At 28.5% G+C, this 115343-nt stretch carries 110 protein-coding genes and 1 other RNA gene (2 of these 111 only partly in view); 57 read left to right on the forward strand and 54 right to left on the reverse strand.

Going from position 1 to position 115343, the window contains the following annotated elements; translation table 11 throughout:
• Positions 1–663, forward strand: the 3' portion of a protein-coding gene (locus CRV01_RS00330) for a cache domain-containing protein (protein WP_129005924.1). It extends 1632 nt beyond the left edge of the window; 663 of the gene's 2295 nt are visible here — the last part of the coding sequence; its start codon lies off the left edge, out of view; it ends in the stop codon at positions 661–663.
• A 14-nt stretch (positions 664–677) separates the two neighbouring features.
• Complete coding sequence (locus tag CRV01_RS00335) at positions 678–1043, forward strand: response regulator (RefSeq protein ID WP_129005926.1); 366 nt, start codon at positions 678–680, stop codon at positions 1041–1043.
• A 19-nt stretch (positions 1044–1062) separates the two neighbouring features.
• Here CRV01_RS00335 and CRV01_RS00340 read toward each other — a convergent pair whose 3' ends face one another.
• Positions 1063–1479 (reverse strand): Hsp20/alpha crystallin family protein, encoded by a 417-nt coding sequence (locus CRV01_RS00340; RefSeq protein WP_129005928.1) that lies wholly within the window; start codon positions 1477–1479, stop codon positions 1063–1065.
• Positions 1480–1880: 401 nt separating this feature from the next.
• Positions 1881–3698, reverse strand: a complete 1818-nt coding sequence (typA, locus tag CRV01_RS00345) for a translational GTPase TypA (protein ID WP_129005930.1) — start codon at positions 3696–3698, stop codon at positions 1881–1883.
• A 147-nt stretch (positions 3699–3845) separates the two neighbouring features.
• Here typA and CRV01_RS00350 point away from each other — a divergent pair, with 147 nt between their 5' ends.
• From CRV01_RS00350 to CRV01_RS00395, 10 genes are all read left to right on the forward strand, one after another.
• The gene (locus tag CRV01_RS00350; protein ID WP_129005932.1) at positions 3846–4763 is read left to right on the forward strand and encodes a glutaminase; all 918 of its coding nucleotides are present in this window, start codon (positions 3846–3848) and stop codon (positions 4761–4763) included.
• An 87-nt stretch (positions 4764–4850) separates the two neighbouring features.
• Positions 4851–5933: an ABC transporter permease gene (locus CRV01_RS00355; RefSeq protein ID WP_129005934.1), complete on the forward strand. Its 1083-nt coding sequence runs from the start codon at positions 4851–4853 to the stop codon at positions 5931–5933.
• Complete coding sequence (locus tag CRV01_RS00360; protein ID WP_129005936.1) at positions 5930–6550, forward strand: ABC transporter ATP-binding protein; 621 nt, start codon at positions 5930–5932, stop codon at positions 6548–6550. Before CRV01_RS00355 ends, CRV01_RS00360 begins: the two co-directional genes overlap by 4 nt.
• Positions 6537–8099, forward strand: coding sequence for a hypothetical protein (locus tag CRV01_RS00365; RefSeq protein ID WP_129005938.1), 1563 nt, complete (start codon positions 6537–6539; stop codon positions 8097–8099). The genes CRV01_RS00360 and CRV01_RS00365 overlap by 14 nt, the downstream gene beginning before the upstream one ends.
• Positions 8087–9061 (forward strand): hypothetical protein, encoded by a 975-nt coding sequence (locus CRV01_RS00370; protein WP_129005940.1) that lies wholly within the window; start codon positions 8087–8089, stop codon positions 9059–9061. The genes CRV01_RS00365 and CRV01_RS00370 overlap by 13 nt, the downstream gene beginning before the upstream one ends.
• Positions 9049–9582: a YceI family protein gene (locus CRV01_RS00375; RefSeq protein ID WP_129005942.1), complete on the forward strand. Its 534-nt coding sequence runs from the start codon at positions 9049–9051 to the stop codon at positions 9580–9582. The genes CRV01_RS00370 and CRV01_RS00375 overlap by 13 nt, the downstream gene beginning before the upstream one ends.
• Before the next feature lie 4 nt (positions 9583–9586).
• Entirely contained in the window at positions 9587–10036 is a 450-nt protein-coding gene (locus CRV01_RS00380) for a hypothetical protein (RefSeq protein ID WP_129005944.1), read from the forward strand.
• On the forward strand, positions 10033–10746 hold the full coding sequence (locus tag CRV01_RS00385; protein WP_129005947.1) for a metallophosphoesterase: 714 nt from the start codon (positions 10033–10035) through the stop codon (positions 10744–10746). The genes CRV01_RS00380 and CRV01_RS00385 overlap by 4 nt, the downstream gene beginning before the upstream one ends.
• A 109-nt stretch (positions 10747–10855) precedes the next feature.
• On the forward strand, positions 10856–12466 hold the full coding sequence (locus CRV01_RS00390) for a phosphoethanolamine transferase (RefSeq protein ID WP_129005949.1): 1611 nt from the start codon (positions 10856–10858) through the stop codon (positions 12464–12466).
• Positions 12463–12816: a diacylglycerol kinase gene (locus CRV01_RS00395; RefSeq protein ID WP_129005951.1), complete on the forward strand. Its 354-nt coding sequence runs from the start codon at positions 12463–12465 to the stop codon at positions 12814–12816. The genes CRV01_RS00390 and CRV01_RS00395 overlap by 4 nt, the downstream gene beginning before the upstream one ends.
• 5 nt (positions 12817–12821) lie before the next feature.
• Here CRV01_RS00395 and CRV01_RS00400 read toward each other — a convergent pair whose 3' ends face one another.
• On the reverse strand, positions 12822–13790 hold the full coding sequence (locus tag CRV01_RS00400; RefSeq protein WP_129005953.1) for a multidrug resistance efflux transporter family protein: 969 nt from the start codon (positions 13788–13790) through the stop codon (positions 12822–12824).
• 95 nt (positions 13791–13885) lie between these two features.
• Here CRV01_RS00400 and CRV01_RS00405 point away from each other — a divergent pair, with 95 nt between their 5' ends.
• From CRV01_RS00405 to CRV01_RS00435, 7 genes are all read left to right on the forward strand, one after another.
• Entirely contained in the window at positions 13886–14554 is a 669-nt protein-coding gene (locus CRV01_RS00405) for a response regulator transcription factor (protein ID WP_129005955.1), read from the forward strand.
• Positions 14547–15917 (forward strand): cell wall metabolism sensor histidine kinase WalK, encoded by a 1371-nt coding sequence (locus tag CRV01_RS00410; protein ID WP_258238271.1) that lies wholly within the window; start codon positions 14547–14549, stop codon positions 15915–15917. The genes CRV01_RS00405 and CRV01_RS00410 overlap by 8 nt, the downstream gene beginning before the upstream one ends.
• A 3-nt stretch (positions 15918–15920) precedes the next feature.
• Entirely contained in the window at positions 15921–17501 is a 1581-nt protein-coding gene (locus CRV01_RS00415) for an HD-GYP domain-containing protein (protein WP_129005959.1), read from the forward strand.
• A gap of 1 nt (position 17502) precedes the next feature.
• Positions 17503–18165, forward strand: a complete 663-nt coding sequence (locus CRV01_RS00420; RefSeq protein ID WP_129005961.1) for a cytochrome b/b6 domain-containing protein — start codon at positions 17503–17505, stop codon at positions 18163–18165.
• A 190-nt stretch (positions 18166–18355) separates the two neighbouring features.
• Positions 18356–19552 carry a selenium metabolism membrane protein YedE/FdhT gene (gene yedE / locus CRV01_RS00425; RefSeq protein ID WP_129005963.1) on the forward strand — a complete coding sequence of 399 codons (1197 nt, stop codon included), beginning with the start codon at positions 18356–18358 and terminating at the stop codon, positions 19550–19552.
• A 9-nt stretch (positions 19553–19561) separates the two neighbouring features.
• Positions 19562–19801 (forward strand): sulfurtransferase-like selenium metabolism protein YedF, encoded by a 240-nt coding sequence (yedF, locus tag CRV01_RS00430; protein ID WP_129005965.1) that lies wholly within the window; start codon positions 19562–19564, stop codon positions 19799–19801.
• Between the two features lie 72 nt (positions 19802–19873).
• Positions 19874–20479 carry a trimeric intracellular cation channel family protein gene (locus CRV01_RS00435; protein ID WP_129005967.1) on the forward strand — a complete coding sequence of 202 codons (606 nt, stop codon included), beginning with the start codon at positions 19874–19876 and terminating at the stop codon, positions 20477–20479.
• On the opposite strand, the gene CRV01_RS00440 is transcribed toward CRV01_RS00435, so the two are convergent.
• Genes CRV01_RS00440 through ruvC form a run of 6 tightly spaced genes read right to left on the reverse strand, consistent with a single transcriptional unit; the run spans position 20474 to position 24388 of the window.
• On the reverse strand, positions 20474–21391 hold the full coding sequence (locus CRV01_RS00440; RefSeq protein WP_129005969.1) for a GGDEF domain-containing protein: 918 nt from the start codon (positions 21389–21391) through the stop codon (positions 20474–20476). The two genes, CRV01_RS00435 and CRV01_RS00440, sit on opposite strands and share 6 nt — an antisense overlap.
• 1 nt (position 21392) lies before the next feature.
• Entirely contained in the window at positions 21393–22013 is a 621-nt protein-coding gene (locus CRV01_RS00445; RefSeq protein WP_129005971.1) for a chemotaxis protein CheX, read from the reverse strand.
• A complete protein-coding gene (locus CRV01_RS00450; RefSeq protein WP_129005973.1) occupies positions 22006–22377 on the reverse strand; it encodes a response regulator in 372 nt (123 codons plus the stop codon). Before CRV01_RS00450 ends, CRV01_RS00445 begins: the two co-directional genes overlap by 8 nt.
• Positions 22378–22429: 52 nt before the next feature.
• Entirely contained in the window at positions 22430–23005 is a 576-nt protein-coding gene (gene purN, locus CRV01_RS00455) for a phosphoribosylglycinamide formyltransferase (protein WP_129005975.1), read from the reverse strand.
• Positions 23006–23038: 33 nt separating this feature from the next.
• On the reverse strand, positions 23039–23917 hold the full coding sequence (locus CRV01_RS00460) for a DMT family transporter (protein ID WP_129005978.1): 879 nt from the start codon (positions 23915–23917) through the stop codon (positions 23039–23041).
• Between the two features lie 3 nt (positions 23918–23920).
• Positions 23921–24388 carry a crossover junction endodeoxyribonuclease RuvC gene (gene ruvC / locus CRV01_RS00465; protein WP_129005980.1) on the reverse strand — a complete coding sequence of 156 codons (468 nt, stop codon included), beginning with the start codon at positions 24386–24388 and terminating at the stop codon, positions 23921–23923.
• A gap of 190 nt (positions 24389–24578) precedes the next feature.
• Between ruvC and dnaA the strand changes: the two genes are divergently transcribed.
• The 6 genes from dnaA to CRV01_RS00495 all read left to right on the forward strand — a co-directional run bounded on the left by dnaA (position 24579) and on the right by CRV01_RS00495 (position 31786).
• Complete coding sequence (dnaA, locus tag CRV01_RS00470) at positions 24579–25886, forward strand: chromosomal replication initiator protein DnaA (RefSeq protein ID WP_129005982.1); 1308 nt, start codon at positions 24579–24581, stop codon at positions 25884–25886.
• 166 nt (positions 25887–26052) lie between these two features.
• Complete coding sequence (dnaN, locus tag CRV01_RS00475) at positions 26053–27123, forward strand: DNA polymerase III subunit beta (RefSeq protein WP_129005984.1); 1071 nt, start codon at positions 26053–26055, stop codon at positions 27121–27123.
• Between the two features lie 20 nt (positions 27124–27143).
• Positions 27144–29465, forward strand: a complete 2322-nt coding sequence (gene gyrB / locus CRV01_RS00480) for a DNA topoisomerase (ATP-hydrolyzing) subunit B (protein WP_129005986.1) — start codon at positions 27144–27146, stop codon at positions 29463–29465.
• A gap of 58 nt (positions 29466–29523) precedes the next feature.
• Entirely contained in the window at positions 29524–30057 is a 534-nt protein-coding gene (locus CRV01_RS00485; RefSeq protein WP_129005988.1) for a hypothetical protein, read from the forward strand.
• Between the two features lie 62 nt (positions 30058–30119).
• Positions 30120–30530, forward strand: coding sequence for a DUF3010 family protein (locus CRV01_RS00490; protein WP_129005990.1), 411 nt, complete (start codon positions 30120–30122; stop codon positions 30528–30530).
• A gap of 47 nt (positions 30531–30577) precedes the next feature.
• Entirely contained in the window at positions 30578–31786 is a 1209-nt protein-coding gene (locus tag CRV01_RS00495; protein WP_129005992.1) for a hypothetical protein, read from the forward strand.
• 61 nt (positions 31787–31847) lie between these two features.
• Here the strand turns inward: CRV01_RS00495 and CRV01_RS00500 are convergent, their stop codons facing one another.
• From CRV01_RS00500 to CRV01_RS00510, 3 genes are read right to left on the reverse strand one after another with little or no spacing between them, the layout of a single operon-like run.
• Positions 31848–32699: an NAD(P)-dependent oxidoreductase gene (locus CRV01_RS00500; protein ID WP_129005994.1), complete on the reverse strand. Its 852-nt coding sequence runs from the start codon at positions 32697–32699 to the stop codon at positions 31848–31850.
• A gap of 35 nt (positions 32700–32734) precedes the next feature.
• A complete protein-coding gene (locus CRV01_RS00505) occupies positions 32735–33364 on the reverse strand; it encodes a LysE family translocator (RefSeq protein ID WP_129005996.1) in 630 nt (209 codons plus the stop codon).
• Between the two features lie 60 nt (positions 33365–33424).
• A complete protein-coding gene (locus CRV01_RS00510; protein WP_309109201.1) occupies positions 33425–34252 on the reverse strand; it encodes an AraC family transcriptional regulator in 828 nt (275 codons plus the stop codon).
• 234 nt (positions 34253–34486) lie between these two features.
• Here CRV01_RS00510 and CRV01_RS00515 point away from each other — a divergent pair, with 234 nt between their 5' ends.
• Positions 34487–34816: a hypothetical protein gene (locus tag CRV01_RS00515; protein ID WP_129006000.1), complete on the forward strand. Its 330-nt coding sequence runs from the start codon at positions 34487–34489 to the stop codon at positions 34814–34816.
• On the opposite strand, the gene CRV01_RS00520 is transcribed toward CRV01_RS00515, so the two are convergent.
• Together CRV01_RS00520 and CRV01_RS00525 are read right to left on the reverse strand one after the other, a co-directional pair.
• Entirely contained in the window at positions 34805–35668 is an 864-nt protein-coding gene (locus tag CRV01_RS00520; RefSeq protein WP_129006002.1) for a DMT family transporter, read from the reverse strand. The genes CRV01_RS00515 and CRV01_RS00520 overlap by 12 nt on opposite strands.
• 2 nt (positions 35669–35670) lie before the next feature.
• Positions 35671–36690 (reverse strand): NAD(P)-binding domain-containing protein, encoded by a 1020-nt coding sequence (locus tag CRV01_RS00525; RefSeq protein WP_129006005.1) that lies wholly within the window; start codon positions 36688–36690, stop codon positions 35671–35673.
• Positions 36691–36840: 150 nt separating this feature from the next.
• Here CRV01_RS00525 and queF point away from each other — a divergent pair, with 150 nt between their 5' ends.
• The 3 genes from queF to CRV01_RS00540 all read left to right on the forward strand — a co-directional run bounded on the left by queF (position 36841) and on the right by CRV01_RS00540 (position 39986).
• Positions 36841–37218, forward strand: a complete 378-nt coding sequence (queF, locus tag CRV01_RS00530; protein ID WP_129006007.1) for a preQ(1) synthase — start codon at positions 36841–36843, stop codon at positions 37216–37218.
• An 11-nt stretch (positions 37219–37229) separates the two neighbouring features.
• Entirely contained in the window at positions 37230–37847 is a 618-nt protein-coding gene (locus tag CRV01_RS00535; protein WP_129006009.1) for a helix-turn-helix domain-containing protein, read from the forward strand.
• Positions 37848–37958: 111 nt separating this feature from the next.
• Positions 37959–39986 (forward strand): methyl-accepting chemotaxis protein, encoded by a 2028-nt coding sequence (locus CRV01_RS00540; protein ID WP_129006011.1) that lies wholly within the window; start codon positions 37959–37961, stop codon positions 39984–39986.
• Positions 39987–40021: 35 nt separating this feature from the next.
• Here the strand turns inward: CRV01_RS00540 and ffs are convergent.
• An RNA gene (gene ffs, locus CRV01_RS00545) (signal recognition particle sRNA small type) lies at positions 40022–40118 on the reverse strand.
• 158 nt (positions 40119–40276) lie between these two features.
• Here ffs and CRV01_RS00550 point away from each other — a divergent pair.
• Together CRV01_RS00550 and CRV01_RS00555 are read left to right on the forward strand one after the other, a co-directional pair.
• Entirely contained in the window at positions 40277–41179 is a 903-nt protein-coding gene (locus tag CRV01_RS00550; protein WP_258238272.1) for a DMT family transporter, read from the forward strand.
• Complete coding sequence (locus tag CRV01_RS00555; protein WP_129006013.1) at positions 41176–41598, forward strand: YqaA family protein; 423 nt, start codon at positions 41176–41178, stop codon at positions 41596–41598. The genes CRV01_RS00550 and CRV01_RS00555 overlap by 4 nt, the downstream gene beginning before the upstream one ends.
• Here the strand turns inward: CRV01_RS00555 and CRV01_RS00560 are convergent.
• From CRV01_RS00560 to CRV01_RS00575, 4 genes are read right to left on the reverse strand one after another with little or no spacing between them, the layout of a single operon-like run.
• Positions 41591–42148, reverse strand: a complete 558-nt coding sequence (locus CRV01_RS00560; RefSeq protein ID WP_129006015.1) for a TetR/AcrR family transcriptional regulator — start codon at positions 42146–42148, stop codon at positions 41591–41593. The genes CRV01_RS00555 and CRV01_RS00560 overlap by 8 nt on opposite strands.
• Before the next feature lie 39 nt (positions 42149–42187).
• Positions 42188–45289, reverse strand: a complete 3102-nt coding sequence (locus CRV01_RS00565; protein ID WP_129006017.1) for an efflux RND transporter permease subunit — start codon at positions 45287–45289, stop codon at positions 42188–42190.
• A gap of 2 nt (positions 45290–45291) precedes the next feature.
• Positions 45292–46377: an efflux RND transporter periplasmic adaptor subunit gene (locus CRV01_RS00570; RefSeq protein WP_129006018.1), complete on the reverse strand. Its 1086-nt coding sequence runs from the start codon at positions 46375–46377 to the stop codon at positions 45292–45294.
• A complete protein-coding gene (locus tag CRV01_RS00575; protein WP_129006020.1) occupies positions 46374–47597 on the reverse strand; it encodes a TolC family protein in 1224 nt (407 codons plus the stop codon). Before CRV01_RS00575 ends, CRV01_RS00570 begins: the two co-directional genes overlap by 4 nt.
• A 102-nt stretch (positions 47598–47699) precedes the next feature.
• On the opposite strand from CRV01_RS00575, the gene CRV01_RS00580 reads away from it, so the two are divergent.
• Positions 47700–48176: a MarR family winged helix-turn-helix transcriptional regulator gene (locus CRV01_RS00580; RefSeq protein WP_129006022.1), complete on the forward strand. Its 477-nt coding sequence runs from the start codon at positions 47700–47702 to the stop codon at positions 48174–48176.
• Here CRV01_RS00580 and ureG read toward each other — a convergent pair.
• The 17 genes from ureG to CRV01_RS00665 all read right to left on the reverse strand — a co-directional run bounded on the left by ureG (position 48168) and on the right by CRV01_RS00665 (position 64850).
• Positions 48168–48755, reverse strand: coding sequence for an urease accessory protein UreG (gene ureG / locus CRV01_RS00585; RefSeq protein WP_129006024.1), 588 nt, complete (start codon positions 48753–48755; stop codon positions 48168–48170). The genes CRV01_RS00580 and ureG overlap by 9 nt on opposite strands.
• 11 nt (positions 48756–48766) lie before the next feature.
• The gene (locus CRV01_RS00590; protein ID WP_129006026.1) at positions 48767–49456 is read right to left on the reverse strand and encodes an urease accessory protein UreF; all 690 of its coding nucleotides are present in this window, start codon (positions 49454–49456) and stop codon (positions 48767–48769) included.
• The gene (locus tag CRV01_RS00595) at positions 49431–49865 is read right to left on the reverse strand and encodes an urease accessory protein UreE (protein WP_129006028.1); all 435 of its coding nucleotides are present in this window, start codon (positions 49863–49865) and stop codon (positions 49431–49433) included. Before CRV01_RS00595 ends, CRV01_RS00590 begins: the two co-directional genes overlap by 26 nt.
• Before the next feature lie 8 nt (positions 49866–49873).
• On the reverse strand, positions 49874–51580 hold the full coding sequence (gene ureC / locus CRV01_RS00600) for an urease subunit alpha (protein ID WP_129006030.1): 1707 nt from the start codon (positions 51578–51580) through the stop codon (positions 49874–49876).
• A gap of 18 nt (positions 51581–51598) precedes the next feature.
• The gene (locus CRV01_RS00605) at positions 51599–52282 is read right to left on the reverse strand and encodes an urease subunit beta (protein ID WP_129006032.1); all 684 of its coding nucleotides are present in this window, start codon (positions 52280–52282) and stop codon (positions 51599–51601) included.
• 85 nt (positions 52283–52367) lie between these two features.
• Positions 52368–54527, reverse strand: a complete 2160-nt coding sequence (locus CRV01_RS00610) for a malate synthase G (RefSeq protein WP_129006034.1) — start codon at positions 54525–54527, stop codon at positions 52368–52370.
• Between the two features lie 12 nt (positions 54528–54539).
• On the reverse strand, positions 54540–55964 hold the full coding sequence (locus tag CRV01_RS00615; RefSeq protein ID WP_129006036.1) for an NCS1 family nucleobase:cation symporter-1: 1425 nt from the start codon (positions 55962–55964) through the stop codon (positions 54540–54542).
• Between the two features lie 212 nt (positions 55965–56176).
• The gene (locus CRV01_RS00620; RefSeq protein WP_129006038.1) at positions 56177–56695 is read right to left on the reverse strand and encodes an ureidoglycolate lyase; all 519 of its coding nucleotides are present in this window, start codon (positions 56693–56695) and stop codon (positions 56177–56179) included.
• A gap of 1 nt (position 56696) precedes the next feature.
• Entirely contained in the window at positions 56697–57695 is a 999-nt protein-coding gene (gene alc / locus CRV01_RS00625; protein ID WP_129006040.1) for an allantoicase, read from the reverse strand.
• On the reverse strand, positions 57692–58612 hold the full coding sequence (puuE, locus tag CRV01_RS00630) for an allantoinase PuuE (protein ID WP_258238273.1): 921 nt from the start codon (positions 58610–58612) through the stop codon (positions 57692–57694). The genes alc and puuE overlap by 4 nt, the downstream gene beginning before the upstream one ends.
• 162 nt (positions 58613–58774) lie before the next feature.
• Positions 58775–59458 carry a GntR family transcriptional regulator gene (locus CRV01_RS00635; protein WP_129006044.1) on the reverse strand — a complete coding sequence of 228 codons (684 nt, stop codon included), beginning with the start codon at positions 59456–59458 and terminating at the stop codon, positions 58775–58777.
• Positions 59459–59587: 129 nt separating this feature from the next.
• The gene (locus CRV01_RS00640; RefSeq protein WP_129006046.1) at positions 59588–60286 is read right to left on the reverse strand and encodes an aspartate/glutamate racemase family protein; all 699 of its coding nucleotides are present in this window, start codon (positions 60284–60286) and stop codon (positions 59588–59590) included.
• Positions 60286–61005 (reverse strand): ABC transporter ATP-binding protein, encoded by a 720-nt coding sequence (locus CRV01_RS00645; protein ID WP_129006048.1) that lies wholly within the window; start codon positions 61003–61005, stop codon positions 60286–60288. Before CRV01_RS00645 ends, CRV01_RS00640 begins: the two co-directional genes overlap by 1 nt.
• 1 nt (position 61006) lies before the next feature.
• The gene (locus tag CRV01_RS00650; protein ID WP_129006050.1) at positions 61007–61789 is read right to left on the reverse strand and encodes an ABC transporter ATP-binding protein; all 783 of its coding nucleotides are present in this window, start codon (positions 61787–61789) and stop codon (positions 61007–61009) included.
• Positions 61786–62751 carry a branched-chain amino acid ABC transporter permease gene (locus CRV01_RS00655; RefSeq protein ID WP_129006052.1) on the reverse strand — a complete coding sequence of 322 codons (966 nt, stop codon included), beginning with the start codon at positions 62749–62751 and terminating at the stop codon, positions 61786–61788. The genes CRV01_RS00650 and CRV01_RS00655 overlap by 4 nt, the downstream gene beginning before the upstream one ends.
• Before the next feature lie 3 nt (positions 62752–62754).
• Complete coding sequence (locus CRV01_RS00660; RefSeq protein ID WP_129006054.1) at positions 62755–63627, reverse strand: branched-chain amino acid ABC transporter permease; 873 nt, start codon at positions 63625–63627, stop codon at positions 62755–62757.
• A gap of 53 nt (positions 63628–63680) precedes the next feature.
• Positions 63681–64850: an ABC transporter substrate-binding protein gene (locus tag CRV01_RS00665; protein ID WP_164969992.1), complete on the reverse strand. Its 1170-nt coding sequence runs from the start codon at positions 64848–64850 to the stop codon at positions 63681–63683.
• 242 nt (positions 64851–65092) lie between these two features.
• Here CRV01_RS00665 and CRV01_RS00670 point away from each other — a divergent pair, with 242 nt between their 5' ends.
• From CRV01_RS00670 to CRV01_RS00685, 4 genes are read left to right on the forward strand one after another with little or no spacing between them, the layout of a single operon-like run.
• Positions 65093–65872, forward strand: a complete 780-nt coding sequence (locus CRV01_RS00670) for a transporter substrate-binding domain-containing protein (RefSeq protein WP_129006058.1) — start codon at positions 65093–65095, stop codon at positions 65870–65872.
• A gap of 9 nt (positions 65873–65881) precedes the next feature.
• The gene (locus CRV01_RS00675; RefSeq protein ID WP_129006060.1) at positions 65882–66544 is read left to right on the forward strand and encodes an amino acid ABC transporter permease; all 663 of its coding nucleotides are present in this window, start codon (positions 65882–65884) and stop codon (positions 66542–66544) included.
• Positions 66545–66546: 2 nt separating this feature from the next.
• A complete protein-coding gene (locus CRV01_RS00680) occupies positions 66547–67197 on the forward strand; it encodes an amino acid ABC transporter permease (protein WP_129006062.1) in 651 nt (216 codons plus the stop codon).
• The gene (locus CRV01_RS00685; protein WP_129006064.1) at positions 67184–67912 is read left to right on the forward strand and encodes an amino acid ABC transporter ATP-binding protein; all 729 of its coding nucleotides are present in this window, start codon (positions 67184–67186) and stop codon (positions 67910–67912) included. The genes CRV01_RS00680 and CRV01_RS00685 overlap by 14 nt, the downstream gene beginning before the upstream one ends.
• A gap of 43 nt (positions 67913–67955) precedes the next feature.
• On the opposite strand, the gene CRV01_RS00690 is transcribed toward CRV01_RS00685, so the two are convergent.
• A complete protein-coding gene (locus tag CRV01_RS00690) occupies positions 67956–69119 on the reverse strand; it encodes an MFS transporter (RefSeq protein ID WP_129006066.1) in 1164 nt (387 codons plus the stop codon).
• A gap of 210 nt (positions 69120–69329) precedes the next feature.
• Between CRV01_RS00690 and CRV01_RS00695 the strand changes: the two genes are divergently transcribed.
• From CRV01_RS00695 to CRV01_RS00705, 3 genes are read left to right on the forward strand one after another with little or no spacing between them, the layout of a single operon-like run.
• Positions 69330–70289, forward strand: coding sequence for an ABC transporter substrate-binding protein (locus tag CRV01_RS00695; protein WP_129006068.1), 960 nt, complete (start codon positions 69330–69332; stop codon positions 70287–70289).
• Positions 70290–70305: 16 nt separating this feature from the next.
• The gene (locus tag CRV01_RS00700; protein WP_129006070.1) at positions 70306–71208 is read left to right on the forward strand and encodes an ABC transporter permease; all 903 of its coding nucleotides are present in this window, start codon (positions 70306–70308) and stop codon (positions 71206–71208) included.
• On the forward strand, positions 71205–72008 hold the full coding sequence (locus CRV01_RS00705) for an ABC transporter ATP-binding protein (RefSeq protein WP_129006072.1): 804 nt from the start codon (positions 71205–71207) through the stop codon (positions 72006–72008). The genes CRV01_RS00700 and CRV01_RS00705 overlap by 4 nt, the downstream gene beginning before the upstream one ends.
• Positions 72009–72027: 19 nt before the next feature.
• Here CRV01_RS00705 and CRV01_RS00710 read toward each other — a convergent pair whose 3' ends face one another.
• The 7 genes from CRV01_RS00710 to CRV01_RS00740 form a co-directional block, all read right to left on the reverse strand.
• The gene (locus CRV01_RS00710; protein WP_129006074.1) at positions 72028–72777 is read right to left on the reverse strand and encodes an urease accessory protein UreD; all 750 of its coding nucleotides are present in this window, start codon (positions 72775–72777) and stop codon (positions 72028–72030) included.
• Positions 72778–73473: an urea ABC transporter ATP-binding subunit UrtE gene (gene urtE / locus CRV01_RS00715; protein WP_129006076.1), complete on the reverse strand. Its 696-nt coding sequence runs from the start codon at positions 73471–73473 to the stop codon at positions 72778–72780.
• A 1-nt stretch (position 73474) separates the two neighbouring features.
• Entirely contained in the window at positions 73475–74263 is a 789-nt protein-coding gene (gene urtD / locus CRV01_RS00720) for an urea ABC transporter ATP-binding protein UrtD (protein WP_129006078.1), read from the reverse strand.
• The gene (gene urtC, locus CRV01_RS00725) at positions 74250–75380 is read right to left on the reverse strand and encodes an urea ABC transporter permease subunit UrtC (protein WP_129006080.1); all 1131 of its coding nucleotides are present in this window, start codon (positions 75378–75380) and stop codon (positions 74250–74252) included. Before urtC ends, urtD begins: the two co-directional genes overlap by 14 nt.
• Positions 75381–75393: 13 nt before the next feature.
• Positions 75394–76995 carry an urea ABC transporter permease subunit UrtB gene (gene urtB, locus CRV01_RS00730; protein WP_129006082.1) on the reverse strand — a complete coding sequence of 534 codons (1602 nt, stop codon included), beginning with the start codon at positions 76993–76995 and terminating at the stop codon, positions 75394–75396.
• Positions 76996–77061: 66 nt separating this feature from the next.
• Positions 77062–78342 (reverse strand): urea ABC transporter substrate-binding protein, encoded by a 1281-nt coding sequence (gene urtA, locus CRV01_RS00735; protein ID WP_129006084.1) that lies wholly within the window; start codon positions 78340–78342, stop codon positions 77062–77064.
• 108 nt (positions 78343–78450) lie between these two features.
• Positions 78451–81078, reverse strand: coding sequence for a response regulator (locus tag CRV01_RS00740; protein WP_129006086.1), 2628 nt, complete (start codon positions 81076–81078; stop codon positions 78451–78453).
• Between the two features lie 71 nt (positions 81079–81149).
• Here CRV01_RS00740 and CRV01_RS13795 point away from each other — a divergent pair, with 71 nt between their 5' ends.
• The 4 genes from CRV01_RS13795 (at position 81150) to CRV01_RS00755 (ending at position 85597) form a co-directional block, all read left to right on the forward strand.
• Complete coding sequence (locus CRV01_RS13795) at positions 81150–81506, forward strand: response regulator (protein WP_258238274.1); 357 nt, start codon at positions 81150–81152, stop codon at positions 81504–81506.
• Between the two features lie 80 nt (positions 81507–81586).
• On the forward strand, positions 81587–82207 hold the full coding sequence (locus CRV01_RS13800) for a HAMP domain-containing sensor histidine kinase (RefSeq protein ID WP_258238275.1): 621 nt from the start codon (positions 81587–81589) through the stop codon (positions 82205–82207).
• The gene (locus CRV01_RS00750; protein ID WP_129006088.1) at positions 82207–82881 is read left to right on the forward strand and encodes a response regulator transcription factor; all 675 of its coding nucleotides are present in this window, start codon (positions 82207–82209) and stop codon (positions 82879–82881) included. The genes CRV01_RS13800 and CRV01_RS00750 overlap by 1 nt, the downstream gene beginning before the upstream one ends.
• Before the next feature lie 52 nt (positions 82882–82933).
• Positions 82934–85597 (forward strand): transporter substrate-binding domain-containing protein, encoded by a 2664-nt coding sequence (locus CRV01_RS00755; protein WP_129006090.1) that lies wholly within the window; start codon positions 82934–82936, stop codon positions 85595–85597.
• Here CRV01_RS00755 and CRV01_RS00760 read toward each other — a convergent pair.
• Complete coding sequence (locus CRV01_RS00760; protein ID WP_129006092.1) at positions 85587–86507, reverse strand: RluA family pseudouridine synthase; 921 nt, start codon at positions 86505–86507, stop codon at positions 85587–85589. The genes CRV01_RS00755 and CRV01_RS00760 overlap by 11 nt on opposite strands.
• Positions 86508–86656: 149 nt before the next feature.
• On the opposite strand from CRV01_RS00760, the gene purB reads away from it, so the two are divergent.
• The 3 genes from purB to CRV01_RS00775 all read left to right on the forward strand — a co-directional run bounded on the left by purB (position 86657) and on the right by CRV01_RS00775 (position 91496).
• Positions 86657–87988, forward strand: a complete 1332-nt coding sequence (gene purB / locus CRV01_RS00765) for an adenylosuccinate lyase (RefSeq protein WP_129006094.1) — start codon at positions 86657–86659, stop codon at positions 87986–87988.
• A 29-nt stretch (positions 87989–88017) separates the two neighbouring features.
• Positions 88018–90402: a ribonucleoside-diphosphate reductase subunit alpha gene (locus CRV01_RS00770; RefSeq protein ID WP_129006096.1), complete on the forward strand. Its 2385-nt coding sequence runs from the start codon at positions 88018–88020 to the stop codon at positions 90400–90402.
• Between the two features lie 74 nt (positions 90403–90476).
• Complete coding sequence (locus tag CRV01_RS00775) at positions 90477–91496, forward strand: ribonucleotide-diphosphate reductase subunit beta (protein WP_129006098.1); 1020 nt, start codon at positions 90477–90479, stop codon at positions 91494–91496.
• A 1262-nt stretch (positions 91497–92758) separates the two neighbouring features.
• Here the strand turns inward: CRV01_RS00775 and CRV01_RS00780 are convergent.
• From CRV01_RS00780 to CRV01_RS00790, 3 genes are all read right to left on the reverse strand, one after another.
• A complete protein-coding gene (locus tag CRV01_RS00780) occupies positions 92759–95128 on the reverse strand; it encodes a bifunctional diguanylate cyclase/phosphodiesterase (protein ID WP_129006100.1) in 2370 nt (789 codons plus the stop codon).
• A gap of 1 nt (position 95129) precedes the next feature.
• Positions 95130–95984 (reverse strand): sulfurtransferase, encoded by an 855-nt coding sequence (locus CRV01_RS00785; protein ID WP_129006102.1) that lies wholly within the window; start codon positions 95982–95984, stop codon positions 95130–95132.
• Between the two features lie 91 nt (positions 95985–96075).
• Positions 96076–96735 carry a response regulator transcription factor gene (locus tag CRV01_RS00790; RefSeq protein WP_129006104.1) on the reverse strand — a complete coding sequence of 220 codons (660 nt, stop codon included), beginning with the start codon at positions 96733–96735 and terminating at the stop codon, positions 96076–96078.
• Positions 96736–96779: 44 nt separating this feature from the next.
• Between CRV01_RS00790 and CRV01_RS00795 the strand changes: the two genes are divergently transcribed.
• The 5 genes from CRV01_RS00795 to CRV01_RS00815 all read left to right on the forward strand — a co-directional run bounded on the left by CRV01_RS00795 (position 96780) and on the right by CRV01_RS00815 (position 103746).
• Positions 96780–97967 carry a HAMP domain-containing sensor histidine kinase gene (locus tag CRV01_RS00795; protein ID WP_258238276.1) on the forward strand — a complete coding sequence of 396 codons (1188 nt, stop codon included), beginning with the start codon at positions 96780–96782 and terminating at the stop codon, positions 97965–97967.
• Positions 97968–98028: 61 nt separating this feature from the next.
• Positions 98029–98409: a FixH family protein gene (locus CRV01_RS00800; protein WP_129006106.1), complete on the forward strand. Its 381-nt coding sequence runs from the start codon at positions 98029–98031 to the stop codon at positions 98407–98409.
• On the forward strand, positions 98409–99620 hold the full coding sequence (locus CRV01_RS00805; protein ID WP_129006108.1) for a TolC family protein: 1212 nt from the start codon (positions 98409–98411) through the stop codon (positions 99618–99620). Before CRV01_RS00800 ends, CRV01_RS00805 begins: the two co-directional genes overlap by 1 nt.
• On the forward strand, positions 99620–100621 hold the full coding sequence (locus tag CRV01_RS00810; protein WP_129006110.1) for an efflux RND transporter periplasmic adaptor subunit: 1002 nt from the start codon (positions 99620–99622) through the stop codon (positions 100619–100621). The genes CRV01_RS00805 and CRV01_RS00810 overlap by 1 nt, the downstream gene beginning before the upstream one ends.
• A gap of 8 nt (positions 100622–100629) precedes the next feature.
• Entirely contained in the window at positions 100630–103746 is a 3117-nt protein-coding gene (locus CRV01_RS00815; RefSeq protein ID WP_129006112.1) for an efflux RND transporter permease subunit, read from the forward strand.
• 216 nt (positions 103747–103962) lie between these two features.
• Here the strand turns inward: CRV01_RS00815 and CRV01_RS00820 are convergent, their stop codons facing one another.
• The 6 genes from CRV01_RS00820 to hisF all read right to left on the reverse strand — a co-directional run bounded on the left by CRV01_RS00820 (position 103963) and on the right by hisF (position 109088).
• Positions 103963–104229, reverse strand: coding sequence for an RNA-binding protein (locus CRV01_RS00820; protein WP_129006114.1), 267 nt, complete (start codon positions 104227–104229; stop codon positions 103963–103965).
• 66 nt (positions 104230–104295) lie between these two features.
• Positions 104296–105708: a glutamate--tRNA ligase gene (gene gltX, locus CRV01_RS00825; RefSeq protein ID WP_129006116.1), complete on the reverse strand. Its 1413-nt coding sequence runs from the start codon at positions 105706–105708 to the stop codon at positions 104296–104298.
• A gap of 96 nt (positions 105709–105804) precedes the next feature.
• Complete coding sequence (rlmN, locus tag CRV01_RS00830; protein WP_129006118.1) at positions 105805–106872, reverse strand: 23S rRNA (adenine(2503)-C(2))-methyltransferase RlmN; 1068 nt, start codon at positions 106870–106872, stop codon at positions 105805–105807.
• Positions 106873–107126: 254 nt separating this feature from the next.
• A complete protein-coding gene (locus CRV01_RS00835; RefSeq protein ID WP_129006120.1) occupies positions 107127–107663 on the reverse strand; it encodes a purine-nucleoside phosphorylase in 537 nt (178 codons plus the stop codon).
• Positions 107663–108325, reverse strand: a complete 663-nt coding sequence (locus CRV01_RS00840; protein ID WP_129006122.1) for an SIMPL domain-containing protein — start codon at positions 108323–108325, stop codon at positions 107663–107665. The genes CRV01_RS00835 and CRV01_RS00840 overlap by 1 nt, the downstream gene beginning before the upstream one ends.
• 1 nt (position 108326) lies before the next feature.
• A complete protein-coding gene (hisF, locus tag CRV01_RS00845) occupies positions 108327–109088 on the reverse strand; it encodes an imidazole glycerol phosphate synthase subunit HisF (RefSeq protein ID WP_129006125.1) in 762 nt (253 codons plus the stop codon).
• Between the two features lie 90 nt (positions 109089–109178).
• Here hisF and rsmA point away from each other — a divergent pair, with 90 nt between their 5' ends.
• The 6 genes in view from rsmA to hemJ are tightly spaced (at most 10 nt apart) and all read left to right on the forward strand, a layout consistent with a single transcriptional unit that may run on beyond the window.
• Positions 109179–109973: a 16S rRNA (adenine(1518)-N(6)/adenine(1519)-N(6))-dimethyltransferase RsmA gene (gene rsmA / locus CRV01_RS00850; RefSeq protein ID WP_129006127.1), complete on the forward strand. Its 795-nt coding sequence runs from the start codon at positions 109179–109181 to the stop codon at positions 109971–109973.
• Positions 109954–111906 (forward strand): ribonuclease J, encoded by a 1953-nt coding sequence (locus CRV01_RS00855; RefSeq protein ID WP_129006128.1) that lies wholly within the window; start codon positions 109954–109956, stop codon positions 111904–111906. The genes rsmA and CRV01_RS00855 overlap by 20 nt, the downstream gene beginning before the upstream one ends.
• Before the next feature lie 10 nt (positions 111907–111916).
• Complete coding sequence (locus CRV01_RS00860; protein ID WP_129006130.1) at positions 111917–112882, forward strand: SIS domain-containing protein; 966 nt, start codon at positions 111917–111919, stop codon at positions 112880–112882.
• The gene (locus CRV01_RS00865) at positions 112882–113679 is read left to right on the forward strand and encodes a pseudouridine synthase (RefSeq protein ID WP_129006132.1); all 798 of its coding nucleotides are present in this window, start codon (positions 112882–112884) and stop codon (positions 113677–113679) included. Before CRV01_RS00860 ends, CRV01_RS00865 begins: the two co-directional genes overlap by 1 nt.
• Entirely contained in the window at positions 113672–114868 is a 1197-nt protein-coding gene (locus tag CRV01_RS00870; protein ID WP_129006134.1) for a replication-associated recombination protein A, read from the forward strand. The genes CRV01_RS00865 and CRV01_RS00870 overlap by 8 nt, the downstream gene beginning before the upstream one ends.
• Positions 114869–115343, forward strand: the 5' portion of a protein-coding gene (gene hemJ, locus CRV01_RS00875) for a protoporphyrinogen oxidase HemJ (protein WP_129006136.1). It continues 59 nt past the right edge of the window; only the first 475 of its 534 coding nucleotides appear in the window; it begins with the start codon at positions 114869–114871; its stop codon lies beyond the right edge, outside the window.

Consider the following 115343-nt stretch of genomic DNA (forward strand, 5'->3'; position numbering starts at 1 on the left):
AAAGCTAATAATGGTAAAAATATTGCAGATACAATGATTCAAGGTTATGATGAACTTCAAAATGCGATTGTTCAAACTAAAGAAATAATTGATAATGTGGCAAATGCTTCAAAAGAGCAAGGATTAGGGATTGCACAAATTAATGATGCAATTACTATCTTAGATAAAAACACTCAAGAAAATGCAAGTGATGCTACTAGTATTGCTTCATTAGCAAGTGAAGTTAAAAACTTATCAAACAACCTTATCTCTGTTGCTAGAAATGCTAAATTTAAAGACTCTGCTAGAAAACAAATAGCAGATATAAATTTAGTACATGAATTAAATAACTTAAAATTACAACATATTCTATTCAAAGAAAATAACTTTGCTAGAATTACAGAAAACACAAAAATTACTGTAGTTGATGAAACTCAATGTAATCTAGGAAAATGGATTATCAAAAGTGAACAAGAAGGTAAACCATTTACAAAAACTGCAAACTGGCAAGCACTTAAAGATGCACATAAAAGAGTTCATGGTGGAGTTCAATGCTTCTTAGATAAGAACTTAGAACATGCCTCAAATGATAAATTAATAGAAATTGGAAATAATGTTGAAACTGCAACAGCTGAAGTATTTAAAACACTTGATACTGTAAAAGTAGAAAACGCTAATTTATAAAAAGAAGGACTAAAATGAAAAAAATTGCAATTATTGATGATGAAACTTCAATCTTAGATATCTTAGAAAGATTTTTATCAAGAAAAAACCTTTTTGATATTCATACTTTTGAAAATCCACTTACTGCACTAGATTCAATCCAAAAGAATAATTATGACTTAATTCTTTGTGATATCATGATGCCTCAAATGAATGGTATTGAGCTTGTAAAAAAAATTAGAGAAATAAAACCAACTCAAAAGATAATTATGATTACTGCTTTTTCAACAGAAGATAAAATGATTGAGTGTGATGGTATAGGAGTTGATGACTATTTAACTAAACCATTTATCTCTATGAGAGATGTAGAAAATAAAGTACTAGATGCTATAAACTTATAAGAGGAAGAAATTCTTCCTCTTATTTAATTTCAATTGATTTTTTACTATTTTGTTCCTCTTTTTTAGGAATAATTACTTCTAAAACTCCATTGTCACTTCTTGCTTCAATGTTTTCAATATCTATATTTTCTGGAAGAGTAAAGCTTCTTGTAAACTTACCAAATGATGTTTCAACTTTATAATAATCTTCTTCTTTTATTTCATCTTTAGTTTTTCTTTCACCAGAGATAGTTAGTATATCTTTACTAATGTCAACTTTAATATCTTCTTTTTTTACCCCTGGTAAATCTACATCTATATGATAAGCACTTTCCCCTTCTCTTGTATTAACAATAGGAACAAAGCCATTTACTGACTCATTATTACTTGGGTAGTTATAAAAACTTCTTTCTAAATCTTTAAATTGTTTAAATGGATCAAATTTTGTTAGTAGCATTTTGACTCCTTTATTTAAATTCTTGATAATCTTCTTATCAAGTTAATGAAATTATATCAAATATTTTTAGCACTTGTCAAGAGCTAGTGCTAAAAATATTAGCAATTTGATATAATTAGTGCTAATTAGCTACTGCAATAAATGTTGTTAATATTGTTAATAAATATATTGTTAAAACTATTACATAATCTTTTTTATTAGTATTAATATTATTCATTTTTCTCCCTTTCAATAGGAGAAAAAGTCTCCTATTAATTTATATTGTTTTTATACGTTTGTTTCCTCATATCATCGGATGACATATATATTTTCCCTTTTTAGTTTTTTTAGACATAAAAAAAGGGGAAGAAGCAAAAAGCTTCTTCCCCTTTGAAATAGATTTTAAAGTTTTTTAATTTCTATTATTCGGCGAATTTAGCCTTTTTTGCTGCTCTTTTTCTAACTGTTGGATCAAGTTCTCTTTTTCTAACTCTTACACTTATAGGAGTTACTTCAACAAGTTCATCATCCTCGATCCACTCTAAAGCATTTTCTAAGGACATCACTCTTGGTGGAACTAGTTTGATTGCATCATCAGCACCCGAAGATCTAACGTTTGTTAATTGTTTCCCTTTAATTGGGTTAACGTCTAAGTCATTAGATTTTGCGTGTTCACCGATTACCATTCCATTATAAACCTTATCTTGAGGTTTAATATACATTACACCTCTTTCTTGTAAGTTAAAGATTGAATAACCTAATGCTTCACCATTTTCCATAGAAACTAGTGCTCCATATTTTCTAGACTCAACTGTTCCAGAATGTGGTCTAAACTCTAAGAATGAGTGGTTCATAACACCCTCACCTTTTGTATCAGTTAAAAACTCTGTTCTAATACCAATAAGACCTCTTGCAGGAATTTCAAATTCTAATCTTGTAAATCCAGCACCCATAGGTACCATATTTGTCATATTAGCTTTTCTTTTTCCAAGTTTTTCAATAATTGTTCCAGAATAATCATCTGGAGTATCAATTACTAGGTGCTCAAATGGCTCCATAGTTACACCATTTTCTTCTCTAGTAATAACTTCAGGTCTTCCAATAGAGAACTCAAAACCTTCTCTTCTCATATTCTCAGCTAAAATAGTAATTTGAAGTTCACCTCTTCCGTTAACTTTAAATTTACCCTCACCAATTTGCTCATAATTCATTGCAATATTAGTGTTCATTTCAGCTGCAAGTCTTTCATCAATTTTATTTGAAGTTACATACTTACCTTCTGTTCCTGCTAATGGAGAATCATTTACAGCAAAAGTTACAGAAAGAGTTGGCTCTTCAATGTGCATTGGATCTAGTGGCATTGGATTTGCAGGATCGCAAAGAGAGTCACCTACATCAATAGTTTCAAATCCAGCCACAGCACAGATATCACCTGCACCAGCAGTTTTTATTTCAATTCTTTCTAAACCTTTAAAACCAATAAGTTTAGTTACTCTACCTTTAAGTTTTTCACCATCTGCTTTACATAAAAGAACTGTTTCACCTTGAGAAATAGTTCCATTAAAGATTCTTGCAATACCAATTTTTCCAATGAAGTTATCATAATCAAGAGTAAATACTTGTAATTGTAAACCTTCTTCTTCACTTCCCTTTGGCTTTGGAACTTCTGTAAGAATAGTTTCAAATAATGGTTGTAAATCTTTCTTTTCATCTTCTAATGCATGCATTGCATAACCATCTCTTGCTGCTGCATAGATTACTGGGAATTCAAGTTGCTCTTCAGTTGCACCCATTTGGTCAAATAGGTCAAATACTTCATCAACAACTCTATCAGGTTCACCCGCTGGTTTATCGATTTTGTTTACTACAACAATTGGTCTATGTCCTAATTGAAGTGCTTTTTTAACAACGAATTTAGTTTGAGGCATAACCCCTTCTTGTGCATCTACAAGTAAAAGCACAGAGTCAACCATCTTTAAAACCCTCTCAACTTCTCCACCAAAATCGGCGTGTCCTGGAGTGTCAATAATATTGATTCTTACGCCTTCGTAATCAATAGCAGTATTTTTAGAAAGAATAGTAATTCCTCTTTCTTTTTCAATATCATTGCTATCCATAACTCTTTCATCAACCTCTTGGTGAGCTGCAAAAGTACCTGATTGCTTAAGTAACTCATCAACTAGTGTTGTTTTACCGTGGTCAACGTGTGCAATTACGGCAATATTTCTAATATCTCTCATTTACTCTCTTTATGATAAATTTTCGCGATTATACTAAAATTTTGCTTAAATTTATGATAACTTAAAAAATTAGTTATAAGTAAAAAACAAAAAACACTTTTTATACTCTAAACTATTATACTATTTTATAAAAATTTAGGAATAGAAATGAACTATCAAACAATACTTGAAGAGATTAAAGAAGAAATCAAACCCTATTTAAATAAAGGAACTGTTGCTGATTATATACCTGCTTTGGCAAATGTTGAAAAAGATGATTTTGCAATGAGTATTATTGAAATAGATGGAACAGAACATCATATTGGTACATATGAAAAACTTTTTTCAATACAAAGTATTTCTAAGGTTTTTACTTTCACTTTAGCTTTAGATATTTATGGAAAAGATTTATATAAAAGAGTAGGACATGAACCATCAGGAAATCCTTTTAATTCACTTATTCAACTTGAATACGAAAAAGGGATTCCTAGAAATCCTTTTATTAATGCAGGGGCAATTGTTACAACAGACTCTTTAGTTTCTAAATATAAAGAAGATACATTTTCAACTGTTTTGGAATTTATCAAAAAAGTTTCAAATGATCAAAATATAAGCTTTGATAAAGAGATTTACAAATCTGAACTTGAAAGTGGATATAGAAACCTCGCATTAATTAATATGATGAAAAGTTTTAATAATATTGAAAATAATACACAAGAAGTAATAGAGACTTATTTTAAACAATGCTCAATAATAATGAATACAAAACAACTAGCAAAAACTATGTTATACCTTGCTAACCATGGAGTTATTCCTAACACAAACTCTGAAATCATAACCCAAGCACAAGCAAAAAGAATAAATGCACTTATGTTAACATGTGGACATTATGATGCCTCTGGAGATTTTGCTTTTCACGTAGGACTTCCTGGTAAAAGTGGTGTTGGTGGAGGTATTGTTGCTGTTGTTCCTCAAAAAATGGCAATATGCGTTTATTGTCCTAAATTAAATAAACATGGAAACTCACTAGTAGGAACAAAAGCACTAGAACTATTTACTACAAAAACAAACCTTTCTATTTTTTAAATAAAATATGAATTTTTTTTCATATTAAATTCATAAACCTTTCATTAATTAACTGTAAATTTTCAGTATTAAATGAAAGGATTATGTTTGTTATTACTTGCAATTAAAGCCATAAAAGCAAATAGGCTAAAAACATCTCTTATTCTATTAAGTTTAGTTTTATCAATTTCTTCTATTTTTCTAATCACTTCTATTTCAAATGGAGTGATTTCTATGTACTCTTCTATGTTAAAAAGTGATGGAGACATAATTATTACTCAAAAAAATATCTCTGATACTTTTTTTTCAAATGTAGATATCAAACTAATTGAAAAAATAAAAACTTTAGATGAAGTTACAAAAGCTTCGGCTCTTATAGTAGGAGCTTCAATGCTTGAAGAACTTCCTATTGTTGCCATTTATGGCGTTACAAAAAATAGATTTAAAAACTACAAACTTACAAAAGGAACTTATCCTAAAAAAAATGAAGTTCTTTTAGGAAAATCTATTTATGAAAAGTTAGATGAAAAAAATGAAATAAAACTAGCAAATAAAATATTTAAAGTTTCAGGTGTTTTTGAAAGTTCTATTGGCTTTGAAAATGGAGGTGCTGTTTTAAATATAGATGATGCCAGTAAAATCTTCAATAAAAGTGCTTCTATGATTATGGTTAACTGCAAAATTGATACAGATATTGAAAAACTTGCACAAAAAATAGAACTGTTTGATAAAAACATCCAAGCAAAATCAACTAGCAGTTTTATTGATAATTACAACCAATTTAAAATAATCAAAACCTCATCAAATGTTATTTCTTTTATCTCTTTTTGTATGGGACTTTTAACTATTGCATCAATTTTAAGTATCACTATAAATCAAAGGAAAAGTGAGTTTGGTATAAAAAGAGCTATTGGTATTTCAATGAAAAAAATCATTTTTCAAATAGTTAATGAAGCTATTATTCTAGGAGTTTTAGGTTTCTTTATGGCTTTAATACTTTCAAATCTTGCACTATTTCTTATAAAAAACAACTCATTTTTACAAGGATATGTTAATGGTGAGATTTCATTAGATATTACTATTTTTATCTTCTTTACAACTCTTACAATCTCTATTTTAGGTTCTATTTTTCCTGCTTTAAATGCTTCAAAAACAGACCCAATTGTTTTAATCCAAGGAGATAAAATATGATTACTCTAAAAAATGTATGCAAAAAGTATGATAGAGATTTTGCATTGAAAAATGTAAATCTAAATATACAAAAAGGCTCTTTTGTAGCTATTACAGGAGAAAGTGGTAGTGGTAAAACCACTTTACTTTCTATTTTATCAACTCTTCTTAAACCAAACTCTGGAGAGATTGTTTTTGAAGATACAAAATATAAAGAGATTAAAAATATTGATAAATTTAGACAAGAGAATATTGGTTTTGTTTTTCAATTTCACTATTTAATAAACTATCTAAATGTAAAAGAGAATATTCTTCTTGCAAAGGAAAAAGCTAGTGATAAAGAGATAGATGAGCTTCTTACTATCTTAGAAATCCAAAAACTAAAAAACTATTATCCAAATGAGATTTCAGGAGGTCAAAGGCAAAGAGTTGCTATTGCAAGGGCTTTAATAAACCGTCCTAAAGTGATTTTTGCCGATGAACCAACTGGAAACTTAGACTCAAAAAACTCTTTAAATGTTTTTAATCTTTTTAAAACACTTGCAAATAATGGTGTAACCGTAGTTGTAGCAACTCACGATAAAGAGTTAGCAAAACTTGCAGATCTTACACTGGAGGTAAAAGATGGACAACTTTAATATTTTTATTGAAAAACAGTTTAGAATCTCTTTACTATTTTTCTTTCTTGGACTATTTTTTGGTATTTTATACTCTATAAATTTACTTGGTGTTTTTATTGATTCAACAACATTAAATCCAGTAAATATAAGAAGCTTACATATTTCACTTATGCTTTATGGTTTTATTCCACTTATGCTTTCATACTTGCCTTTTTTACTTATAAATAAAGAAGTGGGCTCTTGTAAAGATGGGCTTTTTTATTTAAATCTATATACTATCTTTTGGTATATCTTTTTAATCTTTATGATTTCTTCACTACTTTTTGGGAACACAAGAGGTCTAGCTTTTTATGATTTTCCATATGAATTAAACTTTATTCTAAGTCTTGCTGGAGTTTTTTATATCATTGCTTTATATAAATTCATCAAGCAGTACGGAGTAAAACCTTTATGGGTTAAAGTTTCTTTATACATAGTAATGACTGCTCCTTTTGCACTTTTAGTTCTTATGAATCCTACAATTGGTCAAGTTGAAAAAACAGTTACTGGACCACATGGAGACAATACACTTGGAATGAGCTTTGCTTTAATTCCTATTTATTTTTTAATCATCAAACTTCTAAGTAAAAATGAGTTTAAAGCTAGATGGAATATTCTTTGGATAACTCCACTGTTTTTTTATATTATCTCAGTTTTTTATAGAAGTTTTATAGGGGAGTTAACTTATAACCAAGAGTGGTTTTTTCAATATCTTACTTTACTTTATGTACCACTTTTATATAGATGGTATCAAGATGCAAAAATTGAAAGGTTTGCAAAACTAGCACTTCTTATTTCTATTGCTTCTTTTCTTTTTGTAGATATTGAAGGAAATATTCTATTTATTCCAGAAATTAGATGGTTATTTCATAGAAATGATTTAATTGTAGCCCATGCCCATGTTGCTATGGGAATTTCTATTTTCTTTATGGTTATCTCTATGTTTGTTTCTCATATCAAAGAGCTTCAAACACTAAAATTTTATAGTTTTTATCTTTTTGGTCTTATAGGAATTTTCACTGTTTTATCACTAAGTGGCTTTGTTCAAGCAGGAGTTTTAAAAGCCTCTATTCATAATTTTTGGATTGCAAGAACTATCTTTGGAAGTTTCGCTTTCCTTTCAGTTTTAGCCTTTGTAAATAGGAAATTCAAACTTACAAACTTACAAAAGTATAACCTTTTTGGCTTTTTAAGTGATGGTTTAGGAGGAGTGTTTTTAATCCTTCTTGCTAGTTTTATCTATCCAAGTCTAAATTTTAGTTTTGAAGGAAAATATGAATATATCGTTTTTGTTTTTGTAAGTATGACTGGACTTATTCACTTCTTAGCTTTAAAGTATAAAGAGTATGAATCAATTCTTACAAAACTAACTGTTTTTATTCGTGTTTTTATTAGTTCCCTATTTTTCTCACTTTATACAGCAGGAACATTAGAAATTGTTGCACTATTTATATCAGCCTTTGATATTTCTATGGTGGTTTTTTATTTACTTTATTTTTATAAAAAGGAGCAGTTATGCAAAAATTAGCCCTAGTATTTTTTATTGCTTTTGAGTTATGTTATTACTTACTTATAGCACAAACAGGTATTGTTGAACATTTAGCTTCAAATATCTTTGTAATAGCACCACTTCCTATTGGAGGTGTTATTGGTTCAATATTAAGTTTTTATATTAAAACATCAAATAAAAATAAGATATTTTCATTTTTACTTATTCAATTAATAGTTAGCTTTTTTTATCCAAATTTAAACGCCATACTTCTATTTATCCTTGGAATAAGTGTTGGAGCATTAGCACCATTATTAATAAATGAACTAAAAAAAGCTTCAAATATACAATTAGGTTTTGCCCTTGCAATTTCATATGCTTTGGGAACTTTTCTTTTCACATATGATGCTTCAAAAAGAGGTTCAATTGCAATTATTTTTACTCTAATTGCCCTACTTTCATCACTTTTTTTAAATCTAAAAGAGAATAAGGATTTAACTTCTAATAACTATTCATACTCACTATTTGTGATGGTTTTATGGATTTTCCTTGATTCAACTTTGTTTGAAACACTTTCTAGAGATTTAAGTACTTCTATTTGGAGAGATGGTTTTACTTTAGAGATAATTGTTTTTCATCTAATAGGAGTTGTAAGCGCTTTTTATATAAAAATAGAAAAAACTCAAAAAGAGCTTTTAATTTTAACTCTTTTTGCTCTTTCTTATCTTCTTTATTTTTTACATGAAGCATTTATTTTATCACTTATTTACCCTTTTGTAATCTCTTTTTACAATGTAGTGATACTTCAAACTATCGTAAAAAAAGATTTAAAAACACTAGGTATTTATATGGTATTTATAGGTTGGGCTGCATCTGGTGCTGGATTATTTGTAGCTTTAGAAAACTTAACGTATTTTGTTCCAGTTATATTCTTAGTATGTATAATCAAAATCTTAGCAACACAACAATCACAAAAAAAGGAGTTACCATGGCTAAATTAATATTTATTTTACTATTTAGTGGGCTTTTATGCGTAGTAAATGCGCAAGATTTGAAATTCGTAGATGGAAAAATAAAAGCCCATACTGAGGTTTTTGGAGATAGTAGTATTAATCCATATACTAAAGATATTTATTCACATTTATCCATTGATAATAGTATTGATTCCCTAAAAGGAACTATCTCTTTAAGTACTTTTTCACTTCATAGTGACAATGAAAAAAGAGATTTACATATGTATGAAACTTTACACTCTAAAGAGTTTCCTCATATCTCTTTTAGAATTGCTTCTATAAAGAAAATTGATGATGTTTTTCTAATAAAAGGATTTCTTTTCTTAAATGGTTTGGAAAAAGAAGTTAGTTCAATAGCAAAAATAGAAGATAAAAATGAGCATTTAGTTTTAGACGGAAACTTCTCTATTAAATTAACATCATTTAATCTTAAACCACCAACAATGTTTTTTCTAACGGTTAGAGATCAAATAGATATCTCTTATCATCTAGATTATATAAAAGGATAGATTTATGAAAAAAATTATTCTACTTCTTTCTTTGGTACTTTGTGCTTTTTCACAAGAACTACTTGTAAATGAAAAAATTTCTAACTTCTCTTTGCCTAATCAGTTTGATGAGAAAAAGACAATTGATGAAAATGTGCAAACAATCATTGTCTCTTTTGAAAAAGGAACAGGAAAAGAGGTAAATGAATTTTTAGAGCAAAAAAATCCAGATTTTTTAAAAGAACACCATGCTGTTTTTATAGCAAATATTTCAGGAATGCCTATGTTTATAACAAAAATGTTCGCTTTGCCTAAGATGAAAAACTATAAACATGAAATTCTTTTAATCTATGATGAAAAAGATGATAGATTTAAAGCAAAAGATGGAATGTCAACTTTATATGAACTTGAAAATGGAGTTATAAAAAGTATAAAGTTTATTTCAAAAGATGATTTAGAAAAAGTTTTTCTATGAAACCAACAAAGTTAGAAATAAAAAATCTTAAAGTAAAAGCTAAGAATTTGCAGGGTTTGCAAATTCTTCACTTAAGTGACTTACATATAAACAAAAAAACAAAAATAGAAGATATTAAAAAATTAGTAAGCTTTTGCAATGACATAGAATATGACTTTTTAGCTCTTACAGGAGATATTATTGATTGTAAAGCAGACAAAATAATACCTCAGCTTGAAGCTTTAAATCTTTTGAAAAAGGTATTTTATATAAGTGGTAACCATGATATATTTTATGGACTAAAGAGATTAAAAACTCTTTTAACAAACTTTACTTTTCTAGATAATAAAACCATTTTTATAAAATACCAAAACAAAGAGATTGCCCTTGCTGGAATAAGTGATAGATTCTCAAAATTTTTTAAAATACAAAGAGAAGAAAAAAAAGTCTTTGAATTTTTAAAAAACAATGAAGACTCAATCTTACTTGCCCATCAACCAAAAGATTACTCTTTAGCAGTAAATTCAAATACGAAACTTTTCTTATGTGGACATACCCATGGAGGTCAAGTTTTTCCCTTTCACTATTTTGTAAGGCTTTTCCAACCTTTTTTAGCAGGAATTTTTTATAAAAAAAACACTTGTGTTTATGTAAACAAAGGTTTAGGAACTTGGGGTATTGATTTTAGATATAAAGCAGATAGTGAAATAACTCTTTTAAAGTTATGTTAATAGAAATATGAACAAAAATTCATAAAGTGTTAAATCTTTATTAACTCATAATTTCTTATTCATTAATGCTTATTCTATAAAATTTTTTTTAATTTAACAAAGGAACTCAATGAAAAAAATCTCGCAATACAAGCTTATAATTTATATATCTTTACTATTTACAGTTTTCTACAATTTCTCATTTTTTAGGAATTTTTCTTTAGCATATAGTTTTACTGGCATTAACATACTTTATACAATAAGTATATTTTTCACTCTGTTTTTATTTATAAGTTTTGTATTATCTTTACTTAGTTCAAGATATTATATAAAACCCTTTTTGATTATTCTAATAATGGTTTCATCTTTTACCGCTTATTTTATGGATACATATAATGTAGTTATTGATAAAGAAATGATAAGAAATACTTTAGAGACAAATCTAAATGAAAGTCTTGATTTATTTAGTTCTCAATTAGTTTTATATGTGGTATTTTTAGGAATAATTCCAAGTTTTTTAGTTTATAAAACAAATATTGATTATGGTTCATTTAAGAAAGAGAGTTTTAGAAAAATAAAAACTCTAATATTAATTTTACTTCTTATTGTTATTACACTTTTTAGTACAAGTAAATTTTACACCTCTTTTTTTAGAGAACATAAAACACTTAAATATTATGCAAATCCTACATACTGGATGTTTGCCATAGTAAATTATACAAAGAAGACATATTTTACAGGTAAAATTATTGTTAAAAAAACAGGAGATGATGCACTTATTGATGAAACACCAGAACATAAAAAAGAATTAATTGTAATGGTAGTAGGGGAAGCAACTAGAGCAGATAGATTCTCTTTAAATGGATACAAAAGAGATACAAACCCACTTTTAGAAAAACAAGAAGTTTATAACTTCTCTAATATGTCATCATGTGGAACCTCTACTGCATACTCTGTCCCTTGTATGTTTTCTAAATTTACAAGAGATAACTATAGTCATAGTAAAGCCGTATCAAATGAAAATTTACTTGATGTTTTAAAACATACAAAAGATGTAAATATTTTATGGAGAGATAATAACTCAGATTCAAAAGGTGTTGCAGTAAGAGTAAAATATGAGGATTATAAATCTAAAGATTTAAATACTATTTGTGAAAATGGTGAATGTAGGGATGAAGGAATGCTAGTAGGTTTAGATAAAATTATCAAAGATAGTAAAAGTGAAGATATTTTTATTATATTACATCAAATGGGAAATCATGGACCAGCATACTATAAAAGATATCCTAAAAGATTTGAAAAATTCAAACCTGTTTGTAAAACAAATCAGTTAGAAAAATGTACAAAAGAAGAGATTACAAATGCTTATGATAATGCCATTTTACATACAGATTATTTTTTATCTAAAGTAATAGATTTTCTAAAACCTTATTCAAATAAATATGATACAGCTATGTTTTATATGAGTGATCATGGAGAAAGTCTTGGAGAAAATGGAATATATTTACATGGTATGCCTTATTTTATGGCTCCAACAGAACAAACACATGTTGCCTCACTTATGTGGTTTGGTAATAGTATGAAAAAACAATTGGATTTAAATAAATTAAATAAAATCAAAAATAATAGTTTTTCACAAGATAATCTATTTCATACAATTCTTGGATTATTTGAAGTACAAACAGATGTTTACAATAAAAACCTTGATATATTATCAACTATTAGAAAAGAGCAAAAATGAGAAATCAACCAAAATACAATTTTATTAAAAATACTTCATATGCAGTTAATGGATTAAAAGATTTAATAAAAAGTGAAAGTTCATTTAAAATTGAACTTCTCTTTTCTATTATTCTCTTACCTATTATAATTTTTATTGATCAAACACTTACAAATAAACTACTTTTATTTATAACTTTTAGTGGCGTTTTATTAGCAGAAATAATAAATAGTGCAATTGAAAGAACAGTTGATTTAGTTACATTAGAATTTCATCATATGGCAAAAAGAGCAAAAGATGTTGGAAGTGCTATTGTTTTTATAAGCATCACTATTTGTACAATCACTTGGTTAATCATTTTATTAAATTAAGATGATTATTTTCCAAATTTAACTAAAAGAATTAACCCAAATATTGTCAAAAGTATTCCAAAAAGACTAGTTATACTTGGAGCTAAGGCTGATAAGAAAATCATTTCTGCAATCAAGGCAAAAAACACTTCCCCTGATTGAGAGGCATCTACAATCACAAGTTTTGATGAACTATTGGCAATACTTCTTGCATATAAAAATAAAGAAGTTGCAATTACCCCTGATAATAAAGAAACCATTGCTACACTTATAAACTGACCACTTGAAGGAAGAGTAGGATTTGTTATAAAAAAAAGAACCACCCAAAAAGGAAAAGAACCTAAAGTTAATAAAAACACTTTTGCAAAGGCATTATTTAAGATGGTATTTGAAGAGTTATTCTCTTTTCTTCTTTTTTTCTCTTCCCAAATTAATTGATTTCCTAAAGGATAAGAAAAAGCTGCAATAACAACAGGTATAAAACCTAAAAGCAGTAAATCAAGGCTATCAATATTAAAATGCCCTAAATTAACAATTGTTACACCAATAAAAACTATTATAGTGAAAACCCAAGTTAGTTTTGATACTTTTTTCCCAAAAAAAGAAAGAATTATCAATGAGGCTATGATTGTCAATTGCCAAGTTGTAGCAACTACCCAACCAGGAGAAAAATCAGATGCATAACAAATCATTGAATAAAAAAATCCAAAGCCTATAGTTCCACTTATAGTATAAAACCAAAAACTATTTACATAATCTTTTAAAATCTTTTTTAAATAGGCAAAGTCTTTAAAAAATACAAAGCCCATTGCTAAAAATAAAACTGTATAAAAAAATCTAAGGCTTGCAGTCCAATACCAATGACCACCTTCTAAAGATATTGCTCTATTGATAACAAAAGTTGCACTAAAAAATAGCGCTGCTAGTAAACCAATAAGTAGAAGATAAAAAGAGCTTTGTTCATATTTTTGTATTATTTGTATAAATCTATTCAAGTGAAATCCTATTTAAAGATTATATCTCTTTCTTTTTATCCTAAAATAAAATAATCGTTCATTTTATATTCATATTTTTGTACTATAATTTAATTATGAAAATTTTAATTATAGAAGATGATGAAAAAATTATTAACTTTTTGAAAAAAGGTCTTGAAGAAGAATCTTATAGTGTTGATTACTCTTTGAATGGAGATGAGGGTATTTACTTAGCTAGTGTGAATACTTATGATTTAATACTTCTTGATATCATGCTTCCTATAAAAGATGGTATTGAAGTATGTAAAACATTAAGAAACAATTCTATTTACACGCCTATTATAATGCTTACAGCAAAAGACTCTATAGAAGACAAAATAAAAGGTTTAGATATTGGAGCAAATGATTATTTAGCTAAACCTTTTTCATTTAGTGAATTACTTGCTAGAATAAGAGTACAACTAAGGGCTACTAATCAAAATCAAACTACTCTAAAATTAGCTGATTTAGAATTAGATTTACTAACTAAAACAGCAAAAAGAGGTGAAGATATGATAAACCTTACAGCAAAAGAGTTCGCACTTTTAGAGTATCTAATAAAAAACCAAAACAAAGTTTTATCAGAAAGTGTTATTAGTTCTTCACTAAGTAATATGGATGATATGAACATGAGTAATATTGTAAATGTATATATCTATAGATTAAGAAATAAAATTGATAAACCATATGAAAAGAAACTTATCAAAACAATACGAGGCTTAGGGTTTAAAATAAGTGATGACTAATCTATCTATTAAAAGAAAACTTCTTATTTATAATATCTTTATTCAAGTATTAATCTTAATGCTTTTTTCATTTTCTATTTATAAAACCTTAGAAGTGTCATCAAAGGATAAGTTAGAAGCTACATTAAAAGTAATTTTACTTGATATTACAGATGATATTATAGAGCATAAAAAAGTGATTAATACAAGAGAATTTGATGAAGAAAAAGAGTATAAATTTGAACCTTTATATATAAGACTTTTAAAAGAAGAAGATAAGTACAAAGAGATTAAAAATAACAACTTTCCAAGTGATATAATAGTTAATAATAAATACTTAAAAACGCTTATTTTAAATCAAATCAAATTTGAGTATAAAAAGCACTATATAATTAGTAGATTAAAAATCCAAATGGATAAAAACTATTATGTTCTTGAAGTTGCCACAAACTTTTCTGCTATAAACTCTACACTAGAAAACCTAGTTTATATTTTGATGTTTATAGTTCCTATTATTCTAATTTTATCTATTATTGGTGGTTACTTCTTAATTTATAAATCTTTTTTACCTATAGAAAAACTACTTCAAAATTTAAAAAGTATTAATGCAAGTGATTTATCAAAAAGGTTAGAATCAAAAAATAAAAATGATGAAATAGATTTATTGTCTCAAGAAATAAATAACCTTTTGCAAAGACTTGAAATCTCTTTTGAAAAGATTTCACAGTTTAGTTCTGATGCTTCCCATGAATTAAAAACTCCCCTTACAATTATTAGGGGAGAAATAGAAATAGCTTTAAGAAAAGATAGAGAATCAAGTGAATATAAAAAAACCTTATCAAACTGTTTAGATGAGCTTATTACCATACAACAAACTATTGATGATTTACTATTTTTAGCTAAAAATGAACATGAAGTTTTAGAAAAAAAAGAGGAAGTTATATACTTAGATGAAGTTTCCCTTGAAGCTTACAAAGAGATGCAAGCTTTTGCAAAACTAAAAAATATCAACCTTGAATGTCAAATAAAAGAGCCTCTACAAATAAAAGGTCACCATAAACTTTTAAAAATAGCCATAAAAAATATTTTAAAAAATGCCATTACTTTTAGCCACAAAAACTCAACGGTGATTATTTCAAACTATCAAGATGAAGATAATCAAGTTATTTGTATAGAAGATAAAGGCATTGGTATCTCAAAAAAAGACCAAGAAAAAATCTTCGATAAGTTTTATAGAACAGATAAAAGTAGAAATAAAGAGTCTGGTGGTACAGGACTTGGAATGTCAATTGTTGAAAAAATTATAAAGATTCATAAAGCACAGATAAAACTTCAAAGTGAAGAGAATCTTGGAACAAAAGTATATTTTATATTTAGAGGTTAAGAAATGAATATAAAAAAAGTTGTAAAAATAAGTTTTATATTGATTGTTTTATCTATAATCACTATATTTTCAATAAATAGTATAATTCTTGTAAAATTAAATGAAAACCAAAGTTCAAAAAAACAAATTTCAAATCTTGTTCTTACACAAGAAAATATGAATCTTCTTGTAGAGGATATTATTAATTCAAACAGCATTGAACAACTAAATGAAATCAAAAAAGAGTTTCATACAAATGAGATTGCCTTTGAAAAAATTCTTTCTGAAATTTTTATAGAAGATAAAGACGATACATTAGATTTTTTTATCCAAGATATTCATAAACATCCTATTATCTCAAAACATTTACAACTGCTTTCTAAATCAGAAAAGAAAATTGAAGAGAAGTTTGACATGATTTTTAATCTACAAAAAAGAAAAATAGAGTTAAATAAACTTTTTAAAATAAATTATCCAAATGAAAGTAAAATTAGAAAAAATATAGAAAAAGAAATTTTAAAAACTAAAAATGTTCAGTTTATTCAACAATTTTCAGACATAAAATATTATAGTAAAGAAGTTCTTTTTCAACACAAAAATAGTAAATACTTACATATTTGGTTAGAAAAAGCAAAGCTACTAAAACAAAACTATAATAATGAAAAGTTTGAAGAGTATATAAAAGTTTTTAATAAAGTTGCAAACTATATTCTAAAGCTGGAAGAAGTAAAAAGAAAAGAGATTGAAACACAATCAAAAATCGATAATATCATTAAGAGTAATAAGAAATTAAATACAACTATAGAAAATGAGATTGAAACTCTTTCATCAAATTTTATTAAATCTGCTTATTCTTTAATTATTTCATTACTTGTTTTTACTATTATTTTTATAATCTACTTAGCTTTTAAAGTAAATAAAAATGTTTCTCTTAGTTTTGATGAAATTGAAGAAAAAGTAGAAAATGGATTAAAAACTATTAAAAAGTTAAATAATGAAATAGAGAATACTCAAAAAGAAGTTGTCTTTACTATGGGCGCTATTGGAGAAAGTAGAAGTAAAGAAACAGGAAACCATGTAAAAAGAGTAGCTGAATATTCTAAACTATTAGCTTTATATTATGGTCTTTCAAAAGAAGAAGCTGAACTTTTAAAACAAGCAAGTCCCATGCATGATATAGGAAAGGTTGCTATTCCTGACTCTATTTTAAACAAACCTGGAAGATTTGATGATAAAGAAAGAGAAATTATGAATACCCATGCACAACTTGGTTATGAAATGTTAAAACACTCAAATAGACCTCTTTTAAAAGCTGCTGCTATTGTGTCTTTAGAACATCATGAAAAATGGGATGGAACTGGTTATCCAAAAGGATTAAAAGGTGAAGAGATTCATATTTATGGAAGAATCACTGCAATTGCTGATGTCTTTGATGCCTTAGGAAGTGATAGATGTTATAAAAAAGCTTGGGAAGATGAAAAGATATTCAAACTTTTTAAAGAAGAAAAAGCAAAACATTTTGACCCTAAATTAGTTGATATCTTTTTTGAAAAGCTAAATGAATTTTTAGAGATTAGAAATAAATTTAAAGATACGGAAGAATAAAATGAAATCATATATTTGGACACTCCCTACTAGAGTTTTTCACTGGCTATTTGCCTCTTTTATGTTAATTGTTTTTTTAACTGATGATGATAAACTTTTAAAATACCATGCTATTGTAGGTTATTCAATTTTAGTTCTTATATTTTTTAGACTTTTTTGGGGATACTTTGGACCAAAATACTCTAAATTTAAAGACTTCAATGCAAACAAAAAAAGTATCAAAGAGTTTATGAAAAATCTATTTAGCAAAAATCAAAACTACATAGGACATAACCCTTTAGCTTCACTTGTTATGCTTGGAATGTTTATTTTCTCATTACTAGCTATCTTTACAGGTATCGTTACTTATGGAGTTGAAGAACATAAAGGTATTTTGTCTTTTTTAAATAGCTCATTTTTCAAAAGCTTTGATGATATCCACGAATTTTTTGCAAATTTTATTATCTTTTTAGTTGTACTTCATTTAGCTGGCATTTTTATTGATAAAGTTTTACATGCAAAACATGAAACACTAAACTCAATTTTCACAGGATATAAAAAATTTGATACAAAAGAAGATATAAAATTAAATATTTTTCAAAAACTACTAGCCTTCTTGTTTTCTATAGCTTTAATTATATTTACTTTTTATAATCTCTTTTTTAATAGTATATTTATAAATTGAAAAGGTAAATTATTTTTTACCATTTTAATTTAAACTAAAGTTACATTTGCTAATATTACATTTCAGGTTTGTGGTACAAACTGACATCTTGACCTTATCTTTCAAGTGCTGTCTTACTTTTTTATGGTTATTAATAAACTATTTTAAAACCATACTTTTCAAAACTATTTTATCATTGTTAGGAGAATGCATGAACTTTTGGCAAAATTTCAAAAGAGATTTTTTAGTTAAATTTTGGGCTCCAATTCCTGCTGTTATTGCACTAGGAATTTTATCGGCTTATTATTTTGGACTTACAGGAACTTACTGGGCTGTTACAGGTGAGTTTACTAGATGGGGTGGACATGTTTTAGAAGCCTTTGGTGTAGATTTATCTACTTGGGGATATTACAAAATTATGAATATGGATGGTAATATTTTTACAAGAGTAGATGGTGTGATGATTATTGGTATGTTTGCAGGTTGTATTGCAGCAGCATTTTGGGGAAATAATGTAAAACTTAGAATGCCAGCAAGTAATATTAGAATTTTTCAAGCATTAATTGGTGGTATTATTGCAGGATTTGGTGCAAGACTTGGTATGGGTTGTAACCTTGCAAGTTTCTTTACTGGTATTCCTCAATTTACATTTCATGCTTGGATGTTTACTATTGCTATGATTTTAGGGGTTTATTTAGGAGCAAAGTTCTCTTTATTACCTTTTTTCCAATCTAAAATCAAGCTTCAAAAAGTATCTTGCACTAAACCTCTAAAAAAAGATGAGTCTAAAGTAAAAAGTCTATTTACTCTTGGTTCTTTTGCTTTTATTGCAATTATTATTTGGGCTTTATATTTAATTTTTGCACAAGGAAGTACAAAACTTGGTATGGCTATGTTATTTGGTAGTGCATTTGGTCTTGCAATTGCAAAAGCTCAAATTTGTTTTACATCTGCATTTAGAGATATCTTTACAACAGGAAGAAGTGAATTAGCAAAAGCAATTGTTATTGGTATGGCTGTTTCAACTATTGGTGTATTTTCTTATATTATGATTGGTCAACCTCCAAAAATTATGTGGGCTGGACCAAATGCTATAATTGGTGGTATTTTATTTGGTTTTGGTATTGTATTAGCAGGTGGTTGTGAATGTGGTTGGATGTATAGAGCAGTTGAAGGTCAAGTTCATTTCTGGGTTGTTGGTATTGGAAATGTAATTGGTGCAACTTTACTTGCATTTGTTTGGGATGATTTATCTTTAAGCTTAGCTACAAGCTGGCCAAAAATTAATCTACTTGAAGTATTTGGAAATTATGGTGGTCTATTCTTAAATTATGGATTACTAATTTTACTTTTTGCACTAATTTTAGTATTAGAAAAAAGATATTTAAATAAATCAAAAAATAGATAAGGATTTAAAATGAATGTTGAAGAAATTATTCCTGATTATAGACTAGATATGCAAGGAGAACCTTGCCCATATCCAGCAGTAAATGCTTTAGAAACAATGAAAGAGTTAAAAGAAGGAGAAATCCTCGAGATAATCAGTGATTGTCCTCAAAGTATTAATAATATCCCTGCTGATGCAAAGAATCATGGATACAAAGTATTAAATGTAGATAGTAGTGGTCCTACTATTCGATACATAATTCAAAAATAAATAATCAAGTTATTGATTTAAACTATTTTAAAAGAGCACATTGAGTATAATACCTCTTAAAAAAGAAGAAGTATGACTCCTTTAGAAATTGCTGACATAATTGGTATTATCTCATTTGCTCTAAGTGGCTTTTTAATTGCTGTTCACTATAAACTTGATATTTTAGGTGTATTTATATCTGCATTTCTAACTGCCCTTGGTGGAGGAATGATAAGAGATGTAATAGCAAATAAAACACCTTATGTTTTAAGTGATAACCTCCCTATTATTTTAGTTAGTTCGACTTTATTCTTATCATTTATTTTTAAACTTCATAAAACAACTGATCTTGAAGGGAAGACTTGGTTTATTATCTCAGATGCTATTGGTTTAGTATCTTTTGCTATTACAGGAGCACTAATTGGAATAAGAGCTGATTTTAACTTCTTAGGTGTTTTAATGCTTGCATTTTTAACAGCAGTTGGAGGTGGTACGATTAGAGATATTTTAATAAATAAGGTTCCATCTATTTTAGTTTCCGAATTTTATGGAACTGTTGCAATTATAGTTGGTCTAATAACTTATTTCTTACACTTAGGTGGTATTTCATCAATTGTTACTTTAACAATTACTTTTATTTTTGGAGTAACATTAAGACTTTTAGCATATTACAAGAAATGGAGTTTACCTAAACTATAAAGAGTTTACAACCTCATTTCTACCATGTTTTTTTGCAATATATAATAAATCATCTGCTCTTTTAAGTGTTGTTTCTACAGATTCATTAGTTTCTTTATTTAAAGTTGCAACACCAAAACTTGCAGTAACATCAATTTGATTTTCATCTACATTTATAACTGTATCTTCAATCTTTAATCTCATCTTTTCTGCTATTGTTGTTGCTTCTTCTAATTTAGCATTTATAAGTAAGATAATGAACTCTTCTCCACCAAATCTTGCTACTATATCACTTTTTCGAATACTATTTTTAAATATACTTGCAACTTTAATTAGAACTTCATCACCTACATTATGTCCATAAGTGTCATTAATCTTTTTAAATCTATCAATATCAACTGCAATAATACTTATATCTTGTTCATTTCTTTTAGCTAATTCTAATGCTTTTTCAGAGTATTCATTAAAATATCTTCTATTATAAACTTTTGTCAGATAATCTTTATTTGTTAAATCAATTAACTCTTTATTTGCAAGTTCAAGTTTTAAATTAATTTCCCGTAAAGCTGTCTTGTCATAAATATATAAACAAACTATCTTCTTTTCTAAATCATAAGGAACAATAGTTACATCTTGTTGCATAAACTCATAATGAGAATTAATTGAATTGATTCTTATTTTTATTAAATATTTATGTGGATCAACATTAAAATATGAAGGACTTTTTGTTACAAGAGCTGCTTTTACTTTTCTTTTTAGCTTTTTTTCATCAATATATGAAAACTCATAACAAATATTTTTATTTTCAACATCAGTATTTAAAATATTTGTTCTTATTTCTAACCATCTATTCCAAGCTAATATATTTAGGTTTTCATCTAAAATTATAATTCCATTATCTATTGTATTAAACACAGTATCATTAAATTTCATATTAAAACTCTTCTAATATTTTATTTAAAGCTTCTTTTAGAAAAATAGTAGCTTCATCTTTTGAAAGAATTAATAACTCCCCACTAATATTTTGTTCTTTAAAAATTATATCTGTTGAGATAATGATAATATGATCATATTCATTTATATAATTCCTATAAAATGATTCAGAGTTTTTTACTATTTCTATTTGAGGTGGAGAAAAAGAGATGCTAGTTTCTATAAGACCTGCTAGTTTACTTAAAGTAGTAGAGGTGATAATATTTGAAATTTCTAAAATCACATCTTTTAATTCATCATCATCTTTAATTTCTTCTTCATCTAAGTCAAACTCTAAAGCTAAGTTTTCAGTTGATTTTCTATCAATAACAAACATAGTCTCACCACAAAAAGTACCACTAATAAGTTGATTTGTAATGAAGTACTCTTTTTGAATATTTAGTTTACCTTTTAGATAATCTTTAAACTCTTTAGTTGTAACTGTTTTAATATTTGGGATAGATAAAGTTGCTTCTTTATTAATAATATCAGCAATAGCAGCAGTTGCTGAACCGTATGAAATATTCATTAATTCTTGTAAACAATCTTTTTCTTCTTCGTTAAATTGTGTATAATCAGGCATTTATTAATCCTAGTTTTTTTAACATTGATTCTAAATTATTTTGGTTGATTGGTTTTTTTATAAAACCTTTTGCTCCATTATTTTTAGACTTTTCCATTGAAGCTTCTTGGATATCTGCACTTACTATAATTATATTAGCACTAGCATCCTGCTCAATGATTTTTTGTGTAGCTTCAAATCCATCCATAACTGGCATAGTTAAATCCATCAAGCATAAATTTGGTTGATGTTCTTTATAAAGCTCTAAAGCTTCTTGTCCATTTCCTGCTTGAATTACTTCATCTTCTTCATTAATTAAATCTCTTAAAGACTTTATTGTCATTTTTCTCGCCATCTTTGAATCATCTACAACCAAATATTTCATATTTTCTCCAAAAAATAAAAAGATATATTACTTTACAATTATTATATTCATATTACTTTATAATAGTTTTAAGTGAGTTAATAATTGTAATAGTTTCTAATTTTTTTATCTCATTTTCTAAACTTTCTACTGTTTCATTCTCATCTAAAATATATTCACTTTGTAAAATATACTTACCTTCATCATAATTTTCATTTACAAAATGCACAGTACACCCAGATTTCTTTTCCCCTGCTTGAATAACCGCCTTATGTACATTTGTTCCATACATTCCTTTACCGCCAAATTTTGGTAAAAGTGCAGGATGAGAGTTTATAATTCTATTTTCAAATGTTTTTACTAAATTTTCTTCAATTTTCTTCATATAACCAGATAAAAATATATAATCAACTTTAAACTCTAGCATCATATCTGTTATTATTTTATCTAAATTCTCATCAGGATACTTTTTACTATTTATTATAAAATTTGGTATATTTTTTCTTTGAGCTTTTTGTAAAACTTGTGCATTTGAATTGTTTGATATTACAAGAACTACTTGTGCATTTAATTCATTGTTTTCACAAGCATTTTGAATGGTATCAAAACCACTACCATTATGAGAGGATAAAATTCCTATTCTTTTCATTAAATTTCCTAAAATTTTCTATACTGATTATAACTAAGCTTTTCTTTTATTAATTAAAAACACTCCAAGAAAAATTAATCCTGTTGCAAACAAATCTACTAATTTTAATTCTTCTCCTACAATAAAAAAACTAATTATTAAAGCTACTATTGGGGGAATATAAGTAATTGATGATGCTACTAATGCTCCAAATTTTTCAATTGAAAAATAATACATTATAAAAGCAATTCCTGTTCCAAAAATTCCCAAACCAAAAACCATTCCCATTGATGTATGTATATCTTGCCATACATTATTTATGCCATTAAAATCAACTAAAAAAATCATAATTATTAATGCAAAACTTAATTGATAAGTTGTTAATGCCGTTGAATTTATTTTCAACGGCATCAAAAATTTTTTTGCATAAATAAATGAAGCCCCAACACTTAAAGATCCAAGTATAATTGAGACAATACCTTCAAGGTTTAAATTTACTAAATCTTCATTAAAAATACCACTTATTAAAATTACTCCTAAAAAGCCTAAAAGCAGACCTATAAAAGCATTTTTTGTTATTTTCTCTTCTTTTAAAAAAAGTGCTGCTAATAAAAAAGAAAAAATAGGGATTGAAGCACTTAAAGCTCCAGCAACACCTGAAAGAAGTAAATATGATCCTTTTACAAAACCATAATAATAAACTACCGCTGCTAATAACGACATCACAAAAAAATGAATAGAATATTTTAAGTGCTTTAATTTTAAAGCTTTTTTATAAATTGCAAAAGCAAGTACTGGTATTAGACCAAACAAAATTCTATAAAAAGTTACTTGCATTGGATCAAGATAAGCTGCTGCCATTTTCATATAAATAAAGTTACTTCCCCAGATTGTACCTAGGAATAAAATAAAAAAAACAGAATATTTTTTCATGTTTTACTTTAATCTTTGAGAATGAGTTAAAGCAATTGCAATTGCATCTGTAATATCAAGTGGTTTAATCTCTTTTTTTATTCCAAGTAATCTTTTTACCATAAAAGCAACTTGTTCTTTTTGTGCTTTTCCATTACCTGTAACTGCTTGTTTTACTTGTAGGGGTGTATATTCTGCAAAGTGTCCAAACTCTTGTAAAACCTTTAAAGAGATTGCTCCTCTAAATTGAGCTAGTTTAATAACTGTTTTTGGATTAAAAGCATAAAACATATCTTCGATTGCAACTTCATTTAAATCGTACTTTCTAAAAATCATTTCAAGACCTTCACACATCTCTACAATCTGCTCTTGAAGTATTTTTGTTTTGATTTTTATAAGTCCTGCTTCAATAAGTTTTATATCTCTTCCTTTTTTTTCAATAATTGCATATCCACAATTTCTTGTTCCCGGATCTATTCCTAATATTTTCAAGTTTTTCACATTTCCTATAGTTTTAAGTATTCACATGGCAAATTGCCTTTATATTGGTACATTATATATAAATATTCACTTAAAAGAAAGGAATCTTTCACTTATTATTCAATTTTTTTTCACCTGTGAAAAACTTTTAATCTAATTTTAGTTATAATCTAAACAATTTATATATAAAGAGCGTTTTTTAATGACAAGCAAAGAGTTTTTATCGATAATTGAACAAGAAGCTAATCCTACAGATTTTAAAAAGTATTTAAAACAGCTTTCTTATAAAAAAATTTCTTCAGATGACAATATTGCCGTATTTGAAGTATCAAATAAATATATTGCTTCATGGATTAAAAGCAAATACAGTTCAATTATTCAACACTGTTTTGAAAAATATGATGGAACAAAACCAGATATTGAAATAAAAATTGCAGGTGAAAAAAAGAGTAAAAAAGAGATAATCTCTGAAAAAGCTAAAAATGAAACTGCAGAAAGTACTATCTTAAACCCATCATACACATTCGATTCTTTCGTAGTTGGAAGCTCAAACCAAATGGCATATAATGCTTCTTTAGCTGTTTCTGAAAAACCTGGAATTCAATATAATCCACTATTTATCTATGGTGGTACAGGACTTGGAAAAACTCACCTTTTACAAGCAATTGGTAATGATGCAATTGAAAAAGGTAAAACAGTAATTTACGTAACAATTGAACAGTTTATGAATGATTTTACATTCTCTATTAAAAATAAAAACATGGAACATTTTAGAGGTAAATATCGAAAATGCGATGTTTTACTAATAGATGATATTCAATTTTTATCTGGAAAAGAGCAAACTCAAGAAGAGTTTTTCCACACATTTAATGAACTTCATAATGCTAAAAAACAGATTGTTATGACTTCTGATAGACTACCTTCACAAATTGCAGGTTTAGTTGACAGATTAAAATCAAGATTCGAATGGGGATTAACAGCAGATATCCAAATTCCAGGGCTTGAAACAAAAATTGCAATTATAGAAAAGAAAAGTGAACTTAATGGAATTGCCTTAAGTAGAGAAATTATTAACTATATTGCAACAAACCTTGATAACTCAATTAGGGAAATCGAAGGAGTTCTTATTAGAATCAATGCAAGTGCTTCTTTACTTAATCAAGAGATTAATTTAGAACTTGCACAAAATCTATTAAAAGAGCAAATACAAGAAAAAAAGGATAATATCAAATTACCAGATATTATTTCACTTGTTGCAAATGAATTAAATATCAAACCAAGTGATATTAAATCTAAAAAAAGAACAGCAACTGTTGCAAATGCAAGAAGAGTTGTAATCTACCTAGCAAGGGAGCTTACACACAATTCTATGCCAGATATTGCTAAATTTTTAGGAATGAAAGATCACAGTTCAATTTCAAAAAATATTCAAAAAACAAATGAGTTAATTGAAACAGATGAAAACTTTAAATTAATTATTCAAAATTTAAAAAATAAAATCATAAATTAAGGAGTAGTAAAAAAAGTTTTAGAGCTAAGTGTGAAAAGATGTGAATTATTATCAAAATGTATTCACTCTATGAAAGTGCCATTTTCTAGAGTCAGCATTAATGTTTTCATCTTTTCACACTGTCTACTACTTCCACTACTTAATATAAATAAATAGGAGCTAATAAATGAAGTTCATAATTACGAAAAGTGTATTTGAGAATGTAATCTCATCAATGCAACCATTTTTAGAAAAAAAAGATGCAAGTTCAATTACTTCACATATCTATTTAGAAGTAAATGATACTAAATTAATATTAAAAGCTACAGACTATGAAATAGGATTAGAGTCTCAAATTGATTCAATAAGTGAATCAATATATGGTAAAGCTACAGTTAATGGATCTAATTTATTAGGTATTATTAAAAGATTAAAAGATGCAGATATAATAATTGAAACTGCTGATAATAATCTAATTATAAAACAAAATAAATCAACATTTAAACTTCCTATGTATGATGCTGATGAATATCCAAATCTAATATTAAATGATAATTTAAAAGATTTAAATATTTCTACAATCAATTTTATTAACTCTATTAGAAAAATTACTCCATCAATAGACAATAATAATCCTAAATTTGAATTAAATGGAGCATTAATAGATATTAAAAATTCTAGAATTAATTTTGTATCTACTGATACTAGAAGATTAGCTATTTCTTATTTAGAAAATATTTCAAATGGTGAAGGTCAGATAATTATTCCTAAAAAAGCAATTATTGAGATTCAAAAACTATTTTTAGATGATGCAAAAATTTCATATGATGAAAATAACTTAGTAGTAACAACATCTAATATGAAATTCTTTACTAAACTTATTAATGGAAAATTCCCAGACTATGAAAGAATTATTCCACAGAGTTTAAAACACAATTTATCTATTCCTAAAAATGTTTTAGTAGAATCAATCAAATTAGTTACATCATTATTTTCAAATATTAAAGTTACATTTAAACCAAACTCTATTGTATTTGAATCTTTAGATGAAGATACAGAATCAAAAACTCAAATCGATATTGAATTAAATATTGAGCAAGAATTCTATCTTGCAGTAAATGCAAAATATTTACTTGACTACTTAAGTCAAACAAATAATGAAAATGTAAAAATTGGATTTAATGAATCAAATTTACCATTTTATTTAGAAGATGAAAAATTCTATACAATTGTAATGCCAATCGTTTTAGAAAAATAATTTAAAGAAGGAAACCAATAATGAGTCAACAAGAGTATGGCGCTAGTAATATTAAAGTTTTAAAAGGCTTAGAGGCTGTTAGAAAAAGACCAGGTATGTATATTGGTGATACAAACATCAATGGACTTCACCATATGGTTTATGAAGTAGTTGATAACTCTATTGATGAAGCAATGGCTGGCTTCTGTAGAAACATCAAAGTTACTATGACTAAAGATCATTGGATTAGAGTTGAAGATGATGGTAGAGGTATTCCTACTGCAATTCATAAAGGTGAAGGAATTTCAGCTGCAACTGTTGTTTTAACAGTACTTCACGCAGGTGGTAAATTCGATAAAGATACATATAAAGTTTCTGGTGGTTTACACGGGGTTGGTGTATCTGTTGTAAATGCTTTATCTAAAGATCTAAAAATGACGATTTATAGAGAAGGTAAAATTCATTATCAAGAGTTTTCTTGTGGTATTCCAAAAGGACCTTTAGAAATTATTGGAGATAGTCCAAGAAAAACTGGTACAACAATTGAATTTTTAGCTGATGACTCTATTTTTGAAGTAAATACTTATGATTTTGCAACACTTTCTAAAAGATTTAGAGAAGTTGCTTATTTAAATCCATTTATTTCTATTACTTTAGAAGATGAAATTAAAAAAGTTAAAGAAGTTTACCATTTTGAAGGAGGTATCAGACAGTTTGTTAAAGATTTAAATAAAGAAACTCCTGTTTGTGATGCTGTATCTTTTTCTGAAAAAGTTGAAGATTTAGAAGTAGATATTGCCTTAATGTATAACACTACATATACAGAAAAAACAATCTCTTTTGTAAATAATATTAGAACAATTGATGGTGGTACTCATGAAGCTGGTTTTAAAGCTGGTCTTACAAGAGCAATTGTTAAATATGTAAATAATAATGCAAATGCAAGAGAAAAAGATACTAAAATTACTGGTGATGATGTAAGAGAAGGTTTAATCGCAATTGTTTCAGTAAAGGTTCCTGAACCACAATTTGAAGGTCAAACAAAAGGTAAATTAGGTTCTTCTTATGTAAAACCAATTTGTCAAAAACTTACAAATGAAAAACTAGATAAATACTTCGAAGAAAATCCAAATGAAGCTAAAGCTATCATGGAAAAAGCTTTAATGGCAGCACGTGGTAGAGAAGCAGCTAAAAAAGCTAGAGATTTAACTAGAAAAAAAGACGCTATGACAGTTGGAACACTTCCAGGAAAATTAGCTGAATGTCAAAGTAAAGATCCAGAAGTTAGAGAATTATATCTGGTGGAAGGGGATTCTGCTGGTGGTTCTGCTAAGCAAGGTAGAGATAGAGTTTATCAAGCAATTTTACCACTTAAAGGTAAAATTTTAAATGTTGAAAAATCAAGACTTGATAAAATTTTAAAATCTGATGAAATTAGAAACATGATTACTGCACTTGGTTGTGGTATCGGTGAAGATTTTGATGAAGAGAAAATTAGATATCACAAAGTTATTATTATGACAGATGCCGATGTTGATGGTTCTCACATTCAAACTCTATTATTAACATTCTTCTTTAGATTCTTAAGACCAATTGTTGATAAAGGATATTTATATATTGCTCAACCACCTTTATTTAGATATAAAAAAGGTAAACACGAAAGATATTTAAAAGATGATACTGCATTATCAAACTTCTTAATTGAAAATGGTGTAGAGAACTTTGATTTTGAAGGTTTAGGTAAAAAGGACCTTGAAGATCTATTTAAAACTGTATCTAGATATAGAGGAATGCTACTTCAATTAGAAAAAAGATACTCTTTAATTTCTGTATTAAAGCATTTAATCGAAAATTCAGAGTTAGTAAAATTAGATTATAATGCACTTTATGAGGTAGTTAAAAACTTCTTAGAAGATAAAGGTTACAACATACTTTCTAAGAATATTACAACAGAAAAAATCCAATTATTTGTTCAAACAAATGAAGGTTTAGAAGAGTTAGTAATTGATGATGAACTATTTGCATCTCCATATTTCTCAGAAGCTACATATATTTATAATAGATTAGTTGAAAGAGATATTTCTATGTTTAATGGAAGAGACTTAGTTGAAATCTTAGAAGAGATTGAAGGTCTTGCAAAAAAAGGTGCTTATATTCAAAGATATAAAGGTCTTGGTGAGATGAACCCAGAGCAATTATGGGAAACTACTATGACACCAGAAGATAGAAGACTTTTAAGAGTAACAATAGAAGATGCAGAAGTTGCTTCTGATACATTTACTTTATTTATGGGTGATGAAGTAGAACCTAGAAGAAACTATATTGAAGAACACGCAAAAGACGTAGAACACTTAGACGTATAAAAAGAGGGTTTTCACCCTCTTTTATTTCCCCTATTTATATTTTGTATTTGGAGTTTTAATGAGAAAAAAGAGCTTTTTATCATACGAAGCTAAACTTATCATTGCTATTGTAGCTATTTTGTTACTTGTATTTTTACCTATTCCTTTTTATGATAATTTTATTGAAATAAAAAGTAGTTTAGTTTTATATTATAAAGAAAATTTAGCTCAATATCCTATTTGGCTTCAAATATTACCTTTTGTTTTACCTGTTATTTTAATTATTGCTATAAAACTTATTAGAAAAAACAGATCAAAATATGTGGAAGATAATTTCTATAATATTAAATGGACTTGGGTTTGGCATAAAAATAATATAGCAAACTTACAATGCTTTTGTCCTACTTGTGGTGAAAGTTTATATTATGATGATACTACTTCTAAATTCACTTTACAAGTTAGTAAAATAGATTTTATTTGTGATAAGTGCCAGAAAGTTATGGGTTCAATTGCAAATGAAAACAATAAACTAAGCTCTTCGCAACTTGTAAAAAAAGAGATACAAAGATTAATATATAGAAAATTATCAGAAGATAAAAATCTTACAAAATGAAATAAAATCAATACTTAATAAAAAAAAACTCTATACTTATATAAATTTAAAAAAGGCATTAAATGAAAATTTGTGGTATAGAGTTAAAAGCTAATAATATTATTCTATCAGTTATTGAAAATAAACAGTTCCAAGATATAAAAACAAAAAAATTAACCCTTGAAGATGATGAAAAACAAGAAAATATAAGAAAATTTTGTAATGAATTTTTATTATTCTTGGAAGAAGAAAATATAGAAAAAATTGTTATCAAAAAAAGAGCAAAGAAAGGTAATTTTGCAGGTGGTGCAGTTACTTTTAAACTAGAAGGTTTAATTCAATTAAATCCCCTTTGTGAAGTTGAATTAATATCAGCTCAAGCAATCTCTTCTTTTGAAAAGAAAAATGAAATAGAATATCCAAGTTCATTAAAAAAATATCAAGAACAAGCATATTTATGTGCTTGTACTTATTTAAATAATCTATTTCAATAATTATATATATTATGATAGTATATTAATATCAAGTTTAAAGGCTTAGTATGGAAATATCAAATTATACATTTAATAATAATTTTCATAATAATCAATCAAATAAGAAAGAAGCTAACTCTGATATTTTAGATACTTCTTTTGAAAATGTTTTAGATGTTAATGAAGAATATGAAATGCCAGAAGAGTATAAAAAAGAATTAGATGAAAAAATGTCTAATAAAAAACTTTTAGATGGAGTAACTTATAATCCTTACACAGATAAATATACTTTAATTTTAGATGATTATGGGGTAGAAAAAAGAGATTTAGAACGTTATCATATAAGCATAAATGATAATGTAACAAAAATAGTAAGTGATAAACCAATTACTAAAGAGTATTTAGAAGAAAGATATCAAAAGATACAACATTTTTTTGATACTGAATATTATGACCTTAGAGATAAAGTAAATAAAGACAATAAAATCTTAGAAGAAATAGGAATAAATACTCCATCTTGGATTTCTCAAAGGGATAGTTGGGGAATAGTAAAGATTGATGGTGAATATTTAGAAATTGATGCAGATGAATTTAAAAAACATTATCAAATTTTTATAAACAAGCAAGCCTATGAAAATATACAAGAAGAACATGATTTAGGCACATATCATAAAGAATTAAATGGTAAAGAAGTTTCTTTTGAAAATGCAAAAGAGTTTGAATATTATGTAAATAATGATAACTGGAAAGGTGATCATATTAATTCTATGTATAGAAAAATATCATTAGCCGTGAATTTAGGTTTAATAGAAGAAGGAGATCAAAATCTCTTTTATAAGATGTACCAAACTGAAAAAGCATCTTATATATTTAAAGATATAGAAAATGAAATTTTTTCTCAAAGTATATTAAATAGTATTGGCTCAGATAATAGCACAGTATATGAAGTAATTTTTTATGAATATATTTTTGGTACAGAACCTGAATTTTTTCAAAATAAGTTAAATGAGTTTGTAAAAGAGTTAGAGAATAATCCTGAAAAATATCCAAGTTCTAATAGTGAATTTAAATTTGATGGAAATATTAATTTTGATAAAAATTCAAGTGAAGAGTACAAAAAATTTATAACTAATACATTAATTGATTTTATTCAAAAACAAAAAGAAGATTTTATAGATAAATACAATTATACCGATGAATCAGATGAAATACATTTTCTAATAGTAGCTTTTGATAAATTAATTGATAATATTAAAAATGAAAAAGAGAATATTTAAATCAAGAGAAAGGCTAGCATAGTTATTAAAATACTAGCCTTTAATTAAAGATTTTTATAATTTAATCTTTAAATAGTTGTACTATAGAACAAAAATCCTCTTCACCTTTTCCATCTTTTTTCATTTTTCCAAATAACTCTTTTGGAATAGCTGCTGAATATAAAGGTTGATTCATACTATAAGCTAAATCCTGTAAGGTATGTAAGTCTTTATAAATTGCATTATTTGAAAAGTGAGGAGAAAAGTCTTCTTCTAATAGTTTTTGAGTTTTTGCTTTTAAAACAAGTGATTGTCCACCACCTACTCCTAAGATTTCTAATAACTTATCCCTTGATATATCACAAGCGTCTCCTAAAGCAGTACATTCTGCAATTGTGGTCATAAATGACCCTAGGCATAGATTATTGATTAGTTTCATCTTAGAGGCCTTCCCTGGCTCTTTTAAATAGAATATTTCTTTACCAATTTTCTCTAATAATGCTTTGCATGATTCAAAAGTTTCTTTCTCACCAGATGTAACTATTGTAACTTGACCTTGTAAAGCAGGAGCTACACTACCAAAAATAGGAGATTCTAAATATTCTCCACCTTTTTCATCAATAACTTTATGGAAATTTAGTACTTGCTCAAAATGGTTTGTTGTCAAATCAATTATAGTCTTACCTTCTAAATCAGCTTCTAAAAGTCCCTCTTCCATATTAAAAATATTTTCTACTGCAGCTGATTCAAAAAGACACAAAATAACAATATCGCATTTTTGAATTAAATCTTTTGGTGATTTTGCTATTTTATATCCTAAATCTTCAACTTTTGCTCGAGTTCTATTATAAACAATAAGCTCTTCCTTCATGTCTGTTAGTCTTTTAGCAACAGCAGTTCCAAGATTTCCTAATCCTATAAATCCTATAGCCATGAAAACTCCTTTTTTAATGATTATAATAAAAAAAATTAAAAACTATCTATAATTATAAAGCTAGCTATAAATAAAAGAATTAAACCACAAATTTTTTCTATAAGGTTTGAATATTTTTCAAGAAATAGTTTACTTTTTTTACTTGTTACTAAATAGACTATAAAAATATCCCAAAGTAATACAGCTAAAAACATCCAAAGTGCATAAAAACTTTGTACAAATAAGGGAGTATCAGTATTTATAGAAATAGAAAACATTGTAAAATAAAAAATAGAATTTTTGGGATTTAAAATCGCAGAAAGGAATCCCATGGAAAAGTATTTGATTATATTTTTTTGTTTTTTACTTTTCTTTTCTTCTTTTTCAAAAAGCTCTCTCTTTTTTGTTTTTAAAAGCATAAAGGCAATATATATTAAGTATAAAGAACCTAGTAATTTTATAAGTAAAAATATATTTTCATTCTCTTTAATTAATGAAATACCTAAAAGTGCAAGTAATATATAAACTAAGTTTGCAAAAGCTATTCCAACTGAAGTTAAGATTCCAGATAGTTTTCCATATTTTGATGAATTTGATAGAATAATAAAAAAATCAACCCCAGGGCTTAAAAGTGCAACAAAATGTGCAAGAGCCAAAGTTATGAAACCACTTATATATGCTTCCATTTATCTCCTTTTTTTACAATTATAAAAAAAAGTAAAAAATGTGTCTTGTATAAAATTGAGTTAGATAAAGTTTTTTCTATATTGATTTGGAGTTGTAGCAACTATATTTAAGAAGTTTCTATGAAAATGACTTTGATCTGCAAAACCACATTCTAAAGCTGTATCTACTAAAGTCTCGCCTTTTTTTAAAAGTTCTTTGGAGTGATTAATTTTAATATTTATAAGATACTTATGGGGAGTCATATTTATATTTTGTTTAAATAGTCTAATTATGTAAAAAGGGTTTAGATTAAATTTTGTAGCTAACTCTTCTAAGGAGATATTTTCTTTAAAATGCTTTTTTAAATATTTACATATTTTTTCAAAGTTTTTATCTTCTAATTTTTCTTTTGTGTGAGGAATACTATTTTCAAATAATTTTGTAAAAAACTCTATTAATTCATTCTCTTTTTCTTGAACTGTAGCCTTTGAGAAAATAAACTCACAAAGAGTTTTGAATTCTTCATAAAAAGTATGGCTATTAATTAAAGCATTAGGATAGTTTTGAAAAGAATTTATTTTGTTAGAAATAGTTTTTTGTATTTCATAACACCAATTTTTATCTAAATAAAGCATGTAAAATTCGTGATTATCCTTTGATATAGCATTACAAGAGTGAATTTCTTCTGGATTTATTATTGCAATTAGATTTTCTTTAAAATTGTATTCTTTATTTCTATTTTTATAGATACTTTCACCTTTTATGTTTATACCCATAGAAAAACTATCATGAATATGCTCTTTATAGTGGTTACCTGTATTTGAATGTCTTAACTCTAAAAAAGGAAGTTTATTATCTATAAAAATATTTGTAAATTTGTCTTTTTTTTCTATCTTTTTGCCTTTTATTTAGTTGCTTATTTATATCTAAAAAATATTTAGAAAGAAATAGTCTGTTTTATATAATATTAATTTTTATTTTTTATTTTCTTTTAAAATTACCTTATTATAATTTTTATTATTACTATACAATATTTTAATGAATTCCTAAAAATTTAAAAAACTTTAAAAAAGTGACATAACTTAAAAAAACTTTAAAAATAAGAGTACTATAATTATTTATATTTTTTAAAAGGATTAGAAATGGGAGCACTTCAAAAACCAGTTGAAGAACAAATTGAGCTAGCAGTTAACTCTAATGATTTTAATATTTTATGGGAATTGCATAAATCTCCATACATGAATGTAAGAAGAGCAGTTGCTAGAAATAGTCACATTGACTCTAAAATTGCAGATAATTTAATAGCTGATCCTGTTTTAAATGTAAGTTATATGGCAAAAATGAGTTTAAAAGCAAGTACTGATAGAGAGTTTAAAACTACACTTACAAATTGTGTCACTTGCCAGAAATCTGAACTTGTAATTGATTGTTTAGAGTGTGAGCATAAACAAAGTAAAATGTTAAACTACTGATTTTTTTATTGTTAGATAAATTCCTAAAAGTATTAAAACAGTTGAAATTAGAAGTGTTGCAGTAATAGGTTCATTTAATAAAATTATACTTAAGAATATAGCCACAATAGGAACTATTAATTGTATTACACCTGCAGTTATTATTGAGATATTATTTAAAACTTTATACCAAATAACATAGCCTATTGCAGAGGTAATTGCTCCAGATAAAAAACTTAAAATAAGACCATCTATACTTATGTTTATATTAATTGGAAAAGTTATTAAATATATTAGTAAAAAAGGAATGGTTTTTAAGAAGTTTTCATTTGTATCTTTTAAAGCATTTTCTGATTTTTTACCTAAAATTGTATAAACTCCCCAACTTATTCCAGATAGTGTAATTAATATAAAACCTTCTATTGAAATGGTAAAGCCATCTCTTGGGTAGAATAAATATGCAAGTCCTAAAAGAGCAGTAAGTATTCCTAAGGCTTGTTTTAAATAGATTTTTTCTTTATTTATTATTGCATAAAAAGTTATTGTCAATTGAACAAAAGCAAAAAGAATTAACGTTCCAAGCCCTGCATCAAGTTTTATATATGCATAGGAAAAAGTAATAGCATATAAAAAAAGAAAAAAAGCACTTCCCCAGTTTTTATTTATACTTAGGCTTATGCTTCTTTCTTTTAATGAAACAATAAAAAAAAGTGTAAGTGAAGCAAAAACAAGTCTTAAAAAAGTAAAAGAATAAGCATCTGCATAATGATTTACAATGGCAAGTTTACATAAAATAGAGTTTGAGGCTAAAAAAACTAAGGCAATGATATTTAATAAAATTAAACTAGAATTTTTGCTTAAATCTTTATACATGACTAATACTTAAATGTTGGGTTATTCTTAAAAAATAGTTCAGTTGTATTATTTTCTTCACCTCTTTTTTTAAGTAAAGATTTTGTTATTCTAAAACCATGATTTAGTGCAGTTGCAATAGAACCACCAGTATTAAAAGCTACATCTCCTGCAACATACATACAAGAAACATTTGTTTCATTGTATTCATCATAAATAGGTTTACCTTCTTCATCCATTTCAATACCTGCTTTTTTCAAAAAATCAACAGGGGCAGTTCCTCCAATAGCATAAATCACTCTATCATAAATAGTGTGGTAACCATCATTGAAGTTTACTTTTACTCTACCATCATCATTCTCTATTGATTCAATATCAGTATTTAGTCTAAGTCTTAATTTCTCTTGACCATCATATTTAAATAAGGTCTCTTCATTCTCTGGATTTAACCTTGTAAACTTTTCTTTTCTATAAACTAAAGTTACTGTATTTTCTTCTTCTGATAAACTACAAGCATACTCTACAGCAGAGTTTCCACCACCAACTACAAGTATTTTTTCATTTTTACTGCATTTATCTAGATTGAAATTAATATACTCTTTTAGAGAAAAGGGAATTTTATATTCAGGTTTATTTGGTTTTCCCATTTTACCAATAGTTACTACAACACATTTTGCTATAAAAACTTTTGTTGAAGTTTGTATAGTAAAGGTGTTAGTTGTTTCATCTTTTGTTATGTCTTCTACTTCTGTATTAAATGCAGTATCAATTTTATCTTCATCTAGTAGTTGATTAAAAAAGTCCAAGGTTGTTTCTTTTGTGCCATCCATAAAAGGAATGCTTCCTTCTATTTCAACAACTTGACCTTTCCAATTTCTATCAACTCTTTTATTTTTTTTGTAAAATCTTCTTATGGTACTTGAATGATTATCTGCTTTATCCAAAAGTAAAATATTTTCTATGCCATGAACTACAGCTTCTACCGCTGTACCTATTCCACCTGGACCACCACCTACAATAGCTACTTCATATATTTTTCCCATAAGTAAACCTTTGATGTGAAATAAATAATATATATATTAACATAACTTATACTATTAATACATAGTTTTGATATCTTTTATATAAAAAAATTTGTAAGTATAGTTTGGATAAAATATCTTTTAACATAAAAAAATCAAAAGGTATATTTAATGAAATATGGTGAAAAAGAGATTGTAGAATTTGATATCAACAAAGAAGAGCATTATTGGCCAAATAAAAATAAAAAAAATTACATTATTGATATTGAGCTTCCAGAGTTTATGGCAAAATGTCCAAGAAGTGGATATCCTGATTTTGCAACAATCAAACTTCAATACACACCAAATGAAAAAGTAATTGAGTTAAAAGCATTAAAACTTTATATTAACTCTTTTATGTTTAGAGAAGTGTCTCATGAAAACTCTGCAAATGAGATTTTTGATACACTATATGAAAAGTTACAACCAAGATGGATGAAAGTAATTGCAGATTTTAAACCAAGAGGTAATGTTCACACTGTTATTGAAATTGATAGTGACAAAATGTAAGGATAAATTCTTTGGAGAGATTAGTTACAACAGCACAAGCTGCACAAATACTTGGACTATCCCTTCAAGGAGTTCATTATAGAATTAAGAAAAATCAACTTAAATCTATAAAAAAGTCTGGTAAAACATATGTATATATTAATGAGTATATTCAAGACCAGGCTTCTAAAGAAGAACCACATGTAGAATTGAAAGAAGAAACTTTCAATGGCTATAAAGAAGTAATAAAAGTAAAAGATGAGCAAATTGATCTTTTAAAGAAGTCAATTAAATGGATGAAAAAACAATACTCATCTGAAATATATAGATTAGAAAAAAATCAAAAAAGAATTATTACTGTATTTAACAGAGAAATAGAGCTTTTACAAAGTGCTTTCAATGAAATGCGTTCTATTTATAAACAACCACAAATTCAAACAGTTCAAGCAAAAGAAGATATAGAAGAAGAGAAAGAAAAATTTATTTCTTTGCAAGAGTTTACTCTATATTTAAAAAAACATAATAAAGATCAAAAAGATATAAAACTAATTATCTTAAAAGCTATCCAAGAAAAAGATTCAAGATTTATCTATAATAGAAAAGAGAAAAAATTGTTAATTTTAAATGAAGATTTCTCAGATTTAATTTAAAAAAGTCATACTTTCACAAAATATAGAAAAATGTAATAAAAAATTTAATATTCCCTTTACAATTAAGTATATAATTAATTACAATAGATGAAAGAGTAATAAAGGGGATTTATGACTATTAAAAATAAAATCATTGGAGCTTTTTCAGTACTTATAGTTATTTCACTGATTAGTAGCTTTCTTATATCTTATAATATAAAAGATATAAAACAAAATGTTTATCAGTTAAGTAATAAAGACTTTGCAGGAGTTACATTTTTACTTGAAGCAGATAGGGATTCTTATCAATCAAATTTATCACTTTTAAAAATGATGAACACAAGCGATAAAAAGGAAATAGAAAAGCTCATTAAAGATGGAGTCTTAAATAACCTTTCGCAAGTAAAACAAAGATTTGAAAAGTTTAAGAAACTACTTTTTAATGATATGACAAATGAAAAGTCAAAATTTGAAGAGTTTGATACTTATTTTTCTGAAACATCTTCAAAGACAAATAAAGTTATATCATTAGTAAATGAAGATAAACAAGAAGAAGCAAAAGCTTTATACTTTAATAGTTATTTAGTTTCATATGAAAATATGAGAGATACTATGGATTATTTTACTGAAGCAACATATAAAGTAGTAAAAGTAAATCAAGATGATACTACTGATATCATAGAATCATCAATTAGTTTATTTATTTTTATTGCTATTTTAACTATTGTTGTAACTATCTTCTTTACATATATTCTTGGTAATAATATTAATCGTTCTATTAGTAACTTTCAAAATGGACTTTTAGATTTTTTCAATTATTTAAATGGAGAAACACAAGATGTTCAACAATTAGATGAAGCTTCAAAAGATGAAATAGCAAAAATGGCTAAAGTTGTTAATGAAAATATTAGCAAAACTAAGAGGCTAATTGACCAAGATGAAAAGCTTATTCATGAAGTTAAAGAAAAAGTAGAAAAGGTAAAAGAAGGAAATATCAAACAAATAATTACAAGTTCAACTGAAAATAAAAGTTTAGAAGAATTAAAAGTAATTTTTAATGAGATGCTTGAAATTATTGCTGAAAATGTTTGTGATGATTTAAATAAAATAGAAAAAGCTTTAGATAGCTATAGTAAACTTAACTTTACACATAAAATAGAAAACACAAAGGGAAGAACAGCTATTGGTATTAATTCTTTATGTGAAACTATTACAAAAATATTAGTAGCCAATAAAACAAATGGTTTAACACTGCAAGATAGTGCAAATCATCTTTTACAAAATGTAGATGTGCTAAATAACTCTTCAAATGAAGCAGCAGCTTCACTAGAAGAAACAGCAGCAGCACTAGAAGAGATAACATCTACAATTGCAGCAAATAGCAAAAGTATTGATCAAATGAGTTTATATGCAAATAAAGTTACAGATGCAGCTAAAAATGGTGAAAAATTAGCATCGCAAACAACAGAAGCTATGGATGACTTAAATGAGAAAGTAACAGCTATTAATGATGCAATATCTGTTATTGATCAAATTGCATTCCAAACAAATATTTTATCACTTAATGCTGCTGTTGAAGCAGCAACGGCAGGTGAAGCAGGAAAAGGATTTGCAGTAGTTGCAGGAGAAGTAAGAAACCTAGCTAGTAGAAGTGCAGAAGCAGCAAAAGAGATAAAATCTTTAGTAGAAAACGCTACACAAAAGTCAGGTGATGGAAAACAAATTGCAGGGAATATGATTGAAGGATATACTCAATTAAATGAAAATATTCAAAATACTCTTGGATTAATTAAAAATGTTGCAGAATCTTCAAAAGAGCAAAAAACAGGTATTGAACAAATTTCAATTGCTGTTAATCAATTAGACCAACAAACACAACAAAATGCTTCTGTATCAAGTATAGTTAAAGATATTGCAAATCAAACTAAAAGTATTGCAGATTCAATTGTAGAAGAAACAAATAAAAAAGAGTTTGATGGGAAAGAACAAGCAAAAGCAAAAAAATTAAGTCAAACTGATTTTAAAACAGAAGAAAAACCAAAACCAAATAAACAACTTCCAAGCACAGAAGAAGTAAAAACGACACCTACAAAAAATGATAATAGTAAAGTTATTCAAGCTAATAATAGTAATGATAATGATGAATGGGAAAGTTTTTAGATAAAAAAGAAGTACTGTGAAATAAATCATAGTACTCTTCTCCAGGTACCCAAACACACCAAAGAAAGAGGTGCCTTGCTATGTTCCCATCCTGGGGCATTGTCTCTTAAAATGATTGTAAGGGGCTAAAGAAGAGCATCAAAAGTACCTAAATACTCTTTGTGCTCTGCTTTTAAGACTGCAATTATATCTTTACAAAACTTAAAACTTGTGTAAATATTTAAGTTACTAAGAAACTTTCTAGGAGTATAATTCCGCTTTTAATAATTATATGAAAGAGAATTACAGAATTGACAAAGAATTTTAGTTTAGTTGGATTAGTATCTATTATTTTTGCTATGTTTATATGGGGAAGTTCCTTTATTGCATTAAAAGCAGCAATGGTAGATTTAGGTGAATATACAGTTATTTTTATAAGAATGGCTGCTGCTTCATTGTGTTTTATATTTTTTATAAAAAGATTTTTTACCTATGATTTTACGAAACGAGATATTCAATTAATTTTATTACTTGGATTTTTTGAACCTTGTTTATATTTTATATTTGAAGCAAAAGCTTTATTATATACTTCTGCTTCACAAGCAGGAATGATTACTTCAGTTATGCCTTTAATAACAGCTATAGCAGCTGGATATTTTTTAAAAGAGCTTATCTCAAGACAACTTCTATTTGGTTCAGTTATTGCCATGATTGGTGTAGTTTCGCTAAGTGTGCAAGCAGTAACAACATATTCTGCTCCAAATCCAATGCTTGGAAATTTTTTAGAGTTTTGTGCAATGATTTGTGCTACAGGTTATACGTTGGTGGCAAGATATTTAGGTGAAAAATTTTCTGCTCTTTTTATCACGGCTGTTCAAGCATTTATTGGCTTTATATTTTTTATACCATTTTTTATTTTTGAAATAAGTACAAAAGAGATGACTTTCTCTTTAGAAGCTGTCTCTTGGTCAATTTATTTAGGTATAGTGGTTACCTTATTAGGATATGGTCTATTTAATTTTGCATTAACCAAAATAGAAGCATCAAGGGCTGCAATGTTTGTAAACCTAATTCCTATATTTACACTTATTTTAGCCTTTATAATTTTGGGAGAAAAATTATCAATTGCAGAATTAGTAGCAAGTGCCACAATTTTATTTGGAGTTATTATTTCTCAAATTACTGTTAAAAGATTTAAGAGAAGAAAAATTTGATATATCTAACACTATTTTTATCAGCCTTTATTTCTGCAACTTTGTTTCCTTTAGGAAGTGAAGCATTGCTAGTTTATAACATAAATGAAGGTTATAATTTAGTGTATCTTTTAGCTTTTGCTACTGTAGGAAATGTACTTGGTTCTTTATTTAACTATTTTTTAGGACTAAAAGGGGAAGAGTATTTAGAGAAAAAAGCATATTTAAAAAAAGAAAAAATAAAGAAGTATAAAGAGTTTTTTGATAAATATGCAGCTTACTCCTTACTTTTTTCTTGGGCTCCTATTATTGGAGATCCTTTGACTTTAATAGCTGGTGTTTTCAAGTATAATTTAAAAAAGTTTCTTTTTTTAGTTTTTATTGCAAAGTTTTTTAGATATCTATTTTTAGCAATTGCAACTTTATATTTTGTTAATTAGTTTTTTCAATAGTTAAAAAAAAGTTTTTTAAAAAGCTTTTAATCTCGTCTAAAGAGGTCTTTTCTTTTTGATTTATACGGAAAGTATGGAAAAAGCCTATAGATACATTTACTAAGCCTTTAGTTAGGTTCCTAGCTTCTTCTATAAATAGTTTGTCTTTAATACCCTCTTCTATAAGAAAGTTTATAGTTTCAAGGTGTTCTTTATATATTTTTTCTAAAAAGTTTTTAAAGGTTTTATCTTTTTCATAATGACTAAGTCCTGCAAATATATTTAATATTATTCTATACTCTTCAAACTCTTTTTTGTAAATTGTAGTGAAGAAACATTCAATCTTAGTTTTTATACTCTTTTTTCGTTTTATTTCTTTTAGAGTTTTTTCTTTCCATTGCTCATAAAGACCTTCTGTTAGTTGTAAGATAATATCTTCTTTATTTTTGAAGTATTCATATAAAGTCCCTTTAGCAATATTTGATTGTTTTGCTAAAGAGGTTACAGTAAGGTCTTGATAGTTTGTTTTTAAAAAAGTATCAAGACACGATAGTGCCATGCACCATCGTTTTTGTTGTCTTTCTTTTTCTGTCACTTACTATTCTCTATGTTTTTTAGATAATTTTGAAATAAGAATAAAGAATAGAGGAATAAATATAATAGCAATAAATGTAGCACTAAGCATTCCTCCAATAACTCCTGTACCAATTGAGTGTTTACTAGCTGCACCTGCTCCACTACTAATAGCAAGTGGTAAAACACCTACTGTAAATGCTAAAGAAGTCATAATAATTGGTCTTAACCTTACTTTTGCAGCTTCTAAAGCAGCATCTACTAGTTTTAAACCTTCTTTTTGTTTTTGAATAGCAAACTCTACAATTAAGATGGCATTTTTAGCTGCAAGACCTGCAAGAACTAGAAGTCCAATTTGGAAGTAGATATTGTTATCTAAAGCTCTTAAGTTTGTTGCTAAAATTGCTCCAAATACTGCAAATGGTACAGCTAGAACAACTGAAATAGGAAGTAACCATCTTTCATATAAAGCACATAAAATTAAGAATAAGAAAATAATACCAAATATAAACGCCATAGCAGAACTTCCACCTACTTGTTTCTCTTGATAAGCAGAACCAGTCCAACTAATAGTATATCCTTCTGGAAGTACTTCTTTAGCTACTTCTTCAATTGCATTTAATGCATCCCCTGAACTATATCCATCTGCTGGTTGCCCAGAAACTTTTGCTGCTTGGAAAAGGTTAAATCTTTCAACAATATCAGCTCCAACTACTTTTTTATAAGAGATAAATGAGTTTATAGGAAGTAGTTCTCCACTTTTTGATCTAACAAAGATTTCTTTAAAGTCATCAATATTATTTCTATATTCTGAATCAGCTTGTAAATTTACTCTATAGGTTCTTCCATATAAAGAGAAGTCATTTACATAAAAACTTCCATATGTTGAAGTAATAGTGTTATAAATATCGTTAAGTTTTACACCTTTTGCTTTTGCTTTTGCTACATCTACATCAATTTTGTATTGAGGAATTGTTGCAGATAAAGATGTTCTAACTCCTGTTAATGCAGGTTTTGTTTTTGCTTTTTCAAGAATTTGATTAACTACCTTTCCTAAATCTTCAATAGAACCACCTGTTCTATCTTGAACATACATATCAAAACCACCAGTAATACTCATACCCATAATTGGTGGAGGAACAACAGCGAATGAGAAACCTTCACTTGTACCCATAAGTTGTTTAGAAAACTTGTTTAAAAGTGCTTGTGCACCTTGTTCTTCATTTGGTCTTTTACTCCAATCTTTAAGTTTAATAATTGTTGCAACTGTATGTGTTCTTTGAGCAGATGTAGTAAAGTCATATCCTGCAAGAGTAATGATATTTGCAACATTTTCATCTTTTGAAACAATAGCGTTTGTTTCTTCTGATAGTTCTATAGTTTTAGATAAAGAGTAACCAGGAGGATTAAATCCAAATACGAAAATTGTACCTTGGTCTTCTTGTGGTATAAGTCCTGTTTTCATTGATTTAAACATATCATATGAAACAAAAATAAGTCCACCATAAAGTAAAATAGAAATTAGTGAAAATCTAATAGTTTTTTTAACTAAAAATGAATAACCTTTTGTTGCATTTTCAAACATATTATTAAACCATCTAAAAAAGCCTTTTGGTTCTTTTGTTCTATTTTTTAGTATTTTTGTACATAGTGTTGGTGTTAATGTTAAGGCAACAAAACCAGAAATTATTACGGAAATAACAATTGTAATAGCAAACTGCCTATACATTTCCCCTGATAATCCACCCATAAAGGCAACAGGAATAAAGATAGCACAAAGAACTAAGATAATAGCAATTAAGGCTCCTGTAACTTCTTTCATAGCAATAAAAGCAGCCTCTTTTGGAGTTTTACCTTCTTCCATGTGACGTTCTACATTTTCAATTACAATAATTGCATCATCAACAACAATACCAATAGCAAGTACAAGTCCAAATAGTGTTAATAGGTTAATACTAAAACCTAAAATATACATACCTGCAAAAGCACCAACAATTGAGATAGGTACAGCAATAAATGGAATAACTGTAGCTCTCCAGTTTTGTAAGAATAGATACATAATTAAAATAACTAAGATTAAAGCTTCAACAAAAGTTTTTACAACTTCTTTAATAGATGCAGAAATAAAATCAGTACTATCATATGGAATACTATAAGTCATGTCTTCAGGAAAATCTTCTTGAGCTTTTACTAAAGCAGCTTTAATAGCATCTGCTGTTTCTAAGGCATTTGCCCCACTTTGTAAGAAAATACCAATAGGAATTGAAGCTGCATTATTTAGTCTTGTTTTAACATTATAATCAGCTGCTCCAAGTTCAACAGTTGCAACATCTTTTAGTTTTAAACTACTTCCATCTTCATTAGCTCTAATAATAATTTCACCAAACTGTCCAGGATTTTCAAATCTTTTTGGAGTTTGTATAGTATATGTATACATTTGTTTATTTTCAATTGGTTCAGCTGCAATTTTACCTGCTGCATATTGATTATTTTGTTCTTGTATGGCAGAAATCACATCTGTTGTAGCAAGTGAATATTTAGATAATTTTGTAGGATCCATCCAGATTCTAATAGAATAATCTTTTGCACCAAAGATTGTTGCATCACCTACTCCGTTAATCCTTTTTAGTGATTCAACCATATTTAAAAGTGCATAGTTTGATAAATATACAGAGTCATAAGTATCATTTGGAGATTGAAGCATAATAAACATAAGAATACTTGGACTTCTTTCACCTACAACAACACCTTGTCTTTGAACTTGTTCTGGCATTTTTGCTAAAGCTGCTTGAACTCTATTATTTACATCAATCTTTGCAGAATCAGGATCTGTTCCAACTTCAAAGAATACATTAATTCTTAATCTACCACTATCTTCAGCAACAGAGTTCATATAAAGCATGTTTTTTGCACCATTGATTTTTTCTTCTAATGGTGCGGCAACTGTTTTAGCAATAGTGTCCGCACTAGCTCCTGGATAAGAAGTGTTTACAATAATTTGAGGAGGTAAAACTCTTGGGTATTGTTCAATTGGTAAATTGAACATAGAAATTAATCCTGTAATAAAGATTATAATAGATAAAACCCCTGCAAATACTGGTTTTTTTATAAAAAATGAAGAAATCATAATTACTTCTCTTTATTTATAATTTGGACTTTTGTATCAGGTCTTAATTTTGCAAGATTACTAATTACAACTTTTTCATTTACTTTTAGACCCTCTTTTATAACCTTTCCTTTTTCTAGTAAGCTTCCAGTTTTAACAGGTCTTACCTTTGCAATATTGTTTTCATCAACTACATAAACCATACTTGTTTTTGCAGTTTTTAATACAGCATTTTCAGGAACAATAAAAACTTCACCTAAAGAAAGTCCTTGAATTTCTACTTTTGTAAAGTTCCCTACAATAAGTTCATTATTTGGGTTTTTAAATTTTGCTCTTAAAAGTAGAGTATCCGTATTTGAATCTATAGTAGGAGCAATGAAATCTATTTCACCATTTTCATAAACTTTTCCATTAGCAAGAAGATTAACTTTGACTTCTTTATTCTTTATTTGAGTTAAGAAGCTATCAATATCATCTTTTGGTAAAGAAAACTCAGCATGAATAGGGTTTGTATTTGTAATAGTTATTAAGTGTGAATTAGAAGCACTTGAACCTACAATATCACCAACACTATGTTTTTTTAATCCAACTATACCATCAATTGGAGCCTTAACATCAGTATAGTTAAAATTAATTTGAGCTTCTTTTAATGCAGCTTTAGAGCTTTCATATTGGAAAGTATAGTCATCAAAAGTTTGATTACTAATAGATTTTGATTTAAATAAAGCCTTTGCTCTTTCATAATCTTTTTTTGCTTTTGTAAAGTTTGCTTTTTTCATATTTAGATTTGCTAAATAGATATCAGGCTCAATTTTATAAAGCATTGTTCCTTTTTTTACAAAATCACCTTCATCAAAATATTTTTTCTCTAATGCACCTGAAACCCTTGCCATTACATCAACTTGGTCATAGGCTTTTAAAATAGTTGGGTAAGTTTTTTTAGTAGTATTATTCTCTTTATTTACGTTAAAAACTTTTACAGGTAAGCTTGGTTTGCTAGATGAAGTTTGTTGTTTCTTTTCTTCTGCTTTTTCTTGAAAGCATCCTGTAAAACCTACAACAGCTATTGTTGTAAGCAATAATATTTTTTTACTTGTTGTTCTTATCATCTAATATAATCCTTTAAATTTTTTCCACTGTGGTAGATAATATTTGCTTTTTTAATTTCTAAATCATATTTTGCATATTCTAATAAACTCATTGCATCATACTTTTCACTTAACGATTCAAGGAATGCGACATTTTCTATTAATCCATTTTCATATTTTGATTTAATTACTTCATAAGCACTAGTAGCAGCTTTTAAACTTGCATTTGCAGATTTAACTTTTAGTTTTGCAATATTATATGCTCTTTGTGCTAGTTGTAAATCTGTATCTGCTTTATTTTTTTCATATTCATATCTTGATTTTAGACTTAGATATTTTTTATATTGTGATTCATATTTATTTTTTGTTTCTCCAAAAGAGAAAAGATTCCATTTCATATTTACAGAAAATATATTTTGGTCTTCAATCGAACTATAAGCAGAATTATCATAATTGTAGTCATACTCTGTATATGTATTATCTAAAGTAATAGTAGGTAAGTAACCACTTTTTTGAACTTTTGCATTATCAAGTTGAGCTTTTACATCATATTCTAAAGCTTTTATATCTGCTCTTTCTGATTCACCTGTTACTTGATAGTCTTGTATATTTGAACCTTCAGTAATAGATACTTTTTTTCCAGTTATATACTCTAGGTTAAATAAAATAGTTTGTAAATCAAGTTCTATAGAGTGAAGGTTTACATTTTCACTTTCTACCCTTGAAATTATTTTTTCTACTTCATCTTTAGTTGTACTTCCCACATCTAGAAATCTAGTTAATCTTTTCTCTTGAGCTTTTAGTTGATCTATTTGTTTTAATTTTGCTTCTTTTTGTGCTAATAATGCAAGATAGTTAAAATAGTAAGATGCAACATCTAAAGCAATTTGATTTTTTGATGAATTTAAAGTCTCTTGAGAACTTTTGATACTCTTTTTATATTTGTTAAAAGTATTTGATCGTTTGTTTCCATCGTATAAAATAAAGTTTACACTTGCTGCTGTTCTTATTCCATTGTCTGGAACACTTGTTGTCTCTTCATTGGTTTTTGAATAAGAAGCACTTACATCTAACTTTGGATAGTAAGAACTCTTTACACTTTCATACTCTTTTTTTATTGAGTCAGTATCGTACTTATAAGAATCGATAAGTTGATTTTTCAATGATAAATCAACTAACTCCTCTAGGTTTTGGCCTAATAAAATAAGAGGTAAAAACATTGCTAATATAGATTTTTTCAAATAGCCTCCTTTTATATTTATATAAAAGTAACATAAGCTAACTTAAATATATCTTTCTAGAAAGATAAATAGTTTTAATTAATTTTGTGTTAAAATTTAAATATGGAAAAAAGATACATAGAAAAATTTTTTGATAATATGAAGCAAAAAGAGGAATATGATATATTTAATATCTCATTGCCTATTACCTTAATTTATAAACATAATTACAATAAAAATGAACAACTTTTTAAACAAAAGTATAATTTGATTCATTCCGATGTAGATGTTTTAGCAGCTTTATATTTCAACGGCAAACAGTTGTCCCCTACAGAACTTTATTCTGCAATAATATTTTCTTCAGGTGGAATGACGAAAGTTCTAAAAAAATTAAAAGCTTTAGGATATATTTCTAGGCAAGAAAATCCAAATGATAAAAGAAGTCAATTAGTTAAGCTAGAGAAAAAAGGTGAAGAAGTCTTACTTGAGTGTTTAGATGATCTTATTGAGCAAAAAAACGAGACATATAAATCACTAACAAAAGAAGAGATGAACAGTTTAAAGAAAATCTTGAAGAAGATTTCAATAAACTTATCTTAATGCTTCAATCCAATTAATAAGCCTTTCTATACTTTTAGGTTCTTTTTTAGAGATAAAAACAGATGGTTTATTTTTTCTGTTTTTTTCCACATCATTTTTAAACTCAGCTAGATCTACATTAACATATTCACAAAGATCAATTTTATTTGTAACAAGTAGATCACAAAACAGTAAACCAGCACCTTTTTTTCTTGGAATATCTGCTCCTTGGGCAACATCAATTACATAAAGATAATAATCAATTAATTCATATGAAAAAGTTGCGCTTAGATTATCTCCCCCACTTTCAATAAATATAAATTCTGGATTATATTTCTCTTCTAACTCTTCAATTGCTTTTTGATTCATAGAAATATCATCTCTAATTGCTGTATGTGGACATCCACCAGTTTCTACACCAATTATTTGATTGTCATCTAAATCAAGTTTACTTTTTAAATAGTTTGCATCTTCTGTTGTATAAATATCATTAGTAACAATTCCTAATGAGTATTTATCTTTTAAAAGATTTGTTAAAGTCTCAATAATAGAAGTTTTTCCACTTCCTACTGGTCCTGCAATACCAATTTTAATTGCCATTTGTTTTCCTTTTATGTAACGAACATTTTTGGTTCTAAATTTAAGTGAGAGAAAATAACCTCTTCAAATAAAGGGTTAAAGTTACTCATATTTTTAGAACTATTTTTTATTTTTTCTTCTATTCTTTCATCAAAACTAAAAAGTAATTGTTGTATTTCACTAGGTTTTATTCTTGAAATTTTTAAACTTGTACTTGCAATATTTATTAAATTCTTTTTACACCATAAAAGAAGAAAAGTATCTGCATCAAGACCTAACTCATAGGCATAAGAGCTTAAAATAAATAGTTCATTTCCGTAAGCTTCTTTATTTTTTACTTTTTCAAAATAGTTTTTTACAATTTTGTTTTTTATATCAAAATCTATATGCTTTAGGTAGTTTTCACCCAAATCTTTTGAAGCTTTTGCCCATTGGTAGCTTAGCATTGAAGCAAATTTTTTATCCTCTTTTAGAATATGATTTAGTTTTTCTTTCTTTAATAGAGCAAATACTTTTTTTACTACAGTAAACTCCATCTTTTGGTATTGGTCTTCAATTATATTTTCAAGGAAGTTTTTTAGGCTTTCTTTGTCATTTACAAAACCTAAAACAATATGTGGTTCTAGCCCAAATGAATGAACAAAAGCCCCAGATGGAAAAGCTCCATCAAGGAGTTGTAAAAATCTACTTAGTGCTTTAGTGGGTGTGATGTGCATTTCCATTTGGTTTAAATAAAACTTTACCTTTTTTTACTGTTACACTACTATTTTCTTTGCAAGAATTAATTATATCAGTAGTTGAAATATCTTCTAAAATAGTAATTTTATAATCTTCTATACAAATAGGTTGGTGTCTATTGCCTATTTCATATGCAATTCTAGCAAAGGTAATATGGTCATTAAATGTTAAAGTGTAAATATTATCCTCTGATTTAGAAACTTTGATTTTATATCCATCTTCACAAACTAAAATATCATCTTCATGAAGGTGAGTGTATTTTGCTTTTACTATAAACTCTTTACCCTCTTGAGTAATAGCACTTAAATTAGGTTTTTGCATATCAAACCAATCTAAAAGTACACTATCATCTGCTTGGATATCTTTTTTTATTTCAATTGCTTTTTTTATCATTTGTAGTCCTAAAATAGAAAATATTTTTTAGCCATTGGTAACTCTTCTTGGAAAGATGATTTTATAATCTCACCATTAACTTTTACATCATAAGTTTCAGGGTCAACTTCAATATCCCCAATAAAGTCATTTAACTTCATATCTTTTTTACCTATATTTCTAGTGTTTTTAACTGCAAGCATAGATTTATTTGTATTCATCTTTTCTACTAAACCATTGTCTAATGATAGTTTAGAAACAAATAGTGCACTTGTATTAGCTGCTGCTTTACCCAACTTGCCAAACATTGGTCTATACATATTTGGTTCAGGGGTTGGAATAGAGGCATTTGAATCTCCCATCATAGCTAAAGCTATAAATCCACCTTTTATGATAAGTTCTGGTTTTACTCCAAAAAATGCCGGAGTCCAAAGAACTAAATCTGCCATTTTACCAACTTCTACACTTCCTACATATTCATCAATACCACAAGCAATAGCTGGGTTTATAGTATATTTAGCAACAAATCTTTTGATTCTTTCATTATCACTTAGATTATCATCACCTTCAAGTGCACCTCTTTGTTTTTTCATAGAGTCTGCTACTTGCCAAGTTCTTGTTATAACCTCACCAACTCTTCCCATAGCTTGAGAATCACTACTTGTAATTGATATTGCTCCAATATCATGTAAAACATCTTCTGCTGCAATAGTTTTACCTCTAATTCTAGATTCTGCAAAACTTACATCTTCTGGAATTTTAGCACTTAAATGGTGACAAACCATAAGCATATCAAGGTGTTCTTCTATTGTATTTTTAGTATAAGGTAATGTTGGGTTTGTACTTGATGGTAAGATATTAGCAAGTCCAGCAACTTTCATAATATCAGGTGCATGACCACCTCCAGCTCCTTCAGAGTGGAAAGTATGGATAGTTCTTCCATCAAATGCATTTACAGTGTTATCTACAAAACCTGATTCATTTAAAGTATCTGTGTGAATTGCAACTTGAACATCAAAATCATCTGCAACTTTTAAACAAGTATCAATAGCATTTGGAGTTGTTCCCCAATCCTCATGAAGTTTTAGTCCCATAGCTCCAGCTTCAATTTGCACTTTTAAAGCTTCATAATTTGAACTATTTCCTTTACCCATAAAACCAAAATTTAATGGCAAGTCATCAACTGCTTCAATCATTTTATGGATATTGAATTCCCCTGGAGTACAAGTTGTAGCATTTGTTCCTGTGTTTGGACCAGTTCCCCCACCAATCATAGTTGTAACACCACTAGCTAGTGCTTCATCTATTTGACCAGGACTTATAAAGTGAATGTGTGAATCAATTCCACCAGCAGTGATGATTTTACCCTCTGCTGATAAAATCTCAGTATTTGCACCTATTTCTAAACCCTCAGTTATATTATCACAGTTGTATGGATTTCCAGATTTTCCAATAGCAGAAATCTTTCCATCTTTTATACCAATATCCCCTTTTACAATACCAGTATAATCAATAATCACAGCATTTGTGATGATTAAATCAGCAGTATCAACAGCAAGGGGAGATTGGCTCATTCCATCTCTAATAGTTTTACCACCACCAAATTTTGATTCTTCACCATAAGTTGTATAATCTTTTTCAATCTTTGCTACTAAAGAGGTATCAGCTAATCTAAATCTATCACCAGTAGTTGGTCCATACATTGAGGCATATTTTGCTTTAGAAATTTTATACATGGTAATTCCTTTCAGTCATCATACTCTACTCCCTATAAAATCTGCTAAGTTTTTCATAGCTTTTTCTTTAGTCTCTTTTTCATCTAAGTAACCATTTACAAGCCCATTAAATCCTGCAATATATCTTTTCCCTTTATATGGAACTACTTCAATCTCTTTTTTAGAACCTGGCTCAAATCTAACAGAAGTTCCACTTGGAATATTTAATCTTTGCCCATAAGCTTTTTCTCTCTCAAATTCTAAAAAGGCATTTGTTTCAAAAAAGTGATAGTGTGAACCAACTTGAATAGGTCTATCTCCTACATTTTCAACTTCTATTGTAGTTACAGGTGCATTTTCATTTAGTTCAATCTCACCCTCATCTACGAAGTATTCCCCTGGAGTTACATCTGTTTTTGTTTCAGGAATTGGATTATGTACAGTTACTAGTTTTGTTCCATCGTCAAAAGTAGCTTCTGTTTGAACCATATGTATCATAGATGCAACACCTGGCATAACATCATCAGCTTTTAAAACTTTAGTTGCATCAACCATAAGTTGGGCAACACTTTTACCATCTCTAGCTCCTTCAAGTATAAAAGAACTGATAATTGCAGAAGCTTCAGGAAAGTTAAGTTTTAGTCCTCTCTCTTTTCTTTCCCAAGCTAGCTTAGAAGCTGTATAAATTATCAATTTTTCTTGTTCACGGTTTGTCAAAAACATCAGCTATCTCCTTTTTATCTTAAAAAATTCTATCAAAAATTAGAAGATTAATATTTCTTCAACTGTATAATTTATATTCAGAGTATTAATTGTTTTTATACTCTAATCTGTATTTATGTAAAAGTGGTTCGGTATAACCTGCTGGTTGTTCTTTCCCTTTGAAAATTAAATCTCTTGCTGCTTTAAAGGCATATCCATCATAATTTGGTGCCATATTTATGTAACTTGCATCTTTTTCATTTTGTTTATCAACAACTTTTGCCATCTGTTTTAGTGATTCTAAAACCTCTTCTTTTGTACAAACTCCATGTTCTATCCAGTTTGCAAGATGTTGAGAGGAGATTCTAAGTGTTGCTCTATCTTCCATAAGTGCTACATTATTTATATCAGGAACCTTAGAACATCCAATTCCTGCATCAATCCATCTAACAACATATCCTAAAATACTTTGGCAGTTATTATCTATTTCATTTTTAATAATCTCTTTTGATAAGTCTTCTTTAAGTAAAGGTATTGTTAAAAGCTCATCTAAACTTGCTCTTCTTTTTCCTTTTAACTCATTTTGAATATTTAGTACATTAACTTTATGATAATGCATTGAGTGTAAAGTTGCAGCAGTAGGAGATGGTACCCAAGCAGTGTTTGCACCTGATTTTGTGTGAGAGATTTTTTCAAGCATCATTTTTGCCATCTCATCTGGCATAGCCCACATCCCTTTTCCAATTTGAGCTTTACCTTGCAATCCACACTCTAAACCAATATCAACATTCCAAGTCTCATAAGCTTTTATCCAAGTTTCACTTTTCATTTTTGTTTTTGGTGTCATGGCTCCTGCTAACATAGAAGTATGAATCTCATCACCTGTTCTATCAAGAAAACCTGTATTGATAAATACAACTCTTTTAGAAGCTTGTCTAATACACTCTTTTAGATTAACTGTAGTTCGTCTTTCTTCATCCATAATTCCTATTTTAATTGTATTTTCTGGAAGATTTAAAGCTTTTTCTACACTTTCAAATAGTTTAACTGCAAAGGCAACTTCTTGGGGTCCATGCATTTTTGGTTTAACTATATAAATAGATTTTGTTCTAGAGTTTTTCTTTTCATTTTTGTCTGTTAAATCAGGAATTGCAGCTAAAGTTGTAATCATACAATCCATAATTCCTTCAAAAACTTCATTTCCATCTTTGTCTAAAATTGCTGGATTTGTCATAAGGTGACCAACATTCCTAATAAACAAAAGACTTCTTCCATGTAAAGTTAACTCTTTATTTTCTAAAGTTTTATATGTTTTATCAGAGTTTAATTTTCTAGTAAGAGTTTTACCACCCTTTTCAAAGCTTTCTTCTAAATCACCTTTCATAAGTCCAAACCAGTTTCTATAAACTTCCACTTTATCTTTGGCATCTACTGCTGCAATAGAATCTTCACAATCCATAATAGTAGAAACTGCTGCTTCTACAACTATGTCTTTTATCCCTGTAACATCAAGTTTTCCTATAAAGCTTTCTTTATCAAACTCAACTATTACATGAAGATTGTTGTTTTTAAATACTAACGCTTTTGGATTCTCTTTTTCACCTTCATAGGCTATTAGTTTTGAATCATCTTCTAAAGTAGTTGTAGTGTTTGAAAGTTTTACTTCTAATTTTTCATTTACAATTTTGTAAGATATTGCATCTTTATGGCTTCCATCTTTTAAAGGTGCTACTGTATCTAAATGCTCTTTTGCATAAGTAACAACTGCTTTACCTCTTTTTTCATTGTACTCCTTTGTAATAACTAGTTCGCCATTAGTTGAGATAACATCAGTTCCATAAAGAGCATCATATAAACTTCCCCATCTAGCATTTGCTGCATTTAGGGCAAATCTTGCATTTTTAACAGGAACCACAAGTTGTGGCCCTGCTTGAAGTTTTATCTCTTCATCTACATTTTGTGTTTCAACTTTAAAATCCTCTTTCTCTTCAACTAAATAATCAATCTCTTTTAAAAATTTTTTATACTCTTCAAAACTATTCTCATTATATTTATTGTTCATATGCCAAGAATCAATAAGTGTTTGAAGTAAATCTCTTTTTTTTAGTAAAGATTTATTTTCAGGTGTTAATTCATCAATAATTGATTCAAAACTTTCCCAGAAATCCTCTTTTGAGATTAAAGTTGTTGGTAAAATCTCTTTATTGATTAAGTCATAAAGAGATTTATCTACTGTTAAATTACCTTCTAAAACTCTATTTTCCATTTTTTCCCTTTTTTAATTTAACGCAAATTCTTTTTCTTGAAAACTTTTAGATAGTCCTAAATGAATTAGTCCACCTAAAATTGCTCCAATAATCCAACCATAACCATTTAATGAACTTAATGTTTCAATCCATACTGTACCAACTGAAAAGATTGCCCCAATAGCAAAGGCTACAATTGTGTTTTTATTCCATCCTTTGTCATAATAATATTCACTATTTTCACTCTCATCATACAAAGAATCAATATCTAGGCTCTGCTTTTTTACAAAATAGTAATCAACTACTAAAATCCCATATAAAGGGGCAAGTGTTGCACCAAGAGTATTTACTATTGGACTAATTCCTACTTGACTTATAAAACTTACCCAAAAACCACCAATAATAAGTGCAAATAAAGAAGTAATTACGCCAGATTTTTTAAATGAAAGCTTTGTTGGAGCTAAGTTTGAGATACCATTTACTGCTGGAATAAAGTTAGCAACAAGATTTATCCCAACAGTTGCAGTAAAGAATGTAATTGCTGCAATTAAACTTAAGACTGTACTATCTGCTTTTTCAACTATATCCATTGGGTTTGTTAATTTTTCTCCAAATACAACAACTGAACCAGCTGTAATTAAAAGTGCTAAAGCTGAAAAAAATACCATATTAAAAGGTAGCCCTACAAGGTTTCCTACTACCATAGATTTTTTATCTTTTGCATATCTTGAAAAATCACTAAAGTTAATCATAACAGCTGCAAAATAAGCAATCATAGTTCCTAAAATTGCAAAAAATCCATTTACTTCACTACTTAAAGTTGAACCTTCATGTGAGAAAATATTATTTGCAACATTAAATAAATCTCCCCCAGATTTATTCCATAAAACAATCAATAATCCAATCATAATCACATAAACAAAAGGAGCTGCGAAGTTTAAAAACTTTGATACCCAAGACATACCTTTTGAGAATATCACCATTTGAAGTATCCAAACTATAAAAAATGATAACCAACCAATGGCATCAATTCCTAAAAATTTAGTTTCAGGATGAATCCCTGTTAAAGCAGTGATTAAAAGATGAAGTGCAGTTGAAGCAAAATATGTTTGAACCCCAAACCAAAAAACTGCAACTATAGCTCTTATAATAGCTGATAACTTTGCTCCATTTATACCCATGCTTGATCTTGCTAACACTGGATATGGAATTCCATAATCAACTCCAGCCTTTCCTGAAATATTTACTAAAAAAGTAACCACTAATCCTGCAACAATAAGTGCAAAAAATGCAGTCCAACCAGTTACTCCATAACTTATAAAAAGTGAGGCAACTAAGGTATATCCAAATAGACTTTGTATATCGTTTGCCCAAATATTAGACACTTCAAACCATTTCCAATTTCTTTCACTCTTTTTCGTAGGCGATAAAGAGTCATTATTTACATCTTCTATCATAAGTTTTCCCTATTTTTTTAATTTTATTTTCTACTACAAAAAATAGGTAAAAGCCTATAATAGGTAGTAGAACTACTGTTTTTCTTTCATAATTCTTCTTTTTAATATATATTTATTTATAATCACGCTGGCGAAAGCGACTTTTTTATGGATATATTAAAATTGAAATAAAAAAGTCACTTATGGTGGTATAGTTTTAATATCTTTCATTACTACTCTTTTATTAAAAAAATCTCTTTTTCTTCAATTTCATACTCAATACAATCAACAACTTTACTTTGCTCTTGATTCATATTTGTTCTATCGATTACGATAAATTGTTCTTCATTTTTTAAACAAATTAGTGGAAAATGCCAAACCCCTCTATTGTAATGAACCCCTTGATTTCCGTTTGTTACAAAAGCCTGTATTGTTGAAAAGTCAGGTTTCTCATCACCTAAAGCAACAACACATAAAAATGGCTCAGTACTTCTTGGCATAAAAGTTTGAGAAAAAAATGGGTGTTTTTCTAACATATTGATATGTAAAGGAAACTCTCTATTTTTACCTATATAAATATGTAATGTTGAACTTCCCCCTTTTTCATTTGCATCCATAGTACAAAGTTCATAAAACTTTTGTGCATATCCATTGTTTATGATTTTTGAATCTCTGTTTTCAAGTTCTATAACTTCTCCAAACTTTTTAAAAGCTTTTTTTGTAAGAGGTTTTGGCTTAAGTTCCACTCTCATATTAAGCCTTTACTTCTTCTTTTTTAACAAATTTTCCAAATAGTTTAAGTCTTGAAACTCCACCATCTGGGAAAATATTTATTCTAATATGTGTGATTGGTTTTTGGTGGTTTAAAAAGCTTTTATCAAAATAGTGTTTGTTATGCATTTCTAGTTTTTGTGGTGCAACTAACTCTTCCCAAAACATACTTTGTGTTACAACTGAACTATCTGTTGTATCTTCTAAATATGCTGCACTAATAGAAAATTTATCTGCAAAGTTTCCTTTGAAGAAGTTTGTATCAATTATGATATTATCGATAATAGCAGGCTTAGCTAACTCAATGATTCCCCAATCAAAACCTGGTTCTCTTCTTCTTCTAGTTTCCCAACCATCACCCATGTTAACTGCTTCATTATCTTTTAAGATATTTCTTAAAGGACCAAAAAATTCATTATTTGTATAAACTGCCCTTGCTCCATTTCTCATTGAAGCTACATTGATATTTTCTTGTTCATAAAGTTTTTCATCAAAACAAATCTCACCAAATGCTTTAAATCTTGCAATTCCCCCATCAGGATAAATATCAACTCTTAGGTGAGTTACTTCAGTTTTTGCTAGTGAATCAAAATCGTGTTTTGTATGACCTTCTAAATCACTTTGACCTAAAAGTTCAATCCACTCTACACTGTCTATATCTTCTAAAAATACTTTATCATCTTTATCTTTTACACAACAACCTTTTATTGAAACTGCTAAAGGATAGTTTCCTCTAAAATGTGAAGTATCAACTAAAAATGAATTGATTTTTGAAAGATTTCCTAGTTTAATAATACAATGGTCATTTCCTCCATCTCTTCTTCTTCTAGTTTCCCAACCATCCATCCAGTGACCGTTGTCATCAAACTCATCTTTAAATACTGCTTCAGTTTGGGCTAGCATTCTATTTGCACTTGCAAAAAACTCATCTGTTGTGTAGATTACTTTTGTTCCTAATTCACAGCTTGCAACATTTATCATTTTGTTCCTTTATTACTAAAATTATTTATCCAATGGTTTGCTATCTCACCTCTTGTTGCAAACCATACATCATCAAAACCTTTTACATACTCTAAGAATCTTCTCATAGCCATAATTCTTCCTGGTTTTCCTAAGATTCTACAATGCATACCAATATTCATCATTTTAGGAGCTTTAGCACCTTCTAAATAAAGAGCATCAAAACTGTCTTTTAAATAGTTATAAAATTGATCACTGTATGAAAATCCTCCAAAAACAAATCGCATGTCATTGTTATCCATAGTATATGGGATTACAAGATGTTCTTTTGTAGTGATTTCTGGTGCAAAATATGGTAAATCATCATTGTATGAATCACTATCATAAAGAAAACCACCCTCTTCAACTACAAGTTTTCTTGTATTCTCACTATCTCTTCCTGTGTACCAACCAAGAGGTCTTGTTCCAATCATCTTCTCTAATATTTCAATACTTTTATAAAGATGATCTCTTTCAATAGATTCTTCAATTGTTTGGTAGTTAATCCATCTATAACCATGTGAACATATGTCGTAATTGTTAAGTGCTAAGTATTCAGCAAGTTTAGGATTTCTTTGCAATGCCATTGCAACAGCAAAGATAGTTACAGGGATATCAAAATCTTTGAAAAGTTCTAAGATTCTCCAAACCCCAACTCTTGAACCATATTCATATAGGGATTCCATAGATTTGTGTCTTTGATTATAAAAAGCTTGGGGATTATTCATCTCTGAAAGGAAAACTTCACTAGCTTCATCCCCATGTAGGATGCAGTTTTCAGCTCCCTCTTCGTAGTTTAATACAAATTGAAGTGCAATTTTAGCCCCATTGGGCCATTTTGGATTTATTGGTTCATTTGAGTAACCAATTAGATCTCTTGGGTAATTGTTATTAATCATTTTATCTCTCATAAAAAAGTAAAAACTACTTTTAAAATTTATTTATGAGATTATTCTATCAGATTGTCTACAATGATTGTCTACAATTTTTGTTTATTTTTTATACATTCGTTTAAAGTTAGGTAAGTAAGGTAAGATAAATTAAGTGATACAAATAATTAGTTAGCAAAAAAGAAATTTATTCTTTTTATTAATTGTATCTAAATCAAAATCTAAAACATCAAAACAATGGTCTAAATGTTCTAACATAACATTTTTTGCATTAGTAATATTATTACTTTTAATTGTCTCAATTAAAACTCTATGTTCGTCATATGAAGAGAACTCTGTATTTTCATCTTCATAAATCAATGCAGCAAGGATACTTAAAGGGATTAAAGGTTTAAGTGCATTAATTAAAAACTCGTTTTGACTTAATGCAGCTAAATTTAAATGGAAATCACAAGATGATTTAACATATTCCCCATTTCTGTGAGATAGCTTTAGATACTCTTCTGTATCAATATTTTCTAAAAGTGCTGATAGGTCTAAATTTTCTTTTAAATGTCTTTTTGTAACAATTTCAACAATACCTGATTCAATTATTTTTCTTGTTTCAAAAATATCTTTTGCATTTTCTTCACTAATCCAAACTACATTAAAGCCTTGATTTCTTTTATAACTTAAAATACCCATAGTTTGTAGTTTACTAAAGGCTTTTCTTACAACATCTCTACTTGTGTTTAACTCTTTTGCTAAAACACTTTCTGATAATTTAGTACCTGGTTGAAGATTTTTTGTAAAAATTGCATCAAATATAAAATTAACAATATTATCTTCTAAAGTAAATAAATCTTTTTTATTCATTAAAAGTTTCTCCCACTTTTTTCCCTTTTGTGCTAGTTTATTATATTATAATTTACATTCTAGTTTCTGTAAACAAGCTAATAATATAATAGTTCAAACAGTAACTATAAATTAACACTAAAATTTTTATCACTTTTCAATTGGATAAGCATAGGCATTTATTTTACTTGTCATTAGTTTTGCTCCAACCATTGATTCTGCCATTTTTATTGCACATAATACTCCATCTACTACTGGAATTTTACACTTTTTAGATAATTCAATAGTTAAATCAGCCATTCCTGCACAACCTAAAATAATAGCTTCACAATTATCTTCTTGAACTGCCTTTAAAATCTCTTGTTCAATTTTTTCTTTTGCGTTTGAACCTTCTTCTTCTAAAGATAAAACTGGAATATCAGCCGCTCTTACTTTTCTACAAAATTTATCCATGCCATATTTATGTGATAACTCTTCAATAATTGGAACTGATCTATTAAGAGTTGTAACCACAGAAAAGCTTGAAGATACAATAGAAGTCATATGCATAGCTGCTTCACATATTCCAATAACTGGACCATCTACAAGCTCTCTAGCTGCTTCTAATCCTGGGTCATCAAAACAAGCAACTACGAAAGCATCAGCTCCCCACTCTTTTGCTTTTTTTATCTCATCAAGTAATCCCATCAAACTTTTTACTTCATCATAGTGTCCCTCAATACTTTTAGGACTGTTTGTTGGGTTTGAAGCCCAAATCTCAGTGTCAGGGTTTTTGAATTTTAAAGAAACCTCTTCACATTTTTTTGTCATTGATTGGGTTGAGTTTGGATTTATAATTGCTAGTTTCATTAGTGAGTTCCCCCTAAATATAATTCAATAATTCTTTCATCGTGCATTAAATCTTTTGATTGTCCACTTAATAAAACCTCTCCTAGTTGCATTGCGTAAGCTCTATTTGAAACTTTAAGTGCCATTCTTGAGTTTTGTTCAACTAAGATAACTGATACTTTGTCTTCTTTGTTAATTTGTACAATTGACCTTGCAATATCTTGTACAAGTTTTGGAGCAATACCAAGACTAGGTTCATCCATAAGTAGTATTTTTGGTCTTGACATAAGTGCTCTACCTATTACCATCATTTGTTGTTCCCCACCACTCATTGTGCTTGCTTGTTGTTTATATCTCTCTTTTAGTCTTGGGAACTTTTCTAAAACTTTTTCTAAGTCTTCTTTTATTCCATCTTTGTCTTTTCTTGTAAATGCACCCATTAGAAGGTTGTCTTTTACACTCATATATGGGAAAACTCTTCTTCCCTCAGGAGTCATTGCAATTCCCTTTTCAACTATTTTAGATGGGCTCATTCCATTTAGTTTTTCGCCATTAAATAAAATTTCTCCAGAGTTTGGTTTTTTTAACCCTGTGATTGCTTTTAATATTGAAGATTTTCCTGCACCATTTGCACCAATTAAAGTGATTGTTTCACCCTCTTCTAGACTTAAGCTAACTTTTTTTACTGCTCTTACTTGGTCGTAATTTATCTCTAAATCTTTACACTCTAATAATGCCATTTTATATCCCTAACTCTTCATCTTCTACACCTAAGTAAGCTTCGATTACTTTAGGATTTTTTTGGATTTGCTCAGGTTTCCCTTCTGCTATTTTTTCTCCAAAACTTATAACTACAATTCTGTCAGATATCTCCATAACTGCTGGCATATCATGCTCTACCAATAAAACAGTTATTCCTGAGTTTTTAATCTGTTTTACCATCTGCATACATCTTTTTGTCTCATCATCATTCATACCAGCAAAAGGCTCATCAAGAAGTAATATTTTTGGTTTACAAGCAAGGGCATTTGCTATACCTAAACCTCTTAATAAACCATGGGGAAGATTTGAAGCAAGTTCATTTTTTACATCATCAAGTCCTAAGAAACTAATAATCTCATCGGCAGATTTACCAAATCTTTCATTATCAGCTTTTGCTAATTTTGTATTAAAGAAAAAACCTAAAAGATTTGACTTTGCTTGTAATTGATGGGCAATAATAATATTATCCCTAACACTCATATTTTTAAATACAGTTGTTTCTTGAAAAGTTCTAACAACTCCTTTTCTTGCTACAATGTGTGGTTTTAAACCAGATATTTTTTCTCTATTAAAAATAACTTCCCCAGAACTTGGTTTTAAAAATGAAGAGATTAGTTTAAATGTCGTAGATTTACCAGCTCCATTTGGACCAATCACAGATAAAATCTCCCCTTCATAAACTTCAAATGTCACATCATTTACTGCATATAAAGAGCCAAATTTTTTAGATAGGTTATTTATTTCTAAAATTCTTTTTCTCATTTTTTAAACCTTAAACTCAAAATTCCATTTGGTAAAAATACCATTAAAATAATCATAATTCCTGAGTAAATTAATAGTTGATACTCTTTAAAAACAAATAATAAATCCCAAGAAAAATATAGTACAAAAGAACCTAATATTGGTCCAAATACATATGCTAAGCCACCAAGAAAAGTATAAAGCATATAGTTAATAGAATCTGCTACTTGGAAAGTAGTAGGATAAACTGACTGTGTTAGGTTTATAAAAATTGCTCCTCCCACACCACCAAAAAATGAAGCAATGGCATAAGAGATAACTCTTAAGTATGAGATATTTACCCCAAATGATGATGCTAACTCTTCATTTTGTTGTAGTGATCTTAATAAAATCCCCATTCTTGATTTTGTTAATCTATACATTATTGCAAAAGTGATAATCATAGCAATAACTGCAAGATAATAAAAACCAATCTTACTGTTTTCCATAGTTGAAAAATCAGGAATAAGTGTTAGTCCAAAAATACTAAGTTCCCCTGGTAATGGAATATTTGTAATTCCTCTAGGACCATTTGTAATTGGAACTAATGCAATTGCTAATAGTTTTGCAACTTCAGTTAAAGTCAGTGTAATCATTGAAAAATACACACCTTTTAATCTTAAAATTGGTATACCAATTAAGATACTAAAGAAAGCTGCTACAAATCCAGCTACAAAAATAGATATCCAAAAAGACAAACCTAGTTGTGTAACTAAAACAGCAGTTGTATATGCTCCAATTAAAGCATAAGCTCCTTGTCCTATGTTGATTCTTCCCATATAAAAAGTTAACCAAACTCCTGCACTAATCATAGAAAGAACAGCAACTGAGGTGATACCATAAAGGTAATCATTTCTTTGTGTTAAAACTAAAACACTAGGTATAACAATTAATAAAACTATTAATGCAATTATTACTTTTAATATAAAACTTTTATTTTCCACAAATCACCCCCAAGGTTTACCCATAAGTCCTTGTGGACGAAGAGTAAGAAATATCATTAAACATACAAAGATGGTAAGGTAAGTTACATCTCCTGGAAGATAGTAAAGACCAAAAGCTTCTACAAGACCCAAAATAAATCCACCTAAAATGGCACCAGAAATAACTCCCGCTCCACCAATCATAATCATTGTAAAAGCTTGAATAGAGATACCTCCACCAATACCAGAGTTAACCCCTGTAATAGTTACTAATAAACTTCCCGCAACACCAGCAAGCATTGCTCCAAGTGCAAACCCAAATAGACTGTATTTATCTAAATCTACACCCATTAGTTGAGCAGCTGTTTTATCTTGAGCTAAAGCTCTCATAGCCCGACCTGGTTTTGAATACTGCATAAATAGTATAAATGAAACAATTAAAACTATTGCAATTAGCCCAATAACAATTCTATTATAAGGGATGATTAAATCTATCCCATAATCTTCACCAAAAAATACCCCATCAACAAGTGCAGGAACACTTCTTTGTTTTTCTCCAAATACAATAAGTATTAAAGAGTCAAGAAAAAAAGCAGTACCTGCAGCAAGTAGCATTGAGCTTTCTTCTCTAACTGATCTTTTTAAGACGGTATTAAAAAGATATTTTTCAAATATGGCACCTATTAGTGCTAGTGTTAATCCCGAAGCAATAATAGCTACAATAAAAGGAAGACCAAGTTTTCCATAAACATAATAAGTTACAAATGCACCTAATACATACATTTGTCCATGAGCAAAATTTAATATACTCATTAGTGAGAATATTAGTGTTAAACCTAAAGCTATAAGGGCATATTGTGCACCTGTAATTAAACCATTGAGTAGTATTTGTTCCATAAAATGAATTCCCTATTTTTAAAATAGGGGTATCAAAAGACACCCCATTTAAATTAATCTGCTTGACCTGCAAATAGTGTTTCAAACTTTCCATTTTTGTAAATTTTTGGAGTTAAAGGAACTCCTAATTGTCTGTTTTGACCAAATGTAGTTTTTCCTACGAATTTAAGTTTTGCATTTTCATCTTTGAAGAAAAGGTTTGGTGCTGACCAACCTGAATCTACAGTTTTCAAAAATTCATCTGCATCATTGATAGCTTTTGGATTTGATTTCATTACAGCTAAAATATATTCTAAAGCAAATACTTTAGTGTTTGACTCATCATTGTACTCACCATATTTGTTTGTATAATGCTCAACCCATTGTTCCATTTTTTCTGATTGAATAGAAGCATCAGCTCCACCTTGACAAATAAATCCATTTGCTGCATCACCAGCACCCTCTTTTAAAATACTTGCATCAAGTGCAGTACCAGCAGCCATATAACCTTTAAATCCTAACTGTCTAGCAGTTTTGATAATAAGTGGTGCAGTTGCAGGCGATACCCCTGATAGAACTAAAAGGTCAGGTTTTTTCTTAATAATTGGAGTAATTACTGAAAAGAAATCTCTTGTATCAGCTTTATATGTTGCTTTACTTTCTACAACTTTTAATCCTAAATCTTTAGCAATTTTGATCCCGTTGTCTCTTTGGTTAAGTGGGTCAGCTGCATTTGCTGCAATAAAAGCAACAGTTTTTACATCTTTATTATCTTTTAACCATTTATAAACTGATGGTTCCCATTGGTATGAAGCAATCATTCCAAATACAGCATAGTTTGCTGGTTTTACATATAAACTTTTGTCAAATGCATATGGGAAATAAACAATTTTGTTTCTTTCTGCAATTGGTTTTACTGCAATTGCTTGTGCATCATCATTTGGACCAACAACATATTTAATACCCTCTTGAGCCATTTTTTCCATACCTGCAACAGCAATTTTTGGATCGTATGCATCATCAAAAGGTACAATTTCTACTTTGTATTTTTTACCACCAATCTCAACTCCCCCTTGGTTGTTGTATATTTCTGCAGATGTTTCCATTGATCTTACATTTGAAGTCCCCCATGCAGCATTTGCTCCTGAAAGTGTACCTACAAAACCAATTTTTATACTTTCTTGAGCTAAAAGAGTAGAACTTAGCATCCCTACTGCTAAACCTATTTTCAGAAATCTTTTCATAATTTTATCTCCTTTTTTTGTTTAAAAAATTTATCATTGATAAACTATGAAATCATCTTATCAGACTGTCTACAATTATTGTAGACAATAATTGTCTACAAAATAAACAATTAAAAAATATTATCTAACATCTAATTCTGAATATTAAATATACAATTACTATGTTGACTATGTATCCATAATAAAATATCATCTAAGAAAGTGTACACAATAATTGTATACAATAATTAAAGGAAATAAAAATGTTAAAAATAAAGATTACTAAAGTTGTAGCGTCTGTACTATTATTAGGAACAACACTTTTATGTGCTAATCAATTAGAAGATATTAAATCTTCAGGTGTTGTAAAAATTGCAGTACCACAAGATTTTCCTCCATTTGGTTCGGCATCTAAAGATATGAGTGTTCAAGGTTATGATATTGATATGGCAAAATATATTGCGGATAAATTAAATGTAGATTTAAAACTTATTCCAGTTACAAGTGCAAATAGAATTCCTTATTTAAAAACAGGAAAGGCTGATTTAATTATTTCAAGTTTAGGTAAAAATCCACAAAGAGAAAAAGTGATTGATTTTTCAAATGCTTATGCTCCTTTCTTCTTAGGTGTATTTGGTTCTAAAGATGTAAATGTAGCTTCAGCAAAAGATTTAAGTGGAAAAACAATTGGTGTAACAAGAGGTTCAGTTGAAGATTTAGAATTAAGTAAATTAGTTGGTTCTGATGTAACAATTAAAAGGTTTGAAGATAATAATACAACAATTTCAGCATATGTATCAGGTCAAGTAAAGTTAATTGCAACTGGAAATTTAATTATCAGCGAAATAGCTAATAAGTATCCAGATGTTGCACCTGAAACAAAATTTTCAATCAAGAATTCTCCTTGTTATGTTGGATTAAAGAAAAAACAACCAGAATTAAAGAAATTTTTAAATGATTTAATTGGTGAATTAAAATCAAATGGCAAGTTAAATAAAACTTCACAAAAATGGTTAAAGATAGATTTACCAAAAGACTTATAAGAATTTAAAATGGATTATGAGTTTGATTTTGTAGGTATTTTACCATACTATAAAGATATCTTAAATGGTATTTTATTAACTATAGAAATCACTGCAGCGACAACTATTTTAGGAGTAGCTGCAGGAGTTCTGGGAACTGCATGTAGAGTAGGTAGAAATAAATTTTTACAAAACCTTATTGGAGCTTTTGTAGAAGTTATTAGAAATACACCTTTTATCGTGCAACTATTTTTTATCTTTTTTGGTTTACCTGCTTTAGGAGTAAAACTTACTGCATTAGAAGCAGGTATGATTGCAATGATAGTTAACCTTGGAGCATACTCTACTGAGATAATTAGAGCTGGAGTTGAATCAACTTCAAAAGGGCAATGGGAAGCTGGGAAAACTTTAGGGTTAAGATGGTCACAAATCTTTTTCCATATTGTATTACCACAAGCTTTTAAAAAAGTTTCACCTGCACTGATTAGTCAATGTATTATTGTTATGTTAGGTTCTTCTGTATTATCACAGATTTCAGTTGAAGAACTTACTTTTACTGCAAATTTTATTCAATCAAGAACTTTTTTGAGTTTTGAGTCTTATTTTATAATCACTATTGTCTATTTAGCTTTAGCAGTGATTTTAAGATTTATATTAACAAAAACTAGTAATAGATTATTTAATAAAGGTTAAAAATGGAACAGTTTACTACATTAGATATATTTCAAAACTTGTTATTAGCTGCAAGATGGACAGTATTGTTATCATTGATAGCTTTTATTGGTGGAGGAATAGTAGCTGGAATACTTTTAGTATTTAGAATGACTAATAATAAAGTATTGACAGCTTTAATAAATATTTATGTGGAGGTTTTCCAAGGAACACCTCTTCTAATGCAACTTTTTCTTGCTTTTTTTGGTTTATCTTTAATAGGGATAGATATAGGAGCATGGGCAGCAGCAAGTTTAGCTTTAACGCTATTTACTAGTGCTTTTCTTTGTGAAATATGGAGAGGTTGTCTTGATTCAGTTGACAAAGGACAATGGGAAGCTTGTAAAACAATGGGATTAAATTATTATCAAGCAATGTTTCATGTAATAATTCCCCAATCAGTTAGATTAGCAACAGCACCAACTGTAGGTTTTTCAGTCCAAGTTGTAAAAGGAACAGCATTAGCTTCAATTATTGGGTTCGTTGAACTAACAAAAGCTGGAACAATGTTAAACAATGCAACATTTGAACCATTTAAAGTGTTTACAATGGTTGCTATTTTGTATTTTGTAATTTGTTTTCCACTTACAAAATATAGTAAATATTTAGAAAGGAAATTAAATGTCGCTAGTTAGTTTAGAAGGTGTGCATAAATATTATGGGGAAAAACATATTCTAAAAGGGATTGATTTAGAAGTTAAAGCAGGAGAGGTTCTTTCTATAATAGGAAGATCAGGCTCAGGAAAGAGTACACTTCTTAGATGTATCAATGGTTTAGAAGAACACCAAGAAGGAAATATTGTCGTTGGTAATCTAGAAGTTACAACTGATGATTTACAACTTCAAAAAATAAGTAAAGTGTGCGGTATGATATTTCAAAGTTTTAATTTATATCCACATAAAACAACTGGAGAAAATGTAATGTTATCTCCTTTGTTAATTCTTGGTATGAATAAAAAAGAGGCAAAAGAATTAGCTATGAAATGCCTAAAAAAAGTTGGTATGGAGCAATTCTTTGACCAGTATCCAGAAAGTTTATCAGGTGGACAAAAACAAAGGGTTGCAATAGCAAGGTCTTTAGCTATGTCTCCAAAAGTATTATTATGTGACGAGATAACATCAGCTCTTGATCCAGAATTAGTTGGTGAAGTTTTAAAGGTACTTGAAGAACTTGCAAGTGAAGGAATAACATTAATTTTAGTTACACATGAAATGAACTTTGCAAGGGATATAGGAGATAGAGTTATCTTTATGCATGATGGCTTAATTTGGGAAACTGGGAAAAGTGAAGAGGTCTTTGCAAATCCACAAACAAAAGAGTTACAAGGTTTTCTTTCATCTGTACTATAAAATAGTCAATTCTGACTGTTTTATAGGGAAGTAAACCTAATTTTTACTTTGCTTTATTATGTAATCTTTGAAAACTTAAAAGAGTAATTAAAAGTAAAAGTAGAAAAATGCAGAAATATGTAACTCCATCATATTTATAATATTCCCATAAGATTGAGGGTAAAAAAGTTCCTAAACATCCACCTAGATAGAAAAAGGTTTGATGAACAATGGCTATTTTTTCTTTTTCATTTGGAATTAGTTCAAAAATATAACTAGGGCTTGCAGATTGTGCACTAAACATACCCATAGTAACAAAAGCAATTCCTATAATAACACTAGTAACTGAATTTGTTAATGTAAAAAGTATTCCTAAAATTAAAAGAAAAATTCCTACATATATAATCTTTAAGTGACCAAAAATACCTGAAATCCTTCCTGCTAAGGGGCTTACAAATATACCTAATATTAATACTAAAAATATATTTCCTACTTGATGGCTATTTAGATTAAAGGGTTCTTGAGCTAAATGATATGTTACAAAAGTAGAAATAGCCATAAAAGAAAAGAATACTACAGTTGGAACTAAAAGAGCTGTTAATATTTTTATATTTGAAATATATTTTAATAACTCTTTTGTAGTAATTCCTTTTTTTTCGTGATGGATTTTCTGTGTTTTAGGGAAAGTAAATATTATAACAATAAAAGCAATAGCTAATAAAATAGCAAAAACAAGAAACGCTTTTTGCCATGAATAAAGAAATGTTAGCCAACCAACTAATAATCTTCCTATTACAGCTCCAAAACTTGTTCCTGCCATATATATTCCTATTCCCATAGACCTATGCTTTTCAGAATAAATCTCTTGAATATATGAAAGTATAATTGCCGTAATTCCTGGTAAGAATACTCCTTGTAAAAATCTGCTAAAAAGTAAAGCATAAAAATTTGTAGCTAATGCGGAAATTAAAACAGAGATAAAAAGAAAAAAAGTACAAACAACCATAATATTTTTCTTTTCAAAACGATTGATTATTGGAATATAAAAAGGAGTGGCTATCATTAAGACAAAGAGCATGCCAGATAGTAAAAGGTTTGTTTGTAAAATACTAATATTAAATTCTTGTTTTATTACAGGTAAAATTGCCTGTGGAGTATAGATTGTTGAAAATATTATGGATACTACAAAAAAAACTGTAAATGAGATTTTAAGTGATGAACTTTGCATTCAAGTTCCTTACTTTTTAAAGTTTACAAGAGCGTATTTTAGTCAGTAAGCATTAAATAAAAATTAACTTGCATTTTTATAATCGATTTGTATAGATTACATACAGCTTTATTTTTTCATCTAAGTAACCATTTAGTTGTAAAGATATACAATATTTAAAAAATTTTTTTAAGTTTAAAATAAACAAGAAATCATTCTAAGGAATTCATTATGAAATTAAGTTCAATTCTTAAAAGTGCTCTTATGTCAACACTTTTAGTATCTTCTGCTTTACAAGCTAAACCTGTATATGTTGCAACAACTGCAATTGTAGAACATCCAGCATTAGATGCTGTAAGAGATGGAGTTAAACAAGCATTAATTGACAATGGTTATAGTGGTGATAAACTTAAGTTTACTTATGAAAGTGCTCAAGGAAAACCAGATATTGCTTCACAAATTGCAAGAAAAATGGTAGGTGAAGAGCCTGATATCATTGTTGCTATTGCAACACCATCAGCTCAAGCAGCAGTTACTGCTACTAAATCAATTCCAGTTGTATTTTCAGCTGTAACAGATCCTTTAGCTGCAAAACTTGTTCCACATTTAGAAAAACCAAGTGGAAATGTTACAGGTCTGTCTGATATGGCAAATCTTAAAGAGCATTTAGAGTTAATAAAAGAGTTTATCCCTAATCTGAAAGCTGTAGGAATTCCATACAATCCAGGTGAAGCTAACTCTGTATCAATGTTAGCTTCGATGAAAAAAGAAGCTTCTAAAATGGGAATTGAAATTGTTGAAGCAGCAGCTCCAAAATCTTCTGATGTAATGATTGCAGCTAAACAATTAGTTGGTAAAGTAGATGCTATTTATTGTTCAACTGATAATACTATTATCTCAGCTGTTGAATCTGTTGTAAAAGTTGGTATTGATGCTCAAGTTCCAGTTTTTGCTAGTGATACAAGTACAGTTGAAAGAGGAGCAGTTGCAGCTGTTGGTTATAACTACTTCGATATGGGCAAACAAACTGGTGATATTGTTGTAAGAATTTTAAAGGGTGAAAAACCAGGAAATATTGATGTAAAAATGGCAAAAGGAACAGACCTATATATTAATTTAAAAATGGCTAAAAAAATGGGTGTTAAAGTTCCAGAATCAGTACTTGAAAAAGCTACTAAAACTATTAAATAATTAAAAAGTTGTTAATTTGTCACTTTATGCTTTTTTAGGAACACTTGAAATAGGGTTCATTTATGGTTTAGTTGCAATGGGAGTCTATCTTACTTTCCGTATTTTAGATTTTCCAGATTTAACTGTTGATGGAAGTTTTACATTAGGAGCAGCTGCAACTGCTGCTCTAATAGTCTCTGGAGTAAACCCTTATTTAGCAACTTTATTAGGTACACTTGCAGCTGCTTGTGCTGGTATTGTTACAGCTTGGTTAAATTTACGTTTTAATATTCTTCATCTGTTAGCAAGTATTCTTACAATGACTGCTTTATACACAATAAATCTTCGTGTGATGGGAAAACCAAACCTTTCTTTAATAATGGAGCCTACTATGTTAACTCCCTTTGAAGATTTAGGAATACCAGCTATGTATCTAAAAGTTATATTTGTAGCTGTTTGTGCAATTATTGGTGGTTTATTATTGGCGTGGTTCTTATATACTCAATATGGTTTAGCAATGAGAGCAGTTGGTTCTAATAAAAGAATGGCACAAGCAAATGGTATTGTAGTAAAAGAAAAAGTTTATGTAGGACTTGCTTTATCAAATGGTTTAGTAGGACTAGGAGGAGCTTTATTTGCACAAACAAGTGGTTTTGCAGATTCAACAATGGGAATTGGAACTATTGTTGTAGGACTTGCTGCTGTTATTATAGGTGAATCTTTATTTGGAACAAAATCAATGTTGGTTGTTGTATTAAGTTGTATTCTAGGTTCTATTTTTTATAGAATTGCTGTATCTATGGCACTTAATGCAGACTTTTTAGGTTTCCAAGCATCTGATTTAAATCTAATTACAGCTGTACTTGTTACCTTATCATTAATATTCCCAAAATTAAGAAGTGAATATAAATCAAAAAAAGCAAAAAGGAAAAAAGTATGATTGCTTGTAAAGATTTACATGTTACTTTTAATCATGGTTTAGCAACTGAAAAGTTAGCTTTAAGAGGCGTTGATTTAACTATACCTGCTGGTGAGTTTGTAACTGTTATTGGCTCAAATGGTGCAGGAAAATCAACCTTACTTAATACTATTGCAGGTGATATTGAAGCAACACATGGACAGATATTTTTTAATGATAGAGATGTTACAGCCTTACCAGCATCAGGTCGAACAAAAGATATTGCAAGAGTATTTCAAGATCCGCTTGCTGGAACTTGTGGGGATTTAACAGTTGAAGAGAATATGTGTCTAGCTTATGGTAGAGGCAAAAAAGGTACTTTATCTTTAGCATTAAATAGCAAACTTAGAAAACTTTTTAAAGAGCAGTTAAGTAGGCTTAATCTAGGACTTGAAGATAGATTAACTTCTCAAATGGGTCTTTTATCTGGAGGTCAGCGACAATCAGTTAGTCTTTTAATGTCTGCTTTACAACCAAGTAGTATTTTACTTTTAGACGAACATACAGCAGCTTTAGATCCAAAAACAGCTGCACTTATTATGGATATTACTTCACAAATTATTGAAGAAAAATCATTAACAGTAATGATGGTAACTCACTCTATGAGACAAGCTTTAGACCATGGATCTAGGACTATTATGTTACATGAAGGTAAAATTATCTTTGATTTAACAGGTAAAGAAAGATCTGGTTATGAAGTGAAAGATCTACTTAATTTATTTGCCCTTGCAAGACAAGATGGCGAAGAATTAGATGATGATAAATTATTATTAGACAGTTAAACATAGTTTTTTAACTATGTTACTGTTTCCCTAGATTAAACTCTTTTTTATCAATATTTTTTCTATATATATTCCAAAGTTCTTTTTGTCTGTTTTTTATATCAATCATTTTATTTGAAGAAATAGATCCTAAAATCATTTTTTTAGATTTTGAAAAAGTAAATGAATCAAATCCCTTTTTATGTAAAGTTTTTAAAAACTCTTCATTGTCTTTTGTTTTGATATATATTTTTAAATAGATATAGTTTTCACTTTCATGCCTTTTAATATAATCTTTTAAATCTTTTCCTAATACTTCAAAGTTTTCGTAATATTCAAGCTTTTTATTACATAAAAATTTATTTCTAACTAACATAGAATCAAAATCAAAATGCTCATAACTTCTCCCTTGAGTTAAGATATCAGAGTAAAAGAAAGTAGAATTTTCATCGGCATCTATTCTAAGTAGTTGTAAAAGTTTTGAGTCTTTATATAAAATTAGTTCATCATTTAGAAATTCTAAATTTGAGTTTTCTAACTTGATATTTAGATAGTTTATTCCATACTCTTTTTTTGATGGATAAACTTTTGTTGCTGATTCAGTTGTAATAATTGAGTTTGAATCTTCAAGTTTAATATTTGTTTTAATTCTATCCTTTGGGAAGATTCCTTCCCCAATGCTTAGAAGCTTTATATAGTTTTCTTCTTCACTAAAATAGTAATATCTTGTTGGAAGTTGTAGTTTATTTAATGAAAATACTTCATCTTTAAAATTTATTGAGATACTCATTTATACTGATAAGTACTGTTCTACTATTTGATCATTTAGATCATCAATCTCACCTTTTGCAACAACATTTCCCCTATCAAGCAGATAGAAATCATCTCCGTGTCGTCTTGCAAATGGTAACTTTTGTTCAACTAATATAACAGTTATCTTCTCCTCTTTTGTAAGATAGTCTATTACTCCTCCAATTTGTTGTACGATATTTGGTTGAATACCTTCACTTGGCTCATCAAGGATTAGAAGTTTAGGTTCTAAACATAAAGCTCGCCCAATTGCTAATTGTTGTTGTTGACCACCAGAAAGGTCTCCACCTTTTCTTTTTAGCATATCTTTCAAAACTGGAAATAATTCATATATTTTATCAGGAACTTGCTTTAAGCCATTTCTATTACCTAAAAGCCCTATTTCTAGATTTTCTTTAACTGTTAGTTGAGGAAATATTTCCCTTCCTTGTGGAACATAACCTATTCCAAGTCCTGCTCTTTTTTCACTACCAAGTTTACTTATGTCTTTGTCTTCAAAAACTATTTGACCATTTTTTATTGGAATTAATCCCATAATAGCTTTTGCTAAAGTTGTTTTACCAACTCCATTTCTTCCCATAAGACAAGTACATTTTGCTTTTTCAATCTCTAAGTTTAAATCCCAAAGAGTGTGACTTTGTCCATAAAATTGGTTTAAATTTTTAATGTTTATCATTTTACTCTCCTAGATATACTTTTCTTACTTTCTCATTATTTTGAACTTCTTTCATAGAACCTTCTGCTAAAACTGAACCTTCATGAAGTACAGTAACCTTTTTTGCAATACTTCTAATAAACTCCATATCATGTTCTACGACAACAACTGAGTGACTTTTTGAAAGTTCTGTTAATATTTGTGCAGTTTTTTCAACTTCCCCTGGAGTCATACCTGCAACTGGTTCATCTACAAGTAGAAGTTTAGGGCTTTGCATAAGAAGCATTCCTATTTCAAGCCACTGTTTTTGCCCATGTGAAAGAATTGAAGCACGATTTTGATAATGCTCTTTTAGTCCTATTAACCCCATAGTCTCTTCTATTTTATCTTTTTGTTCTCCACTCAAACTTGCAAATAATGTTTTATAGAATCTTTTATCTTCTTTCATTGCAAGTTCAAGGTTTTCAAAAATTGTATGCCCTTCAAAAACTGTAGGCTTTTGGAATTTCCTTCCAATACCAATTTCGGCAATATTTGGTTCATCTAATTCTAAAAGATTAGCTGCTTTTCCAAAAATAACATCCCCTTTATCTGGCTTTGTTTTTCCTGTAATAACATCCATCATTGTTGATTTTCCTGCACCATTTGCTCCAATGATACATCTTAACTCTTCATATTCAATTGATAAAGATAAAGAGTTTAAAGCTTTAAATCCATCGAAGCTAACAGTAACATCATCTAAATAAAGAATTCTGTCACCTTTTTTTAAATCTCCTACATTTTGTTCTTGATTGTGCTTAAGCAGTAACATTTGTAAGCTCCTCTTTTTCTTTTTTGAAGTTCATTTTTGAAATAAGTCCAACTACACCTTTTGGTAAGAATAATGTTACTACAACAAATAAACCACCTAAAGCGTATAACCAAACTTCTGGAAGAGCAGATGTAAAATATGTACTTGCATAATTTACGATAAAGGCTCCAACTATGGCACCATATAAAGTTCCACGTCCTCCAATGGCAACCCAAATAACTAACTCAATGGAAAAAAGTGGTGAAAATACATTTGGATTTATGATTCCAACTTGTGGTACATATAAAGCTCCTGCAACACCAGCCATAGCAGCACTTACAATAAAAATAAAAAGTTTATATTGCTCAACTTTATATCCTATAAATCTAGTTCTACTCTCTGCGTCCCTGATTGCTATACAAACACGCCCTAATCTTGAGTTCATAATAAATCTTGCGATTAGATATCCTACAAAAAGAGCAAGAAAAGATACAATAAGTAAAGCAATTCTTGTACTATCTGCTTGTAAATCAAATCCTAAAATATCTTTGAAATCTGTAAGTCCATTATTTCCACCAAATCCCATATCATTTCTATAAAATGCTAACATAAGGGCATAAGTCATAGCTTGGGTTATAATTGATAAATAAACTCCTGTAACTCTAGATCTAAATGCTAAGTAACCAAATACAAAAGCAAGCACTCCAGGAACTAACATAATCATAATAAGTGTAAAAATAGGATTATCAAAACCATACCAAAACCAAGGTAATTCTTTTAGGTTCATAAATACCATAAAATCTGGTAAATCAGGGTTTCCATAAACTCCCCTATCCCCTATTTGCCTCATTAAGTACATCCCCATTGCATATCCACCAAGGGCAAAAAATGCTCCATGACCAAGACTTAAAATTCCTATATAACCCCATACTAAATCAAGGGCAAGGGCAAGAAGAGCAAAAGCTAAATATTTACCAAGTAAGGTAACTGTATATGTAGAAACATAAAATACTGAATCTTGTGGTAAAACAAGGTTTGCAAAAGCAACATACATAACTACTAATGCAAGTATTCCTAATACTATTTTACCACCTTTGTCATTTTCTAAAATCTGTAAAAATATTGGTTTTCGTTTCATCATTTTTTCCACCTTAATCTTGTGCATCTCGACCTTTTTGAGGGAAAAGTCCTCTAGGTCTTTTTTGAATAAATAAGATAATAAATACAAGAATAATTACTTTTGCTAAAACAGCTCCAGCAACTGGTTCCATAAATTTATTGATTTCACCAAGTGTAATTGCTCCAATTAGTGTTCCCCATAGATTTCCAACTCCACCAAATACAACAACCATAAAACTATCTACAATATACGCTTGTCCTAAGTTTGGTCCCACATTTGTAAGTTGAGATAAAGCAACACCAGCAATACCAGCAATACCTGAACCAATACCAAAAGTCATAGCATCTATCCATGAAGTTCTTATCCCCATAGCTTGTGCCATTTGTCTATTTTGAGTAACAGCTCTCACTTTTAGCCCAAGAGAAGTTTTATTTAGAACCATTAATATTCCAACAAATACTAATAAAGCAAAAATAATGATATATAACCTATTATATGTAAGAGAAAGAGCAGAATTAACTTCTAATGCTCCACTCATCCAAGAAGGAGTTTTAACTTCTTGATTTAAAGGAGAATAGATTGTTCTAACAACTTGTTGTAGGATTAAACTAATCCCAAAAGTAGCAAGTAAAGTCTCTAAAGGTCTTCCATAAAGGTGTCTAATAACAAGTCTTTCAATAATAATACCAACAATACCACTTACAATAAATGCAGCAGGAATAGCTATTAAAATTGAGTATTCTATTAAGTTTGGCATAATTTGCTGAAGAGTATATGTTGTATAAGCTCCAATCATCATCATTTCACCATGGGCCATATTAATAACTTTCATTACACCAAAAGTAATTGCAAGTCCAATAGCTGCAAGAAGTAAAACAGAACCCATGCTAAGACCAAAAAATGCTTTTTCAACAACTGCATAATATGATCTAATTGTTTCAACATTTCCTAAAGAAGATTTTGCAGTTTTTATAAGCTCTTTTGAGTTGTTTTCATTGTTGATAATCTCTTTTAATGCAATAATTGTTTGGTTTGAAAGATAATCACCTAATTCTTTAGCTGCTATTAATTGTTCCTTGCCTTTAGAATATTTTGCTTTTAAAATAGTATTTGCTTCTACCAAAATCTCTTTTACATCACTATCTTTTTCTTTTTTTAATGCTTTTGAGATAAGTAATTTAGAGTCTTTATCAAGATTTTTTAGTAAATTTTTTGCAGATATTAATCTTTTTTCTTTTTTCTTTGAGAATAGATTCATCTCTGCTAATTTATTTTTAATAATACTTCTTAATCTATTGTTTGATTTTACTTTACTAAAATTTCTTCTACTTTGAGGTTCTAAATCCTTTGAAGTAAAAAAGTTTTTAGTATGATAATTTCTTCCCTCTTTTTTTACTAAAACAACAAACTCTTTATTATCTTTTTTATAATAAAGGTCTCCATCTTTGATTTTAGTAAATAGAGTATTTATTCTATCATCGTCTGCATATTTATCTGCAAGTTCGATAATAACTTTTTGTTTAGTTTTTAAACTGTCAATTTGAAGTTGCTTTATATCTTCTTCAAAGTTTGCAAAAAGTGAAGTGATAAAAAATAGATTAAGAAAGACTATCTTTAATATATTAGTTTTCATGCAAGTACCTTTATAAAAAAAGAGGAGAAATCCCAGAAGATAAGCTCCTCTTTTTTGTTTAGTTTTTTAGTAGTTTTGTCCAGAACATTGTTTAGTTTTTGTGTTGTAGTTACCACAATTTATAGGGTCAGTCCAATCTGCAATAACATCTTTAGATGAAGGTAAGAAGTCAGACCAAGCATCTCCTGCAACTTCACCATCAGTAGAGTAAACAGTTTCAAATTGCCCATCTTCTTGAATCTCACCAATAAGTACAGGTTTTGTTAAGTGGTGGTTTTTAAGCATTTTAGCTGTTCCACCAGTTAAGTTAGGAACCTCAAGACCAATAATAGCTTTACTAACTTTATCAACATCAGTAGTACCAGCTTTTTCAACAGCTTTTACCCAAAGGTTAAATCCAATATAAGTAGCTTCCATAGGGTCATTGGTAACTCTTTTATCATCTTTGATATATTTTTTCCACGAATCAATAAAATCATAGTTTAAATCAGAGTCTGCACTTTGGAAATAGTTCCATGCTGCAAGGTGACCAACAAGTGGTTTTGTATCAATACCTGATAACTCCTCTTCCCCTACTGAGAATGCAACAACAGGAATATTTTCTGCACTAATACCTTGATTTGCTAACTCTTTATAAAATGGAACATTTGCATCACCATTGATTGTAGAAACAACTGCTGTTTTAGCCCCAGTTGAACCAAATTTTTTAATATCACTTACAATACTTTGCCAATCAGAATGACCAAATGGAGTATAGTTAATCATAATATCAGAAGCTTTTACGCCTTTTGCTTTTAAATATGATTCTAAGATTTTGTTTGTTGTTCTTGGATATACGTAGTCAGTCCCTGCTAAAACCCATCTTTTAACACCAACTTCATTCATTAAGTAATCAACTGCTGGAATAGCTTGTTGATTTGGCGCCGCACCTGTATAGAATACATTTTTAGATGACTCTTCCCCTTCATATTGTACAGGATAAAAAAGAAGTCCATTTAACTCTTCAACAACAGGAAGAACAGATTTTCTAGAAACAGAAGTCCAACAACCAAAAGTTACATCAACTTTATCTTTAGTTAGTAATCCTCTCATTTTTTCAGCAAACAGTGGCCAGTTTGAAGCAGGATCAACTACTACAGGTTCAAGCTTTTTCCCTAGAACTCCACCTTTTTTGTTTTGTTCTTCAATAAGCATTAAAACTGTATCTTTTAATGTAGTCTCTGAAATTGCCATAGTTCCAGATAAAGAGTGTAAAACACCAACCTTGATTGTATCAGCAGCTTGAGCTAATGATGTCATAGCAACTAATGCTGCAATCGATAAAGATTTAGCAAACAACTTTTTCATATTTTCTCCTTTGAAATTAAAATATCTATTTTGATATTCTTTGGAAGTAGTATAAAAAAGTAGTGTTGTCTTAGTGTTTCTTTTTGTTGATAAGTTTGATTTTACTGGTTAGTTTTTATACATAGATTTACATAGTTTTGAGAGTTTCTCAAACTGAAACTCTTCGAGTAAGTCCCTTATATGAGTACTTGTATCTTTATTTATAGTATTTGAATCAAGTATTTCAAATATTGAGTCTTTATCTAATGTACTTGTATAGTCATCAATTTTTTTTGCAATAGCTTCTTCTAAGATAAACTTTTGCTTTTCTAAAGAAGAGTTATTTTTATAATTAAATTCAATGTTTAAAAGCTTTTCTAGTGTTTTAATAATATCTACTTCCTCAAAAGGTTTAGGCAAAAAGTGATCTGCACCACTATTTAAAGCTTCTTTTTTATCGTCTTCAAAAACATTTGCTGAAATAGCTACTATAGGAATATTTTTAATTTTTTTTATAAGCTTTGTTGCTTCAAGACCATTTAGATTAGGCATTTGAATATCCATAAAGATTAAATCAATAGAGTTATTTTTTAGTTTTTCAATAACCTCTTGTCCATCATTTGCTTCAATAGTTTTAATATTGTATGAATTAAGTAGCTGTACAAGTAAGTCTCTATTTGCTTTTGTATCATCTGCAACAATAACTTGAAAATTTAAATTTTCAGGAATACTTACTTCATACTCTTTATTGATATCTTTTTCTTTAAAATGTTTGATTCTTTGTATTTCAATATTAAACAAAAAGCTACTTCCTTTATTTATTTCACTTGTAACTTCTATTGCTCCTTTCATCTTTTCAATAAGCTCTTTGGTAATGGTAAGCCCTAATCCTGAACCATTATGTTTATGCTTTTTTTCTTCAATTTGTTCAAAGGGTTTAAAAATAAGATTTAATGCATCCTTACTCATTCCTATTCCTGTATCCTTTATCGTTACATAAAGTTTTGAATCTTTCTCTTTTATAAGAGCTTCGATTGTTCCTTGCTTTGTGAACTTTAGGGCATTACCTAAAATATTTATAAATATCTGTTTTAATCTTTTTTCATCACATTTAATATATCTAGGCAAATTTTCATCTTTTTGCAAGTTAAAATTTAAGGCTTTTTCTTGACATCTTGAAGTAAATATTGATTCTATTTCTTCTAAAAAAGAGTATAAATCAAATTCATTTGCTTCTATTTGCAGTTTCCCTGCTTCTATTTTTGCAAATTCCAAAATCTCATTTATCAAAGAAAGTAAATGTTTTCCACTACTATAAATAGTATTGATATTTTGAACTTCTGTTTTATCTATATTTTTAGACTTTTTTAAAAGAGTTGCAAATCCTAAAATTGCATTTAAGGGTGTTCTTAATTCGTGGGACATATTTGTTAGAAATAGTGACTTAGATCTATTTGCTTTTTGTGCTTCAAGGGTCGCTTGTTTTAATTGGTTTTCATACTCTTTTCTTTTTGTAATATCTGAAAAAACAACAACTGACCCTTCTAAAATACTAGAGTCATTACTATAAATAGGAGTACTAACATAATCAATAGGGAAAAGTTGCCCTGTTTTAGAATAAAATGTTTGCTCCTCATTTTGAATAAGCATTAATCTCTCTTTTTGTTGAGCACCTTTTTTAAATAAGTGTTTTCCAATAGTTTTATTTAGATATTTACCAATTAAATCCTTTGAACTATATCCTAATATCTTTGAAGCTGTTGGATTTACAAAAATAAATCTTCCTTTAGCATCAAGACCAAAAATACCCTCACCTGCTAAATCTAGAATTCTTCTATTTTGTTTTTGTGATTCCATTAGTTGAATAGCATTATCTTTAAATACTTCAACTGCTCCAATCATTTCACTTATTTCATCCATAAATACTTTTTGTGGTAAAGCTATATCCATTTTATTTTTAGAAAGTTCAAGCATACCTTTATTTAATATCTCTATTGGATGAATAATTCTATGCAGTATTACAAAAACAAAAGAGAAAACAAAAAGAATAATCAAAAATAAAACAGCAACAGATAGATAAGTCTCCATTGTTTTTACAGTCTGTCTAGCTTCATTAACTCTTTGCTGTGTTCTTGTTTCAAAGGCTTTGTAAAACTTATTTAGAGGTTTCATAATAGCTATCTTTGCTTTATGGTATTTCTCCCCATGCATAATTTGTCTAGCAAGCTTAAAATCAGGCTCTTTTTTTATTGTATAGTTTCCTTTTTTATCTTGGAAAATACCTTTAATGGCATTCATAGCTTTTGTTTCTAGGTTTGTTAAATCATCGGATTCTTGTTGAGATTTGTACAATAAAGCAAGCTCTTCTTCTGGGAAACCTGCTTCTTTCATAAGTTGTCTTAGTGGAGTTTTTTCTCCATCAAGTTTTGGATTTGAGCCTTCAAGTGTATAAAAATCCCAAAAAATTCTATTGTAGTTTAAAGGTCTAGGTTTTTTCCCATTTCTTATATCAAGTACTGTATGAAACTGCTCTTTAAACATCTGCTTACCTGTAATAACATGTGTTCTAGCCATTCTTGTTAAGTCATCACTACTTTGTCTTAACTCATCTGCTAGTACTAAAGAACGATGTTGCATTTTATAGGCAGCTTCTAATTTATCTACTGCTTTTTGATACTCTCCTAAGATAAAAACAACACTTATAAGAGCGGTACTATTGATGATAAGTAAAATAATAAATAGTTGTTTAAGTTTCATACAGCTTGTCTATTTTCTTTCTGTTGTTTTCAGTTATAATAACTAAAAACCAAGATAATATTTGAGGTAATATGATTAAAAAATATACTATCTTAATCGTAGATGATAAGTTAGAAAATTTACAATATTTAAACAAAGTACTTAAAGAAGAGGATTATGATATTAGAGCTACTCCTGATGGAAAAGTAGCACTAGAAGCAGCAAAAAAAAATCCTCCTGATTTGATTCTTTTAGATATAAAAATGCCAAATATGAATGGCTATGAATTATGTAAGCTAATTAAAAAAGAAGAGTGCTTAAAAGACATTCCGATTATATTTATTTCAGCCTTAGATAGTATAAATGACAAGGTACAAGCTTTTGAAGAAGGAGGGGTTGATTATATATTACAAAGCCTTTTGAACCAAAAGAAATACAAGCTAGAATAAAAACCCAATTACAAATTCATAAAAATAAAATAGAAATACAAAGACTTTTGCTACAACAAGATTTATTTGTAAAAAAAATTATGCATGAAGTAAATACACCTATTTCAATAATCTCTTTAAATACCGACTTAATAGAACAACAATATGGACCTTCAAAACAAATTGAAACAATAAAAGCTTCAGTAAAAACTTTATCTTCTATATATGGAGACCTTTCATACAAAATAAAAAAACAATCAAGGGAATATAAAGTAACAAAAATAAATCTTTTAGAGTTTATTAGTTCAAGGGTATTATTCTTTGATGAGTTAGCAAATACAAAAGATATCCATATTAATTTAGAGTATAGCCATGAACTTTATATTTTAATGAATGAATACGAGTTTGAAAGAGTAATAGATAATACTTTAAGTAATGCAATTAAATACAGTAAAGCTTCAAATGAAATAAATATTTTCTTTGGAAAAGAAGAGGGCGAAACAATTATTTTTGTGGAAGATTTTGGAATTGGTATAGAAGATACTACAAAAGTTTTTGATGCTTATTATCAACAATCAAATAAAAAGTTAGGTTTAGGTTTAGGTCTTAATATAGTAAAAGAGATTTGTGATAAATATAATATCGATATTGAAATAAAGAGCAAAAAATCAGTGGGTACAAAGTTTATTTTTAATATTGGTGCTATAGTAAAGGAAGATTGATGAAGATATTTTTATTAGAAGATGATTTTTCTTTAAACAAACTAATTTGTAATGCTTTAGAAGATAGAGGCTTTTTTGTAACTAGTGTAGATGATGGTTATTCTGCAATGACTCATATTTTAAACAACAAATATGATTTATATATTTTAGATATAAATGTTCCTGGTTTTTCTGGACATGAGGTTTTAGAACAAATAAGAAAGGTAAATGAACAACTACCTGTAATAATTGTAAGTGCTCAACTTGACATTGATAATATCTCTAAAGCATATGATTTAGGTTGTAATGATTATTTAAAAAAGCCCTTTGAACTTGAAGAGCTTATTCTTCATATAAAATATCATATAAAAACAATTTTAAAAAATGATGTTGATAACGATATTATAGACTTAGGCTATGGATTAACTTTTGATTCAAAAGACCAAATACTTTATAAATTAGGGCATGAAATTGTACTAACTCATAAGGAGAAACTTCTTCTTACACTTTTTATAAATAATCTTGATAAAACAGTCTCTTCAGAGATGATTCACGAATATGTTTGGGATAATAAAGAGATGGAAGCTGTTAGTATGAGAAGTATGATTCATAAATTACAAAAAAAACTAAAAAGTGGAATGATAGTAAATATTCGGGGTGTTGGTTACAAAATGATAAGGAAAATAAAAGCATAAAATGTAATAATTTAAGCTATTTAATTATACATTTCTTTATTAAGGAAATTTGATGGGTTATATTTTTAGATGTTTTATCTTAATTGTTTTTTTATCCTCTTTATCTTTTGGAAGAAATGATAAGTTGTTCACAAAAAGTGAACTTGACTACATTAATAATAATCCTGTATTAAAAATTTCAATGCTTAACAATTTTGAACCTTTTTCTTTTGAATTAAGAAATAAACATAAAGGTTTTACTTTAGATATTTTAAAAAGAATAGAAAAAATCAGTGGACTAAAGTTTGAGGTAAAAACTTCAAGATGGTCTGATGCTTTAACAAGTTTTAAAGAAAAAGAAGTTGATTTAATATCAGATATCTCTTATACTGATGAAAGAACAGAATATGCTATATACACAAGTCCTTATTATGAGATTCCAACTTTTATATTTGGATTGAAAGCAAATTTAGAATATAAAGATAATAAAAGTTTAATAGGTAAAACTATTGCAGTTTCAAGAAGTACTTTTTATATAAAACAGTTAAAAAAACTTGGTATAAAAGTTTTAGAATTAGATACAAGTTTTGAAAAAGCACAAGCTGTAATTACTGGAAAAGCAGACTATTTTTTAGCTTCATATACTACAGGTCAAAAAGCAATAAGTGATAATACCTTTTATACTTTAAAAGTACATGGGGAGTTTACTTCTATAAAAAAAGAAGACTTAAGATTTGCAACTCATAAAGACAATATTATTTTAAGAGATATAATTGAAAAATCTTTAAATAAAATAGAACCTGAAGAGTTTTCATATTTAGCAAAAAAGTGGATAAATAATAGATTTGACAATCAAATAAATTTTACAGAACAGGAATTGTCTTTTATTAAATCTAATCCAACAATAAAGTACAGTGAAGTAAACTGGAAGCCTTTATCAATTATTGAAGATAATAAAATGAAAGGTATCATGGGGGAGTATTTAGACTTAGTTTCACAAAGAACAGGTTTAAATTTTGAGTTTATACCTTCAAAATCTTGGACTCATGTTTTGCAACAGTTTAAAGAAGGAAAAATTGATTTAGTTCCAGGAGTTGGTTCAAGTCCCCAAGAAAAACAATTAGGTTTAATTTCAAATAGATATGCTAAATATCCTTTTGTTATAGTAACAGATGATAGATATACTTATTTAGATAGTTTAGCTGATTTAAAGAATGCAACAATTGCTGTTCCAAAGTTTTATACAAGTTATAATTTTATAATTAAAAACTATCCTAATATGAAGCTTTTTATAACTGAAGATATTCCAGAAGCTTTAATTGCAGTAGAAAATGGAAAAGCAGATGCTTTTGTTGGTCATATTGCAACTTCTTTGTATTATATTTCTGAATTACATCTAAAAAACTTGAAAGTTGCAGGGACTACTGCATTTGATATCGAACATCACTATTTAATACAAAAAGATATGCCTTTATTATTGTCAATAATTGACAAAGCATTTAATTCTATAACTTTACAAGAAAGAAAAGATATAAATTCTAATTGGATTCAAACAACGGTTGTAGAAAAGAAAATAGACTATAAATTAGTATTCTTAGTTTTCTTTATTTTTATTATCATTCTAACAGTATTTATTTATAGACAAAATATATTAAAAAAATATAACGAAAGACTTAAAGAGTCTTATTCTGATATACAAAGTATTATGAATTCTACAATGGAAGCAATCCTAATTACAGAAAATAGAAAATGTATAGAAGTAAATGATTCTGCAGTTGAACTTTTTGGATATTCATCAAAAGAAGAGATGATTGGACAAGATTTATTGAATTTTATATCAAAAAAACATAGAAGTCTTGTTAAAAATAAAATAAAAAATACAGTAAAAGATCCTTATGAGTTAGAGATTTTAACAGAAAATAGAACAAATATTAAAGCGCTAGGGAAGGGTGTAAACTTAAAGCTTAGTGGGAAAAATGTAAGAATTTCTTCACTTATTGATATCTCTGATATTAAAAATAAAGAAAAACTTTTAATTGAACAATCTAAAATGGCAGCATTAGGTGAAATGATAGGTCATATTGCTCATCAATGGAGACAACCTTTGAGTGTAATAACAGTAATTACAACAAGTTGGGAAGTTTATGAGGAACTAGGAATCTTTGATAAGAAAAAAGTTTTAGATGAGGGTAAATTGATTTTATCTAATGCAAAATATTTATCACAAACTATTGATGACTTTAGACATTTTATAAAAGGTGAAAACTCTTCTTCTGAGTTTAATATTAAAGATTTAATTGATAATTTAATAAGGCTATTAAACCCTTCTATTCAAAATGAACAAATAACTTTAATCTTAAGTAATAAAATAAATAAACAATTAATAGGTGGACAAAATAATATTCTTCAAGCTTTAATAAATATCATAAATAATTCAATTGATATTCTAAAACAAAAAAATGAAGACAAACTTATATTTTTAGAAGTAAAAGAAAATAAAGAAAATAAAGTGCAAATCATTATAAAAGACAATGGTGGCGGAGTAAATGAAAATATTATTAATAAAATCTTTGAGCCATATTTTACAACAAAACACCAATCCCAAGGAACAGGGCTTGGTTTATATATGACATATAATATATTAGAAAAAGCAAATGCTTCTATTGAGGCAAAAAATTGTAAATTCACTTATAATAAAAAAGAGTACAAAGGTCTTAGCTTTACTATTACTTTTTAAGAATAAACTCTTTATCAAACTCTTGATATATATCTTTATTCTTTGAGTATATTTTATAAATTGCACCTTTGTATTTAAACTCTAAATAATTTGCTTGCAACCACAATCTATAAGAACCACTGTGTTTAATTCTTGTTTGTTTAGAAATAGTTTTATTTAAATACTCTTCAGCAACTTCATCACAAACACCATAAATAGGGTCACCTAAAATAGTATGACCGATTGAATTAAGATGTATTCTTATTTGATGTTGTCTTCCTGTAATTGGATTAACTTCTATTAGTGTTAAGTCTTTATCTTTATTGTACTTTAAAGGCTTTACATTAGTTATTGATTCTTTTCCTTCTTCTTTAGAACATGTTGCCATTCTAACGCCAATAGCTTTTCCCTCTTTTTTTAGGTTTTTATCAATAGTTATTTCTTTTTCAAGTTTACCTTTTACAATGGCAAGATAAGCTTTTTTATACTCTTTTTTTTCAAACATAGTTGCGAGGGCATTAGTAGTTTTATTATTACGTCCTACTAAAACTAAACCAGAAGTTTCTGCATCAATTCTATGGGCTTGATTAGCTTTGTCTCCAAAGTGATATCTTATTTCATCCAAAAGTGAATATTCCGTGCTTTTAGATATAGGGTGAATCATTAAGTTAGATGGCTTATCAAAAATAGCAAAATCAGTAAATGTAATAAGAGGATTAAGTCCTCTAGTATGTCCCTCAAAAACAGCCATGTATATATAATCTTCTTCTATAACTTGAGATATCTTATAAGGTACTTTGTTACTATTGAAGATTCTACCACGACTAAGCATACGACTCGATATCTTGGGGCTTAGAGTTAAGTCTTGTAATAATGCAATTTGAATAGTTTTACCTTTAGTAACTGAAAATTTTTTTAAAGTGAATGGCAATATTGTATCCTAGAAATTAAGTAAAATTTTAGGCAAAAGATATACAAAAATTAATATAAAATTTTGGCTAATTTAGATAACATATCATACTAAAAAAATAAGAAGTTTTTAATAAAATTTAATAAATATAGATTACAAGGGATTTGCAAATGGTTGAAAGATATGCCAGAGAAGAAATGAAAAAACATTGGACACAACATGCAAGATATGCTGCATGGCTTGAAGTAGAAAAAGCTGCAGTAAAAGCATGGAATAAATTGGGGCTTATCCCTGATGAAGATTGTAAAAAAATCGTTGAAAATGCTACTTTCTCTGTTGAAAGAATTGAAGAGATTGAAGCAGTTACAAAACACGATTTAATTGCATTTAATACAAGTGTTTCAGAATCACTTGGAGAAGAATCAAGATGGTTCCACTACGGAATGACTTCTTCAGATGCAGTTGATACAGGTGTTGCATTACAAATGAGAGACTCTTTAAAAATTGTTATTGATGATGTAAAGATGTTAATGGAGTCTATTGAAAAAAGAGCCCAAGAGCATAAGTTTACACTAATGGTAGGAAGAAGCCATGGTATCCATGGGGAGCCTATTACATTTGGTCTTACTCTTGCAGTTTGGTATGACGAAATGGCAAGACACCTTAAAAATCTTGAAGAGACTATGGAAGTTATTTCTGTAGGTCAAATCTCTGGAGCTATGGGTAACTTTGCTCACGCTCCATTAGAGCTTGAAGAGTATGCAATGGCAGAACTTGGGCTTAAACCTGAACCTTGTTCAAACCAAGTTGTTCATAGAGATAGATACGCTAGACTTGCAACGGCACTTGCAACAATGGCTTCTTCTATTGAAAAGTTTGCAGTTCAAGTAAGACACTTACAAAGAACAGAAGTTTATGAAGCAGAAGAGTTTTTTGCAAAAGGTCAAAAAGGTTCTTCTGCAATGCCTCACAAAAGAAATCCTATCTTAACTGAAAATATCACAGGTCTTGCAAGAACAATCAGAGCTTATGCAATTCCTGCAATGGAAAATGTTGCATTATGGCATGAAAGAGATATTTCACACTCATCAAGTGAAAGATTCTGGTTACCAGATGCATTTATTACAACTGACTTCATGCTTCATAGAATGAATAATGTAATCGCTAACTTAACAGTTATGCCAGAAAATATGATGAAAAACTTAAACCAAACTGGTGGATTAGTATTCTCACAAAGAGTATTATTAGAACTTCCAAAAGCTGGTGTTTCAAGAGAAGATGCTTATAAAATCGTTCAAAGAAATGCAATGAAAGTTTGGGAAGAGATTCAACAAGGAAAACCAACTACAAATGAAAATGGTGAATCATTATACTTAGGACACTTATTAGCAGATGAAGATTTAAGAGCTAAATTAAGTGAAGAGCAAATTAGAGAGTGTTTTAACTACGACTACTACACTAAAAATGTAGATGCAATTTTCAACAGAGTTTTTAAAAAATAAATAAATTATAATCGAAAAAGGCAAGCAATATGGCAATTATGATTAAAAAAAGAAACGGGAGAAAAGAGGTTTTAGATATCACTAAAATCCAAAAAATGACAATCGATGCAACAAAAGATTTAGATGGAGTATCTCAATCTGAGTTGGAACTTGATGCACAAATTAAGTTTGTTGATGGAATGAGTTCTGCTGATATTCAAGATGCACTGATTAAAACAGCAGTAGAAAAAATTGATATTGATGTTCCAAACTGGACATTTGTAGCAGCAAGACTGTTTTTATTTGACCTTTACCATAGAGTTGGAAAATCAACTCATGGAATCAAAGGTGAGCCATATTGCCATTTAAAAGACTATTTAAGATATGGAAAAGAAGCAGGTAGGTTAATCCCTAATCTTGGTGAAGGTTTCGACTTAGATGATTTAAATGAGTATATAGATTCAGACAGAGACTTATTATTTAACTATCTTGGAATCAAAACTTTATATGATAGATATCTAATCAAAAATAAAGATGGAAATCCAATAGAACTTCCTCAGCATATGTTTATGGCTATTGCTATGTTCTTAGCTCAAAATGAAGAGAATAAACAACAAAGAGCAAAAGAGTTCTATGATGTAGTATCTAAGTTTGAAGTTATGCTTGCAACACCAACATTATCAAATGCAAGAACAAATAGACACCAACTAAGCTCTTGTTATATTGGTTCAAGTCCAGATAATATTGAAGGTATCTTTGATGGATATAAAGAGATGGCATTACTATCTAAATATGGTGGTGGTATTGGTTGGGATTGGAATCAAATCAGAGCCTTAGGTGGTTCTATTGATAGCCATAAAAATGCAGCTGGTGGTACAGTTCCATTCCTTAAAATTACAAACGATATTGCAATTGCAGTTGACCAATTAGGTACTAGAAAAGGTGCAATTGCAGTATATGTTGAACCATGGCATATGGATATTTCAGATTTCATTGATTTAAAAAAGAACTCTGGTGAAGAAAGAAGAAGAGCTCATGATTTATTTCCTTCATTATGGATTACAGACCTATTTATGGAAAGAATTCTAGAAGACTCTCATTGGACTTTATTTGACCCATTTGAAGTAAAAGATTTATCAGAACTTCATGGTGATGAGTTCAAGAAAAGATATGAAGAGTATGAAAATGACGAGTCTATTACAAAAGATAGAATCAAAGCAAAAGATTTATGGAAAAAAATTCTAACTTCTTATTTTGAATCTGGAAGCCCATTTTTATGCTTTAAAGATAATGCAAATAGAGCTAACCCAAATTCTCACGTTGGTCATATTAGGTCTTCAAATCTTTGTACGGAGATTTTCCAAAATACAAACCCTAACCACTATAAAATTAAGTTAGAGTTTGAAGATGGAACAATTGAAACATATGAAGAAGAGGATACTATTCTTATAGATGGTGGACAAGAAAAGAAAGCTAATAAAGTAACTGCACTTGACTCTATAAACGGTAAAAAAGTATTTATAGTTGAAAAAGAGAAAATTGATGGAGATACAGCTGTATGTAACTTAGCATCAGTAAACTTATCTAGAATCAACACAAAAGAAGATATTGAGAGAGTTGTTCCAATTGCAGTTAGAATGCTTGATAATGTAATTGACTTAAACTTCTATCCTCTAAGAAAAGTAAAAGCTACAAACTTAAAATCAAGATCTATTGGTCTTGGTGTTATGGGTGAGTCTCAAATGCTTGCAGAACAAAAGCTTGTATGGGGTAGTGAAGAACACTTTAAGAAGATTGATTCAGTTATGGAAGCAATCTCTTATAATGCAATTAGATCTTCAAGTGAACTTGCAGTTGAAAAAGGTATTTATCCTACATTTGAAGGTTCAAACTGGTCTAAAGGTATTATGCCACATGACCATGCACCACAATCAGTTAATGCACTTGTAGATAAAGACCTATTTGATGCAGGATATGATTGGGAAGTATTAAGAGAACAAGTAAAAACAAATGGTATGAGAAATGGTTACTTAATGGCTATTGCTCCTACATCATCTATTTCGATTCTTGTTGGAACAACACAAGCGATTGAACCAGTTTATAAAAGAAAATGGTTTGAAGAGAACTTATCAGGACTTATTCCTGTAGTTGTACCAAACTTAAGTCCTGAAACTTGGGTTTATTATACACCAGCATATGAAGTAGATCAAATAGATATTATTAAAGCTGCTGCTGTTAGACAAAAATGGATTGACCAGGGGCAAAGTACAAATATCTTTATGAGTTTAGAAAAAGCAAGTGGTAAATATCTACATGAGATTTATACTACAGCTTGGAAGCTAGGTCTTAAATCAACATATTATTTAAGATCTCAATCTCCTGAGGCTTCTAATGATGTTGAGGATAGAAGTATGGAGTGTGCAGGTTGTCAATAAGATAACCTTACACTTTTTATATACAAAAGTCTAAAATTAAAATATATAATGTCAAAAAACAGAGGTAAATAAAAGTGGGAAGAAAAACGATATATAATCCAGATTCTAAAGAGACTTTCAATGAAAGAAGAATCTTTGGGGGAAATCCCGATGGAATGATTAACTTCACTAAAATGAAGTATCAATGGGCTTTAAGACTTTGGGATACGATGGAAGCAAATACATGGTTCCCTAAAGAAGTACAAATGACTGGTGATGCTAAAGATTATAAGTACTTAAGCCCAGCAGAGAAAAGAATGTATGATTTAGTACTTTCTCAATTAATCTTTATGGATTCTTTACAAACAAATAACTTAATGGATAATATTAATCCATATATCACTGTTCCTGAGATTAATGCTTGTTTATCAAGACAATCTTATGAAGAAGCAAATCACTCAAAGTCATACGCAGTTATGGTTGAGTCTATTTCTGATAATACAGATGAGATTTATGATAAGTGGAAAACAGATGAGAAGTTAAGAGAAAAGAATAACTATATTGCAGAGGTTTATCATAACTTAGCAGGGGATATTACTGATCAAAAGATAGTATTAGCTATGTTTGCTAACCAAATCTTAGAAGGATTATATTTCTATGCTGGATTTGCAGCAATGTATGCCCTTGGAAAATCAGGGAAAATGCTTGGTTCTTCTCAAATGATTAGATTTATTCAAAGGGATGAAGTAACTCATTTACTTCTTTTCCAAAATATGATTAACTCTACAAGAAAAGAGAGACCTGATTTATTTACTCCTGAATTAGAACAAATTGTAAGAGGTATGTTTAAAAAAGCAGTAGAACTTGAATCTTCTTGGGGTGCATATATTACTCAAGGACAGATTTTAGGGTTTACAGACGCTATTATCACTCAATATATCCAATATCTTGCAGATAGAAGACTTGAAGCAGTTGGTTATGCTCCTGAGTATAATGTGAAGCATCCTATTCCTTGGGTTGATGGGTATGCAAGTTTTAATGACCAGAGAACTAACTTCTTTGAAGGGAATGTAGTAAACTACTCGAAGGGTTCTATCGACTTCGACGACTTCTAAAAAAAGAGTTTTATTAATAACTCTTTTTTGAAATTTCTGCGTTATCGTGGAAATTTCATCAGTCACTTACTTTAGTAAGCTCCCAATAAAATTGCCACTCTGGCCTTGAACTTTCTAAAAAATAATTCTCACTAAAACTCTTTTCATGTATATGTTTATACTATAAAATAATTATGTCTTATAATAGAATTATAGTATTTATAAGCATATGGTTTTTTGATAAAATATGAAATGTTTTAATCAATTAATTAAAAAGTGTAGCAATATTTTGAAATTTTGCGTTAACATAAAAACTTTTTTATAGTAAATTCTACAAAATATAAAGTATAAGAGATAATAATTATGTAGATAATATCGTATCTGTATCAGCACTTCTGTAAAAAAATAATTTTATTATACTATAATTAAACTATACTAAAGCCCCATTATAAGGTACTTTGTGTTTGACATTTATAAAAAAATAATGTATACTCTGTTTGTGCTATATTTGATATAGTGATTTTATAATGTGATGTAATATCAGAAAGGAAAAATGTGGTTAACTTTATCATAAAAATAATTATCAAAAAAAAATAAGTAAGATAAAAGAGTTATAAAACTTTTATCTCTACTCATGTGGTTATGAATAATGACATAAATAGTCTTTTATATTTCTTTAAATACTTAGTTAGTTTATTGCACAATTGCAAGAATGAGTCCAGCCTTTGTTAAAGCCGAGTGTTTTAGAATAGTTTTTGGAAAAGAACGAGTATGTTTGAATAAAAAGAGTGACTAACTCACTCTTTTTATGAGTTACGCAGTTCAAAAAATTATGATAAAACAAGAGGGAAGTCGCTAGACCTTTGGCAACATGGCTGGTTGCTTTTTGCGATACTTTTTTCAACAAAAAAGTATCATCCACAAAGGCTTTAGCCTTTATAGTGCTAATATTATTTTGTAACTTGAATGAAACCAAGCCCTAATAAAATTATAATATCAAATATAAAAAAGGGTAAATCATGACACTAAAATATGAGAGCGGTTTTTTATTCTTAAGTATGAGTATTAGTTACTTTACAACAGCATATCTAAGTTACTTTTTCATATACTAACGGAATAACTGAATACTTAATAGACATTTTTTTACTACCAAAGTATACAAAAACAGTGTAAACTGTTATATATAATCAAAGGAGAAATTATGGAAACAAGATACGAAAGTCAAGTTTTATTTCTAGGATTATCATTAGTTTATTATACTACGGCATTAGCAACATATATTTTTATTTATTAGTACTTATATTTTCTATTCTTTCAGGTTTTGCAAAATAGTAACCTTGGAATAGTTTACAACCTAAATTTACTAAAAATTTATATTGCTCTTTAGTTTCTACACCTTCAGCAACTACTTGCAAGTTTAAAGCTTCTGCAAATAAAAGTATGCTTTTAACAATAGCTTCATCAGCTTTATTTTCCAATATATTACTTACAAAAGACCTATCTATTTTGATTTGATTTAAAGGTAACTCTCTTAGATATTGTAAAGAAGAGTAGCCAGTTCCAAAATCATCTAAAGATACTTGAACCCCTAGTTTTTTTATTTTAAGCATTTTATCTTTTACTTCTTCAAGGCTTTTTGCAAGAATAGATTCTGTTAATTCTACTTTTAGAAGATTTGCATTTACTTTATACTGTTTTATATACATTTTGATTGTATCAATAAAATCCTCTTCTAGAAACTGTTTTGCACTAATATTAATAGCAATGACCCAATTTGATGTTTCTTTAGCTTTTTGCCATGTTTCTAGCTGTTTACAGGCAGTTTTTATAACCCATGAGCCAATAGGAATAATCAATCCAGTCTTTTCAGCAATTGGAATAAAACTATCAGGGGGAATAATACCTTCCTCAGGGTGTATCCATCTAATTAATGCTTCTGCTCCATATACATGATTTTCATCATCATATTGTAGTTGATAAAATAATTCAAAATGCTCCTCATCAATTGCTTTTATAAGTTGTGAATATGTATCAAGATGATTTTGTGCCATATTTTGTGCTTGTTTATCAAAATAAGAGAATCTTTTTTCCTCTTTTTTTGCTTGATGTAAAGCAGAGTCTGCTTGTTTTAATAGTTCATTTGCACCTTTACAGTTTTTATTATAAATTGATAATCCAGCATAGACCATAGGATTTATAGTTTTATCTTCTATTTTTATTTCTTCGGATAAAGTATTTACTAAGAACTCTGCTAAAAGCTTGGCTTCAATGGAAGCTTGGTTTTTGTGTTCATGAATATGTGGAAACCAAACTGCAAATTCATCTCCTGTTACTCTAGCTATCATTGAAGCATCATTAAATATTTTTTTTGTTTTTAAAGTAATTGCTTCGAGTACTTTATCTCCTATGCTATATCCATAGGCATCATTAATAATTTTAAAGTCTCTTAAATCAAAACAAATAAGTAATCCCCATCTAAACTGTTGTTTTTTATTTAGATGTGTTTGTATCTCATTTAAAAGCATTTCTTTGTTTGCTAATCCAGTTAAAGAATCATACTGTTTTAGGTACTCAACTTTTGCTTCTGTCTCTTTTTGTATTGTTAAATCAATAAAAGATGCCACATAATAAATTACATTTAAATCATCATCTAAAACAGCTTGAATTGTAAGGTGTTCTGGATAGATTGTTCCATCTTTATGTTTGTTGTATATTTCACCACTCCAGTGATTGTATTTGTGTAATTTTTTTTTCATCTCTTTATAGAAATTTTCATCTTGATATCCAGATCTTAAAATACTAGGAGTTTTCCCTATAACTTCCTCTTTTTCATATCCAGAAATTTTAGTAAAGGCTTTATTTACTTGAAGAATTATCTCATTTGCGTCTGTAATCATCATTCCACTTCTTGTCTCAAAAGCAGCAGCAGCTATTTTTTCAACTTTCTGTGAATTTTCTATCCTTTGAAGCATATAGTTTATTTCATCATAAAGTTTACCTATTTCATTATCTTCTTTAGTCTTAGCCCTGTTTTTTAAAGAATCAATAATATCAATCTTACTTAAAAAAGATACTAACTTTAAGATAGGTTCTGTAAATCTTTTTGCAAAGAAGTTAGCAAGGACAAAAGATAAAAGAAGTAAAACTAAAGAAATAGTTATTAAAATAGGAATATCTCTTTTTACAATATCTGATAAGTTTTTTACTTTGAAGTTTAATTCTACAACCCCTAGTTTAGTACCTTGATATCTAGCATCAGCATAAAGTTTTAAAAGATTGTCTTTTATGTCATTTACTTTTTTATAATCATTAGGTAAAGGCTTTACTTCAAGGTCTTTATTATTTTTGTTGTATTGGAAGATAGCTTTATTATCTAATTTATATAGAATCATTGAATCAATATTATCAAAAGATTTTAACTTACTTGTTATATCAGCTGCAACGGCTATTTCTTTTAATAAAACAAGTTTCGCAATATCTTGACTTAGTATTTTTGCAACTGTTCTTGAAAGCTCAATAGTTTTTGTTTGTTGAGACTTCATATTCCAGTAAACAAAACTAGAATATCCAACTATACCAGTTATTAAAGTAACCAGTAAAATCATTAAAGTTAGTCTTCTTTTTATTGAACCTCTGTAGTGTTTTTTTGTCATTTTACTTTGAAGGGTTTTCTATAGGAACTGCTTCATCGTTCCCCCATTCTGCCCATGAACCGTCATATACGCTAGCTTTATAACCTAATTCTTGAAGAACGATATAATTTAGTGCAGCTTCTGCCCCACCATCACAGTAAAGGATAATCTCTTTATCTTTTGGGATATCTTTATATAAAGTCTCTAGTTTATCAAGATTTTTTATTTTATTACCAGTTGTAGTAACTTGGTAGTTTTGAGTACAGGCATAGTTTTGTGCAGTTGGAATATGTCCAAATCTTTTTGCAATTGATTCTTTACCTAAGTAATGTGACTCTTTTCTTCCATCAATAATTGTCTTTTTGCCAATAGAAAGTAGGGTACTTAGTTTTGTTTGAACTTTGGTATTATCTACTCTTGGCGTAAAATTACTTTTTCTAGGGACAAAGGGCTTTTCACTAAGAGTAAAACTATCTTCTTCCCAGTTTTTGTAGCCTACTTTTAAGATACCAACATTATTGTGTCCTAATATTTCAAGTATCCAATAAAGTCTTGCAGACCAAATAAAACTACCGTCATCATAAGCAACAACCAAAGAATCATTTTTTATTCCTGCATCAGAAAAAAGTACTTGAAGTTTTTCTATATTTGGCATAAAGAATTTTTTATCAAAAAGATTTTCTAATGCTGGGATATTAAATGCATTTTTTATGTGATTCTTATTATATAGTTCTTCATTTCTTAAATCTAATAATACAAGATTCGGGTTTGAAATATTTTGTTTTAACCAAGCAATATCAACAATTGAGGGCATATTTTTTTCAGTAGCAAAAAGTGAAATACTAAAGATACAAATTAAGAAGATTTTTTTTACCATTTTAGTGGCCTTTATAGTAAAATAAATATAATTATATCCACTATTTTCTTAAGTTCTTAGCTTTAATTCTTTAATTTAAACTACAATTAAGTTATAACTCTAGCTTATATCCAATGCCTTTTATATTTATAATTGAATCTTTTCCTAAAATCTTTCTTATATTCTTTATATATGTTCTTACTGTGGTATCTGTAGGGGTATCATCATAAACCCAGTTATTAAGTGCAATTTCTTCTATTGATACTGCTTTATTTGAGTGTTTTAAAAGATATTCAAAAACTTTTGCTTCAGTTTTTGATAGTTGGAACTTTTTATCTTTTATAAAAATAGTTTTCAAATCATAATCATAAGAAATATCATTATTTATCTTTTGTTCTTCTTTTGATTCTATTTTTCTTAATCTTTTGATATTATCAATTCTAAGTTTTAATTCACTTAAGTGAAAAGGTTTTCTTATGTAGTCATCAGCTCCTGCATTAAAACCTTTTTCCATATCTTTTGTAGTATGTAGTGAAGTTATAAAGATAGTTGGAATATCAATGGAGTTTGATTTTAAATTTTTTAATAAATCAAAACCACTTATTGAAGGTACATTTACATCTAAAATAAGTAAATCAAAGTGTTGCTCGTAAATAAGTTCATATGCTTCTTGTCCATCATAGGTAGAGATAACTTCATATTTTAGTTCTTCTAAAAACTCTTCTATGATTTCATGTAAAAGAGTATCATCTTCTAGTAATAATATTTTCATTTTAAACTCCATAATAAAGTATATAAATTACACGTGGAAGTTATGTGGAAAATGTTATAATCAATTTTCAAAAGGAGTATACCATAGATTTAACAAGAAGTGAAAAGCTTACCTTTATAAGATTTTTATCTTTATATTTAGGAGCTTCATTTATTTTATTATTACTATTATCATTGTTATATTATCAAAATGAGAAAACTCTACACCTTGATTTAGCTAAAACAAAAATGGAAAATATCTCTTCTCAAATAGCTGCAAAAGTTATCTTTTCTCATATGATGGAAACAAAATTAAATATTGATGATTATTTAAGTATGAAGCAGTATGAAATAGCTTTTTATGATAGAGATGGTAAAAAAATCCTTGGAAATTTTAATGATGAAATAAAACTAGAAAATGGTTTTTACCAAAAAGATAATAACTACATCTTGGTTGATAATTCTACTTTTGGTCACCTTGGTATCTTTCATATTGCAATAAAAGATAAACTTTTCCATACTTTAGCTAATAACACTAGAAATAAAGTATTAATTGTATTTTTAATCACTTACTCTTTAATTGCTCTTATTGGTTTCTTTTTAGCAAAACTATTTATTAAACCTATAAAAGATGAGAGGGAAAAGCTAAACAATTTTATAAAAGATACAACCCATGAATTAAATACTCCTATTAGTGCTATTTTAATGTCTTCAGAAAGTGACAATCTTAGCTCAAAACAGCTTGAAAGAGTAAAACTAGCAGTTCATAGAATCTCAGAAATCTATAGTGATTTAACTTATATTTTTTTAGAAGAAAAAGATGAGAATAGGGTTCTAGAAGAGCTTGAACTAAAAACTTTAATAGAAGAACAACTTAAGTACTTTGAAGTAATAGCATTAAAAAGAAAAATAACTATTCATTTAGATTTAGAAGAGTTCTTCTATAAAATTGATAAAAATGATTTTATAAGACTATTTAATAATATCCTTTCAAATGCTATTAAATACAACAAAAAAGAGGGTGAAGTCTTTATTTCTTTAAAAGATTCAACACTTAGTATAAAAGATACAGGTATTGGTATTGAAAAGAAAAAAATAGATGATATCTTTAATAGATATTATAGAGCTACTAAAGAGCAAGGTGGCTTTGGAATAGGGCTAAATATAGTTCAAAATATCTGCAAAGAGTATGATATAAACTTTAATGTAACTTCCCAAGAAAGAAAAGAGACTACTTTTACTTTCAAATTTTAATTTCCACACATCCTCCATAAATAACAACTACACTTCTTGGAATAAAATCTAAGGAGACAAAATGAAACTATTGAAAATATTTTCAATGATTGCACTTTTAATAGGTGTTCTAAACGCAGACCCAATTGACTTAAGTGGAAGTAAAGACGGGTATGATGTAACTTTAAAAACAGAAAAAACATTAGTAGTTGGAGATAACTATTTTTATGTAACACTATCAAAAGATGGAAAACCTGTAACAGATGCAAAAGTAAAAGCAAAATTCTTTATGCCAGAAATGCCTGGAATGCCATATATGGAGTATGTAGGAAAAGCAAAATTAGTTGATGGTAAATATAAAATGTTAATTAACTTAACAATGAGTGGTACTTGGCAGTATCATCTAATGTTTAAAACTGCTGATGGAAAAGTACACAAACTTAGATCTAGTGTAAATTTATAATGTTAAAGCAATCTCTTATTCTCATCTTGTTTTTTAGTCTATTTACTAATTCTATTTATGCAAAGGAAGTAAAGCAAGTAGTAAAGGAAGCTATTAATAAAAATAGTTCCCTGCAAGCTTTAGAGCAAACAATTGCTTTAGCAAAAGAGCAAATAAACTTAGCTTCAAAATGGCAAAACCCAGTTTTGAGTTTTGGAGCAAATGATATACAGTTTGATGATATCTCTAAAAGAGATTTAGAACCTATGCAAGCACAGTTTATTGGTCTTAATCAGATTATACCAATAGGTAATAAAAAAGAGTTAGAAGAAGAGATTGCAAGGGATGATTATGAGCTTTCAAAGCTAGTATTAGCAGATAAAAAGCTTGAGTTAGAATCAAAAATATATGAATATATTTATAATATAAAGTTAGTTGAAGAAAGAGTTACTCTTTTTTCTAAGTTAAAGCAGAATGTTGCAGAACTACAAAATCTTTTAGAAGAGTTTTACAAATATAATAAAGCAAGTCAGATAGATATAATAAAAGTTCAGACATTGTATGATGAACTTGATATAAGCGAACAAAAATTAAACAATAATCTTAGGGTTTTTAAACTTCAGTTAGAACAATTAACATATACAAAGTTTAAAGATATTGATATCAGTACTAAGTTACAGAAACTTACTTTAGTAAATAATATTGATTCACACCCTAAGATTTTACAGCTAGAAAAAAATATTAAAAAATTTAATACTACTTCAAAATTTGAAGAGGAAAAGAAAAACTCAGATATAAACTTTGCAGTTAAATATTTTCAAAGAGATAGTAAATATGAAGACTATATAAATGTAAGTGTTGCAATTCCTCTTTCTGTTTATGGAAGTGAAAATATAAAAGCACGAAAAGCAAAACACAAAGCAAGTGAATATAAAAATCTTTTAGAAGATTCAAAATTAAAATTTACAAATCAAATTAAAATTTTACAAAGTAATATTGATAATGCTTTTTATTCATATAGAAAAATAAATGAAAGCATAATTCCAAAATACAATCAAATTCAAAAAACACTTGAAAGTTATAACAGATTTTCATCATTAAAGAAAATTGATTCAAAAGAGTTGATTAAAAACCTAAATGAATTAATCAAGTATAAACTAAAAGCAATTGATGAAAAACAGAAATTTTATACAAATTTAGCAAATTCTATCTATTTTACAAAGGTTAATTAATGAAAAAATACATACTAGTCCTATTTTTAGGGGCTTGCATATTAAATGCTGAAATTCTTGAAATAAAGCAGTTGTTCAATAAAAAGCTTGTCAAAGTACAAAAAGAGCAAATAGGGCCTTTAAAAAGCTTTTATGGACGTCTTACTTTTGATGAATCATTAACTTTTGATGTTGTAAGTAGATTTGATGGATATATAACAAAATTAGATGCTAATAAACTTTATTCTATGGCAAAAAAAAATGAACCTCTTTTTTCAATCTATTCAGATGAGGTAAGTTCAATAATTCAAGAAATTAATATTGCAAAAAAATTTAACAAAAGTTTAGTAAAAAGTAATATTAATAAATTAAAAGCTTTAGCTGTAGATAATAAAGAGATAAAAAGAATTGTAAAAGGGAAAGAAGAGATTTCTGAAATTGCATTTTATTCTCCTTATGATTCCCTTGTTATAAAAAAAGAGATAAATAATGGAAGTTTTGTAAAAAAAGGAAGTCTTTTACTTCAACTTGCATCTTTAGAAAAACTTTGGGTTATAGCAAGTGTATATCAAAAGGATTTGTCTTTTATAAATAAAGGTCTTAAAGCAAAAGTTTATATAGATGGATTTGATGAACCAGTTGTTTCAACAGTTGACTATATCTATCCTACAGTAGATGAGACAAATAAAAGTGTTGATGTAAGACTTGTAATAGATAACAAGGATTTAAAGTACTCACCAAATATGTTTGCTAAAGTTGATATAAAGCAAAATAATAAAGAAATTCTAACTTTACCTAAGACGGCAGTTTTACAAAAAGGAAGTAAACATTATGTTTTCCAATACCTTTCTGAGTCAGAGTATGAACCAATAGAAGTTACTGCAAAAAGAATATCTTCTAAGAAGTATGAAATTATTGATGGAATCCAAGAAGGACAAAGTGTTATTAATAATGCTTTATTCTTACTTGATTCAGATGCTATTACTAATGGACTTTATAGTTCAGATGATGATGACTGGTAGGAATTATTATGGTTGAATCTATAATCTCACAAAGTATAAAGAATAAATTTTTAGTAATTTTTGCAATGCTAGTATTAGCTATTGGTTCTATTTGGGCTATTAAAAATACAAGCTTAGATGCACTTCCTGACCTTTCACCACCACAAGTTATTGTGCAAGTGAAGTGGGCAGGGCAAAGTCCAAAAACTATTGAGGAACAAGTTTCATATCCTCTTATTTCAAACCTTATGAGTCTTCCAAATATTGAAACTGTAAGAGCTATGAGTTCTTTTCAAAATGCTCTTATTTATGTGATATTTAAAGATGGAACTGATCTTTATGATTCTAGAAATAGAATCTTAGAGCAGCTTTCTCAACTTCAAGGTAGTTTTCCTGAAGGTGTTGATGTAGCAATTGGACCAGACGCAACTGGTGTTGGATGGGCTTATCAATATGCTTTAAAATCAGACACAAAATCTCTTGATGAGTTGAAAACCTTACAAGACTATTATTATAAGTTTGCACTTTTAGGTGTTGATGGAGTTAGTGAAATTGCATCTATTGGTGGATTTATTAAAAACTATGAAATTACAATTGATCAAGATAAGATGGTGCAATATGATGTTTCAATTGCTGATTTAAAAAAGAGTTTAGAATCAAACAATGATGAAAAGGGTGGAAGAATTATTTTAGAAAATGGTTTTGAACATATGATTCAGGCAAAAGGTTTTCTAAAAACGGTTGAAGATATTGAAAATATTACTATAAAGACTTTTAACTCTAATCCTCTTATGATAAAAGATATTGCAAGTGTTAATATCACTTCATCAAATAGAAGAGGTATGGCTGATTTAAATGGTCAGGGTGAAACAGTAGGTGGAATTGTAGTTGTACGTTATGGTGAAAATCCTTATTCAGTAATAAAAAGGGTTAAACAAAAACTTAATACTTTAAAAATAGATGATGTAGAAGTAGTTGAAGTTTATGATAGAAGTTCACTTATTGATAAGGCAATTGATACACTTAAAAACACTCTTGTTGAAGAGTCGATTATTGTTATGATTATTGTGGCACTATTTTTATTCCACTTTAGGTCAGCACTTATTATTATCATTACTTTACCACTTACAGTTATGATTACTTTCTTATTAATGAAGTTCTTTAACTTAGGTTCAAATATTATGAGTTTAGGTGGTATTGCTATTGCAATTGGAGCAATGGTTGATGCTACTATTGTTATGGTGGAAAATGCCCATAAACATCTTCAAGGAAAAGAGAATATTTCAAATAATGAAAGAATTGATATTATAATCAAGTCTTCAAAGCAAGTAGGGCGACCAATATTTTTTGCACTTATTTTAGTTGTTGTTTCTTTTTTACCTATTTTTGCTTTAACAGGACAAGAGGGAAGATTGTTTACACCTTTAGCTTTTACTAAAACATTTGCAATGGTAGCTGGAGCAATTCTTTCTATTACTATTGTTCCTATTTTAATGATATATTTTATAAAAGGAAAAATTCTAAGTGAAGATAAAAATGTTTTAAATAGATTTTTTGTGAAACTTTATTCTCCTATTTTAAAACTATCACTTAGATTTAGATTCTTAATAGTTGCGTTTTTTGTTCTTACTTTGGCTTTTTCATATCCAGTATATAAAAAGCTAAACTGGGAATTTATGCCTATGATGAATGAGCAAACTTTTATGTATATGCCAGTAACCCCATATGGTATTGGTGTTGATTTGTCAAAAGAGTTAACACAAAAAACAAATCAAATAATAAAGTCTTTTCCAGAAGTTGATACAGTATTTGGTAAAGCAGGGCGAGCAGATACTGCAACTGATCCAGCACCACTAGCTATGATTGAAACAATAATTACATTTAAACCAGAAAATGAGTGGAGAGAAGGAATGACATATAAAAAGTTAATGCAGGAAATGGATCAAAAATTAAAAGTAGCTGGTCTTATTAATTCTTGGACTTATCCTATTCGTGGAAGAATTGATATGCTTCTAACAGGTATTAGAACACCTCTAGGAATTAAACTTTATGGAAATGACCATCAAAAGTTAGAAGATACAGCTTTAAAGTTTGAGAAAAGATTAAAAAAACTTGATTCAACACTTTCTGTATCAACTGACAAGATTAATTCAGGTTACTATTTAAATATTAATTTAGATGAAAAGATGTTGTCTAGATATGGTATTACAAAAAATGATATTTTATCTACTGTATCATTAGGTGTTGCAGGTTCAAAAGTTACAACACTTTTTGATGGTTTAGAGAGATATCCTGTTTCATTAAGATTTGAAACAACTCAAAGGGAAGATATAAATGCTTTAAATAATCTTCAAGTAAAAACAAAACTTGGTTTTCAACCTTTACAGATGTTTGCAAGGTTAAGTTATGAAGAGGGACCTTCTGTAATTAAATCAGAGAAAGCACTTAATGTTAACTTCATTTATATTACTCCTAAGGCTGATATCTCATCAAAACAATACAAAGATGAGGCTAAAGAGATACTTGCTGATATGAAGCTTCCTGAAGGCTTTTATTATGAGTGGGCAGGACAGAGTGAATATTTAGAATCAGCAATGGAAAAATTAGCATATATTATTCCACTAACTTTTGTTTTAATTTTTATTCTTATTTATTTTGCACTTAAAAATATCACATATACATTTATTATATTTTTCACTTTACCATTTGCCTTAACAGGTGGAGTATTTTATTTAGAATTTTTAAACTTCAATATGTCTATAGCAGTTGTTGTTGGCTTTTTAGCTTTACTTGGAGTTGCAGCTGAAACTTCTATTGTTATGTTGGTATATTTACATGAAGCAATGAAAGAATTACAAGAAAAATGTGAAGAACCTGATAAAACCTATATTTTTCATGCAATATATAAAGGAGCTGTTTTAAGACTTAGGCCAAAGCTTATGACACTATTTGCAATCTTAGGTGGACTTATTCCTATTATGTATATTGATGGGGTAGGAAGTGAAGTTATGCAAAGAATTGCTGCACCAATGATTGGTGGAATGACTTCTTCTGCGATATTAACATTAGTTATTATTCCTGCAATTTTTTATATATTAGCAATTAGAAAAAAAGGGAAAATGGCGGAAATAGATATTTCTCACTAAATAAGAAAAAATGTGTAGTTATCACACGATAACTACACATAAAAGAAGTAAAATACTTCTACAGTTTTAGCAAATATAATGGAACTCCAACTTACACATAGACATAATATAACCAAACAACCAACCAGCAAAGAGACTTCTCCTTAAGAAGGGGTTCCATTATATAACTGTAAGTTTAGATTTTATATTTTTATTGTAGTTTTCGATAAGAGAAGACTAGAATTGTCTTCTAGGTCTCTCTTCTCTTGGTCTCGCTTCATTAACTCTTAAAGTTCTACCTTCAACTTCGTTACCATTCAGTTTTTCAATAGCTTCGTTACCTGCAGAAGAATCTGCCATTTCAACAAAACCAAAACCTTTTGATCTTCCTGTTTCTCTATCTGTGATAACCTTAGCGCTTTTTACTTCACCGAACTCAGCGAAAACTTTTTCTAACTCACTATCATTCATTCTAAATGATAGATTTCCAACATAAATGTTCATTACTTTTATTCCTTTGTTTAAGTAAAGAACATTATGCCTTATTATTTTTAAATATGCAAGTTTTTTTTAAGCTTCTTTACCAAAGTTTGCATTAATTGCGTTATTTATTCTTGTTTTTGTTTCTTCTACACCTAAAATTGCCATGATGTCATAAACAGAAGGAGCTTGTGTTCCACCTGTAAGTGCAATTCTAATTGGTTGGAATAGTTGAGGGAATTTAAGTTCAAACTCCTCTATAAACGGCTTTGTTATTGTTTCATAATCACAAGCTAAATGAAGTGAATCTTGATTGTTTTCAAGTAGTTGAACATAAGACTCTAAAATTTTAATTGTTGTGTCTTTTACAAACTTTTTACTTCCTTTTTCTTCATACTCTGTAGGAACATTTGTTATTTTCTCAACTGCTTCTTTTAGTTCAATTAAAGTTTGTACTCTCTCTTTAGAAAGGTCTAATAACATCTCTTTTTTATCATGTCCATTAATATGACAATCAAAAAATTCTAGCTCTTTTGCTAATCTTTCATTTGAAACATTTTTAATGTAATGTGCATTTAACCATAATAGTTTTTCTTCGTTGTATGAAGATGCAGATTTATTAATATTTGTTGGGTCAAATAACTCTAGCATCTCTTCCATTGAAAAAATTTCTTGGTCTTTATTTGACCATCCAAGTCTAACTAAGAAGTTTAAAAGAGCTTCAGGAAGATAACCTTTTCTTTTATAATCCATAACGTCAAGTGCACCATCTCTTTTAGATAATTTTCTACCTTGAGGATTATTTATCATTGGCACATGATAAAATTTTGGAACTTCAAAACCAAGTGCTTCATAAATAACAATTTGTTTAGGAGTATTAGTTAAGTGATCATCACCTCTAATTACATCAGTCATTCCCATAAGTGCATCATCAATTGCAACAACAAAGTTATAAGTAGGAATTCCATTTGATCTTGCAATTACAAAGTCATCTACTTCTGAACAATTGAAATTCATTATTGATCTTACACCATCTATAAAAGTGATTACTCCATCTTCAGGCGATTTAATTCTAACTACAGGATCTACTCCTTCAGGAATTTCTGGTAAAACTTTTCCTTCTTCAGGTCTCCATGTTCCATCATATCTTGGAGTTTCTTTATTTGCCATTTGCTTTTCTCTTAAAGCATCTAATTCTTCTTTTGACATATAACAATGATATGCTTTACCTTCATCAAGAAGTTGGTTAATATATTTTTGATAAATATCAAGTCTTTGAGATTGATATTCAACTTTTCCATCATAAGATAAACCAACCCAATCAAAAGCTTCAATAATAGCTTTCATTGCATCTTCATTGTTTCTTTGAGTATCAGTATCTTCAACTCTTAATCTAAATTCTCCCTTTGTTTTTCTTGCCCATAGATAACTATAAAGTGCAGTTCTTAAACCACCAATATGTAAATAACCAGTTGGACTTGGAGCAAATCTAGTAATTGCCATTTTTGTATTCCTTATTTGTCTTTATTTTTGTAAGATTTAAAAAATCCAATTGCAGAAATTATTGCAACACCTGCAATAAATATTAGCATTGCTAAATCAAGAGGTTCCATTTGTTTCCTTTTCTTTAAGTTGACCACATGCTGCTGAGATATCTAATCCTTTAGATTCTCTAATTGTACATAGTAAACCTCTACTTGTTAAATATTCTTGGAATTTTACCATATCCTCCCTTTGTGGTCTTTGATATGATGTACCAGGATAGGGATTAAAATAAATAAGATTTACTTTTGCTTTTATTCCATCAAGAAGTTTTAACAGTTTTTGTGCAGAAGGTATATCATCATTTTTATCTTTTATTACTAGATATTCAAACATAACTTTTTTTCTAGCATAAACTGGGAACTTTCTAACTGCATCAATAATTGATTTTATATTGTATGCTTTATTCATAGGAATAAGTTCACTTCTTAAATCATCATCAACTGCATGAAGTGAAATAGCAAGTTGAATTCCTAAATCTTCATTTCCTAATTTTTCTATTTTAGATGATAATCCAGAAGTTGATACAGTCTGTCTTCTTCTTGATATTGCTAGCCCATCAAGTTCTGAAAATACTTTTACAGAGTGAACAAAGTTCTTATAGTTATCAAGGGGTTCACCCATTCCCATAAAGACAATATTAAGTGTTTTATTCTCTGCAATTTCATTATCTCTTTTTATTTGAACAATTTGATTTACTATTTCACCAACAGAAAGATTTCTAACAAATCCACCTTTTGCAGTTAAGCAAAAAGTACATCCAACTTTACAACCAACTTGAGTTGAAATACAAACAGTATATTTTTCTCCTCTTTCAATTGAACCATCTTCATTTACTTTTTTTTCTTTCATAAGTAATAAAACAGATTCAACTGTGTGACCATCTTCTAATTGAAAAAGATATTTAATACTTCCATCAAGACTCTTTTCTTTTTTAACAATTTTTAGAATATCTATTTCATAGTTTTCTTTTAATTGTTCTTTTAAATCATTTGGTATGTTTTTCATTTCGTCATAAGATGTTACATACTTTTTATATATCCAGTTATAAACTTGCTTTGCTCTGAAGCTTGGTTTTAACTTTTCTTTTAATTCCTCTAAAGTGAAATCGTAGATTGTACTCATAGCTTTCCTTTTTAAGCTTTAAACTTATTTTGAAGTGTACAAAATCTTTTATTTGTAACAGTTAAAGTAAATAGGTTAGTTTATATTATTGTTGTAGTTTTATCGTGTAGAGATTAAAGATTTATATTAATATATGATATTCTTGTTAAAATGTTTCTCTAGTTACATGGATGTAAGCTTGCTTACCATTTCACTTTCAACAGCTAAAAATGTGATGAAGCTCACATTTTTTTAATGCTGTTTCACGTGAAACATTATTTGATAATTTGTTTTTCTAGTAAATATGAAGTTAGTTTTTTCATAGCTTCTTTGTGGTTTTTCATGAACTCTTCGTGAGCATTTTCATTTGTATAGTTTGTAATAATAAAGATTCCAGCAACTGGAATTTCAAACTCTTTAGCTACTTGTAAAATTGAGTAGAATTCCATATTCTCTGCACCAATTCCATACTCATTAAAGTTTTTTGACAGTTCAAAGTTTTTTGAAATATAATTAGATGAGTTAATGATAGTATCATTTCTTACCATTTTATTTTCTGATTCTAATACATTGTCTAATGGAGTATAAGAGTTGTCTTCTAAAAAAGACAACTCAATATTTGCAGCTCTTTTTGATTCTACTATATCAAATATTTTATGATTACCATAGCTTCCTGCAGTTCCAATAAAAAGTAAAAAATCAGGTTTGTCAAATAGACATTGTCTAGTAAGATTAATTGCTGTTTCAACTAATCCTACTCCCATTTCTTTTGCAAAGTTAAATGTTTCATTTCTCCCTGCACAAACAATCATTATTTGCACTCCATTACAAATGAAGGGTCAATTGATATATCTTCTTTATTTGATTCAGGTACGGCTATTTTTGCATCTACCATTTCTGTATTAGAGTATGCCATTCTTGCCATTGGTCTATAAGTTGAATTATGTATTGAGATATTTTTTACTACACATTTTAAACCTAAATCTCTAGACAAGTTTTTTGCATATCTTGTTCCCCAATTTATTGCTTCTAGTCTCAAAATATCATTTGCTATATCAAAAGTTGAATCTTTTACCGTCCATCTAAGATTGCTAATAACTATGTTAGTACTTCTTTCTTCTTTTAATTCAATCATTTCACTAATGAATTCATTTATATAAGTTGCTTGATCTGAACTTACTTTATATCTTAATTCTCCTCTGTATCCTGTGATCTTTGGAGCATTATTAGAAGTTCTATATTGTGGTCTTACAGTTAATGTTCCACTATCTTTTTCAATTTTATCATAATCCTTTATCTTTTTATTAAATCTTTTAAGAGTTTTGTTTATCTCTTTTTCACTATCCCCTTCAACTACAACAGAAAAATATGTTGTAAGAGTATCTTCTGTTAAACTTTTTGAAAACTTTTTATTAAAGTTAACCTCAAAAGAAAATAAATAAATTGGTAAAATAAGTAATGCTAAAAATTTCATGTTAAATCCTTACTGGAATATTGTTCTCTTTTAAATAGTGTTTTAGTTCCATAATATCAATCTCTTTAAAGTGAAAAATTGATGCTGCTAAAGCTGCACTTGCTCCACATTCAAAAGCTTCCTTCATATGTTCCATTGTTCCAGCTCCGCCACTTGCAATAACTGGAATATCAACTATTTTAGAGATTTGTGATGTTATATCTAGTTCAAATCCTGTTTTGGCACCATCAGTGTCCATAGATGTTAAAAGGATTTCACCTGCACCTCTATTGTAAACTTCTTTTGCCCATTGTATGGCATCAATACCTGTATCTTCTCTTCCACCTTTTACAAAAACGTGGTAAGAACCATCTTCAACTTTTTTTACATCAATTGCAACGACAATACACTGTGAACCAAATCTTTTTGCTCCCTCATCAATAAAGTCTGGATTTACTACTGCTGAAGAGTTTATAGAAACTTTATCACAACCTACATTTAGTAGTTTATAAATATCATCAAGCTTTCTAATTCCCCCACCAACAGTTAAAGGAATAAATACTTCCTTCGCTACATCTCTTACAATATCAACGATAGTATCTCTATTTTCGTGACTTGCAGTAATATCTAAAAAAGTGATTTCATCTGCACCTTCATTGTTATATCTTTTTGCAACTTCTACAGGATCACCTGCATCTCTAAGTCCAACAAAGTTTACACCTTTTACTACCCTTCCATCTTTTACGTCTAAGCAAGGGATGATTCTTTTTGCAAAATAACTCAAAACTTAATCCTTATTGAATTTAAGTAAAAATCTTATCTAATTGTAAGTTAAATACAGATATACTCTTTAGTTCTTAATTAGGAGAAGGTTATAGTTAAAGCAAAGAAAAAATTCGGACAAAATTTTTTAAAAGACAGTACAGTCTTAGATAGGATCATCCAATCGATGCCCAAAAATGATAATAAAATCGTAGAAATTGGGCCTGGCTTAGGTGATTTGACAGAAAAATTAGTCAAGTACAAAGATACGTTAGCGTATGAAGTAGATACCGATTTAATTGGTATTTTAAAGACTAAGTTTGCAATTGACATCCACGAGAAGCGTTTTGAACTGATCCACACTGATGTTTTAAAAGCTTGGAATGAAAAAAGTACACTTTATGAAGGAAGCTATGATTTAATAGCTAACTTACCGTACTATATTGCAACAAATATTATTTTAAGGGCAATTGAAGACGAGAATTGCGAGAATATTATTGTAATGATACAAAAAGAAGTAGCTCTGAAGTTTGCAGCATCAGAAGGTGAAAAAGAGTTTTCTGGACTTGGTGTTATTACAAAATTGGCTTCAAAAGAGGCAAGGATACTATTTGATGTACCTCCTGAATCTTTTGAACCAGCTCCAAAAGTTATGTCTTCAATTTTATTTATCAAAAAAGATTTAGATGTAAAACTAGATAAAAGTTTTTTGAAGTTTTTAAAGGTTTGCTTCTCGCAACCTCGAAAAAAACTTATTAAAAACCTTTCTTCTGTTTATGATAAAAAACTTTTATCTGATGTTTACAGTGACCTTGAATTAATAGAGACTTTAAGACCTCATGAGCTTAACGCATCTTTGTATAGCCAAATGTATACAAAGGTTAAGAATGGAAAACAACGAAGTTAAAGTACAAGTACAAGAACAAAACGAAAATAAGCCTAAACAGCAACAACAAGAAAAAAAACAAACTACAAATAAACCAAATAATCAAAATCAAAAAACTGATAAGAGTGATAAAAAAGTTTATAACAAAAAGAGAAGACCTACTAATAATAGAGCAAAAACTAATGCGAGTAAGTCTACAAAAACATGGAATGCTGATTTAAGAAAAGCATATATAATCAATGAAAAATCTCATAAAAATAGATTAAACCCTCACAATAAACTAAATCTTTCAACTAATGCAAAAGTTAGAATTACTCCATTAGGTGGATTAGGTGAGATTGGTGGAAATATGATGGTAATTGAAACTGAAAACAATGCAGTTATTGTTGATGTTGGAATGAGTTTCCCTGATGAAAATATGCATGGTGTTGATATTTTAATTCCTGATTTTACATATATTAGAGAAATCAAAGATAAAATTGAAGCAGTTATAATTACTCATGGGCATGAAGATCATATTGGTGCTATGCCTTATTTATATAAAGAGATGCAGTTTCCTATTTATGGAACCTCTTTACCTCTAGAAATGATTGGTTCAAAATTTGATGAACACAAAATGAAAGAGTATAGAAAACTATTTAGACCAGTTGAAAAAAGAGTTCCAATTAAAATTGGTGATTTTGAAATTGAGTGGATTCACATCACTCACTCTATTATTGATTCATCTTCATTAGCAATTACAACTGAAGCTGGAACAATTATTCATACAGGTGATTTTAAAATTGACCACACTCCAATAGATGGTTTCCCAACAGATTTACATAGATTTGCACATTATGGTGAAAAGGGTGTTTTACTTTTAATGTCTGACTCTACTAACTCTCACTCTCCAGGTTTTACTAAAACTGAAAAAACTGTAGGACCAACTTTTGATAGACTATTTTCTACTTCAAAAGGAAGAGTTATTATGTCAACATTCTCTTCAAATATCCATAGAGTTGCACAAGCAATTGAGCATGGAATTAAGTATGGAAGAAAAATCTGTGTTATTGGAAGATCTATGGAAAAGAACTTAGATATTGCAATGAGTTTAGGATATATAAAATTTCCAAAAGATCAATTTATCGATGCCCATGAAGTAAATAAATATGAAGATAAAGAAGTTTTAATTGTGACTACTGGAAGTCAAGGTGAGTCTATGTCAGCTCTTTATAGAATGTCAATTCATGAGCATAGACATGTAAAGATTAAACCAGGTGATCAAATCATTTTATCAGCTAAAGCTATTCCTGGAAATGAGGCTAGTGTATCTGGTATTATCAATCATTTATTAAAAGCTGGTGCACAAGTTGCATATCAAGACTTTAGTGAAATTCATGTATCAGGACATGCTGCACAAGAAGAACAAAAATTAATGATTAGACTTGTTAAACCTAAATTCTTTATGCCAATTCACGGTGAATATAACCATGCCTTAAAGCATGCAAAGACAGGTATTGATTGTGGAGTACTAGAAAGAAATACTTATATAATGAGTGATGGAGAACAAGTAGAAGTAACACCTAAATATCTTAAAAAAGCAAGATCAGTTAAGACTGGAAAAGTATATATTGATAATCAAATGAATCATAAAATTGCAGATGACATTGTAATTGATAGACAAACTATGGCAAACGAAGGTGTTGTTATGATTGTTGGTCAAGTTAATGCAAATGATAGAAAAATGGAAACTAAACCAAAAGTTACTTCATTTGGACTTGTTCCAAACAAACAAGATAGAAACTTTGCCAAAGAGATTGAAGATATTTTAGAGACTTTCTTACAAAATGCAAGAGAGGGAGTATTTAAAAATAATAGATACTTAGAAGATGAATTAAGAAAAGTTGTTAGAAAACACTGTTTCAGAAAATATAAAAAATACCCAATGATTGTACCAACACTATTTGTACAATAAGGAAATAAAAATGGATTTCAATAAAATTGCAAGTGATGTATTAGAGATTGAAGCTAATGAATTATTATTAGCAGCTAAAAATATCAAAGATTTTGATATAGAAAAAGCAGTTGATTTAGTAGTTTCTTGCAAGGGAAAACTTATTGTAACAGGAGTAGGGAAGTCTGGTTTAGTTGGAGCTAAGATAGCTGCAACATTAGCTAGTACTGGAACATCATCTTTTTTCCTTCATCCAACAGAAGCTATGCATGGTGACTTAGGAATGATTGGAAAAAATGATATTGTATTAGCAATATCTTATAGTGGTGAAAGCGAGGAGTTAATACAACTTCTTCCCCACCTTAAAAGATTTGATATTCCATTGATTGCAATGGCTAAAACTAAAGAATCAACTCTTGGTAAATACTCTGATTTCTTTATTAATATCTCTGTATCAAAAGAGGCTTGTCCTTTAGATACAGCTCCTACTTCATCTACAACATTAACTATGGCTATGGGAGATGCATTGGCTGTTTGTTTAATGAAAAAGAGAGATTTCAAAAAAGAAGATTTTGCTTCGTTTCATCCAGGTGGTAGCTTAGGGAAGAAGTTATTTATTAAAGTAGATGACTTATTAAGACGGGATAATTTACCTGTTGTTTCACGTGAAACAAAGTTAAAAGATGCAATCGTAACTATGAGTGAAGGAAGACTAGGAAGTATACTTATTGTTGATGAAAACAGTAGATTAAGTTCAGTTCTTAGTGATGGAGATTTAAGAAGAGCATTAATGTCAAATGATTTCTCTTTAGATTGTAAAATAGAAGATATATCTACTAAAAATCCAAAAACAGTAAAAGATAAAAATATCTTAGCAAGTGATGCACTAAGAATCATAGAAGAGTATAAAATTCAAGTGTTAATAGTTACGGATGAAGAGGGTAAAGTTGAAGGAATTTTACATATTCATGATCTAATTGAAGCAGGAATCAAATAATGAAAAAACAAGAAGAAGAGACAACAGAATTAACAAGACTTAATAAGTTTATTTCTCACAATAGTAGTTACTCAAGAAGAGAAGCAGATAAAATAATAGAAGAAGGAAGAGTTACAATAAATGGAAAACCTGTAACGAATCTTTCAACTAAAGTATCTCCTAATGATGAAGTTAAAATTGGGAAAAAACTTATAAAAGAAGATAAAAATAGAATGTACACAGTAATAATGTATAATAAACCAAAAGGGGAGTTAGTAACTAAAAATGACCCACAAGGTAGAAAGACTGTTTTTGATTCTTTAGATAAAAAATATAAACACTTTATGCCAATTGGAAGATTAGATTATGCTAGTGAAGGTTTAATTCTTTTAACTGATTCTGTTGATGTTGCGAATAAATTAATGCATTCTAAATTAGAAAGAATCTACAAAATAAAAGTAGATGGTGAAATTCATCCAAAAGTAGAAGAGGCAATGTTACATGGTCTAGAACTTGAAGATGCTAGCACTGGAGCTCATGAAAAATCAAAGATTAAATCTATGAATTTTGAACCTTTCGTTGCTTATCAGATTTTGACTAATAACAAAAATTTTTCTAAACTAAAAGTTGCAATTACTGAAGGTAAGAATAGAGAATTAAGAAGATTTTTTGGACACTTTGGTTTAAATGTAATGGACTTAAAAAGATTTGAATTTGGTGGAATGACATTAAACAATCTTCCTACTGGAAAGAGTAGATATTTAACTAAGGATGAATACAAAGATTTAAGATCTTTTATAAACGCACAAGATGACTGACTTATCAAACATATTACGTCCACAAACTTTAAATGAGTTTATAGGACAAAAACATATAATCGGTAAAGATAAAACATTATATAAACTAATTGAGAAAAAAGAGATACCACATCTCTTTTTTTATGGTAAGCCAGGAACAGGTAAAACTACTTTAGCAAAAATCATTGCAAAAAATATCAATACAGACTATTATTACTTTAATGCAACAACAATAAAAATTGATGATTTAAGAAAGGTATTTATAAAATATAAAAATGCTTTACTTAAGCCTATCGTTTTTATTGATGAAGTGCATAGACTATCAAAGAATCAACAAGAAGTACTTCTTCCAATAATGGAAAATTATGAAGCAATTATAATCGGTGCAAGTACAGAAAACCCATTTTTTACATTAACTAATGCAATAAGGTCTAGATCTTTTTTATATGAATTCAAAGCCTTTACTAAAGAAGAGATGGAAGAGGTTTTAAAAAGAACATTTAACTATATTGATTATACGATAGATAAGGATGCTAGAGAGTATTTAATCTTATCAAGTAGTGGTGATGCAAGGGCAATGCTTAATTTGCTTAATTTCGCCGTTAAAATTGATTCTCACATAACAATGAAAATATTAAAAGAACTAAGAGAATATCCTATTGGAGATGGAGTTAGTTCAAAAGATAGTCACTATGATTTAGCAAGTGCTATGATTAAATCAATTAGAGGTTCTGATGTAGATGCAGCACTTTATTATATGGCAAGACTAATTGATGGCGGAGAGAGTGTTGAATTTATTACTAGAAGATTAGTTATTCATGCAAGTGAAGATATTGGAAATGCAAATCCAAATGCACTTACTATGGCAGTAAATACTATGGTTGCAACATCAAAAATAGGATATCCAGAAAGTAGGATTATACTTTCTCAATGTATTATTTATTTAACTTCATGTCCTAAATCAAATGCTTCATATATGGGTATTAATAAAGCACTTGGTGATGTACAAAATGGTAGAATATTAGAGATTCCAAAACACCTAAGAGATAGTCATATTGGATATAAATATCCCCATGATTATGGTGGATGGGTAGAACAGCAATATTTAGTTGAACCAACAAGATATTATGATTCATTAAATGTTGGCTATGAAAAAACATTAAATGAGTGGCTGAAAAAAATTAAAAATAAAGACTTAGGGGAAAAATAGATGGACTTTCTTTTAGATTACTATTTGTGGATACTTGTTTTTCATATAGTAGCAGTGATGTCGTGGATGGCAATGTTATTTTATCAACCAAGACTTTATGTATATCATACAGAGCATAAAGATAAAAAAGAGTTTGTAGAAGTTGTTAAAATACAAGAATTAAAAATGTATAAATACATTGGTATGCCAGCTATGTGGGCAACTTTAGTTAGTGGATTTTTAATGGTAGCTATTAATCCTGATTTATTAAAAGGAGATGGTTGGCTTCATGCAAAGATATTTTTTGTATTACTTCTTGTTGCTTACTCTTTTTCTTTGGGATATTATAGAAAAGAGCTTGAAAAAGGAAACTATAAAAAAGAAGGAAAATTTTTTAGAGCTTATAATGAAGTTCCAACAGTATTAGCAGTTCTTATTGTTGGATATGTAGTGACAAAAACTTTTTCACTTAGTTTTACAATTATTACTTTATTAA

The organism is Arcobacter sp. CECT 8983 (assembly GCF_004118855.1).
Taxonomy (GTDB): domain Bacteria; phylum Campylobacterota; class Campylobacteria; order Campylobacterales; family Arcobacteraceae; genus Halarcobacter.

Bases quoted from the DNA above. Each gene is read 5' to 3' on its own strand.
- CRV01_RS00335 (WP_129005926.1), top strand. From the start codon at position 678: ATGAAAAAAATTGCAATTATTGATGATGAAACTTCAATCTTAGATATC.
- CRV01_RS00340 (WP_129005928.1), bottom strand. From the start codon at position 1,479: ATGCTACTAACAAAATTTGATCCATTTAAACAATTTAAAGATTTAGAA.
- typA (WP_129005930.1), bottom strand. From the start codon at position 3,698: ATGAGAGATATTAGAAATATTGCCGTAATTGCACACGTTGACCACGGT.
- CRV01_RS00350 (WP_129005932.1), top strand. From the start codon at position 3,846: ATGAACTATCAAACAATACTTGAAGAGATTAAAGAAGAAATCAAACCC.
- CRV01_RS00360 (WP_129005936.1), top strand. From the start codon at position 5,930: ATGATTACTCTAAAAAATGTATGCAAAAAGTATGATAGAGATTTTGCA.
- CRV01_RS00365 (WP_129005938.1), top strand. From the start codon at position 6,537: ATGGACAACTTTAATATTTTTATTGAAAAACAGTTTAGAATCTCTTTA.
- CRV01_RS00370 (WP_129005940.1), top strand. From the start codon at position 8,087: ATGCAAAAATTAGCCCTAGTATTTTTTATTGCTTTTGAGTTATGTTAT.
- CRV01_RS00375 (WP_129005942.1), top strand. From the start codon at position 9,049: ATGGCTAAATTAATATTTATTTTACTATTTAGTGGGCTTTTATGCGTA.
- CRV01_RS00380 (WP_129005944.1), top strand. From the start codon at position 9,587: ATGAAAAAAATTATTCTACTTCTTTCTTTGGTACTTTGTGCTTTTTCA.
- CRV01_RS00385 (WP_129005947.1), top strand. From the start codon at position 10,033: ATGAAACCAACAAAGTTAGAAATAAAAAATCTTAAAGTAAAAGCTAAG.
- CRV01_RS00390 (WP_129005949.1), top strand. From the start codon at position 10,856: ATGAAAAAAATCTCGCAATACAAGCTTATAATTTATATATCTTTACTA.
- CRV01_RS00395 (WP_129005951.1), top strand. From the start codon at position 12,463: ATGAGAAATCAACCAAAATACAATTTTATTAAAAATACTTCATATGCA.
- CRV01_RS00405 (WP_129005955.1), top strand. From the start codon at position 13,886: ATGAAAATTTTAATTATAGAAGATGATGAAAAAATTATTAACTTTTTG.
- CRV01_RS00410 (WP_258238271.1), top strand. From the start codon at position 14,547: ATGACTAATCTATCTATTAAAAGAAAACTTCTTATTTATAATATCTTT.
- CRV01_RS00415 (WP_129005959.1), top strand. From the start codon at position 15,921: ATGAATATAAAAAAAGTTGTAAAAATAAGTTTTATATTGATTGTTTTA.
- CRV01_RS00420 (WP_129005961.1), top strand. From the start codon at position 17,503: ATGAAATCATATATTTGGACACTCCCTACTAGAGTTTTTCACTGGCTA.
- yedE (WP_129005963.1), top strand. From the start codon at position 18,356: ATGAACTTTTGGCAAAATTTCAAAAGAGATTTTTTAGTTAAATTTTGG.
- yedF (WP_129005965.1), top strand. From the start codon at position 19,562: ATGAATGTTGAAGAAATTATTCCTGATTATAGACTAGATATGCAAGGA.
- CRV01_RS00435 (WP_129005967.1), top strand. From the start codon at position 19,874: ATGACTCCTTTAGAAATTGCTGACATAATTGGTATTATCTCATTTGCT.
- CRV01_RS00440 (WP_129005969.1), bottom strand. From the start codon at position 21,391: ATGAAATTTAATGATACTGTGTTTAATACAATAGATAATGGAATTATA.
- CRV01_RS00445 (WP_129005971.1), bottom strand. From the start codon at position 22,013: ATGCCTGATTATACACAATTTAACGAAGAAGAAAAAGATTGTTTACAA.
- CRV01_RS00450 (WP_129005973.1), bottom strand. From the start codon at position 22,377: ATGAAATATTTGGTTGTAGATGATTCAAAGATGGCGAGAAAAATGACA.
- purN (WP_129005975.1), bottom strand. From the start codon at position 23,005: ATGAAAAGAATAGGAATTTTATCCTCTCATAATGGTAGTGGTTTTGAT.
- CRV01_RS00460 (WP_129005978.1), bottom strand. From the start codon at position 23,917: ATGAAAAAATATTCTGTTTTTTTTATTTTATTCCTAGGTACAATCTGG.
- dnaA (WP_129005982.1), top strand. From the start codon at position 24,579: ATGACAAGCAAAGAGTTTTTATCGATAATTGAACAAGAAGCTAATCCT.
- dnaN (WP_129005984.1), top strand. From the start codon at position 26,053: ATGAAGTTCATAATTACGAAAAGTGTATTTGAGAATGTAATCTCATCA.
- gyrB (WP_129005986.1), top strand. From the start codon at position 27,144: ATGAGTCAACAAGAGTATGGCGCTAGTAATATTAAAGTTTTAAAAGGC.
- CRV01_RS00485 (WP_129005988.1), top strand. From the start codon at position 29,524: ATGAGAAAAAAGAGCTTTTTATCATACGAAGCTAAACTTATCATTGCT.
- CRV01_RS00490 (WP_129005990.1), top strand. From the start codon at position 30,120: ATGAAAATTTGTGGTATAGAGTTAAAAGCTAATAATATTATTCTATCA.
- CRV01_RS00495 (WP_129005992.1), top strand. From the start codon at position 30,578: ATGGAAATATCAAATTATACATTTAATAATAATTTTCATAATAATCAA.
- CRV01_RS00500 (WP_129005994.1), bottom strand. From the start codon at position 32,699: ATGGCTATAGGATTTATAGGATTAGGAAATCTTGGAACTGCTGTTGCT.
- CRV01_RS00505 (WP_129005996.1), bottom strand. From the start codon at position 33,364: ATGGAAGCATATATAAGTGGTTTCATAACTTTGGCTCTTGCACATTTT.
- CRV01_RS00515 (WP_129006000.1), top strand. From the start codon at position 34,487: ATGGGAGCACTTCAAAAACCAGTTGAAGAACAAATTGAGCTAGCAGTT.
- CRV01_RS00520 (WP_129006002.1), bottom strand. From the start codon at position 35,668: ATGTATAAAGATTTAAGCAAAAATTCTAGTTTAATTTTATTAAATATC.
- CRV01_RS00525 (WP_129006005.1), bottom strand. From the start codon at position 36,690: ATGGGAAAAATATATGAAGTAGCTATTGTAGGTGGTGGTCCAGGTGGA.
- queF (WP_129006007.1), top strand. From the start codon at position 36,841: ATGAAATATGGTGAAAAAGAGATTGTAGAATTTGATATCAACAAAGAA.
- CRV01_RS00540 (WP_129006011.1), top strand. From the start codon at position 37,959: ATGACTATTAAAAATAAAATCATTGGAGCTTTTTCAGTACTTATAGTT.
- CRV01_RS00560 (WP_129006015.1), bottom strand. From the start codon at position 42,148: ATGGCACTATCGTGTCTTGATACTTTTTTAAAAACAAACTATCAAGAC.
- CRV01_RS00565 (WP_129006017.1), bottom strand. From the start codon at position 45,289: ATGATTTCTTCATTTTTTATAAAAAAACCAGTATTTGCAGGGGTTTTA.
- CRV01_RS00570 (WP_129006018.1), bottom strand. From the start codon at position 46,377: ATGATAAGAACAACAAGTAAAAAAATATTATTGCTTACAACAATAGCT.
- CRV01_RS00580 (WP_129006022.1), top strand. From the start codon at position 47,700: ATGGAAAAAAGATACATAGAAAAATTTTTTGATAATATGAAGCAAAAA.
- ureG (WP_129006024.1), bottom strand. From the start codon at position 48,755: ATGGCAATTAAAATTGGTATTGCAGGACCAGTAGGAAGTGGAAAAACT.
- CRV01_RS00590 (WP_129006026.1), bottom strand. From the start codon at position 49,456: ATGGAAATGCACATCACACCCACTAAAGCACTAAGTAGATTTTTACAA.
- CRV01_RS00595 (WP_129006028.1), bottom strand. From the start codon at position 49,865: ATGATAAAAAAAGCAATTGAAATAAAAAAAGATATCCAAGCAGATGAT.
- ureC (WP_129006030.1), bottom strand. From the start codon at position 51,580: ATGTATAAAATTTCTAAAGCAAAATATGCCTCAATGTATGGACCAACT.
- CRV01_RS00605 (WP_129006032.1), bottom strand. From the start codon at position 52,282: ATGTTTTTGACAAACCGTGAACAAGAAAAATTGATAATTTATACAGCT.
- CRV01_RS00610 (WP_129006034.1), bottom strand. From the start codon at position 54,527: ATGGAAAATAGAGTTTTAGAAGGTAATTTAACAGTAGATAAATCTCTT.
- CRV01_RS00615 (WP_129006036.1), bottom strand. From the start codon at position 55,964: ATGATAGAAGATGTAAATAATGACTCTTTATCGCCTACGAAAAAGAGT.
- CRV01_RS00620 (WP_129006038.1), bottom strand. From the start codon at position 56,695: ATGAGAGTGGAACTTAAGCCAAAACCTCTTACAAAAAAAGCTTTTAAA.
- alc (WP_129006040.1), bottom strand. From the start codon at position 57,695: ATGATAAATGTTGCAAGCTGTGAATTAGGAACAAAAGTAATCTACACA.
- puuE (WP_258238273.1), bottom strand. From the start codon at position 58,612: ATGATTAATAACAATTACCCAAGAGATCTAATTGGTTACTCAAATGAA.
- CRV01_RS00635 (WP_129006044.1), bottom strand. From the start codon at position 59,458: ATGAATAAAAAAGATTTATTTACTTTAGAAGATAATATTGTTAATTTT.
- CRV01_RS00640 (WP_129006046.1), bottom strand. From the start codon at position 60,286: ATGAAACTAGCAATTATAAATCCAAACTCAACCCAATCAATGACAAAA.
- CRV01_RS00645 (WP_129006048.1), bottom strand. From the start codon at position 61,005: ATGGCATTATTAGAGTGTAAAGATTTAGAGATAAATTACGACCAAGTA.
- CRV01_RS00650 (WP_129006050.1), bottom strand. From the start codon at position 61,789: ATGAGAAAAAGAATTTTAGAAATAAATAACCTATCTAAAAAATTTGGC.
- CRV01_RS00660 (WP_129006054.1), bottom strand. From the start codon at position 63,627: ATGGAACAAATACTACTCAATGGTTTAATTACAGGTGCACAATATGCC.
- CRV01_RS00665 (WP_164969992.1), bottom strand. From the start codon at position 64,850: ATGAAAAGATTTCTGAAAATAGGTTTAGCAGTAGGGATGCTAAGTTCT.
- CRV01_RS00670 (WP_129006058.1), top strand. From the start codon at position 65,093: ATGTTAAAAATAAAGATTACTAAAGTTGTAGCGTCTGTACTATTATTA.
- CRV01_RS00675 (WP_129006060.1), top strand. From the start codon at position 65,882: ATGGATTATGAGTTTGATTTTGTAGGTATTTTACCATACTATAAAGAT.
- CRV01_RS00680 (WP_129006062.1), top strand. From the start codon at position 66,547: ATGGAACAGTTTACTACATTAGATATATTTCAAAACTTGTTATTAGCT.
- CRV01_RS00685 (WP_129006064.1), top strand. From the start codon at position 67,184: ATGTCGCTAGTTAGTTTAGAAGGTGTGCATAAATATTATGGGGAAAAA.
- CRV01_RS00690 (WP_129006066.1), bottom strand. From the start codon at position 69,119: ATGCAAAGTTCATCACTTAAAATCTCATTTACAGTTTTTTTTGTAGTA.
- CRV01_RS00695 (WP_129006068.1), top strand. From the start codon at position 69,330: ATGAAATTAAGTTCAATTCTTAAAAGTGCTCTTATGTCAACACTTTTA.
- CRV01_RS00705 (WP_129006072.1), top strand. From the start codon at position 71,205: ATGATTGCTTGTAAAGATTTACATGTTACTTTTAATCATGGTTTAGCA.
- CRV01_RS00710 (WP_129006074.1), bottom strand. From the start codon at position 72,777: ATGAGTATCTCAATAAATTTTAAAGATGAAGTATTTTCATTAAATAAA.
- urtE (WP_129006076.1), bottom strand. From the start codon at position 73,473: ATGATAAACATTAAAAATTTAAACCAATTTTATGGACAAAGTCACACT.
- urtD (WP_129006078.1), bottom strand. From the start codon at position 74,263: ATGTTACTGCTTAAGCACAATCAAGAACAAAATGTAGGAGATTTAAAA.
- urtC (WP_129006080.1), bottom strand. From the start codon at position 75,380: ATGAAACGAAAACCAATATTTTTACAGATTTTAGAAAATGACAAAGGT.
- urtB (WP_129006082.1), bottom strand. From the start codon at position 76,995: ATGAAAACTAATATATTAAAGATAGTCTTTCTTAATCTATTTTTTATC.
- urtA (WP_129006084.1), bottom strand. From the start codon at position 78,342: ATGAAAAAGTTGTTTGCTAAATCTTTATCGATTGCAGCATTAGTTGCT.
- CRV01_RS00740 (WP_129006086.1), bottom strand. From the start codon at position 81,078: ATGAAACTTAAACAACTATTTATTATTTTACTTATCATCAATAGTACC.
- CRV01_RS13795 (WP_258238274.1), top strand. From the start codon at position 81,150: ATGATTAAAAAATATACTATCTTAATCGTAGATGATAAGTTAGAAAAT.
- CRV01_RS13800 (WP_258238275.1), top strand. From the start codon at position 81,587: ATGCATGAAGTAAATACACCTATTTCAATAATCTCTTTAAATACCGAC.
- CRV01_RS00750 (WP_129006088.1), top strand. From the start codon at position 82,207: ATGAAGATATTTTTATTAGAAGATGATTTTTCTTTAAACAAACTAATT.
- CRV01_RS00755 (WP_129006090.1), top strand. From the start codon at position 82,934: ATGGGTTATATTTTTAGATGTTTTATCTTAATTGTTTTTTTATCCTCT.
- purB (WP_129006094.1), top strand. From the start codon at position 86,657: ATGGTTGAAAGATATGCCAGAGAAGAAATGAAAAAACATTGGACACAA.
- CRV01_RS00770 (WP_129006096.1), top strand. From the start codon at position 88,018: ATGGCAATTATGATTAAAAAAAGAAACGGGAGAAAAGAGGTTTTAGAT.
- CRV01_RS00780 (WP_129006100.1), bottom strand. From the start codon at position 95,128: ATGACAAAAAAACACTACAGAGGTTCAATAAAAAGAAGACTAACTTTA.
- CRV01_RS00785 (WP_129006102.1), bottom strand. From the start codon at position 95,984: ATGGTAAAAAAAATCTTCTTAATTTGTATCTTTAGTATTTCACTTTTT.
- CRV01_RS00790 (WP_129006104.1), bottom strand. From the start codon at position 96,735: ATGAAAATATTATTACTAGAAGATGATACTCTTTTACATGAAATCATA.
- CRV01_RS00800 (WP_129006106.1), top strand. From the start codon at position 98,029: ATGAAACTATTGAAAATATTTTCAATGATTGCACTTTTAATAGGTGTT.
- CRV01_RS00805 (WP_129006108.1), top strand. From the start codon at position 98,409: ATGTTAAAGCAATCTCTTATTCTCATCTTGTTTTTTAGTCTATTTACT.
- CRV01_RS00810 (WP_129006110.1), top strand. From the start codon at position 99,620: ATGAAAAAATACATACTAGTCCTATTTTTAGGGGCTTGCATATTAAAT.
- CRV01_RS00815 (WP_129006112.1), top strand. From the start codon at position 100,630: ATGGTTGAATCTATAATCTCACAAAGTATAAAGAATAAATTTTTAGTA.
- CRV01_RS00820 (WP_129006114.1), bottom strand. From the start codon at position 104,229: ATGAACATTTATGTTGGAAATCTATCATTTAGAATGAATGATAGTGAG.
- gltX (WP_129006116.1), bottom strand. From the start codon at position 105,708: ATGGCAATTACTAGATTTGCTCCAAGTCCAACTGGTTATTTACATATT.
- rlmN (WP_129006118.1), bottom strand. From the start codon at position 106,872: ATGAGTACAATCTACGATTTCACTTTAGAGGAATTAAAAGAAAAGTTA.
- CRV01_RS00835 (WP_129006120.1), bottom strand. From the start codon at position 107,663: ATGATTGTTTGTGCAGGGAGAAATGAAACATTTAACTTTGCAAAAGAA.
- CRV01_RS00840 (WP_129006122.1), bottom strand. From the start codon at position 108,325: ATGAAATTTTTAGCATTACTTATTTTACCAATTTATTTATTTTCTTTT.
- CRV01_RS00855 (WP_129006128.1), top strand. From the start codon at position 109,954: ATGGAAAACAACGAAGTTAAAGTACAAGTACAAGAACAAAACGAAAAT.
- CRV01_RS00860 (WP_129006130.1), top strand. From the start codon at position 111,917: ATGGATTTCAATAAAATTGCAAGTGATGTATTAGAGATTGAAGCTAAT.
- CRV01_RS00865 (WP_129006132.1), top strand. From the start codon at position 112,882: ATGAAAAAACAAGAAGAAGAGACAACAGAATTAACAAGACTTAATAAG.
- CRV01_RS00870 (WP_129006134.1), top strand. From the start codon at position 113,672: ATGACTGACTTATCAAACATATTACGTCCACAAACTTTAAATGAGTTT.